This window comes from Shewanella waksmanii, assembly GCF_043643685.1.
In the GTDB taxonomy this organism is placed as follows: domain Bacteria; phylum Pseudomonadota; class Gammaproteobacteria; order Enterobacterales; family Shewanellaceae; genus Shewanella; species Shewanella waksmanii_A.
Window position 1 is genome coordinate 57672 of the sequence record NZ_JBHZSN010000013.1, and the last position, 87613, is coordinate 145284.

Annotated in this window: 65 protein-coding genes (1 of these 65 running past the window's edge); 41 read left to right on the forward strand and 24 right to left on the reverse strand. The window is 43.3% G+C overall.

Features of this window, described 5'->3' with window-relative positions; genetic code table 11:
* Both ACHUFW_RS17915 and ACHUFW_RS17920 read right to left on the reverse strand, forming a co-directional pair.
* A protein-coding gene (locus ACHUFW_RS17915; RefSeq protein ID WP_394204946.1) for a TrlF family AAA-like ATPase crosses the window boundary here: on the reverse strand, positions 1 to 997 show its start. 2078 nt of this gene lie to the left of the window's left edge; the window shows 997 of its 3075 coding nt (coding positions 1-997); its start codon is at positions 995 to 997; its stop codon lies beyond the left edge, outside the window.
* Positions 998 to 1005: 8 nt separating this feature from the next.
* Positions 1006 to 1242 (reverse strand): HTH-like domain-containing protein, encoded by a 237-nt coding sequence (locus ACHUFW_RS17920; protein WP_394204948.1) that lies wholly within the window; start codon positions 1240 to 1242, stop codon positions 1006 to 1008.
* Between the two features lie 186 nt (positions 1243 to 1428).
* Here ACHUFW_RS17920 and ACHUFW_RS17925 point away from each other — a divergent pair, with 186 nt between their 5' ends.
* The 3 genes from ACHUFW_RS17925 (at position 1429) to ACHUFW_RS17935 (ending at position 4093) form a co-directional block, all read left to right on the forward strand.
* On the forward strand, positions 1429 to 2463 hold the full coding sequence (locus tag ACHUFW_RS17925) for a virulence RhuM family protein (protein WP_394204950.1): 1035 nt from the start codon (positions 1429 to 1431) through the stop codon (positions 2461 to 2463).
* A 561-nt stretch (positions 2464 to 3024) separates the two neighbouring features.
* Positions 3025 to 3597, forward strand: coding sequence for a conjugative transfer protein MobI(A/C) (gene mobI, locus ACHUFW_RS17930; protein ID WP_394204951.1), 573 nt, complete (start codon positions 3025 to 3027; stop codon positions 3595 to 3597).
* Positions 3590 to 4093, forward strand: a complete 504-nt coding sequence (locus ACHUFW_RS17935; protein WP_394204953.1) for a hypothetical protein — start codon at positions 3590 to 3592, stop codon at positions 4091 to 4093. Before mobI ends, ACHUFW_RS17935 begins: the two co-directional genes overlap by 8 nt.
* A gap of 225 nt (positions 4094 to 4318) precedes the next feature.
* Here the strand turns inward: ACHUFW_RS17935 and ACHUFW_RS17940 are convergent, their stop codons facing one another.
* Positions 4319 to 4645 (reverse strand): helix-turn-helix domain-containing protein, encoded by a 327-nt coding sequence (locus ACHUFW_RS17940; RefSeq protein ID WP_394204955.1) that lies wholly within the window; start codon positions 4643 to 4645, stop codon positions 4319 to 4321.
* Positions 4646 to 4748: 103 nt separating this feature from the next.
* Between ACHUFW_RS17940 and ACHUFW_RS17945 the strand changes: the two genes are divergently transcribed.
* From ACHUFW_RS17945 to ACHUFW_RS17955, 3 genes are all read left to right on the forward strand, one after another.
* Positions 4749 to 5132, forward strand: coding sequence for a hypothetical protein (locus tag ACHUFW_RS17945; RefSeq protein WP_394204957.1), 384 nt, complete (start codon positions 4749 to 4751; stop codon positions 5130 to 5132).
* Positions 5119 to 5367 (forward strand): hypothetical protein, encoded by a 249-nt coding sequence (locus ACHUFW_RS17950; protein WP_394204959.1) that lies wholly within the window; start codon positions 5119 to 5121, stop codon positions 5365 to 5367. Before ACHUFW_RS17945 ends, ACHUFW_RS17950 begins: the two co-directional genes overlap by 14 nt.
* A gap of 76 nt (positions 5368 to 5443) precedes the next feature.
* Positions 5444 to 6292 (forward strand): hypothetical protein, encoded by an 849-nt coding sequence (locus tag ACHUFW_RS17955; protein ID WP_394204960.1) that lies wholly within the window; start codon positions 5444 to 5446, stop codon positions 6290 to 6292.
* A 721-nt stretch (positions 6293 to 7013) separates the two neighbouring features.
* On the opposite strand, the gene ACHUFW_RS17960 is transcribed toward ACHUFW_RS17955, so the two are convergent.
* Both ACHUFW_RS17960 and ACHUFW_RS17965 read right to left on the reverse strand, forming a co-directional pair.
* Positions 7014 to 9458, reverse strand: coding sequence for a helicase-related protein (locus ACHUFW_RS17960; RefSeq protein ID WP_394204962.1), 2445 nt, complete (start codon positions 9456 to 9458; stop codon positions 7014 to 7016).
* A gap of 48 nt (positions 9459 to 9506) precedes the next feature.
* Positions 9507 to 10217, reverse strand: coding sequence for a sulfotransferase family protein (locus ACHUFW_RS17965; protein ID WP_394204964.1), 711 nt, complete (start codon positions 10215 to 10217; stop codon positions 9507 to 9509).
* Between the two features lie 208 nt (positions 10218 to 10425).
* Here ACHUFW_RS17965 and ubiG point away from each other — a divergent pair, with 208 nt between their 5' ends.
* The 19 genes from ubiG to glmS all read left to right on the forward strand — a co-directional run bounded on the left by ubiG (position 10426) and on the right by glmS (position 30927).
* Entirely contained in the window at positions 10426 to 11202 is a 777-nt protein-coding gene (gene ubiG, locus ACHUFW_RS17970; protein WP_394204966.1) for a bifunctional 2-polyprenyl-6-hydroxyphenol methylase/3-demethylubiquinol 3-O-methyltransferase UbiG, read from the forward strand.
* A 435-nt stretch (positions 11203 to 11637) separates the two neighbouring features.
* A complete protein-coding gene (gene mioC / locus ACHUFW_RS17975; RefSeq protein ID WP_394204968.1) occupies positions 11638 to 12081 on the forward strand; it encodes an FMN-binding protein MioC in 444 nt (147 codons plus the stop codon).
* 480 nt (positions 12082 to 12561) lie between these two features.
* Entirely contained in the window at positions 12562 to 14451 is a 1890-nt protein-coding gene (mnmG, locus tag ACHUFW_RS17980) for a tRNA uridine-5-carboxymethylaminomethyl(34) synthesis enzyme MnmG (RefSeq protein ID WP_394204970.1), read from the forward strand.
* A gap of 106 nt (positions 14452 to 14557) precedes the next feature.
* Positions 14558 to 15181 (forward strand): 16S rRNA (guanine(527)-N(7))-methyltransferase RsmG, encoded by a 624-nt coding sequence (gene rsmG, locus ACHUFW_RS17985; protein WP_394204972.1) that lies wholly within the window; start codon positions 14558 to 14560, stop codon positions 15179 to 15181.
* A 98-nt stretch (positions 15182 to 15279) separates the two neighbouring features.
* Positions 15280 to 16068, forward strand: a complete 789-nt coding sequence (locus ACHUFW_RS17990; protein WP_394204974.1) for a ParA family protein — start codon at positions 15280 to 15282, stop codon at positions 16066 to 16068.
* Between the two features lie 14 nt (positions 16069 to 16082).
* Positions 16083 to 16970 (forward strand): ParB/RepB/Spo0J family partition protein, encoded by an 888-nt coding sequence (locus ACHUFW_RS17995; protein WP_394204976.1) that lies wholly within the window; start codon positions 16083 to 16085, stop codon positions 16968 to 16970.
* A gap of 224 nt (positions 16971 to 17194) precedes the next feature.
* The gene (locus ACHUFW_RS18000; RefSeq protein ID WP_394204977.1) at positions 17195 to 17578 is read left to right on the forward strand and encodes an ATP synthase subunit I; all 384 of its coding nucleotides are present in this window, start codon (positions 17195 to 17197) and stop codon (positions 17576 to 17578) included.
* Positions 17579 to 17590: 12 nt separating this feature from the next.
* The gene (gene atpB / locus ACHUFW_RS18005; RefSeq protein ID WP_394204979.1) at positions 17591 to 18385 is read left to right on the forward strand and encodes a F0F1 ATP synthase subunit A; all 795 of its coding nucleotides are present in this window, start codon (positions 17591 to 17593) and stop codon (positions 18383 to 18385) included.
* A 69-nt stretch (positions 18386 to 18454) separates the two neighbouring features.
* Entirely contained in the window at positions 18455 to 18706 is a 252-nt protein-coding gene (atpE, locus tag ACHUFW_RS18010; protein ID WP_028773422.1) for a F0F1 ATP synthase subunit C, read from the forward strand.
* Positions 18707 to 18743: 37 nt separating this feature from the next.
* Complete coding sequence (gene atpF, locus ACHUFW_RS18015; RefSeq protein ID WP_394204982.1) at positions 18744 to 19214, forward strand: F0F1 ATP synthase subunit B; 471 nt, start codon at positions 18744 to 18746, stop codon at positions 19212 to 19214.
* Positions 19215 to 19229: 15 nt separating this feature from the next.
* Positions 19230 to 19763 carry a F0F1 ATP synthase subunit delta gene (gene atpH, locus ACHUFW_RS18020; RefSeq protein WP_394204984.1) on the forward strand — a complete coding sequence of 178 codons (534 nt, stop codon included), beginning with the start codon at positions 19230 to 19232 and terminating at the stop codon, positions 19761 to 19763.
* A 14-nt stretch (positions 19764 to 19777) separates the two neighbouring features.
* Positions 19778 to 21319 carry a F0F1 ATP synthase subunit alpha gene (gene atpA, locus ACHUFW_RS18025; RefSeq protein ID WP_394204985.1) on the forward strand — a complete coding sequence of 514 codons (1542 nt, stop codon included), beginning with the start codon at positions 19778 to 19780 and terminating at the stop codon, positions 21317 to 21319.
* Positions 21320 to 21368: 49 nt separating this feature from the next.
* A complete protein-coding gene (gene atpG, locus ACHUFW_RS18030) occupies positions 21369 to 22229 on the forward strand; it encodes a F0F1 ATP synthase subunit gamma (protein ID WP_394204987.1) in 861 nt (286 codons plus the stop codon).
* Positions 22230 to 22264: 35 nt separating this feature from the next.
* Positions 22265 to 23641 (forward strand): F0F1 ATP synthase subunit beta, encoded by a 1377-nt coding sequence (gene atpD, locus ACHUFW_RS18035; protein WP_394204988.1) that lies wholly within the window; start codon positions 22265 to 22267, stop codon positions 23639 to 23641.
* A 33-nt stretch (positions 23642 to 23674) separates the two neighbouring features.
* Positions 23675 to 24103 (forward strand): F0F1 ATP synthase subunit epsilon, encoded by a 429-nt coding sequence (locus ACHUFW_RS18040; protein WP_394204990.1) that lies wholly within the window; start codon positions 23675 to 23677, stop codon positions 24101 to 24103.
* A gap of 341 nt (positions 24104 to 24444) precedes the next feature.
* Complete coding sequence (gene glmU, locus ACHUFW_RS18045) at positions 24445 to 25803, forward strand: bifunctional UDP-N-acetylglucosamine diphosphorylase/glucosamine-1-phosphate N-acetyltransferase GlmU (RefSeq protein WP_394204991.1); 1359 nt, start codon at positions 24445 to 24447, stop codon at positions 25801 to 25803.
* 241 nt (positions 25804 to 26044) lie between these two features.
* Complete coding sequence (locus ACHUFW_RS18050) at positions 26045 to 28156, forward strand: TonB-dependent receptor (RefSeq protein ID WP_394204993.1); 2112 nt, start codon at positions 26045 to 26047, stop codon at positions 28154 to 28156.
* Positions 28157 to 28300: 144 nt separating this feature from the next.
* Complete coding sequence (locus ACHUFW_RS18055; RefSeq protein ID WP_394204994.1) at positions 28301 to 29071, forward strand: DeoR/GlpR family DNA-binding transcription regulator; 771 nt, start codon at positions 28301 to 28303, stop codon at positions 29069 to 29071.
* Positions 29072 to 29097: 26 nt separating this feature from the next.
* Positions 29098 to 30927, forward strand: a complete 1830-nt coding sequence (glmS, locus tag ACHUFW_RS18060; protein WP_394204996.1) for a glutamine--fructose-6-phosphate transaminase (isomerizing) — start codon at positions 29098 to 29100, stop codon at positions 30925 to 30927.
* A 522-nt stretch (positions 30928 to 31449) separates the two neighbouring features.
* Here the strand turns inward: glmS and ACHUFW_RS18065 are convergent.
* Genes ACHUFW_RS18065 through ACHUFW_RS18090 form a run of 6 tightly spaced genes read right to left on the reverse strand, consistent with a single transcriptional unit; the run spans position 31450 to position 52233 of the window.
* On the reverse strand, positions 31450 to 33060 hold the full coding sequence (locus tag ACHUFW_RS18065; RefSeq protein ID WP_394204997.1) for a cyclic peptide export ABC transporter: 1611 nt from the start codon (positions 33058 to 33060) through the stop codon (positions 31450 to 31452).
* A 45-nt stretch (positions 33061 to 33105) separates the two neighbouring features.
* Entirely contained in the window at positions 33106 to 34155 is a 1050-nt protein-coding gene (locus ACHUFW_RS18070) for a TauD/TfdA family dioxygenase (protein ID WP_394204999.1), read from the reverse strand.
* Positions 34156 to 34187: 32 nt separating this feature from the next.
* Positions 34188 to 43442, reverse strand: coding sequence for a non-ribosomal peptide synthetase (locus tag ACHUFW_RS18075; protein WP_394205001.1), 9255 nt, complete (start codon positions 43440 to 43442; stop codon positions 34188 to 34190).
* On the reverse strand, positions 43439 to 46810 hold the full coding sequence (locus ACHUFW_RS18080) for a non-ribosomal peptide synthetase (protein ID WP_394205003.1): 3372 nt from the start codon (positions 46808 to 46810) through the stop codon (positions 43439 to 43441). The genes ACHUFW_RS18075 and ACHUFW_RS18080 overlap by 4 nt, the downstream gene beginning before the upstream one ends.
* Positions 46807 to 49998, reverse strand: coding sequence for a non-ribosomal peptide synthetase (locus ACHUFW_RS18085; RefSeq protein WP_394205005.1), 3192 nt, complete (start codon positions 49996 to 49998; stop codon positions 46807 to 46809). The genes ACHUFW_RS18080 and ACHUFW_RS18085 overlap by 4 nt, the downstream gene beginning before the upstream one ends.
* Before the next feature lie 9 nt (positions 49999 to 50007).
* On the reverse strand, positions 50008 to 52233 hold the full coding sequence (locus tag ACHUFW_RS18090) for a penicillin acylase family protein (RefSeq protein ID WP_394205007.1): 2226 nt from the start codon (positions 52231 to 52233) through the stop codon (positions 50008 to 50010).
* Positions 52234 to 52501: 268 nt separating this feature from the next.
* Here ACHUFW_RS18090 and ACHUFW_RS18095 point away from each other — a divergent pair, with 268 nt between their 5' ends.
* The 6 genes from ACHUFW_RS18095 (at position 52502) to ACHUFW_RS18120 (ending at position 61135) form a co-directional block, all read left to right on the forward strand.
* Positions 52502 to 54637: a winged helix-turn-helix domain-containing protein gene (locus ACHUFW_RS18095; protein WP_394205009.1), complete on the forward strand. Its 2136-nt coding sequence runs from the start codon at positions 52502 to 52504 to the stop codon at positions 54635 to 54637.
* Between the two features lie 382 nt (positions 54638 to 55019).
* A complete protein-coding gene (locus tag ACHUFW_RS18100) occupies positions 55020 to 55193 on the forward strand; it encodes a hypothetical protein (RefSeq protein WP_394205011.1) in 174 nt (57 codons plus the stop codon).
* Between the two features lie 89 nt (positions 55194 to 55282).
* A complete protein-coding gene (locus tag ACHUFW_RS18105; RefSeq protein ID WP_394205013.1) occupies positions 55283 to 56413 on the forward strand; it encodes an efflux RND transporter periplasmic adaptor subunit in 1131 nt (376 codons plus the stop codon).
* Positions 56414 to 56425: 12 nt separating this feature from the next.
* Positions 56426 to 59566: an efflux RND transporter permease subunit gene (locus tag ACHUFW_RS18110; protein WP_394205015.1), complete on the forward strand. Its 3141-nt coding sequence runs from the start codon at positions 56426 to 56428 to the stop codon at positions 59564 to 59566.
* 15 nt (positions 59567 to 59581) lie between these two features.
* Positions 59582 to 60391 (forward strand): thioesterase II family protein, encoded by an 810-nt coding sequence (locus ACHUFW_RS18115; protein WP_394205017.1) that lies wholly within the window; start codon positions 59582 to 59584, stop codon positions 60389 to 60391.
* On the forward strand, positions 60392 to 61135 hold the full coding sequence (locus ACHUFW_RS18120; protein ID WP_394205018.1) for a 4'-phosphopantetheinyl transferase family protein: 744 nt from the start codon (positions 60392 to 60394) through the stop codon (positions 61133 to 61135).
* Positions 61136 to 61762: 627 nt separating this feature from the next.
* Here ACHUFW_RS18120 and ACHUFW_RS18125 read toward each other — a convergent pair.
* The 3 genes from ACHUFW_RS18125 to ACHUFW_RS18135 are packed head-to-tail and all read right to left on the reverse strand — an operon-like array spanning position 61763 to position 63953.
* Positions 61763 to 62473: a pirin family protein gene (locus ACHUFW_RS18125; RefSeq protein WP_394205020.1), complete on the reverse strand. Its 711-nt coding sequence runs from the start codon at positions 62471 to 62473 to the stop codon at positions 61763 to 61765.
* A 25-nt stretch (positions 62474 to 62498) separates the two neighbouring features.
* Positions 62499 to 63464 carry a glutathione S-transferase family protein gene (locus ACHUFW_RS18130; RefSeq protein ID WP_394205022.1) on the reverse strand — a complete coding sequence of 322 codons (966 nt, stop codon included), beginning with the start codon at positions 63462 to 63464 and terminating at the stop codon, positions 62499 to 62501.
* A gap of 42 nt (positions 63465 to 63506) precedes the next feature.
* Positions 63507 to 63953, reverse strand: a complete 447-nt coding sequence (locus ACHUFW_RS18135; RefSeq protein ID WP_394205023.1) for a DoxX family protein — start codon at positions 63951 to 63953, stop codon at positions 63507 to 63509.
* A gap of 140 nt (positions 63954 to 64093) precedes the next feature.
* On the opposite strand from ACHUFW_RS18135, the gene ACHUFW_RS18140 reads away from it, so the two are divergent.
* Positions 64094 to 64990, forward strand: a complete 897-nt coding sequence (locus ACHUFW_RS18140) for a LysR substrate-binding domain-containing protein (protein WP_394205025.1) — start codon at positions 64094 to 64096, stop codon at positions 64988 to 64990.
* 64 nt (positions 64991 to 65054) lie between these two features.
* Here the strand turns inward: ACHUFW_RS18140 and ACHUFW_RS18145 are convergent, their stop codons facing one another.
* Entirely contained in the window at positions 65055 to 66035 is a 981-nt protein-coding gene (locus ACHUFW_RS18145; protein ID WP_394205026.1) for a helix-turn-helix domain-containing protein, read from the reverse strand.
* 256 nt (positions 66036 to 66291) lie between these two features.
* Between ACHUFW_RS18145 and ACHUFW_RS18150 the strand changes: the two genes are divergently transcribed.
* Positions 66292 to 66987 (forward strand): helix-turn-helix domain-containing protein, encoded by a 696-nt coding sequence (locus tag ACHUFW_RS18150; RefSeq protein WP_394205028.1) that lies wholly within the window; start codon positions 66292 to 66294, stop codon positions 66985 to 66987.
* A gap of 31 nt (positions 66988 to 67018) precedes the next feature.
* On the opposite strand, the gene ACHUFW_RS18155 is transcribed toward ACHUFW_RS18150, so the two are convergent.
* Complete coding sequence (locus ACHUFW_RS18155) at positions 67019 to 67624, reverse strand: response regulator transcription factor (protein ID WP_394205030.1); 606 nt, start codon at positions 67622 to 67624, stop codon at positions 67019 to 67021.
* Here ACHUFW_RS18155 and nrfD point away from each other — a divergent pair.
* Both nrfD and yghU read left to right on the forward strand, forming a co-directional pair.
* Positions 67611 to 68459 (forward strand): NrfD/PsrC family molybdoenzyme membrane anchor subunit, encoded by an 849-nt coding sequence (nrfD, locus tag ACHUFW_RS18160; protein WP_394205032.1) that lies wholly within the window; start codon positions 67611 to 67613, stop codon positions 68457 to 68459. The two genes, ACHUFW_RS18155 and nrfD, sit on opposite strands and share 14 nt — an antisense overlap.
* A 167-nt stretch (positions 68460 to 68626) precedes the next feature.
* Positions 68627 to 69487: a glutathione-dependent disulfide-bond oxidoreductase gene (gene yghU, locus ACHUFW_RS18165; RefSeq protein WP_394205034.1), complete on the forward strand. Its 861-nt coding sequence runs from the start codon at positions 68627 to 68629 to the stop codon at positions 69485 to 69487.
* Positions 69488 to 69542: 55 nt separating this feature from the next.
* Here yghU and ACHUFW_RS18170 read toward each other — a convergent pair whose 3' ends face one another.
* Entirely contained in the window at positions 69543 to 72230 is a 2688-nt protein-coding gene (locus ACHUFW_RS18170) for a molybdopterin-dependent oxidoreductase (protein WP_394205035.1), read from the reverse strand.
* Between the two features lie 400 nt (positions 72231 to 72630).
* On the opposite strand from ACHUFW_RS18170, the gene cobA reads away from it, so the two are divergent.
* The 5 genes from cobA (at position 72631) to ACHUFW_RS18195 (ending at position 79718) form a co-directional block, all read left to right on the forward strand.
* On the forward strand, positions 72631 to 73467 hold the full coding sequence (gene cobA / locus ACHUFW_RS18175; RefSeq protein ID WP_394205037.1) for a uroporphyrinogen-III C-methyltransferase: 837 nt from the start codon (positions 72631 to 72633) through the stop codon (positions 73465 to 73467).
* A gap of 23 nt (positions 73468 to 73490) precedes the next feature.
* Positions 73491 to 76031 carry a nitrite reductase large subunit NirB gene (gene nirB, locus ACHUFW_RS18180; RefSeq protein WP_394205039.1) on the forward strand — a complete coding sequence of 847 codons (2541 nt, stop codon included), beginning with the start codon at positions 73491 to 73493 and terminating at the stop codon, positions 76029 to 76031.
* A gap of 8 nt (positions 76032 to 76039) precedes the next feature.
* Positions 76040 to 76372, forward strand: a complete 333-nt coding sequence (gene nirD, locus ACHUFW_RS18185) for a nitrite reductase small subunit NirD (protein ID WP_394205040.1) — start codon at positions 76040 to 76042, stop codon at positions 76370 to 76372.
* A 118-nt stretch (positions 76373 to 76490) separates the two neighbouring features.
* Positions 76491 to 77966: a NarK family nitrate/nitrite MFS transporter gene (locus ACHUFW_RS18190; RefSeq protein WP_394205041.1), complete on the forward strand. Its 1476-nt coding sequence runs from the start codon at positions 76491 to 76493 to the stop codon at positions 77964 to 77966.
* 12 nt (positions 77967 to 77978) lie between these two features.
* Positions 77979 to 79718 carry a protein kinase domain-containing protein gene (locus tag ACHUFW_RS18195; protein ID WP_394205042.1) on the forward strand — a complete coding sequence of 580 codons (1740 nt, stop codon included), beginning with the start codon at positions 77979 to 77981 and terminating at the stop codon, positions 79716 to 79718.
* Here the strand turns inward: ACHUFW_RS18195 and pstB are convergent.
* The 7 genes from pstB to ACHUFW_RS18230 all read right to left on the reverse strand — a co-directional run bounded on the left by pstB (position 79715) and on the right by ACHUFW_RS18230 (position 85916).
* On the reverse strand, positions 79715 to 80464 hold the full coding sequence (pstB, locus tag ACHUFW_RS18200) for a phosphate ABC transporter ATP-binding protein PstB (protein ID WP_394205043.1): 750 nt from the start codon (positions 80462 to 80464) through the stop codon (positions 79715 to 79717). The two genes, ACHUFW_RS18195 and pstB, sit on opposite strands and share 4 nt — an antisense overlap.
* A gap of 11 nt (positions 80465 to 80475) precedes the next feature.
* On the reverse strand, positions 80476 to 81324 hold the full coding sequence (pstA, locus tag ACHUFW_RS18205) for a phosphate ABC transporter permease PstA (RefSeq protein WP_394205045.1): 849 nt from the start codon (positions 81322 to 81324) through the stop codon (positions 80476 to 80478).
* A 2-nt stretch (positions 81325 to 81326) separates the two neighbouring features.
* The gene (gene pstC / locus ACHUFW_RS18210) at positions 81327 to 82229 is read right to left on the reverse strand and encodes a phosphate ABC transporter permease subunit PstC (RefSeq protein ID WP_394205047.1); all 903 of its coding nucleotides are present in this window, start codon (positions 82227 to 82229) and stop codon (positions 81327 to 81329) included.
* Positions 82230 to 82311: 82 nt separating this feature from the next.
* Complete coding sequence (locus tag ACHUFW_RS18215; protein WP_394205048.1) at positions 82312 to 83121, reverse strand: phosphate ABC transporter substrate-binding protein; 810 nt, start codon at positions 83119 to 83121, stop codon at positions 82312 to 82314.
* 434 nt (positions 83122 to 83555) lie between these two features.
* Positions 83556 to 83753 (reverse strand): DUF2061 domain-containing protein, encoded by a 198-nt coding sequence (locus ACHUFW_RS18220; RefSeq protein WP_394205050.1) that lies wholly within the window; start codon positions 83751 to 83753, stop codon positions 83556 to 83558.
* A gap of 813 nt (positions 83754 to 84566) precedes the next feature.
* A complete protein-coding gene (locus ACHUFW_RS18225; protein WP_394205052.1) occupies positions 84567 to 85469 on the reverse strand; it encodes a 1,4-dihydroxy-2-naphthoyl-CoA synthase in 903 nt (300 codons plus the stop codon).
* Between the two features lie 93 nt (positions 85470 to 85562).
* Entirely contained in the window at positions 85563 to 85916 is a 354-nt protein-coding gene (locus ACHUFW_RS18230) for a hypothetical protein (protein WP_394205054.1), read from the reverse strand.
* 94 nt (positions 85917 to 86010) lie between these two features.
* Between ACHUFW_RS18230 and ccoG the strand changes: the two genes are divergently transcribed.
* The gene (ccoG, locus tag ACHUFW_RS18235; protein WP_394205056.1) at positions 86011 to 87438 is read left to right on the forward strand and encodes a cytochrome c oxidase accessory protein CcoG; all 1428 of its coding nucleotides are present in this window, start codon (positions 86011 to 86013) and stop codon (positions 87436 to 87438) included.
* Positions 87439 to 87613 lie beyond the last annotated feature (175 nt).

The following is an 87613-nucleotide window of genomic DNA, read 5'->3' on the forward strand; positions in this document are numbered from 1 at the left end:
CAAGTTGTCGCTTTGGAGGAATTGCTCCAATAAATGATCGCTTTGCTGGTTCCTTTATCGCTTGCTTTAATCCTTCAAATGTCGGGTTCGCTTTTATCCATGTTGCTTTTCCTGACGGGTAGTCACCATATCCTCGGCGATCATTATTTCCAGGTTCACCAGTAAATCTATGAGCATCGCTACCTGAAACGGCAAGCCTTGGTACATTACCTAATGCGCGTTGGAAATCACTAATCCACTCTCTATTTGTATCTGTCTCTACCGCAGCAAAAGCAGCCCAAAGATCGGGGGTTCTTGTTTCAAATATCGGTGATGTATCAAATAAACCTAGAACGTAAGCATAATGTTCTTGCCATCTAACGTCAGCCAAACCATCGTTTGTATTGAATGGCATAAAGCCGAGAGCCATCTGGTTAGGTACATTTCGTATTGCCTGCTTATAGCTTTCACAAGAGATCTCAGCAATTGTTGAGCCTGCTTTTAAAGCAGTATCGTCATTACGGTCAACATCTTCTTTTCTGAAACCTTTTTGGCTAAGCAAGTCTTCACCTACATGGCGTGCTAAGCATTTTAACGAGTAATCGGATAGAGGGCGATCAATAAGCGCAACATTCAGTCCTGTTCGAAAATCATGCAAAACTTGGTCATCCACTTCATTAGAGAACAAAACATGAGCATTCAGTCGCCCGTCCATTGGAGCAACTAATCGCAATTCAATTCCTGGGAAAACCGTCTTTTCAAGTTTTGGAGCCCCTGGTTGTGCTAAGCGCCTTTTCAATGCGAACCAGCCCTCAAAAGTCCAGTAATCCATTATTGCGAATACAGCAGGTTCGGCTGCGTTCAGAGCGAGGATCATTTCATCGACAAGCCGAGTGTTGTCAGGTGAGTTTGGATCTGAATTAAACTTCTGACCATTCCAATGAAAAGACGCTGGGGTATGAATATGTAGATCCCACTTACGCCATTCAGAACCACGAGGATATTTACTATTTGTCATTTTCTTCCCTAAATTTTGCTTACGTCCAAACCTGCTTGTTTTAATCGGCTTGTAAGATTTCTCATTTTACTGAACTCGGTTCCATAGCTCGGCTTGAGGCCTACTTCTTCGCAAAACTCTTTTGCTGTGATGTTTTGAAGTTCATCAGCGTACTTGATCATCTGTAGGTGTAACTCTGCCATATATTGATTGCGTGGAGCGCCTTCCAGCGCCTGACGTATCGCCAGATAAATCTGTTCTTTCATTTCAATTTCTCAGCTCTCGCCTGAACCTTTAGCTAACTTAGCAAAATTAGCTAATTTGTGCTTGATTTTACGTGTATGTTCTTGTGAACTGGAACAATTAATCATCAAAACTTGTTTCTCGGCAGTTGTGCAACCCGATATTAAACAGCCATATCTTACAGCCAAGCCAGAGTAAAAGGAGATTCAATGACCGATAACACCCCACAAGCTCCGCATGGTGAGTTCGTTCTGTTTACCAGTGCAGATGGTACAACTCGCGTAGAGTGCCGCTTTGAGTCAGATACCTTGTGGCTTTCACAAGCTGCGATGGCTGAGCTTTATGACAAAGATGTCCGCACCATCAATGAGCATCTTGTTAACATTTATAACGAGGGAGAACTTGTTCAAAACGCAACCATCCGGAAATTCCGGATAGTTCGATTAGAGGGGGCAAGACAGGTCAATCGCCAAATCGATCATTACAACTTGGAGGCTATCCTAGCTGTTGGCTACCGAGTACGCTCACAACGTGGTACTCAGTTCCGCCAATGGGCAACACAGGTATTGCAAGAATATCTGATCAAAGGCTTCGCAATGGATGACGAGCGCCTGAAAAACCCGCCCGTTGGTCATTCTGCGGTGCCAGATTACTTTGATGAAATGCTGGAACGCATTCGCGATATCCGTGCCAGTGAGCGTCGTGTTTATCTGCGAGTTAAAGAGATCTTTACCATGGCGGCAGACTACGAGCCTTCCAATAAAGAGACCACACTCTTCTTCCAAACCATTCAGAATAAACTCCATTACGCCAGTACTCATATGACTGCCGCTGAACTAATTGCAAGTCGTGTGGATGCCAGTAAACCTGATATGGGCCTAACCAGTTTCAAAGGTGACGAAGTACGCAAGACAGACGTAACCGTTGCCAAAAACTATCTGCATGAAGACGAAATAAAAGAGCTCAACCGCATCGTCAATATGTGGCTCGATTTTGCCGAGGACCAAGCTCTGAGGCGTAAACAAGTTTTCTTACAAGACTGGGCTAACAAACTCGACCAATTCTTAGACTTCAATGATCGCGATGTACTCAGTGGTGCTGGTAAAATCACCAAAAAGGCCGCAGATGAAAAAGCTAAGTCAGAGTTCGATAGTTTTGCTGCTCACCGTCGCCGACTAAAAGAAACCGAAGGGGCACAAGCCAACATTGCAGCCCTCAAAGCGATGCTAAAAAAAGACAAATAGTGATCACTATGGTACCGACATCTGTGTCGGTACCACCAATACCCGACCAAAAAGCCACTTTACGATTCCCTTCCAATTTCGACTGACAACCTCTACTCAAAGCACATCGAAAAGCAATCTAAACGCAACCTTACCGAAGTTACTCCAACCCAAGGTGTTTTAATCTCTTAAAAGGTCCTGGGTTTCACATGTGAAAGTCTCCAGGGCATCAGAAATAATCCCCGCCAACATCCCACAAAAATCAGAATACTTCCCATCAAATCCCAGCACCGATAAAAACTCAAAGCACATATCCCACAAATACTGGACTGTGACTATCAGCATCCCAGTAACGGTCATTAACAGGCTATGGATTATTAGCTTCGATCTCCCACAAGGATAGAGATTTGGAAAGCAATAGGTCAGCTCCCAGGAAAGGAAGCGATGCTATTGCCATTTTAGCTGCTGGGATATGGGGTGAATTTTTACGCCCCGAATGGGCAACTACGCATGCTATGACCAAAAGGCATCTGGGTTACGGTAATTGCTAACTAATGAGCAAAACCACGGAGTAACCTAACTATGTTAGATGAGAACAGCACAGCTTATCGCTGGCATAAAATGGCGCAGCAGCGCAAACCAAGCGAAGAGAAGCAAGCTTTCGAGCTAGCACTTTCACAATCACTCAATGCTCTGGCACACGTAGAGCACTTTACTGATCAAGAGCCTTATTTACTGGAGTTTCTAGCAAGTTGCTACGCCAACAATTTCTGGCGCATCCATCGCTCTTACAAAAACACAATACCTGGGCATTTTGGCTGCCGAGTCCGTAATCGTGACAACGCATTCGAGGCCGCATGGCACCACAATTGGTACATGAGTGAGAACCAAATGGCGCAGCGACACAACAAAAAACACCGTGTCCGCTCGACACACATCCGCAAAGGCAAAGGCTTTCGTTACCCACCGGGTCGCTTTTCAAAAGCCAACGCTGAATGGGAATCCAATCTTATTGAGTACACAGAAGATGCCTTCGCACTGATCCGCGAAGTACGCCATGAAATCCTCACCATCAAACAAAAAGCGCAAACCTGTTCAAAACGACTTCACAAGCTACATGAACACTTCCAAAAAATGGAGATGCAAGATGACTAAAGAACCCAACGTTGGTATCACCAATTATCACAGCGCATTGAAGCTATCAGACTTTGACATTGTACTTAGCGAACAATCACCACTACCAGAGTTAACAAGCGATCTATCTGCATTTATCACAGATGAATCCAAACTACTGATGGATGCGGCCAAAGACCTTGAATCACGATTGAAAAAGCTGTGCAAAGTTCTGACAGCTGAGTACAAGATAAAGTATCCAATGCGATACAAATTCAAAGTCAAAAAATCAAAAGGCTTACCAAAGATCACTTGGTATCGCCTTATTCTCCATCACTATCCAGACGAAGAGCTTGAAGAAAAAGAAGTATCTAATGCTGTATTACGCCGTTTTTCCAACGCAATGAGCTGGGAGATCCCGCTGTATTTGCATTTACTCGATGAGTTAGAGAAGCTCGATCAGCGAGTCATCCGCATGACCACACTAACTAAAGCAGTAAAAGAGCTCTCCAAAGCCATAGAAAAATATAATACTTAACGTGTTTGCTTGCTCCATTCCTCTCGGCATGGAGCTTTTCCGCTTGAGCTTGCATTTTCAAAATCGGTGGTAAAATTTAGGTAGTAGATACTTAGGAAAGCTAAGCTAAATATAAACAAATGATCGAGGAAGTCTTATGGAACTTTGGATATGGTTGTGCGGCTTACTATTGACAGTAGCGGCTGTTGGAGGCGTCTTCTGGTACGCAGGGCGGGAGAAGTAGAACTAAGCACTATCTGACTTATCCAGCTCTTGTTTAAGCTGAGTGATGAGTGCTTGTTTTTCCTTTTCATTAAGCTGTTCTATTAGGCAAGCCAGCTCAGCTGAACTATCAGAGTCAGAGAAGAAAAATGCAACTGGTACACCCAACTCTTCTGCCAGCTTCTTGAGTGTACCGACATCAGGCATGTGGCGGCCTTTTTCGTAATGATTCATTCGGCCACTCGCAGAACTTGGATCCATACCCAAACGGATACCAAGCTCTCTTTGGCTGATGCCAACTCGATTTCTAGCCTGTTTAAGGCGCTGTGGGAATACGTTTGTTTTAGACAAGTGAGAATCATCATCAACCTTTGATGCTTAGATTTTCTAAGTTTTTATTATACCTGTATACTTAGGATAACTAAGCATAAATTTGATTAGCGGAGAGAACGGCATGAAGACATTGATAAATTTTGCGCTCTTTTGTTTATTTTCTCTTGGCTGTTTAGTCGCCACGTACCAGTCATGGGGGTTGGCGCTAACGGCAATCCCACTTGTTGCCTGGCTTCAAACTCCTCTGAGCTTTATTCATAAACAACGCCTGGCTGCAATGCTATTTTGGTTAGCACTTATCTACTTTCATTGGCTTCTTGGCATAGCTACTGCACTAACTTATTTTGCTAAGCACGTTTGGTATTTGCACTGTCAGTACGAACACCCCAGAAGAATTCACAAAAGGAAAAAACAACCGAAGTTCAACTCTGCAACAGGTTCGCCCATGATGGGCCTTGGCGGAATAGATGTTGATATGGATGGAAACGTTGATGGTAGTTTTTGATACCAACATCAAAAGATCCAGTGAATTAAAAAAGTACCTGATCAATCTACTAGAGCTATTGGTGATCTTATCTGCGTTGATGATCTCGGATCCTTTTTGGCAACTTGCTGTGATCACCTTCCTCACCATCTGCTGGATCAAGAGATATCTTCTGCTTATTCACATCATTTTTGGTAGCCACTGTGGTCTCAGCATGGAGCACATCTGGCTGGCCTACGCCACCACCCACGAATAAAGCAAGGAAAGCCCCAAGTCTGGCGAGACCATTCCCACGATTAAGGTATTACGATTAAAACGAAAGGAATCATTTCATGAACATAAACCAGCTAGCCATGCTATTGGCAACAGCCCCAATTTTGCTGACCGGATGTGCGACAACATCTACTCCTGCTACTTACGATAATACTCACAGTAGAGCGTTCAATATCGCTCAAGCAGGTGGTCTATATGAAGTAAAAGATCGTATCGTGCCGCAAGCGGAATACGAGTCTCTGAAATTCACTGGCAACACTGCCACCAATACTCTGTTATTCACCTCATCGTTCGGTGCCAATATGGATCTGGGGGCTGGCTTGGGTATGGGCTTACTGACATCTGTTCTAGAGCAACCAGGTACAGCTTCTCGTAACAGCGTTGTAGCCTGGATGCCACAAAGCGAAGCGGCTACCTCTGAAGAAGCACAGGCAAAGCTGGTAAGCCAGATGAAAGTAGCGATGGAAGATACCCTCAAGGAAATGGGGTTAAGCTATGAAGTTACCAATGGCAATTCTGAGCGCAAAGTAGAGTTCTACTTCCACCATGAAGAGTTTGGCTGTCCAGAGTATCAACAAGGCATGACCAACAAAGAGCTTTGCTACATTGCCACTGAGATCTTTGAACCTCGCGAAACGGTCTCGCCTTCGTTCGTTAGCTCGGCACAAAGCTCATATGCGTTCGAGTCTAACCATAAGATGTATTACCACCGCTTCCGAGTGACTCCAGGGCGTAATAGCAATGTTCCGACAGACCAAATGTATGCCGCTGTAAGCAGCAAGTTACCTGAATGGGTTTACCTATACATTGCATCTGGTCAGATTAAGATCAACACCACAACTGTGACAACGCCATATCTACTGGAGCAAGGGAAAGCACACCTGTTCATCCATCCAGAAGAAAGCTAATAATCCATTAAATGTAAATGCGGTGGAAAAATGTTTCCCACCATTCCCACTTTTCCCATACTGATCTATGATGGAAGTCATCTTGGGAAGTGAAAAATTGACCATAAATTGCAACTTGGTCCCCAATCGGCCCCCAAGACCTCATGTCAGGCCAGTCATGGCGGGAAACTTCACTTTCTGTATAGGTAAATAGCCCCAAGCCGGCTTAAACAATATTACAAACCCTCTGACACAGGATCTTATTGAAGCAAATGAGCACAACGGCTTAGGCTCAATAAGATCCAACTAACCATTATCTCTGCTATCTGCATAGGGTAAAAATCACCAGTTTAAGACGATCAATCCAGTGTTGATAGCATCAGCAGCATGGCACACTATTTTTGATCTACTAACTAACTTTTTATTGTTCATTGTTTAAGCAAGATTAGATCCAAGTTGAGGATCGATGCAAGATCTATCAACAAAGTTATCAACAAGCAGCTTACCTTAATTACCAAGCCAACAAACAAACTCAAACTTAATTGTAAACAACTGTTTTTAATAGTTATTGTTTTAATATAGTCTTTTTAAATCTACTTAATGATTCATTTTTAAATTTGTTGTTCAACAAAGTTATCCGCAGTCCCCCCTGCTAAATCAGAAAATTGGTAAAACAAATTTTTTTAACCAAACTTAGGCAGCACTAGAGCTAGCGGATTAAAGTATTAACAGCGCTACTGCGCTACTTGATTTCAACCACCCTGCTGGCTTTCTTATAACTGATTTTCCAGCCTTGCCAAGAGGGTAACTCCCACCGCTTGGGACCTGCTTTACGACCACCACTAAGATAGTGAAGTGTAATGCGTTTCGCTTTCACCAAATACTCAACGGTTAATTTAAGGTCGGCCAACACTAACTTTTGCGGGTACTTTTCATCGAAATCACCACGCTGCCAATCAGGGATCCCTTCAAAGAGCAAATCCTCTGGCTCAATTAAGGCTATATCCTCGCTACAGCTAACACCCAATGCACTCAGTTGGTTTGGCAAATAATCCGCTAGCTCTATCGATTTGGCATCAGCCTCAGCCAACCCTAAATCAATAAATAAATTCCACGCATCAATGTCTAAGCATAATTGTTGATACAAACCAGGAAACACCTGCTCAGATTCAATGCGGCTTACAATCATCATGATCATCTGCTGGTCATCGGCTGCTTGTTGCCAACTATCTATCACCCTGCCCGCAAAAACACGCTCAACGACGACCTGATCACCCGTGTGTTGATCATGTTGCTGACAAAGCTTGATTTCGCCCAGCTCTGCATTACAAAGATCACCTAAGCTGAGCGGCGCCATACATGTAGCCAAGTTAATGGTTTGCTTACTGCCTTTACCAGGCAATGAAAATTGATCGAAAACGATAGCGGCTTCATTAGTGGTCGCAGCATCTGTCATTTCAAAACGACTATCACGTCCTATTTGTACTTCACTAAAGCCATTGCCAAGTGCTTGTTGACGTTTAAGCCGACGTACAAATGCAAGTTCCGGCAATGCGTTAATCACAGCGATGAGCCATCGCTGACGTAAGCTCTTATCGGTGAGTAAATTGACATGGCGACAGTCAGCATCATGTTGACCAACGCCGATCGCGCTAGAGATTTGCCATGCCATCTGTTGCGCTTCTTTTAGTAAGGTTGCATCGATACTTAACTCCTCAAGTTTTGCACCGCGAATCAACTTGATAAGTAGGTATGCGTCACAGCCAAAGGGTTCCCACTGTTTAACTAGCTCTAGCTCATGAGCATCGGTAGGCAATTGTAATAAACGACCACCAATGCTTAATGCAGCAGACAAATCAATCATCAGCTCTCTGGTGTAAGCATCAGGCATTGCCGCAATTAAATGAGAAAATTGCGTATCTATTGGCAATGGGAACAACCGCCGGCCATGTTCTGTGATTTCCCCAGTTGGGCTTATGGCCTGCATGGCCATTAAACGTTGCGATGCCAATAATAATGACTTTTGCGGCAGTGTATCTAGAAACGGTAGCTGTTGAAGCGACATTGATACTGTTGCCGCTGCTAACATGGGCTCAACCAACTCTTCTCGCTGAAAGTCAGGCGGTGTTACTGCTATTAACGGAGCATGACTGCCCCACAAACGAATACAAATACCAGGCTTGGTTCTACCTGCACGCCCTAGCCTCTGCTCACTACTTGCTTTTGAGATATTTTCCAAAGATAAAACCGTTCTACCATTGCGCTGAACCGTTCTTCGCTCTAAACCACTATCAATAACCGCTGTTACCCCAGGTATGGTTAATGATGTTTCCGCCACATTGGTTGCAAAAATAACCCGCTGCTGCAACGACTCTGATAGCACCACTTGCTGTTGTTCTAGCTCAATACCACCATGTAGGCTAATTAATTCAAGTTGCTCATGTGCTACTTTCAACCTTTGGCAAGCTTGAATACAAAGCTGAATTTCCCGTTTACCCGGCAAAAATACCAATATATGACCATCTGTGCTTTGTAGAGTACTCGCTACAGACTCAACAACTCGCTGTTCTAATCCCTGTAAGCTCGGTAAATGATGTGGCTCTAATCCAGCATACTTCAGTTCCACGTGAAACCTTTTACCTTCTGCCAACAAATGAGCCGCACTGACCTTATCATCAGAAAGATAGTGACTTAGTCTTTGGGCGTTAATCGTTGCAGAAGTAATGACTAAACGGTGGCTTTGACGCACTTTCAGCACAGCCAAAAGTAAATCAGTGTCCCAACGGCGCTCATGAAACTCATCAATCATCACCACAGCAAAATCGTCGATTTGCAAAGGCTCTGTTAAATCACTGCTTCCAGAAAGCCAACGCAAAGCAACACCAGGCGTCACGAAAACAATGTCGCTATCTGGTTCAACGCTTGATTCAAAGCGAACACAGTATCCTACTTTCAACGTGGTTTGGGTTGCGACATAATCTGCCAGTGCAACACAAGCCACCCGTCGTGGCTCCACGATTAATACTTTTGACTTACTTTTAGAAGAGGCATATTCGGCAGACCAAAGTGGTAAACGGGTGGATTTGCCCGATCCGGTATCAGATTCAACGACAAGATGATGATGTTCTATCGCGGTCAAAAAAGAGTGATATAAAGAATCTATCGGTAACGGACTAACACTGGACATATTCGTTAAGCAAATAATCTATCAATACGACTATATTAACGCGTTAGCCTATATTTGGTTAACTTCTGTGTTTACCCAAGGTAACGGCTTAACCATTGGCTTATAATCAAAATACTTACGTCTTAATTGACCACTAGCATTACTAACCACTTTATTGGGATGGCGAAACTCATCCCACCCTGCAACGTCAGAGCCTTGATTACTATGTGGAAAGTTAGGGATATTATTGGCTATATTTGCCATTAAGAACTGCTGTAAACGGCTCATATCCTTAGGTGTACTCACATCGATTTCTAAAAATTGATGATTTTCTAACTCATTATTTTTAATATTAAAATACTCATATACCTGCTGCTGGTGATACGCAAAGCAGCGTCTAAGATGGTGTTCATCTAGTGGATCACGGCATGTTGATACACCAAAACAGGCTTCGAAGCTTCGCTTCATAACCGGGTGAAAACGACCAGATTGAGGATGAAGATGAGGCAACATCTTGCTCAGCAACATCTGCATAGATGCCACCCAAGCATCGATGTTTCTATTTAGATAGATGAATTTCGCATTAGGATAAAGTTGGTGCAAATAAGGATAGTCACTAAAACAGGGCGCATCAGTTACAGCATCAGCCAACGCAAAAGTTTGTTGTGTAAACCCTTGATGCGCGACTTTATAGCCTAGTGCCAATAACGCAATACTCATGCTGGTGGTGCCCGTTCTTGGCAAGCCAATAACAAAAACCTTTGTTTGTTGATTCGTCATCGTTAATTGCACTACAGCTACATAAATAAGTTGCACAATAGCATAATCACTAACTTAAAACTCAATCTATGATTGAGGCAAAGTCATTAAGTTTATATAAAACAAATAATTATAAAAAACTAAACAGAAAAACTACTGCTGGTAATGTGAACCAAGCTCAAGAGGTTTGCGTATATACTTGTAGAACAAGCCAGCACTGATGGTAGCTATGTTAGATAAAAGTCGTTTAAATCCACTTTCAAAAATCGATCAACCCATTGATCAAACTAGTGAAATAGCCAAATTTGACGCATTAGCTAAAGAATGGCGAGATCCAAACGGCCGCTTTAAGCATATCGTTGCATTTAATCAAACTAGACTGATGGCAATTGAAGCCGCTATAGCAGATCATTTTTGTCGCGATCTTAATCAAGATAACCCATTTGATGGCTTGAATGTGTTAGATATTGGTTGCGGCGCTGGACTACTCGCGGAACCACTCGCGTCCCAAGGTGCAGATGTATTAGGTATTGATGCAAGTGAGCATAATATCACTCTCGCCTGCCAACATGCGCAAAGTTGGGGAGTGCCCGTACGTTATCAACATTGCTTAGCAGAAGATATTTCAGACGAACATTCAGCCGGTTTCGATGTTGTCCTAAACACTGAGGTTATCGAACATGTCACTGACCAACAAGCGCTAGTTAATACTTGTTGCCGCTTACTCAAACCGGGTGGACTATTGGTTATGGCAACACTAAATCGAACCTGGCAAAGTTACCTTATTGGTATTGTTGGCGCTGAATATGTGATGCGATATTTACCCATCGGTACCCATGATTGGCGATACTTTGTAAAGCCCCAAGAGTTGGAAATGATGTTAGCCCATCACAAAGTAGACTGTATTTCTTGCCAAGGTATGCAGTTCAATCCATTTTCAAAAACGTGGCGTTTAAGCGACAACAACCGGGTTAACTACCTACTCTATGCAACTAAAAGCTACTGATAAAAATACATATTTCGCGGTTATCAACGCCTAAAAATCATCAATACTGCCCACAAGTGTTCAAGGTTTATTCTGTGTAAATAGCTAGGGCGTGTTGATCTTTCAAGATGATTTTTGCAGCTGTTTTTGGGTTATTTATACAAGGCTGAGGCTTTGATATGTAGCCCTCTACTTGATAAGCCGATAACGACGTAGAAAGAAGCCACAAACACTGCCCAGAGGGTTTGGCTGCAAGCGTTTTATTCTTTGTTGAGCAGTATTTTGCTTAGCATGTTAGGCGGCAAACTGCTCGTCGCGATTAAAACGCTTGTATCTCGAACAAAATTTAACCGTGAAAGTTCAACACGCCCTAAACAAATAATCAAGCCAAGCAAGATAATCAGTCGCTTTTCACTTATTATGTGGCCAAGTTTTCAAATCAATTTAGGATTTACAATGGCCAATATTGACCTTTTAGTTGGCACCACACTCGGCAGTGCCGAGTATGTTGCAGATGAACTCGCAGAACAATTAGCGCAACTAGGACATGGTACCCAAGTCCACCTAAACCCAGATCTGGCAGATCTAGATCCAAAAAACTTATGGTTAATTGTCAGTTCGACCCATGGCGCAGGTGAACTGCCAGACAATATTCAGCCATTTTTAAAAGCAATCATGTTGCATTCTCCCGATCTGAGCCAAACAAAATTTGCCCTTTGTGCCATTGGAGATAGTAGTTACGATACTTTTTGCCAAGGACCAGAATTACTCATCAACGAACTTATTCGCTGCGGTGCAAAAGAGTTTGTGGATAAGATCCAAATTGATGTGCAATACGATCCCGTACCCGAAGATCCAGCACAAGCTTGGCTTGCCACATGGCAAGATAGCTTGAAATGATCTAAAAAGTTCAACAACTCAAAATTAATTCACAATTTAGTTCTAGTTTATCCACATAGTGTATCTTTAAATAATAAATATGTGGATAAACTATTATTTTGATCTGATCTAACTCTGCATTAATCCACTTCGGATCGGTCTAAATCTTAGCCTTGTGGATAACTACGCGATCTATCCCCAAGCTTAATCCAATTAGATCCACAATAGATCACAGGTTTAAAACCTTGCAAGCCACTGAAATAGCTAAAATATTTCAATTACCCACAGAAAAAACGATCCTTAATAGTAAACATAACAAGAGATCTATATAAAGATCTTAAGATCTATAAGGCCCGATCCAAGTGAGATCAAAACTACTAAAATGATCTTTCATCAAGGTCATTCAAAATGCTAAAATACGCGGCTCGTCGTTAAGTCATGCTGAATAACGAACTGAGATCTAATTTCAATTTATGTGATTTTTTTATCTAAGGTACTGTGATGCATTTTCATGAGCGGTTTGATGTAATTGTTGTTGGTGGCGGTCATGCCGGAACCGAAGCAGCGTTAGCATCTGCTAGAATGGGGTCAAAAACATTATTGTTGACTCATAACATAGATACTTTAGGTCAAATGTCATGTAACCCAGCTATTGGTGGTATTGGTAAAGGTCATTTGGTCAAAGAGATCGATGCGCTTGGTGGTGCTATGGCTACCGCAACTGATCATGCTGGTATACAATTTAGAACACTCAATTCAAGTAAAGGGCCTGCTGTTCGAGCCACTCGTGCCCAAGCTGATCGCACCCTATATCGCGCTAAGATCCAACAAATACTGCAAAGCCAGCCTAACTTACGCTTGTTCCAACAATCTGTAGACGATCTTATTGTTGAAAATGATCGCGTTGTTGGTGTAGTTACTCAAATGGGACTTGCTTTCGAAGCTCCTGCAGTCGTGCTCACCGCAGGCACATTTCTAAGCGGTAAGATTCACATTGGTTTAGAGAACTACAGTGGCGGACGCGCTGGGGATCCACCTTCAATTTCATTGGCACATCGACTACGTGATTTGCCTATTCGAGTTGGACGCTTAAAAACTGGTACTCCACCTCGAATTGACGCCAATACCATAGATTTTAATAAAATGACTGAACAAAAAGGTGATGATCCTTTACCTGTGATGTCTTTTATTGGTGATGTGAGTGAGCATCCAAGACAAATTTCTTGTTTTGTGACTCATACTAATGAGCGTACCCACGATATTATTCGTGGAGGTCTTGATCGAAGCCCTATGTATTCCGGGGTAATTGAAGGCATAGGCCCTCGATATTGCCCATCGATTGAAGACAAAATTAACCGCTTTGCAGACAAAAGTTCGCATCAAATCTTTATTGAACCTGAGGGATTAAATACCAACGAAATTTATCCTAATGGTATCTCAACAAGCTTACCATTTGATGTGCAGTTGGATTTAGTTCGTTCGATTCAAGGCATGGAAAATGCGCAGATCATCCGACCTGGTTACGCCATTGAGTATGATTATTTTGATCCGCGAGATCTGAAGAATTCATTAGAAACTAAAGCGATCGATGGTTTGTTCTTTGCTGGGCAAATTAATGGTACTACCGGTTATGAAGAAGCCGGCGCTCAGGGGTTACTTGCCGGTATGAATGCTTCACTGCAAGTACAAGGTAAAGAGACCTGGTGTCCACGCCGAGATGAAGCTTATTTAGGCGTACTTGTTGATGACTTATCGACATTAGGTACTAAAGAGCCTTACCGCATGTTTACCAGTCGTGCCGAATACCGTTTGCTGTTACGTGAAGACAATGCCGATCTTCGTTTAACAGAAAAAGGCCGAGAATTAGGCTTGGTTGATGATAATCGCTGGGCTAAATTCAATCAAAAACGTGAATCGATCGAGCAAGAGTTGCAAAGATTACGTAGCCAATGGGTACATCCAAACTCACCTTTACTTGGTGTGCTAAACCCTGAACTCAATACGCCTATTTCACGTGAAGCATCATTTGAAGAGTTATTGCGCCGTCCAGAAATGGATTACCCCAAATTAATGGCATTGGATGGTTTTGGGCCAGGTCTTGAAGATCAACGTGCAGCTGAACAAGTTCAGATCCAAGTAAAATACTCAGGCTATATCCAGCGTCAGCAGGATGAAATTGAAAAAGCGATCCGTCATGAAAAGACCTTGTTGCCGTTAACTCTTGATTACCAAGAAGTTCCTGGTCTATCTAATGAGGTGATCGCTAAACTGAATGAGCACAAACCTGAAACGATCGGCCAAGCTTCACGCATTTCAGGCGTCACACCAGCAGCTATCTCGATTCTGTTGGTTCATCTTAAAAAGCGCGGTTTATTGCGTAAAAGCGCATAAATTATCGTAAACTCGCTTTTAATTGATGCTGATGTGATAGTTCAAGACTTTCCATCAGCATCACTCAGCTTCATAATATCCAGCAATCTTATTTAAGGGTGTCATTGTGCTATCAGCTCAACTTGATCAATATCTATCAGAGATAAATTTACTGGCAACGCCAAAACAAAAGCAGCAATTAATTGATTTTGTTGGCATGTTGAACAAGTGGAACAAAGCTTACAATTTAACTTCAGTGCGTGATCCTGAGCAGATGTTAATTCGTCACATTATGGATAGTTTGACTGTTAGCCCTTACCTATCCGGCCAGCGTTTCATTGATGTCGGTACCGGTCCAGGTTTACCTGGTATTCCGTTAGCCATTATGAACCCCGACAAAACCTTTGTATTACTGGATAGCTTAGGTAAACGTATTCGTTTTCAAAAACAAGTTCAATTTGAACTTGGGATTGGTAATATGACTTCGGTTGAAAGTCGTGTTGAAGCGTATCAACCAGAAGAGAAATTTGATGGCGTGTTAAGCCGGGCTTTCGCCTCTATCGATGATATGTTGCACTGGTGCCAACATCTGCCCAAAGAAGGCGGTTGTTTTTATGCACTAAAAGGCCAATTAAGCGATGAGGAAATGGCTAAGTTGCCGAGTGATTTTACCGTTGCTGAAGTGATTGAATTGAATGTGCCTAAATTAGATGAGCAACGTCATTTGCTTAAAGTGGTAAAAAACGCTTAATCGACATGGTTTAACAGTTGCAATCTTATAGTGATTCAAGCAATTTGGGTAGATAGATCGACCTTGCACTTATACGAACCAAATAACAGGATAATATTGTGGGTAAAGTGATCGCCGTAGCTAACCAGAAAGGTGGCGTCGGGAAAACAACAACATGCGTAAACTTAGCTGCATCACTGGCAGCCACCAAACGCAAAGTCTTGCTCATTGATCTCGATCCTCAAGGCAACGCAACCATGGGCAGTGGTGTTGACAAATACAGTGTCGAAAATACCGCTTATGAGCTGCTTGTCGATGAAAAGAATTTTGATGAGGTGGTTTATCGCGATACCAGCGGTAAATATGATTTGATCGCCGGTAATGGCGATGTGACCGCGGCAGAAATCAAATTAATGGAATTTTTTGCGCGCGAAATTCGTTTGCGTAACGCCTTAGCGCCGATAAAAGATGACTATGATTTCATCTTTATTGACTGCCCTCCTTCGCTAAATATGCTTACCGTGAACGCGATGTCTGCAGCCGATTCTGTATTAGTGCCGATGCAGTGTGAGTATTACGCATTGGAAGGTTTAACGGCATTGATGGATACCATCAGCAAACTGGCGGCAATGGTTAATCCTGGCTTATCGATCGAAGGGATCTTACGTACTATGTACGATCCACGTAACCGTTTGGCCAATGACGTGTCTGATCAATTAAAACAGCATTTTGGTGAAAAAGTTTATCGTACGGTGATCCCAAGAAACGTGCGTTTAGCGGAGGCCCCCAGTTTTGGTGCCCCTGCAATGTATTATGATAAGTCGAGTGCAGGCGCAAAAGCCTACCTTGCTTTGGCAGGCGAAATTATTCGACGGGCTGAACAAACGATTCAGCTAGAGCAAGCTTAAAGGAAAATTTTTAGATGACACCGAAGAAACGAGGTTTGGGTAAAGGTTTAGATGCATTGCTAAGTACTAGCCATGCTGCAGCGAAAAAAACGGAACCACAAACGCTGACTGAGCAAGGCTCAAATGACGCTGACGATTTAATGAACATTAATATCGAACAGTTGCAGCCTGGTAAATACCAACCTCGTAAGGATATGTCACCTGAAGCACTTGAAGAGCTAGCCGAATCGATTCGTGCTCAAGGCATTATTCAACCCATTGTTGTGCGCAAAGTGGCAGAAAATCGTTTTGAGATTATTGCCGGTGAGCGTCGCTGGCGAGCATCGCAAATCGCCAAACTTGAGCAGGTTCCTTGTTTGATAAAACAAGTTCCTGATGAGTCTGCTGTGGCAATCGCATTAATTGAGAACATTCAACGTGAAGATCTTAATGCGATGGAAGAAGCCATAGCCCTTGAGCGATTGATGAAAGAGTTTGAGTTAACCCATCAACAAATTGCCGATGCGGTCGGTAAATCTCGGACTACTGTATCAAATTTACTACGTTTAAATGGTTTAAATGAGCCAGTTAAACGTATGCTTGAGTATGGCGATATTGATATGGGCCATGCGCGCGCCTTGTTAGCTATTGAAGGTGATGAGCAAACAAATGTCGCTAGATTAGTGAGCGCTAAAGAATTAACAGTTCGTGAAACTGAACGATTAGTTAATAAAACCTTAAATCCTCCCAAAATTGCAGATAAACCTGCAAAAGATCAGGACGTAGCTCGTCTTGAGAGTCAATTAGTCGAACGTCTAGGTGCAAAAGTATCTATCACTCATAACCGCAAAGGTAAGGGAAAACTTGTAATTAACTACCAAGATCTAGCTGAATTAGACGGTATTATTGCAAAGATCCGTTAAATGTACTGAGTTAATGCAATATTATGTAATTTTGTGACAACTGTTAATTTTGCACTTTTACACTTTTGGCGATAGATCACGTTAAAAGAGTCGATTTTCCTCAGCTTAAACTTGCTTTGAAGGCCCGAAAAGGTATACTTTCGCAAGCTTTTTGTTGCTCGGCAAATTCTGGATAATTGTAGTCCGGTCACCGAAACAGAAAGTAGGAATGCGGAGAAGATGAATTGAGCAAGGTTTTAGCACGTCGTGGCCGGTGGTCTGCCTATAAGTTGGTGTTGATGCAGGCGGTGATGGCTGGGGGTGTTTCGATTGTCTTTTTCGCCGTGTGGGGAGCTCAGTATGGACTATCTGCGATAGCAGGTGGTGCTATTGCTGTACTCCCTAATTTTGTATTCGCAACCCTCGCTTTTTCCTACACAGGAGCAAGTTCAGCAGGAAAAGTTATGAAAACTTTTTACTGGGGGGAAGCGGTAAAGTTGCTGTTAACCATTGTGATGTTCTCGTTGGTGTTTATAAACATGCAAGTGGTATTTATGCCCTTGTTTGTCTGTTACACGCTGGCGCTAATAGTGCACTGGACAGCTCCTTTATACTTCAAGCAAAGTTAAGTGGGATGAATCATGGCTGCAACTGGTGAAGAGTTAACACCGCAGGGCTATATCCAGCATCACCTTACCAACTTAAGTGTTGGTGAAGGCTTCTGGACGTGGCACATTGATTCATTGTTCTTTTCGGTTGGGCTTGGTGTTTTATTCTTATGGCTATTCCGCAGCGTTGGCAAAAAAGCAACGACAGGTGTTCCCGGTAAACTTCAATGTTTTATCGAGATGATCGTTGAATTTGTCGATTCAAGCGTTAAGGAAACCTTCCATGGCCGCAATCCTCTGATTGCACCGTTGGCACTAACGATTTTTGTTTGGGTATTCATGATGAACTTCATGGATATGGTTCCAGTTGACTGGATTCCTGAACTAGCAATGGCTGCTGGTATCCCATACATGAAAGTTGTACCAACTACTGACTTAAACATTACCTTTAGTTTAGCTCTAGGTGTGTTTGTGCTGATTATTTACTACAGCATTAAAGTCAAAGGTGTGTCTGGTTTTGTTAAAGAATTGACATTACAGCCTTTTAACCATAAGGCAATGATACCAGTCAACCTCCTATTAGAATCAGTTACCTTGATTGCAAAACCTATTTCACTAGGTCTGCGTCTATTCGGTAACTTATACGCAGGTGAGTTGATCTTCATCCTTATTGCGTTGATGTACGGTGCTAACATGGCGTTATCTGCCCTAGGTGTGACACTACAACTAGGTTGGTTAATTTTCCATATTATGGTTATCACTTTACAAGCGTTTATCTTCATGATGCTGACGATCGTATATCTCAGCATGGCACATGAAGATCATTAAGGATTGCTGAAGAATTTTTTTTTAAGCTAAATCACTAACTAACTAAGATTTAGAATACTGGAGATAGAGATGGAAACTGTATTAGGCATGACAGCTATTGCTGTTGCTCTACTGATTGGTATGGGTGCTCTAGGTACCGCTATCGGTTTCGGCCTACTAGGTGGCAAGTTCTTGGAAGGCGCTGCGCGTCAACCTGAAATGGCTCCTATGCTACAAGTTAAAATGTTCATTGTTGCTGGTCTATTGGATGCGGTAACCATGATCGGTGTAGGTATTGCACTATACATGCTGTTTACTAACCCACTGGGTGCAATGCTGTAATCAACGCTTCTGTCTTTAATCTAAATAGGAGGCTGTTGTGAATATCAACGCTACCCTAATCGGTCAGACGGTTGCCTTTATTATCTTCGTGTGGTTCTGCATGAAGTTTGTTTGGCCCCCTTTGATGAATGCCATCGAAGAGCGCCAAAAAAGGATCGCCGACGGTCTAGCTGATGCTGACCGTGCTGTAAAAGACCTAGAGTTGGCACAGGCTAAAGCCACCGACCAACTAAAAGAAGCTAAGGCAACTGCTAACGAAATCATTGAGCAAGCTAATAAGCGTAAAGCTCAGATTGTCGATGAGGCCAAAGCCGAAGCAGACGCTGAGCGCGCTAAAATTATCGCTCAGGGTAAAGCAGAAATTGAAGCTGAACGTAATCGCGTGAAAGAAGACTTGCGTAAGCAAGTTGCTACTCTAGCCATCGCTGGCGCAGAGAAGATCCTTGAGCGTTCGATTGATGAAGCCGCCCACAGTGACATAGTTAATAAACTTGTTTCTGAAATTTGATAAGGGAGTTGAGTTATGGCTGAAATAACCACCATCGCTCGTCCTTACGCAAAGGCAGCGTTTGATTTTGCTATCGAAAACAATGCAGTAGAAAGCTGGGCAGAAATGCTAAGCTTTGCCGCACAAGTCAGTGAAAACGAGACTATGCAGCCACTACTGTCTGGCTCTTTAGCCAGTAACCAGCTTGCAGAACTTTTTATTAAAGTTTGTGGTGAGCAGGTCAATGAGCAAGGTCAAAATCTGTTAAAGGTAATGGCTGAAAACGGTCGTTTGGAAGTACTTCCTGCTGTGTATGAACTATTTCATGAGTTCAGCAATGAGTGGGCTAAAGAGGTTGAAGCAACTGTTGTTTCTGCCACTGAGCTTAACGCAGAGCAACAGCAGCAAATTAGTGCTTCTCTAGAGAAACGTCTCACACGCAAAGTTAAGCTGAATTGCAGCGTAGATGCCAGCCTAGTCGCTGGTGTAATTATCACGGCAGGCGACCTAGTCATTGATGGCTCGGTCAGCGGTAAACTAAACCGTCTGTCTGATACGCTGCAGTCGTAATTGGGAGTTTGAGCATGCAACTGAATTCCACTGAAATCAGCGATCTGATTAAACAGCGGATCGAGCAGTTCGAAGTCGTTAGTGAAGCTCGCAACGAAGGTACTATCGTTGCAGTAAGTGACGGCATCATTCGCGTTCACGGCCTTGCCGATGTAATGCAAGGTGAGATGATCGAACTGCCTGGTAACCGTTATGCAATCGCGTTGAACTTAGAACGTGATTCTGTAGGTGCCGTAGTTATGGGTCCTTATGCCGATTTGGCAGAAGGTCAAAAAGTAAAAACAACTGGTCGTATTTTGGAAGTTCCAGTTGGCCGTGGTCTACTAGGCCGTGTTGTCAACACATTGGGTCAACCAATCGACGGTAAAGGACCTATCGATAACGATGGTTTCTCTCCTGTTGAAGTTATCGCACCAGGCGTTATTGAACGTAAGTCAGTAGATGAGCCAGTGCAAACTGGTTATAAAGCCGTTGACTCTATGATCCCAATTGGTCGTGGACAACGTGAGTTGGTTATTGGTGACCGTCAGACTGGTAAAACAGCGCTAGCGATCGATGCCATTATCAACCAAAAAGACTCTGGCATTAAGTGCGTATACGTAGCGGTAGGCCAGAAGGCTTCTACTATTGCTAACGTAGTACGTAAACTTGAAGAGCACGGCGCACTAGCGAACACCGTAGTAGTTGTTGCTACAGCTTCTGAAGCTGCGGCACTACAATACCTAGCACCATATTCTGGTTGCTCTATGGGTGAATACTTCCGTGACCGTGGTGAAGACTCACTGATCGTATATGATGATCTATCTAAGCAAGCAGTTGCTTACCGTCAGATCTCATTGCTACTTAAGCGTCCACCAGGACGTGAAGCATACCCAGGTGATGTTTTCTATCTTCACTCTCGTCTACTAGAACGTGCTTCACGCGTTAACGCTGAGTACGTAGAGAAGTTCACTAACGGCGAAGTTAAAGGCCAAACTGGTTCTTTGACTGCACTACCGATTATTGAAACTCAAGCGGGTGACGTATCTGCATTCGTACCGACCAACGTAATTTCTATTACCGATGGTCAGATCTTCCTTGAAACTGACCTATTTAACTCAGGCCTACGTCCTGCTGTTAACCCAGGTATTTCGGTTTCTCGTGTTGGTGGTGCGGCTCAGACTAAGATCATCAAGAAACTGTCAGGCGGTATCCGTACTGCACTTGCACAGTATCGAGAGCTTGCGGCGTTCTCACAGTTTGCATCTGATCTAGATGATGCAACACGTGCTCAGCTTGAGCATGGTGAGCGTGTTACCGAACTAATGAAGCAAAAGCAATACGCGCCAATGAGCGTAGCTGACCAGTCTGTGTCTATTTTCGCAGCTGAAAAAGGCTACCTAAAGAGCGTTGAGCTAAACAAGATCGGTGATTTCGAAGCATCTTTGCTCTCTTACATGAACAGCGAGCATGCTGACCTTATGAAGACTATTAACGATACTGGCGATTATAACGCTGATATCCAAGATGGTTTGAAGGCTGGCCTCGACAAGTTCGTAGAAACCCAAACCTGGTAAAGACACAGAGGTGTCTTAAGGCACCTCAGGTCCAGATTGGAGAGTAAAGATGGCCGGCGCTAAAGAGATTAAAACCAAGATCGCGAGTGTTCAGAACACTCAGAAGATCACATCTGCAATGGAGATGGTTGCCGCGAGTAAAATGCGTAAAGCACAAGAACGCATGGCTTCTAGTCGCCCATATGCAGAAAATATGCGTAAGGTGATCGGTCACGTAGCGCAAGGTTCTCTCGAATATAAGCATCCATATTTGGAAGTGCGAGAGGCTAAGCGAGTTGGTTACATTGTAGTGTCAACCGACCGTGGTCTTTGTGGTGGTCTTAACGTCAACCTATTTAAAAAGGTTGTCGCGGACGTGAAAAACTGGCGTGAGCAAGGTGCAGAAGTTGAATTCTGCCCAATTGGTGCTCGCAGTGTGCAGTTTTTCAATAGCTTTGGTGGCAAAGTATCTGCTCATGCTTCAGGTCTAGGTGATGCACCTGCATTATCTGATTTGATCGGAACAGTACGTGTAATGCTACAAGCTTACAACGAAGGCAAGCTAGACCGTCTGTATGTGGTATTCAACAAGTTTGTTAATACCATGAGCCAGACGCCTGTGATCGAACAGCTGCTACCTTTGCCTAAGTCAGAAGAAGATGAGATTTCTCATCACTGGGATTACCTATACGAGCCAGATCCAAAAGAACTTTTGGATACTTTGTTGGTGCGTTATGTGGAATCTCAAGTGTACCAAGGTGTTGTTGAAAACATCGCATCTGAGCAAGCAGCCCGAATGGTTGCGATGAAAGCTGCGACAGACAACGCTGGTGAGCTTATCGATGACTTGCAGTTGGTCTACAACAAAGCCCGTCAGGCTGCGATTACGCAAGAACTGTCGGAAATTGTTTCAGGGGCCGCAGCAGTTTAGGCTAGGTAACGAATACAAGTTTTAGAGGATTAATCATGAGCACAGGTACTGTTGTCCAAGTGATTGGCGCGGTTGTGGACGTTGAGTTTCCACATGATGCCGTACCTCAGGTCTATGACGCTCTAGAGATCAAAAGTGAGAGCTTGGTGCTGGAAGTTCAGCAACAGCTTGGTGGTGGTGTAGTTCGTACCATCGCTATGGGTTCTTCAGATGGTCTGCGTCGTGGTGTTGAGGTAGAAAACACAGGTTCGCCTATTTCTGTTCCGGTTGGGGAAAAGACCCTTGGCCGTATCATGAACGTACTAGGTCAACCGGTTGATGAAGCGGGTGAAATTGGTGAAGAAGAGCGTTATGAAATTCACCGTGAAGCGCCTTCATATGAAGATCAATCAAACACAACTGAACTACTAGAAACAGGTATCAAGGTAATCGACCTTGTATGTCCGTTCGCTAAGGGTGGTAAAGTTGGTCTGTTTGGTGGTGCGGGTGTTGGTAAGACCGTTAACATGATGGAGCTTATTAACAACATCGCAAAAGCACACTCTGGTTTGTCAGTATTCGCCGGTGTAGGTGAGCGTACTCGTGAGGGTAACGACTTCTACTACGAGATGGAAGAATCTGGCGTACTCGACAAAGTGGCCATGGTATATGGTCAGATGAACGAGCCTCCAGGAAACCGTCTTCGCGTGGCACTGACTGGCCTTACAATGGCTGAGAAGTTCCGTGACGAAGGTAAAGACGTACTATTGTTCGTCGATAACATCTATCGTTACACCTTGGCGGGTACCGAAGTATCTGCACTGCTAGGCCGTATGCCATCAGCAGTAGGTTACCAGCCAACACTGGCTGAAGAGATGGGTGTACTTCAGGAGCGTATTACTTCAACTAAGACAGGGTCTATTACCTCTGTTCAAGCTGTATACGTACCTGCGGATGACTTGACGGATCCGTCACCAGCAACAACCTTCGCTCACTTAGATGCGACAGTTGTATTGTCACGTAACATTGCTTCGCTAGGTATTTACCCAGCGGTTGACCCACTGGATTCGACTTCGCGTCAGCTAGATCCACAAGTGGTTGGTCAAGAGCACTATGACGTAGCAAGTGGTGTACAGACTGTACTTCAACGCTATAAAGAGCTTAAAGATATCATCGCGATTCTAGGTATGGACGAATTATCTGATGAAGATAAAACGACTGTAGCCCGTGCGCGTAAGATTGAAAAATATCTTTCACAGCCATTCTTCGTAGCAGAAGTATTCACCGGCTCTCCAGGTAAGTACGTTTCTCTTAAAGACACGATTCGTGGCTTTAAAGGCCTATTGGAAGGTGAGTTTGACCACATTCCAGAGCAAGCGTTCTACATGGCTGGTTCAATCGACGAAGTTGTTGAACGAGCTAACAAAAAATAAGCAAGCTTTAGCTTGATATTTTAAGGAGAACCGATGGCAGCCATGACAGTACATCTTGATATTGTAAGTGCAGAAAGCAGCATCTATTCTGGTCTTGTAGCTCATCTACAAGTAACTGGTTCAGAAGGTGATTTAGGTATTATGCCTGGTCACGCGCCACTGCTAACACATATCAAACCTGGCATGGCGCGCATCGTCAAGCAAGATGGTAAAGAAGAAGTGTTTTATCTTTCAGGTGGTATCTTGGAAGTGCAACCTTCATCTGTATCCGTATTGGCTGACGTAGTAATGCGTGCCGATGATATTGACGAAAAAGCGGCTGAAGAAGCTAAGCGTCGTGCTGAAACCGAAATGGCGAATGCAGGTGCAGACTTCAATTATGCCGCAGCAGCGATTGAGTTAGCTCAAGCAGTTGCTCAGCTTCGCGTTGTCGAGACCATCAAAAAGAACATTGCCAGATAAGGTTATTGTTTGATGAAAAAAGGCGGTCACTTAGGTGAGCGCCTTTTTTGTATCTTTAATATTGATATCAGCTTTTTATAGCATCAAAGGCGCATTTGGTTGTTTATAGCGTTAGCTCTCGAGTTGGAGCAGACTCTCTACAGGTAAGCCAATCAAATGACTTATCCACTATTTTCCTAGCAACATGTTAAACAGTTATACAATCTTTTATTCTCACGCGTGTAAGTATTAAATTGGTTAACGCATTTCTACTCGTTAGCCGCTTCGCTTTTCCCCTGTGTTTCCGTTAAAATCAGCCCATAAAACAGACCTTATATTTTTATCAGTTTAAGGACAATCTAATGGCTTTAAATGTAGTGATTCTCGCAGCAGGCAAAGGAACGCGTATGCGCTCGGATCTCCCTAAAGTACTGCACCCTATTGCACACAAAAGTATGGTACAGCACGTTATTGATACAGCCCATGAAGTTGGCAGTGATGCCATTCAATTGGTTTATGGCTATGGCGCAGAGCAATTACAAGCGTGCTTAGGTGAGCAGCAACTTAATTGGGTCCTGCAAGCTGAGCAATTAGGCACAGGTCACGCCGTCGCGCAGGCAGGGTCGCATATCGCTGACGACGATACAGTATTGATTCTTTATGGTGATGTACCACTGATTCAAGCGGCCACATTATCAGCTTTACTGGCTGCCAGAAAGCCTGAAGGGTTAGCTATTTTAACGGTGAATTTAGTCAATCCAACCGGTTATGGTCGTATTGTACGAGATGCTGATAAAGTCGTTGGGATTGTTGAGCAAAAAGATGCCAACCCACAGCAATTAGCCATTAACGAAATTAATACCGGCATCATGGCTGCGCCTGGTAAACAGCTTAAATCATGGTTAAGCCAATTATCGTCCGATAATGCCCAAGGTGAGTATTACCTAACTGATATTGTTGCTATGGCGCATCGTGACGGTGTGGCAATTACCACTGCACAACCTGATTCAGCTATCGAGGTAGAAGGTGCTAATAACCGCGTACAGCTCGCGCAATTGGAGCGCGCTTATCAGGCTCGTGCGGCAGAGCAACTTATGTTGGCAGGTGCAAATTTACGCGATCCTGCTCGTATTGATATTCGCGGTAATGTCAGCGTTGGTATGGATGTGATGATTGACGTTAATGTGATTATTGAGGGGACGGTTACCATCGGCAACAATGTTTCTATTGGTGCAGGTGTGATACTCAAAGATTGCCAGATAGCTGACAATGCCGTGGTTAAGCCTTATTCCATTATTGAAGGTGCCAACGTAGGACCAGATGCAAGTGCAGGCCCGTTTGCACGTTTACGCCCAGGTGCTGAGCTAAAACAAGATGCTCATATTGGTAATTTTGTTGAAATGAAAAAAGCGGTGCTTGGTGAAGGCTCAAAAGCGGGTCATTTAGCTTATATTGGTGATGCGCAAGTAGGTGCCGGTGTAAATATTGGCGCAGGAACGATTACTTGTAATTATGATGGCGCAAATAAGCACCTCACTGTGATTGAAGATAATGTGTTTGTTGGTAGTGACAGCCAGCTTGTCGCACCCGTTACAATTGCTAAAGGCGCAACTATAGGTGCGGGTTCGACGATTACCAAAGATGTCGGCGAAAATGAACTGGTGATAACTCGTACTAAACAGCGTCATATTAGTGGTTGGGTTAAGCCTGTTAAAAAATAATACTGAGCAGGTGGTTTTTTAAACAAAAGCGATGCATGTATGCATCGCTTTTTTGTTTTGTTGCGCTGACGTTGCTGACTGTTGGTTATATGCTTTTTTATCGAAAAAATAGGGTTTTTATTTGCTAATTTTGCAGACGATCACATCGGTTTGTAAATTTCTGTAAAGAAGCTTAAATAAAAATCGTTCTCATTTATATTGCTGCCAATTGAGATTCTATCGGGTCAATTTGGGGTTATATATGTCATTCAAATATTCGGCAATTGGTCTTGCCGTTGTTTCAGCTATCGCAAGCTTTTCAGTTGCTGCAGAAGATCAACAACAATCAGTAAAAGAAGCCAACATTGAGCGTATTACCGTTACTGGACGTACATTTAACGATTACAAAGTACAAAGTTCGTCAGGGGCAATGCGTGGTGATATCGACTTAATGGATACACCTCAATCTGTAGCCGTTATTCCAGATTTTGTTACCGACGAGCAGTTAGCGACTAACTTGTCAGAAGTACTTGTCAACGATTCAAGTGTGACCAGTGGTAGTGAAAAGTGGAACCGTCAAGTATTCAATATTCGTGGTTTTGAATTGTCATCAGGTTCTGGTTATTTAATTAATGGCCAGCAGCAGTGGTCTCACTATGTCCAGCCAATTGAAACCTTACAGCAAGTTGAAGTCCTAAAAGGTCCATCAAGCATGCTTTATGGCCAATCAGGTCCTGGTGGCTTGATCAATATGGTGACTAAAAAGCCAACTTACGAAAATCTATTTGAGCTAGGCTTTGATACCGATGAGTATGGCTCAACACGTTTCCAATTGGATGCCGGTGGCGCACTGAATGAATCAGAAACGATTCGTTACCGTACCGTATTAGTTAAACAAGACGATAAGTACTGGCGTGAATATCAAGACGGTAGTAACCAAGAGCGTGATCGCTGGTTAGGCTATTTAAACTTAGAGTTTGATATTACCGATGATTTGATGCTATCGCTTAAGTACGATCACACTCAAGATAAAACCGGTATTGACCGTGGTGGTTGGTTAGACAGCGACGGTGAGTTGATTGGCGGTAAAGATATTATTTGGGATCAGCCATGGGCGTTTACCGATAACACCATTACCAATATGGGCGCTGAATTAACCTATTACCTCAGTGATGATTGGAAAGTAAAAGCGGGTTATAACGATCAGCAGTTCAACCGTCAGCGTTTAGATTCATCGCCATCTTATACTGAAGATGCAATGGAGAATGGTTACTACATTAGCCCGTTCGATCGTTATGATGATTGGCAGCATAAAACGGGTTTTGTTGACTTTACTGGTACCTTTAGCACGGGCAGTTTAGATCACCAACTGTTGATTGGTGCCAATATGCTGGATTACTACTATGGTCAGTTGCGTGAAAAAGGTGATAAGCAATTGGTTATGCCTGGTCAGCCAGTACCTAAACCAGATGTTGATTACCATAACGATGACACTAAGTATGAAAGTGACTACAAGCACTATGGTTTCTATATTCAAGATTTGATCACCATTAATGATAGCTGGCAAGTACTTGCAGGTGTTCGTTATGATGAGCAGAAAAAAGATGGTGCAGGTAACAACAGCTATGCAGTATCGCCTAAGTTTGGTGTGATCTACTCTCCAGCAGAAAACGGTAGCATTTACGTTAACTACTCTAAGAGTTTCACTCCACAGGGTATCGTCAATGATGAGCAAGACGTGAATGATGGTTTAAACCTAGATCCAGAGTATGGTGAACAGTATGAAATTGGTACCAAGTGGGAGCTATTTGATGGCAGTCTACTATTAACCGGTGCAGTATTTGATATTACCGTTTCTAACGTGACTGTTACTGAGCAACTTGATAACCCTATTGATGGTGGTCATGAAACGATCACTACTCAATCAGGTGAGCAGCGCCATAAAGGTTTTGAAATGGGGGCTCAAGGTCAACTAAGTGAGAAATGGTTCATGACTGGCTCGATGATGTTCCTTGATGCGGAATATATTCGTCCACAGGAAGATAGCTTAAATGGCAAAACGCCTGTTGATGCACCTGAATGGTCAGCAAATATTTGGACTCGTTACGAGATGACTGACAACTTAGCCTTCAACTTCGGTGCTGTTTATGTTGGTGAGCGTTTTGCTAATACTGACAACACCATTGTTAAAGATGACTATGTTCGCTTTGATTTAGGTGCCGCTTACACCATGGATATCATGGGCAGCGATGTTAGTGTTCGTATGAATGTGAAGAACCTATTTGATACTGACTATTTAGCTGGTGGTACAAACACCGATGTGACCGTTGGTGAAGGTCGTCACGTCAGCTTAGCACTGCAAGCTAAATTCTAATCCTGTCAGGCAGTAGCTGAAAAAGCGTCTATCTTTTTGATAGGCGCTTTTTTTATGTGTGATTCACCGATTTCAGTAATTTATTTGCTAATAAATTTCGAATGAATATAATTATCTTTCGAAACGAAACTTAAGTGGACGTTAATGGCTAAAAGAAACACTCAGCAACGCCGGCATACCATTGTTAATTTACTCAACGAATCAGGCGAGGTTAATGTTGATGAGCTTGCGATCCGTTTTGAAACCTCAGAAGTCACCATACGTAAAGATCTTGCTGCGTTAGAGGCTAATGGTTTGCTGCTGCGCCGATACGGTGGGGCCGTGCCTGTTCCTCAGGAAATGACCCAGCATGTTAATGACAGCTTAAGTGGCAATAAGTTAGCTATTGCTGATTGTGCCGCAGAACTTATCAGAGATCACAACCGCATTATCATTGATAGTGGCAGTACGACCTCCGGGCTTATTCAACTTTTAAACAACAAGCGTGGCTTGGTTGTGATGACCAATTCATTGCAGCTCGCCAGTGCAATACACGAACTTGAGCATGAACCCACCTTATTGATGACTGGTGGAACCTGGGATGCGCGTTCGGAGTCTTTTCAAGGCCAAGTGGCCGAGCAGGTATTGCGATCTTACGATTTTGATCAGCTATTTATTGGTGCTGACGGAATTGATCTTGAGCGCGGTACAACAACATTCAATGAACTCACAGGTTTAAGCCGAGTGATGGCTGAAGTCTCTCGAGAAGTTATCGTGATGGTTGATTCTGACAAAATAGGCAAGCGTATACCCAACCTAGAGCTAGGGTGGCAACAAATTAGCACCTTAGTTACCGATGATCGTATTACTCAAGCATCACTCAATCAAATTATGAGCCATGGGGTGCAAGTGATCACTGCACCTTATGCCAGCTAGATTTTAATTAATAACAGGTAAACTTTATGTGTGGAATTGTTGGCGCAGTAGCACAACGTGATGTCGCGGAAATCTTAATTGAAGGCCTACGTCGACTAGAATATCGTGGCTATGACTCAGCGGGTGTCGCCGTAATAAAAGCGGGCGAGTTGTTGCGAACACGTCGTGTGGGCAAAGTACAAGAACTCGCCGCTGCAATGGATCAGCAGCCGCTTGCTGGTGGCACCGGTATCGCCCATACCCGATGGGCAACCCATGGTGAACCTAATCAAGCTAACGCACATCCGCATGTTTCCAATGACACGATTGCTGTGGTTCATAATGGCATTATTGAAAACCACGCCAAGTTACGTGAAATGCTTAAAGCAGAAGGTTATCTGTTTAGTTCAGATACCGATACTGAAGTGATTTGCCATCTAGTTCACCACGAATTGAAAAGTCACTCGAGTTTACTTGCTGCAGTGCAGGCAACGGTTAAGCAATTGGAAGGCGCTTATGGCACCGTTGTTATCGATAAAACTGATAGCGAACGCATGATAGTGGCTCGCAGTGGTAGTCCGTTAGTTATTGGTTATGGATTAGGCGAGCATTTTGTCGCTTCAGATCAGTTAGCACTATTACCTGTTACTCGGTCTTTCGCATTTTTAGAAGAGGGCGATGTCGCGGAAGTCACCCGTCGTGAAGTGAATATTTTCGATGTCGAAGGCAACCCTGTCAGCCGTGAAATCAAGGAGTCTGAAGTCACTCATGATGCCGGCGATAAGGGTGAGTATCGCCACTACATGCTGAAAGAAATTTATGAGCAACCACGTGCATTGGCCCATACTTTAGAGGGAAGAATTGCTGCTGGCCAAGTGTTAGATAGTGCATTCGGTGAACATGCCGCTGAGATGCTCAAAGATATCAAACATGTGCAAATTATTGCCTGTGGTACCAGTTATCACGCTGGTATGGCTGCTCGTTATTGGTTGGAAGATTGGGCAGGGGTGTCGTGTAATGTTGAAATTGCATCAGAGTTTCGCTATCGCAAATCCCACCTGTTTCCCAATAGCTTACTAGTGACCATTTCTCAGTCAGGAGAAACCGCTGACACATTAGCGGCTCTGCGTCTTGCTAAAGAGATGGGCTATAAAGCTACCATGACTATCTGCAATGCGCCTGGTTCATCGTTAGTGCGCGAGTCTGATATGGCTTACATGATGAAAGCGGGTGCCGAGATTGGCGTGGCTTCGACCAAAGCATTTACTGTGCAATTGGCGGGACTATTAATGCTTACCGAGGTAATTGGTCGCAACAATGGTATGAGTGACTCTGTACAAGCGCAATTAACTCAAAGTTTGCAATCTCTACCGGCTAAAGTGGAGCAGGCGTTAAGCTTGGATGATGCCATTGCAGAACTTGCGGAAGATTTTGCGGATAAACACCATGCATTGTTCTTAGGTCGTGGCGATCAATACCCCATTGCGATGGAAGGTGCATTAAAGCTAAAAGAGATCTCCTATATCCACGCCGAAGCTTATGCATCGGGAGAGCTGAAGCATGGCCCGTTAGCGCTTATTGATGCTGATATGCCAGTGATTGTCGTCGCGCCTAATAATGAGCTTTTGGAAAAGTTAAAATCCAATGTAGAAGAGGTACGAGCACGTGGTGGTTTAATGTATGTGTTTGCTGACAGTGACGCAGAATTTGAATCCGATGACACCATGAAAGTGATTCCAGTACCCCATTGTGATGAGTTTATGGCGGCACTGATTTATACCATCCCCATGCAGTTATTGTCCTACCACGTTGCTTTGATTAAAGGTACCGATGTCGACCAGCCACGTAATTTGGCTAAGTCGGTTACAGTCGAATAATGGTTTAATTACTGGTTAATCATGTTGTCGGAAGACATTAAAGTTGAAAAATACTTTGTAGACACTAGATTTCCATGAATTTGCTGAGTTTGATACTTTATATTTGGTGTAATGAGAGTCAGCTAAATGTTATAGCAAGCAGTTTGAGGTTTTAAACTCGCACATTTCCCACTGACTCTCTTGGTGTGCACAAATTAGATTTTGTTAGGATATGCCATACCGATAATAACTTTTCTCATATCTGTATAGTTTTCTCTACCATGTGTGAAGGTTCTGTGCAGTTTGAAAAATAGTTGAGTATCTAAGAAACTAAGAGCTTACCAGCAACGCTTTTATCAGCTTTGAGAAAAAGTTATTAGTTAGTATGGTTAGTCCCTATTTTTATCACAAGATAGCCAAAGCATAGTGCTTATAAGTAGGCTTAGAATAAGCCTAAGTGTTTGCATAACTAATTTCTAAAGTCTTAAGGCAAGATTAGCTAGCAAACACTTATAACTTTAATAAGATCTCTTATTTCTTTTGTTAAGCTGCTGAGCGCACGTCAGCAATACTCTCCATTTTTCCTAAGTCAAATTTGACTTGACGGTCTGCAAAATCAAAATATTTATCATCATGGGTAACAGCTACGACAGTTTTCCCTTGACTCTTCATCCATGGAATGATTTGGGTGTAGAATACGTGTCTGAAGTGTGGGTCTTGATCTGCAGCCCACTCATCTAACACATAGATTTCTTTGTCTTCTAAGATTGCTGAAATCAGTGCCAAGCGTTTACGTTGTCCCATCGAGAAAGAAACTGACTGGTAACCGTGTTGATCTAAGGCTACCTTATCGGTTAGCTCAAAACGTTCTAGTAATTCTTGTACTTTTTCTTTATCACATGTTTGGTCGGTTTTACCCAATAATGATTTGTACAAGTAAAAGTCAGGTAACACTATCGCCATCATTTCCATATAACGGGATATATTTGTTTCAGTCACAGGCTCATTATCGATTAGTATTTGCCCTGATGTAGGCTTGTATAATCCAAGTAGTACATGCATGAACGTTGATTTTCCACTGCCGTTTCCACCTGTCACAAATACCACTTCACCTTTGTTTAGAGTTAGATCTACTGGATGTAAAGCAAATTGTTCATTGCTCTCGCTGTATTGAAATCCAACTTGGTTAAAGTGAATTGATTGCCATTGATTATTTTCGGTCTTCAATGGGGAAATGCCTGACTGAGGTAGTACATTATCAAGCTGTAAGCTCTCGATTTTTTGCAACGAAACTTTCGCGCGAACAATAGATTGCCACAGACCCATTACGTAGCCGAAGGGACCTGCTAAATAGGTAAGTATTAATAGGTAAGTCATCACAAGGTGACTGGTTTGCATTAACTGGCTTACCACGATAACCGCACCTAAAATCAGAAATATTAATGACTGACTGATATTACGATTAATATCCCAAGAAAAACCGTAACGCCGCTCGCTTTCTTTCAGCTCTTCTAATTGTGGATTTAGCTCTTTGTTTAGATAGTGTTGTTTGCGATTGTTATTTAATGCGAGCTGTTTAGAGCCTTCGAGCAGACCTTTATAGCCTTCAAAAACATCATCCTGACGTGCGCGCAACCTCATCGCATCGTTACTGATACGTTTCATTATACCGCTAGCAAAAAAGCCGGCGACAATCACTGTTGATATCAAGATCAAAAACACTAAAGGTGAGAGGTAAATTAGGTATCCAAAACAGGCTACCATTAATAATGCGTTGTAAATAAATGCCGGCATTTCTGCCAGAGCGTTAGAAATCGCGTTGACGTCATTGGTTAAAACGTTATACAACTTGGCGCGTCCAGCTTTTTCCAAAGTAGTAAATTTGCTGCCCAAAATGCGAGTTACCAAAGATTGCCTCACGCCTTGAATAGAGCGTGAAGTAAAAAATGATAAGGCATAGCTGGCCAGCATTGAGCTGCACAATAAAAATAGTAATAACCCAGCGTAAAGCCCACCTGTAGACAGGTTAAAACCTGTTTCACCATGTTTACCCACTAAGTGAAATAATCCGAGCGATGCAAGTGCAGTGAATACGCTCAGAAATCCAGAGATCAGCATGATCCCTCTAAATTTTTTCAAGAAGAATAAAAGCATTCTAGCTTCCCCTAATTCAATTATTGCTTTCAACCATAAAGTAAATTAAACGGACTTTACGGGATCACCCATTGAGACTAGTACGCGTCTATCGCCCTCAAAAGGTGCTCGCCCATGGGATATCAGCATATTGTCCATCAGCAATAAATCACCTTTTTGCCATGGGAAGGAGACAGTGGCCTTGTCGTAAGCTTCATTGATGTGCGCAATCACTTCGTCTTCGATTACGCTTCCATCACCATATAAAGTGTTATAAGTGAGTGCTTCTTCGCCAAATTGTGATACGAGCTCTTTACGAATTATTGGACACAGGCTGGAGGGATGCCAGAAGGCTGCATGATTAAACCAAACCTTCTCATTGGTTTCGATGTGGTGCCTTATTGCTGGTCTTATTTGCTTGGTACGGATTTGTTGCTCATTGATAATTTCCAAATCAATCTGAGCTTTTTGACAATAGTCTTTAACGTCTTTGATATTGTTTGTATTGAAGGATTTTTGCCAACTTGGTCCAAGGCCATTACCAAAATTTCGGATAAGCATCCATCCAAGGCGTTCAAATTTATCACGAATATCTTTATCTATAAAATCATAGACTTGTCGCACATCAGCAATAGGCGTTGCTCCTCCTTCTTTGGCTGCAACAAGACAACAAAACGCTATTTTCATAGGCCATTGTGTAATGTATGACAACTCATTGTGTTGAGCGATGCTGAGTTCTTTAGGGAATTCCGTTGATGTATAAGTGCCTTTGCCTAAGTCGGTTCGGGGTGTAGCACCTTCCATGTATTTTGCTAAAGTTGGAATAAATTGATTCGCGGCATCTCTGAAGTCTCCTTCATCCTTGAGGTCAAAGCCTCTAAGCAAAATAGCTCCGTATTGATGTAAATGATCTTGAATATGCTGCTTATTATCTTCAATCCACTTAGCGGCATTTATCTTGCCATTTAGCGGTATTATTTGTAATGGGAAACGTTTATTTTCAAAAAGTGGGGTCTCAGTCATCTCTATCTGAGAACTTAACCCCTGTAGGATTGCTGGGTTATGCTGCGCGGTGATATTTGTTTTTTGAGTCATTGTTTGAGCTGTAGTATTCACAATTATTTCCTTTTGTGTAATCAATTTAAAATTTATTTGGCGTATTTAAGATCTGCAGGCTGATAGAGCATAGACTTCAGGTTAGTCACCACTGTGTGGCTATAAGTCGCTCCGACGATGCTGAAGTGATCGCTTTCGGGTATTACTATGTTGGTAACATCATCACAGTAGACTTGCCATTCAGCTACGCGTTGATGTTCACTAGAGGCAATCAGTAGTGTGCGGCCATTACTTGGTTGCATTTGATGATCGTTAAACAACTGATTATTGTTTTTTATAATTTGAAAATGCAGTGTTAACTCCTGCACGCTGGTATCCTCTGGCAAACGATGCTGAGCAATAGCTGCCTGATGTAAATATTCCAATGCCTGCTCTACAGAGACCTTTTTCAACTGAGAAATTTCTTCATCAGTGGCTCGTACACCCAGTTCGCTTGCAATCATGTATATGAGTGATAAATCATCAACTTCTTCAGCGTTATCGGTGGTAGGATAGGAATCAATCATAGCTACGTTGACCTCTACATCCCCTTGAGATAATGCTAGTCTTTGCATTTCATGAGCGATTACACCGCCCATGGACCAGCCCACTAGGTTGATGGTTCCTCCAGGTGCTTGACGACGGACAAGTGATAAATAATGACTGGCCATCGCTGTTAGGCTCTCAAAGCCATGGCTTGGGGTCTGTAAACCAAATATCGGTAGTTCACGGCCTAATTTGCTGACAATTTCGTTGTAGCAGAATACCTTGCCACCTAATGGGTGAATGAGAAATATCGGTGGCATACTTGGCATACCACTTCGCAACTTCACCAAAGTTTGATCATCGTTTGGTATACCGCTCTGCGTAAGTTTTTGCACAGCGATACTTTGTTCGTGAATCGTTTGGTGATCAAACATCATTGACGAGGTAAAATTCACATCAAAATGTTGTTGAATGCGCTTTGCCAATGAAATGGCTAGCAGAGAGTTGCCACCCACACTGAAAAAGTTTGTATCGGTACTTAAGTAACTGCAGTCGCTTCCTAGCAGTGACGACCAGAGAGTCGTTAGTTCTGCTTCCGTGTTATTTTCAGCTTTTCTTATTTGGCTAGATGGTACACTTTTTGACATTGCCAATGTGATATTTGCATTGGTCGTAGTGCTACTTGTATTTGGCAAACACTCCTTGTCAACATCATTATTCTTAGGAATGACTTGTTCAGTGATAGCGGTATTAGTCAGTTCGGTCAGCAATAATCTGTGTTTGGTATCAGATTTCATACTAGTTAAGTTGGTTAACACTTGCATAAAGTGTGTGTTCAGTAACTCAATTAGTTCATGATTGAATAGGCTACTGTCATAGTTCCAGCTGACTGTACCGCCAGATTCCGTTATTTTGACCTTGATATCGATATCAAATTTACAACTGACACTGTCTATTTCTAGAGGAGATAGCATTAATTCCTCAATAGATGACTTTTCTGTCGTATCAGGTAATGACACATCAAAGTCATTTTGTGCTGTTAGCATTACTTGGAACAGCGGCGTATGAGATCGGTTGCGTTGTACATTAAGTTTTTCAACCAACTGATCAAATTGCACTCCCTGATTAATTTGAGCTTCTGTGTGAACTTTCTTTATGTGTGTTAAGTAGTCATGTAGCGTTGGATACTCGGTATTGGCTCGTAATACTATGGTGTTGACAAAAAAACCAATTAACGGTGATAGTTCTGGTAACAACCTGCCAGCTGTTGGTGTACCAACCACGATATCTTTTTCGCCACTGGTTTTTGATAAACTCAAAGCAACAGCACCATGCAATAGCATAAACGGTGTCATTTTGTACTCTTGAGCAAGGGCTGTTAAAGCTTTGCAAATTTTGGGCTCTATTGAAGCTTCAAGGTTCAGCCCCACATTGGATTTAACTGCACTGCGCTCACTTTTGAGTGGAAGATTGTGCACTGCTGGTAAATCGTGAAGTTGATTTTCCCAGTATGCGAGTTGCGCTATGCTCTGCGCTTTTCTTTGTTGTTCCTGCTGCCACTGGGCGTAATCAATATATTGAATTGACAAAGGAGGCAAAGGATTTGTTAAACCTTTCGAATATGCTTGATAAAGGGTTAGAAACTCTTTGCGTAACACCTCCATTGACCAGCCGTCTGATGCAATGTGATGCACATTGAAAATCAGAATGCCTTCTTTGCTAGGGGTGTTTTGAGTCAGAATAAAGCCCGCTTTCATCATCACATCAAGTTCTAGGTCGAAAGACGTGTTTGCTTCTAGTTCGATGATTTCATTGATTCTGATCGCCTTAGTGTCAGTGTCCAATTCACACAAATTGTGCAACGCAAAAGGCACTTCTACTTTATGTTGAACGCACTGGCGAGGACCGTCTTTTGTTTGCACATAATTAGTGCGTAAAATTTCGTGACGTGCAACGATAGTGTTCAAGGCAGATTTTGCAGCGTCAATATCCAGATCTCCCTCTACATGCACAGCAGCGGGGATGTTGTATTCAGACGATCCACCTTGTAGAGAGTGAATGGCCCATAAGCGTTGCTGGGCACTGGATAGCGGCATTAACTGCTCTCGCGGAACAGAGTTAATGATCTCATGTTGTGAAATACCCTGCTCCTGCTCAACCAGCTGTGCCTGTTGGCGAATGGTTGTTGCATCAAACAGTTGCGCCAATGTCAAATCAACATGAAGTTGTTTTCTGATCTCTGCCAACAGTTTTACCGCCAGTAAAGAGTGGCCCCCAGCGGCGAAAAAGTCCGTTGTCACGCTTAGGTTAGCGGTATTCACACCGAGTAATATTGACCAAATAGTTAGTAGGCTTTGTTCCGTTTGGTTTTCGGCCGCAACATGATGATTACCAGTGATGAGATCATGCGGGGTAGGTAATGCTGTACGATTCAGCTTGCCGCTTGCATTGGTTGGTAACTCATCCAGTACGAGTATAAAATCCGGTACCATATAGTTGGGTAAAGTTTGCGCCAAAGTTTCTTTCATGGCATCGACATCGAATGGCTGGCTAGTGTTTTTATCCTCTTGAGGCACGATGTATGCGATGAGCTGCTGAACATCTTTTGTTGACTGATGACGGACCACCGCTGCTGAGGCTACCTGAGGTAGAGCACATAGTTCTGACTTTATTTCACCTAATTCAATTCGAAAGCCACGGATTTTGATTTGGTCATCTACGCGACCTATAAATTGCAAATCTCCATCTTCTAACATACGAACCAGATCCCCTGACTTGTAGAGCTTGGGACTACAGTTAAGGCGTGATCCATCATAGTATGGGTTGGCGACAAACTTCTCCTTGGTAAGGGCTGGTCTATGCAAGTAGCCTTGTGCTAGGCCTGCTCCGCCAATGTGGAGTTCACCTATTGCGCCTTTTGGTACTAGGCGCCCACATGCATCTAAAATTAACAATTCCGTATTAAGGGTGGGACGTCCAATGACAGCCCGATCTCTAATTAGTGCATAACTGCTGTTTACACCAGTTTCAGTTGGGCCGTACGCATTGATTAACCGTGTGCCGACAGCTCGTGTGTAATTGAGTAATTTGTCCAATGTCTTGCTATTTAGGTCATCACCGCTGGAGATCAAGTGGACAGGTACACCAGCAAGATCATCAACCAATAATTCTAACAACTGCGGTACAGCATTGAATACTTCTATGCGATGCTGAATAATGAGTTTCACGAGATTTTGTGGCTCAGCACATTCAGTCTCCGACGCGACAACAACTGGTTTACCTAAGGCGAGGCATACCAGCCCTTTTATGGAAGCATCAAATGCATAGGATGCTGTCCATAACCAAGGAGAACAGTCCGCAACACCTAATACCTGCAGCTGCTCATCAAATTCATAACTAAAAGACATCAAGGTACCGTGTGTCTGACATACACCTTTTGGTTTCCCTGTGGAGCCAGAGGTATAGATCACATAGGCTATTTGTTCAGCTATAGGTTGAGCCAAGGTGATGTTTGGGTTGAAGGTTGGGCAGTCAGAGTGCTTTTCGCCATCCAATAAAACTTGCTGCAATGTATTTTTAGGCAAACAAGTTGTATGAGATGACTGCACCAATACAGTAGTTAATTTGGCATCGTCAACAATGTAATGTAGGCGTGCTTCAGGATATGACGGATCAAGAGGGACATAAGCTGCGCCGGCTTTAAGAATAGCGAGAATACCAATGAGCATGTCCATTGAGCGACTAGTACATAGACCAATCAGCTGTCCTGGTTGCACATCACAGTTATTTATAAGGTGGTGAGCTAACTGATTGGCGCGGTTATTTAGCTGCGCAAAGGATAGCTGTTGTTTGTCGCATATAACGGCAACCTGATCGGGTGTTGTGATTGCATGCGACTCAATATCGTGATGTAAACAGATATCTTTTGCGTAGGCAATACGGGTGTTATTGAATTTGTTTACCAGAAAATGTGTTTCTAGTTTCGACAACATAGGAATATCGGCGAGTGGCATATTCGAGATAGAGGCCTTGTTAAGTTCTGCAATGCCGTTTAAACACCGTTTCAGGTTTTGTATCATCTTAATAATGGTATGTGATTGAAACAGGGCTGTGTCGTATATCCAATGCATGTTCACACCAGTATCATTAATATCTAGTTGAATAGATAAATCGAACTTGGCTACCGTTGCATCTGAATTTAATGGCGTTAACTGAAGATTCGGTATTGAAATAGGCTCACTACTGTTACGGTTGGCATGCTGACTGGCATTCGTTGTTACCATAATTTGAAATACAGGAGAGTGCGACGTATCACGCTCAATATTTAACCCTTCAACTAATTGTTCAAAGGGGAGATCCTGGTTTTCCTGAGCACCGAGGTGAACTTCTCGTACTTGTTTGAGGTACTCTCCTAATGACGAAACTCCTGTATCTACTCGTAGTACCAACGTATTAGCAAAAAAGCCAATTATTGGTTCTAGCTCAGCTTGTGTCCTGTTAGAAATTGGGGTACCAACAACGATGTCCCGACTATTTGAGTGGCGTGATAGTACCAATGCTAAGGCAGCATGCATTAACATAAACGGTGTCATTTTGTGCATGTTAGCGACATTGACAAGAGCTTCCCCTACCTCACATGATAGGTGTGCAGATTCGGAAGCACCTTTAAATTGTTTGCTTTTGGGCCTAGAAAAGTCTAATGGTAAGCTGTGTACTGCAGGTACGCCTTTAAGTTGTTGTTGCCAATATGCTGACTGGTTTTTTAGGGTATCTCCTTGCAATAATTTTCGTTGCCAAGCTGCAAAATCGGCATATTGAATTTCTAGTGGCTCCATTAATACCGGCCGCCCGGTAACAATGCTCTGATAGTGTGCCACAAACTCTTTAGTTAGAATTTCCATTGACCAACCGTCAGAAGCAATATGATGCATATTGAACACCAACACGCTTTTTTTAGGAGAGTTTTCGCAACCTTTAGAGAGCAAAATGGTGCAGGCTCTAACCATTAAATCATGACTTAAGTTAAAGGGGCGTTGCGCATCATTGAGTAACAATGTTTGCAATTGATTACGCTGAGCTGATCCTGACAAATGGCTTATGTCGATTTGTTGCAATGTAAAAACCGGGTCATTGATGATGTGTTGTAGCACCCCATCATAGGTATCATGGAACACTGTGCGAAGTGCCTCATGGCGATCAATTATCCGCTGCATAGCAACACCGACAGCATTTTCATCAAGCTCACCGATGACTTCTAGTGCCACCGGCATATTATATTCGCTACTACCGCCTCGTAACTTATCAATAAACCACAAGCGTTGCTGAGCAAACGACAGTGGCATTCCTAGTTCTTTACGGGGCATTCTCTCTATGGCTGGACGCACAGTCTGCAGCGTGGTCTCAGACAGTTTTACTGCCATGTTACGTATGGATTGAGCTTCGAAGATATCGCTGACAGTTATTTCATATTGCAATTGCTCCCTTACCATCGATACCAGTTTGACCGCCGTTAACGAGTGACCTCCCATATCAAAGAAGTTTGCTTCAACACTTAGATCGGTGTTGTTTATCCTGAGCACTTCAGACCAAATGACCTGAAGCGCATGTTCCAATTCATTTTGTGGTGCAACGTATATTTCTGCTGGTTCGTCACTTTGCAATGTCGCTAGTACTTTCTTGTCTACTTTTCCGTTTGGCATCATTGGCCAATCATCGACAATCACAAATGATGATGGAATCATGTATTCTGGTAGCTGTTTTGCTAATTGATTTCGAACAGATTTCAAAATGTCTTGGCGACCATTAACCAGTGAAACTGGTTGCAAATAAGCAATGAGCTGTTTTGTGCCTTGTTCAGTTTCAATAGCCATCACTAAGGCCACTTCAATCAGGTCGAGGCTAGCGAGTTGATTCTCTATTTCACCGAGCTCAATGCGGAATCCTCTGATTTTTATCTGATCATCTATACGACCGTGGAATTCCAGCTCTCCTTGTGAATTGCATGCGACCAAGTCTCCCGTTTTGTATAAGCGCTTACTACTTTGTGGTTGAGCGGGATTGTAATAGGGGTTGGCGACAAAGCGTTCTGCTGTAAGTTCAGGCTTATTAAGGTAGCCACGAGCCAAGCCAGCACCACCAATGTAAAGCTCTCCAACTGCACCAAGCGGTAATATTCCTTGCTTTTCATCTAGGATCATCAGGTTCGTATTGACGTTCGCAGAGCCAATAGGGACAGTTCTCTTAATAGTGTTTTCGGTAATGTGGAAGCCTGTTGCTGTTACTGTAGCTTCTGTTGGTCCGTAACTATTTATAAGCTCTACATTGTTAACCTGCTCAAAGTAAGCATTTACGGATTCTGTTTGTAGTGCCTCGCCACCTAAAATAACTAATCGCAGTTTGTCAGAGTTCACTTTGTCAGGGCCTGCATTGATTTGGTGCCAAAATGCGGTTGGTAGGCTAACTACTGTTACACCATGTTGTTGGCAAAACTGGCTAAAAGCATTTCGGCCCGACATACAGTCTTGATTTCGCAATACCAAAGTCGCACCACAGCATAAGGTGCTAAACATCTCTTCAACAAAAATATCGAAGTTCATGGTAGAGAACTGCAAAACTTTATCTCTTTTGCTAAGGCGATATCGCTGTTTTGTATTAACTAGAAAGTGATTCAGATTTCTGTGCTCGATCATCACACCTTTGGGCTTACCCGTAGAGCCTGATGTATAAATGACATAAGCAAGGTTATCGGTAGTCAGGTTTTGTGCGATGTAATCAGGATTGGTATCTGGGTAAGCTTCGAAATCACTTTCGCTAAAGGATACGGTTTGACAGTTTTCAAACTGCAGGCTTGAGGCTATATGCGGGTCTGAAATGATGACCTTTACTCCCGCATCCTCAATCATTGCATTGAGTCGCTCTTGTGGGTAGGAGGGGTCTAACGGCAAATAAGCTCCACCAGCTTTTAGTACAGCTAAAATCGTCATAATCATCTGGCATGAGCGACCCATGCTGATCCCGACTAACGTATCTGGTTCGATGCTAAACTGTGCTCTCAACAGTGCTGCAAGTTGATTTGCTTGGCGGTTTAACTGCTGGTAACTGAGTTGTTGTGTTTCTGATTCAACTGCTAACTGTTGTGGATTTAGTGCTACTTGCTTTTCAAATAATGTTTGAATGTTAACTTCAGCATCATAGTCAACCCACTCTCCATTTAAGGTGTTGTCGATGTTTTGTTTTTCCGTTGTTGTTAACATCGACAAGGTGGATAATGAACTACAAGGGTCTAAGTGCTCGCTGTGAAAGGCTAGCGTGTTCAGTAGCTGGCACAGATGGTGATTGATCTCTTCCACTTTATCTTGGCTGAAAAGTGCAACATCGTAGATGAACTTTACTTTCACACCATGTTCGCTCAGGCTAATACTGATATCCAAGTCAAACGGAGATTTAACTGCTACAGTGTCCGGCGCCATCGCAGACAATGTGCTGCCCGCGAGCTCCATCGAGTTTGCCTCTTGATTAACGCCAAAGTCATTTTCTGTCGTTAACATTATCTGGAACAAGGGAGTATATGCCGAATTTCTCGGCACTTTCATTAAATCAACCAACTTAGTAAAGGGCACATCCTGATTGGATTGTGCATTAACATGAGTTTGTTTAATGTGATTAAAGTAATCACCAATGGATTCATGCTGGGTATTACAGCGCAATGTCAGCGTATTAACGAAAAAGCCGATCAGCGGTTCCAATTCTCGCTTTAAGCGATTGGCAAAAGGTGAGCCTATGACAATGTCGTGGCTTCCGCTATGTCTAGAAATTACTAGAGCCAATGCGCCATGTAATAACATAAAAGGAGTAAGCTGATAGGCCGTTGCTAGCTTTTTTAGTCCGATGGCTATATCGGCAGATAAAATACGTTCTACTAACGCCCCTTCCTGCTGTTTGACTGGTGGCCGTTCAAACGACAATGGCAGACTATGGCATTGGGGTAACTCTTCTAGATTTTGTTGCCAATAGTTTAGTTGTCGTTTACTTTCCGCTGAATCTAGCTGTTTTAACTGCCAATTTGCATAATCAGCGTACTGAATATCTAGTTTAGGTAGTGGGCTAGGTTGTTCAGATATAAATGCTTGGTAAAGCACAAAAAATTCTTTGTGCAGTACTTCCATAGACCATCCATCAAACGCAATATGATGAGTGTTAAATAACAGTACTCCTCTCTCCTGTTCGCCTTTTTCAAGCTCTATATAGGATGCACGCAACATCAAATCCTTTTCGAGATCAAAAGGTCTATTTATGTCTTCTTTGAGTAGTTTAACTAATGCATCTTGCTTTACTCCCGCTGCAAGGGGGGTTAAATCATGCTTCTTTATACTCAATTCGAATTGTTGTTGAACCGTTTGTATCGGACCACTATCGCTTTCGTGATAGGTTGTTCGTAAAACTTCATGACGGCGCACAATTTCATTGAGAGCACGAGTGGCTGCATCGAAGTAAAATGGCCCACTGATCTCACACGCTCCGGGCATGTTGTACTCCGGAGATTCGCCGCTAATGCAGTTGGCCAACCACAACCGCTCTTGTGTCGGGGACAATGACATTGGCCCCGAGCGATCGATAGGTTGAATGGTTGTATCCTTGTTACCAGTGGTTGCCGAGTTAAACGACGTGATATATTGAGTCAGCTCCTCCTTATTTGATCTAATTAGATCCAATAGTTCTTGTGTTAGTTTGTGCTTGTTGCCTGTCAGGGCAATACCACTCTCTTCGAGAGTGATATTGATTCCGTTTTGCGCACACTGTTCGATGATGTGCTGCATGTTCATATTACAATCCTTTCAGCATCTTCTGAGTTGTTTGCTTGACTGCAAGCAGTGAGTACTTGACGTTGCTTTTCAATAAATTCACATTGTTTTGCTAGGGCTCGGATCGTAGGACCTTCCATTAGATCTTTTAGTGGTAACTCAATACCGAGCTTTTCTCGGCATGCACTTGCTAATCGAATGCCTAATAGTGAATGTCCGCCAATTTCGAAGAAGTTGGCATCAACACTTATGTTTTCTTGGCCAAGTAACTCTTGCCAAATGGCTTGGATATTTGTTTCCAGTTCTGTTTCTGGTGCGACATAACAGGCTTGTTCTACCTGTACATCCATTGACAGTAGTGCTTTGCGATCACGTTTCCCATTTGTAGTGATTGGCATTTCAGGCAGCATGACAATTTGTGTGGGCACCATATAACTTGGTAAGCGCGTTTCCAGGAATGTACTGATATGTTGGTTATGAGCCTGATCGGGTACCAAGTAGGCGACAAGTTGCTCATCTTTTACTAGAACCGCGGCTTCATCAATGGCTGGATGCTCAATGGCGATTGATTCAATTTCTTCCAACTCAATTCGATATCCACGCAGTTTAACTTGGAAATCTGCACGTCCTAAAAACTCCAATTGGCCTGCGTTGTTCCAGCGGACTAAGTCACCGGTTTTATATAGTCTTCCCCATTCATCTGAATCAATGAACTTTTCTTGAGTGAGCTTTTGATTATTGAAGTAACCTCGGCTGACGCCTTCACCACCAATGAACAGCTCGCCCTTCGCACCAACTGGCAGCACCTGGCCAGTTTGATTCATGACGTAAAGCCTCACGTTGGGCAGCCCTTTGCCAATGTTAGGAGGACTGCTCGCTTCGATGTCAGCAAAGCTAGCATTTACGGTACATTCGGTCGGTCCATATACGTTTATAGCGAAGCCATTGCTACTTGCAAAATATTCTGCTAGCTGAGTCCACAACTCTGGGCTGATGGGCTCTCCTCCTATCAACATGCTTGGTAGCTCATGCTGCGTTTCAACACATTCCCGCAGCAGTAAGTCGGCCAGAGATGGAGTGGTATCTAACATGTCTATTTGGGCTTGGTTAATGTAATCAGCCAGTGCTTTAGGGTCGCGACGCATATCGTCCGTCAACAAATGTAGCTCTACCCCAAAGGCCAACTGGGTCAATGCTTGAACTGATGCGTCAAATACGATCGGTGCGTTCCAGGCCCAACTGTAATTCCCCGTCAAACCGCGTTGCGCTAACAGGTCTCGCATAGAGTAAGTTAGATTAGCTACATTTTGATGGGTGACTTCTACTCCCTTAGGGCGACCAGTAGAGCCGGACGTAAACAGAATGTATGCTAAATCGGTGTCTTTAATGTTGACTTTAGGAGGCTCGTCACTTGCTATTTGCCAGTCCTTATTTGCCATTTGAATGATAGTAAGCGTGCTGTCGCTCATTGATGCAGTAATATCAGCGGTTGTGATCAGCGTAGTAGCTTGCGTTTCATTCAAAATGTAATCCAATCTCTCAATTGGGGTAGTGGTATCTAGCGGGATGTAAGCTGCTCCCGTTTTCATAATAGCCAGCATGGCGATCAACATTTCAGAGGAGCGTGGCAAACATAATCCAACGGCAGAATTAGCAGTAACTCCTTTCTCGATGAGGTAGTTGGCTAAACTATTTGCTTGTGCATTAAGTTTGCTGTAACTGATTGTTTCACCTTGGAAGCTCAGTGCATTTGCTTCGGGGTTTAAGTCACTGTATTGCTCGATCATGTGCACTAAGGTGTGTTCTTTTGGGTAGTCGCTATTCGTTACTTCAAGCCAAGGCTGTGCACTTTGTTTGGTAAGTAATTCTAGGCGGTTAATGTGACACTGCGGGTTAGCCAGTGTATTTTCTACCAAGGTTTCGAACGCGATCGCTAATTGTTCGATAGTTTGTTGTTCAAAAATATCAGCCTGATATAACCATCTCAGTTCTAGTTCTCCTTCTTTTTCAATAGCCTCAAGAGATAAGTCAAAATGAATAAACTCATCGCACTCTTGTAGCGACATATTCAAGTCTGGCAAGGCAAAGTCTGAGCTTTCGTGATTTTGTAATACAAACCAGATTTGGAACATTGCCTGATGACTGCTAGTTCGCTCAGGGTTGATAGCTTCCACTAGTGCATCAAAAGGCAAGTTTTGATTTTCGAAAGCATCTAAAATGGTTTTTTTGTTGCGTGCCAACAACTCACAAAAGGTTGGGTTGTCAGCCAGATTGGAGCGTAAGACAAGGTTATTTAGAAAAAAACCGATAAGGGGTTCGGCATTCTGATGCATCCGCCCAGCAACTGGGGTGCCCATCACAATGTCCTCTTCTCGACTAAACTTACTTAGCGTTAGTGCATACAGGGTTTGCAGTGCCATGAACAAGGTCACTCCCTCGGCTTTGCACAAATCATTCAGCTTTTTCAATACAGCCGAAGATATAGTACGTTTAACCTTTTCACCAATTATGGTGGGCTTAGTTGTACGCGGTTTATCTAGCGGTAAGCTGTGTACTGGCGGCGCGTCTTGAAGATGATTTGTCCAGTAATTTAACTCGTTTTCATATACTGAACCTTGCATCCACTCTCGTTGCCAGTGTGCATAGTCACTGTATTGCACATCTAATTTAGATAGTGGGTTGGCCATGTTCTGGCTAAATGCGCTATACAGCAAGTTAAACTCTTTAATAAAGACACCCACTGACCACCCGTCAGATGCAATGTGATGCATGCTGAACAAAGCTACGTGTTTGTCTTCGCGGAATTTAAGTAATTTCACCCGCAACATGATATCTTGCTCAAGATTGAACTGAGTAAGGGCTTCTTCTCTCGCCATTTCCTGAACTTTTTGATCAAATGCAGCTTGATCAAGATCGCTCAAATCAACTTCAGGAATGCTGGCATCAAACTGTTCCAATACCTCTTGATAACATTCATTATCCTTTTCTCTGTATACGGAACGAAGCACTTCGTGGCGCTCAATGATAGTATCAATCGCTTGTTGCATTGCTGCTTTATTTAGTTTGCCTTCGAGCAAAAAAGGTGCTGAAACGTTGCTCTGTGCTGCACCCTGCTCCATTCGATCTACAATCCACAAACGCTGTTGTGCGAAGGATAAAGGTGCTGGTCCGTTATGTTCTGCCTTTTTAAGCTGCTGCCTGTTCAGCGCCGCTTGTTGTGATTGAAATGCCTCAATATAGCTAACCAACTCTTGTTTATGTGATTTTAGTAATACAAGCGTGTCTTGAGACAGGTTGTCTTTGTTAGTGTCGACCTGCAAGTTGCCATTGTCGACAGATAAAAAGATACCTTGCTCTAGGCAGATGTTAATGATGTTTTCCGCATTCATAGTATGATCCTTTGCTTATTTTCCTGATTCAGATTTGCATGTATAACTTTTGATGCAGCGCGTTGGCTGTCCATCGATTGAGTGATTAGTTCTGAGAGTTGCTTGATGGTGGGAGCTTCCATAAAGTCTGAGAGTTTTACCTCGACTTTAAAGATATCTCGACAAGCACTGGCAACACGGATTGCCATTAGCGAGTGGCCACCAATATCGAAGAAGTTATCTTCAATACTTATGCTGTCTCTAGCCATGAGCTTGTGCCAAATTTTTTGGATTTCGTTTTGGGTTTCTGTTTCCGGTGCGATGTATTGACTGCTGTTTGATTCAAATTCCATGGCCGCTAGTTGTTTGCGGTCCTTCTTACCGTTGCTGGTGATTGGAATATTAGGGATGAAATCAATTCTGCTGACTTGCATATAGTCTGGTAGCACGTTCTCTATATGTCGGTATAGCTCACTTTCTTGCACTCCTTCAGCAACAATAAAAGCATGCAGTTGTTGATTGTTGAGAATGACAGCTGTCTCACTGACGCCTGAGTATCGACATAGGACATCTTCGATTTCTTCTAGCTCAATACGGTGACCGCGCAGCTTTATTTGATGATCTGTGCGCCCTTTGTATTCAAGCTTTCCATTTTCCCCAAGGCAAGCTAGGTCACCGCTCATGTAAACTCGGCCATAAACTGGGTGGTCAATGAATTGTTTTGCAGTTAATTCAGGGTTGTTTGCATATCCAGTTGCCAAACCTGCACCACCGATAGCCAGTTCACCGATAACACCGGTAGGCAGAAGCTGCTGTTTATCTCCAAGAACAAACAGTCGACAACCAGGAATACTAGTACCTATGGAAGGTTCACAGTTACTGTTTATTGATGCAAAAGTACTGTTTACTGTGCACTCTGTTGGCCCGTAAACATTCAGAGCAAAACGTCCAGAATGTTCAGATTGTGCGGCAATTTGTTGCCAAAGCGATGGAGATATCGCCTCTCCACCAACCAGTAAGTTAGGTAGTGGTGTTTTTTGTCTATCAGCCTCTTTTATTAGCAATTCCAACAGCGTTGGAGTTATGTCGAGTAAATCGATGTCATTTTCTTCGAGGTATGTGACAAGCATTGTAGGATTGGCTCTATGTTCGTCGTCGAGCAGGTGCAACTGTGCCCCTTTTACCAATGCGGTTAGTGCTTGCACTGATGCATCGAAATGTAACGGTGCATTCCATGCCCATCGAAAAGGGGCTTCAAGCTCCTGTTCAGCCAGCACTTGATTCATGGCTTGTTGCAAATGTGTCACATTGCTGTGATTGACATTTACGCCTTTAGGTCGGCCAGTCGATCCCGATGTATAGATAATGTAAGCAGTATCTTCTGCTCGAATGTTTACCGCTGGGTTATTGCTGTCAAATTGCTCCAGCCAATGTTCTTCCAATGCCTCATCTATCAATAGTGTGTGTTCAATAAAACCGGGCATTAGCACACTGCTTTTGTGATCCGAGACAACCACCTTTATCTGTGCATTGTCAGCGATATATCTCACTCTTTCTGCAGGAGCTTTAGGATCAACCGGAACGTAGGCCGCGCCCGCTTTTAAGATGCCGAGTAAACCGATCACCATTTCAATAGATCGTTGAGCACACAAGCCTATTGCAGGTACATCAGCTGCTCTATCGACTGGGAGCAGAGATTGAATTTTGGAAGCCAGTTTATTCGCTTTGCTATTTAATTCTGCGAAGGTCAAAGCCTGTTGATTAAATACCAATGCCGTTGCTTGTGGTGTTGCTTTTACCTGACATTCGAACATATCAACAAAATTGTCAGCACTATTGCTTGTTGATATGTTGGATAAGTTATTCAATTGCTCATAGCAGGCAGTGTCCTGTTTGCTAAGTAGTTGTAGTTGGTCTAAACGAATTTTCGGGTTGGTTACGATTTGCTCTACCATGAGCATGATCCGCTCTAATATTTGGCTCGCCTCCTGCTCGGTGAAATATTCGTTTTGCGCTTCGATCTGAATTTGAATATCTTGCTGGTCCCTGAATTCGCAAAGGTGAAATTTGAACGGTGGCTGAGAACCTGTTCGTAGCGAATTCACCTCCACACTGGGGTCAATATCAAACGCGACCTTGTAGTAGTTAAAGTTAATATCAAATAGATTGCTGATATGTGGCTGAGTAGCACGTGCACGCTGAAAGACCTTGCTCATTGGGTATTTGGTATGTCGTGAGATAGACTTTAACTTCTCGTTTAACTCACTGACTAGCTCAACAAATGTCATTGAGGAATCTATGGTCATTAGTAGCGGACTTACACTGGCAAAACAGCCAATGGCACGCTTAGCAGGACCGGTGCGATTGTGAAATGGTAAGCAAACAGGAATCACTTTACTTCCATAACAAGATGCAAAGTAACTATATAGTGTACCGATAAATAATTGATGAATGGTGGCATTAATTGATTCAGAAAATTCGATCAGCCGCTGGTAGTGTTCTGGACAGATAACCTTGCTGACCATACAGGTGTTATTTTCATTAGGCTTCGGAGTATGCTGTGGCTTTATTACAGGCTCAAATGGCTGTTCTAATTGACTTTCCCAGAACTCTGCTGATTTGGTATAAGACTTACTTTCCACATATTTATAGGACTTTTGTGCTAAGTCATAAAATTGCGTTGGCTGTTGCTTAGATTCCTCGACATATTCACCGGTAAGCTCAAAGTAATGACTAAAGATATTTTCGGTCCAAATTCCGTAACTCAGCCCATCGAGGATCAAGTGATGGGCGTACAATACGAGCCAATACTCCTCTTCTGCCACTTTTAATATATAAGTGGCGTATAGACCTTGTTGGTTTAGCTGGAATACCTTTTTGAACTGTGATTCAACCCATTTTCTAGCTTCAACCTGTGGCGCTTCATAGTGGTCAAATTCCAAGTACTCCATTTTTGTTGGTGTTGGCTCGAAGGTTTGCACTATCTGCTCACCTTCTTCTTTGAAAGCAATATGAAAAACATCGTGTTGATTGATGACTGTATCAATCGCTTGACGCATCGCTTCAACATTAAGTTTTGAATTGATAACCCCGTATCCACCGGTGTTGTATGCGGTGCTGCTAGGATCCCTGGACTGATCGAAATAAATTTCCAATTGCGATGAGGTCAGCGGATAACTGATTGTTGGCGATTCTGTAATGTGACTCATTGAAATTCCCTAATTCATTTGTTTTGGATTAAGCGTTAATTTGAATTGTGGTTTTCCCGGCAAAAGGGGAACGGGTTTCTCGTTCATCCAATCATCGTGCCCGGAGCGCCAGTATGGCGATAAAGGGGTGCTGGCTTGTCCAAATGGCATGCTGAGTAAACTGTCTGCATGGTTATCTGGGCTGATAACAAGTCGCAATGTAGCCCCGAAATTACCAAGTTGTGTTTTGGGGAGATGCGTATCACCGGATACGCTAATATTGGGTAAAGCGAGAAGCCAATTATTGAGATAACTGAGAGATGAGGACAGTACGTGCTCAAAGTGAACTTGGTTGTATTTTCCCCAAATAGCCTGGTCTAGAGAGCCATGCTCTTCTTTGAAAAGCTGATCTAACTCCAGAACAATATGACCGTATAAATTGCGCCACTGTGTGAATTGTGGGTCGAGGAAATGTTCAGGTTGTTGCTCTGTTATCAGCCACAGTGACTGTTCCCAGTATTCTGTTGAAAAAAAGTATTCAGAGATATCGTCAGATAGGTTGGCTGGTAACTTGTTTGCAAAAATGGGTTTAAACACATACTCAGCAACTCGCTCCTTAAAGGCGCGAATTAATAAGTAACCTGCTGAATTAGGCGAAGCATCACCGTTCCACTGGTCAACCAAACGTCGAAAAGAGTTTAAGTTTGGGTGTTCTGTCAAAAGCTGTTCATTTAACACATTCAGCATAAATTGTTGCCAGCGCAACATAGACTGATTACGTTTATCCACCAAAGAGTTGAACACTTTGTATTGATCTGGGCGGTACATGACAAACAAATTGTCCTTAATTTGTTTTTGTCGCTGCCCTAGCCACATTTTATCCTTGTGGTGATGAGTTCCAGCTATCACATCGAAATAGGGCACATCTGCGACGGAGAGGTGTCCACTAGACGGATTTAAAATGTGCGGATAGTGAGAGTGGTTGTAAAAATCACTGCGGTTTGACAAACATAATTTACGTTCTTTAAGACAGGATTTCATGGGAATTGCTCCCATTAAGGTCCAGCCAACATTCCCTTGTGTATCACCAACAAATACATCCATATGGGGGATTCTGGACTGCGCAGCTCTATTGAGCACCTCTTCAGTGCTGGTTGCCGACTCCAATTCCAATAATCCCATATTGATGCTAAATGGGGAGTTAGCGACCCATCGCCACACATTGAAAAAATTGTCTTCTTCAGCAACAACTGGTCCCCATGGTGTATCATTGACGACATGCGATAGAATGCCTTCCTGATGAACTTCAATGTCAACCTGTCTGGTCTGCGCGGGAGTCTCGGTTTTGTGTTTTTTGAGTAAATAACTCCAATTACTCTTTGATAGCGAGATACCCCAAGCTACGTGATTGTTTGTTCCTGAGAAAAATAATGGAAACCCTGGCAAGGTTATACCGTTAAAGGTTTTTACTTGCTGACCGTCACTGATGACTTGTATAGCGCGAAACCACATATTCGGCATTTCCAAGTTCAAGTTAATGTCAGCGACAACGGTGGTGTTGCGATTGTATTTATTAGATGTTACCCAACCGGTACTTGAGGGGCGGTGGGATACATTGACATCTGGGTTATAAGGTGTTGGGGGTTGTAAATCATATTCTCGCGTATTCCAAATCTCGGGACCGGGTACCTTGGTTTGCGGTATCTTGCCCTGATGCAGTTGACTTTCTGGTAGTAAGAACGCAAACAACTCCGGTGTTAAGGCTTCTGATAATATTTGGCGATTAACTAAACGTGACATATCTTGGCCTTGAAGGCGCATAAAAAGTGCGTACACAACTAAGATTGAATCATGTTCCTGCCATTTTTTAGGCGTCAGTTTAAGTGCCTTATACTCAAAGGGGAGCGAGTTGAGTTGTTGTAACCCTTGATTGACACCGGCGCTGTAACTATGAAGCAAAGCTTGGTGAGAAGCGGGCAGGTTGTTTACAACCTGTTTCGCTAAATTTTCAAATTTGAACAATGCCGCTTGTTTGTCGGATTCTATTCCTTTATGACCGATTAGCGCACTTAGGCCGCCTGTTGCAGTGCGTCTGAGTAGATCCATTTGGAAAAAGCGCTCTTGACTATGTAAGAACCCCAATGCAAAGGCACTGTCTTCTCGATTGGAAGCATATAAGCTGGGCAACCCATTTGTGTCTCGTTCGATTTTTACTGGTTTCTTTACGTCGTCCAGGTTGAGTTGACCATTTAACAATGGGACTGCTTGGGATAACAGGGACAATTGATATATGCATAAAGCCGCTATTAGGCAAATTACCAGCGACATAAAATACCAAAATAGTTTCCACGAGTTTATTGAGTGTGCCACGAGAATACTTTCCTCATTCAGCTAAAAATGCGCTCAAAAATAGTTCAGCAATGATGAGAGGAAAATTTAAACTCGGCAAAGTACTTATTGTGATTTTCTGTGTTATATTGGTTCGGTAACAGGAAGTCACAACTATGAAACTGCGCGTTATTAAATGGAATATATAGAAAAAATGGGGAATTTATTCTGGCTGAGAGCAAATACTGTTGTTGTCGGCGAGTTTGTTGTGGATTTCAAAAAGACACAAATTTCCCGTAATGAGCAGGTTATTAAGCTTGAACCATTAGCTATGGAGCTTTTGTGTTACCTTATTTCTCGAAAAGGAGAGTATGTTAACCAAAAGGAATTGCTAGAAAATGTATGGAATGGACGTATTGTTTCCGATAACGCTATACGCAGAGTAGTAAAAAAGCTCAGAGATGCCCTTGGGGATGAGCCTAAGTCTCCAAAATACATAAAGACAGTACCTAATAAAGGGTATTTACTCATTGCAGATGTTGTCATTGAAGACACAGAAAATGACATGTTGGACACAGATATACCGACATTAAAGGATGAGATCAACTCTTCAACTTCTATAACGCCAACAGAGCCCAAAAAGGGTAGAGTTTCCGTATTAACATCAATATTAATCGTGGTTGTGTTTGGCTATTTTATATATTCATCGACACTATTTAAATCTCAACCACCTATTCAGGTTGAAACTATTACGTCTATGCCTGGCGAAGCTTATTGGGCTAACTTTAATCCTAAGAATGGTGCTATTGTTTTTTCTCACCGAAAATCAGCAAGTGGCTATTTTGATCTTTATTTGAAAAACCCACAATCCCATACCATTAAAAGGTTAACTCGTGGGGAAGCGAACCATAATGTACCGACTTGGTCGAATAGCGGTGACCGGTTGGCGTATCAAAGGCAAAGTGGTGAAAAGGTAGAGTTAGTTGTGTTAACTCTTTCTGATGAACTACGTGTCAAAAGCTCTGAAACCGTATTGACCTATGATTCACTGCAGCCGAGTTTGAACTGGTCACCCGATGACAGCGCTTTATACTTCGTGCATCGCCAAAGCATAGAGCACCCCTATTCGCTATTTTCTTTGGATATTGCCAGTCGTGAACTGGAGCAGGTTACTTTCCCCAATATCGATAGTGTTGGTGATTACACCGCGCAATTTTCACCAGATGGGAAATATCTGGCAATGCTTAGGTATCAGCGCTATGACAGAGTGCATTTGATGATTATTGATATAAACAGTGGAAAGGTGATTAGTAATCATAAACTAGACAGCGCCCCCATTACGTTAAGCTGGGATCTTCAGAGTGAAGGTGTGTATTTTGCCAGCGGCGATAAAATTTATCTATTTGATTTGGCTTCAGGTAGCTTTTCAGTATCAGCAATAGATGGCTCTGGAGTGGAAACCATTTTCGATAATTGCGGTAAACGTTGTTTAATCGCTAATACCGCAGATGAAAATAATAGGGATATTAAGGAACTCGTAAATCCTTTTATGGCGTTAAATGGCGCACTGTTGGATGTTTTTGAACTCCCGATGGCCGGAGACGAAGGCTCCCCAGTGTACACTAATAAGTCAGATGAAGTTGTATTCCGAACTCGTATTGACGGGATTCCCCAGATAGTGCGTTATTCAGACCTTGAGGGGATGCAGGTGATCACCCAGTTTGACAGTGTTAAACGATTAACTGGGTTACAGTTTAATCCTGAAACTGAATATATCCTAGGGTTGAGAGATAAACAGGTTTTTGTATTAAATGCCACAACCGCTAATATTCAATTGATTAGCCAGCAAATGGAAAATGCACAGCGACCAAATTGGAGCGCCGATGGTAAAAGCATTTATTACTCAAGGCAGGAGCCAGGTACTAAGGCGTTAATTCGTTATGATATAGAGACACAAAAGCACCATAGATTGTTCAGTGACATCATTGAAGCCAAAGAAGATAAAGCTGGTCAATATTTGTACATCCTTAGCAGCAAAGGTGAGCTTAGTCGCATTGCAGTATCAAACTTTAAAAATAAGCAGTTTATTGCAACTATTCCAACAGTTTCTAATATTTCATGGCATGCTTTTGAAGAGAGCGTGTATTACACATCACCTAAAGGAAAAGATTTTATTTTAAACAAAATTGATTTGGATACTATGCAGCAAAATAGTGTTCCATGGCAAAAGAATACTTATTATGCTCATTTTGATATTCATCCAAGCGGAAGAAAATTCCTTGTGTTGCAAGATAATATACCAAATGCCAATTTAGTCTCTCTTTATATGTAAATGGGGCCGATAGGCTTTTTTCACTTGTTTAGGCGGATGTTCAACGTCACTTGAACTAATACCCTACTTTCTATAAACATCTCTTCCACATTTCAATATTAGCCATTTTCGCTAGTTAATACATCCCTTTGAAAGTGCCGCGTTACCATCCGTTACCAAGTTCATGTTGTTGATATTATTGGTTTTATTATCTATTTTTTGACTTTATTCTGGCTTGTTGCCTCTATATTTTTTTTTAACCTAACAACTAGTCATGAGAAGTGTGATGTAAGTTTTCCTAGATATGGATATTGTGATTTCACGTTAAGGCCAAGCGGTCTTGTAATACCTCAAAACTAAGAATACACCGTATGGGTGTTTAAAAGGAAAGGAACACAAAGTTATGTCTTCATTAAGAAAAGTTAAAGCAGCACTAACACTCGCAAAATTAATGACTGTGCTTGTAACTAGCATTATTTCGTTTCAAGCATCTGCTGAAGAAGTAGAGGTGAGTAGTGAAGAGCAACCAGAACCAATGTTTTGTTTAATTTTACCAAAGTGTGAAGGACACAGTTAAACACGGTTTCGCAATTGCAGCCCTACATAACCAATTTTCAATGATGTGATTTGTAGGCTTAGGAGTTAGCAAAAATTAGAGGAAGCCAGATGAAATCAATGACATTTAATATAATTGTGCTGGTTGTAATTTGTTCATCAGCCAGTGGTTTATTTTTTATTATTAATGCGACCGCAGTTGAACAAACGGGTCATGTTCAGCACGACCACGTACCTGTAGTTGAAGTACAGAATATCGGCCAGCAGGAGCACAGCGTTCTTATCATGGGCCATGGTGAAGTCTCTCCATTTGAAAGTACACAAATTACGTCAGAAGTTTCTGGGAAGGTGACCTTTTGGAACCCAGCACTTGCTCCGGGAGGCCTGGTAAAACGAGGAGATTTACTTTTCAGTGTAGAAAAAGACGCTTATCTAACCGATGTATTGCGCGCAAAGCAGTCAGTTGCGTCTGCAAAAGCACAGCTGATAGAGGAGCAAGCTAGGGGCAACGTGGCGGCAAATGTGATTCAGACTCACGGAAATATAAAAGTCAGTGAACTATATTTACGCCAACCACAGTTGTTGCAAGCTCAACGAGCATTAGAGTCGGCGCAAGCCGAACTACATCTTGCTGAAAATAGATTGGAAGATTGCGATGTATATGCTCCTTTTGACGCTTTGGTAATGACGCGCAATATCGGACAAGGCCAATACATTAATACAGGTGAGCGCGTCGCATTGATACACAGTGTTGAGTATGCCGAAATCCATGTGCCTGTGCCGGGATTTGACTCCGAGTTTTTGCCAGATACTTTCGAGTCCGTTATTGCTCAAGTAGAACATGACCATGGCTTCTTAAGGCTGTCATCAGATGTGAGGGATCTCGGTTTTGTAGACAGCCGAACACGGATGAGAAAAGTTGCGATAAAAGTAGCTGATCCATATGGATTAACGTCAGGGTACCCCGCTCTTCGTTTTGGCGATTACGTGAAAGTTTCTTTTCCTGGTAAACAATTGCTAGATGTTTATAAAGTACCTAGCCAGTCAATTGTAGATGAGATGATTTGGCTCGTTAATATGGACAATAAGCTTGAAAACAAGCAGGTTTCGGTACAACGTTCTGAACCTGGCTATTACATTGTCAGTGGTACTTTGGGTAAACGGGCTCCTGTGGTGGTAAACCTCCCCGATTACCCAATTGCTGGTACTTTGGTCAACCCTCTCATTTCTTCTGCACCGTAATGTGAGATAAATATGCAAACTTCATCTATATCAAGGCACACTGGGCTCATTAGCTATTTTGCTAAAAATACAGTAGCAGCAAACTTGCTGATGCTTTTCATTGCGATTATAGGTTTATTGAGTTACTTCTCCATTAAGCAGCAATTATTTCCTGATCAGGCCCCAAGTAAAGTGCGTGTTGCTGTCTCACTACCTGGTGCATCGGCAAAAGAGGTTGAAGAGCTGATCCTTATCAAAATTGAAGAGGCCGTTAAAGGCGTGTCAGAAATTGATAAAGTAATCTCTACAGCTATGCATGGGAGTGGCCGGGTTTCGATTAAGCTTGATAGGCGAGCCAATCCAGATCGAGCGCTAGACAAAGTAAAAGCTCAGATAGATAGCGTTGCTAGTTTCCCACTCAATATGGAACCAGTGTTGGTGACTCTGGATCGCTCAATTCAAAATGTGATGGAGATTTCATTAGTTGGGAATATTCCTTTAACCCAGTTAAAAGTGGCCGGGCAAGAGGTCAAAGATGAACTATTGAGACTTGAACAAGTAACACTGGTTGAGCTTCTGGGTCCCGAAGAAGAGATAGCCATTGAAATCCCTCCCTATAAATTAAAAGAGTTTGAATTGTCGATTGATGATATTTCTGAAGCGATAGTACAGCATTCAGCTAATATTTCAGCGGGCCTAATCAAATCGGACCAAGGAGATTTGGCCATTCGTGCCGTCAACCAATCGTACTACCCTCATGAGTTTGCTTCAATTCCAGTGAAGTATGGTGATGATGGCGGTAAGGTATTGCTCGGTGAGTTGGCAAATATTTCCGAAGACGATGTAAATGGTGGTAGCTACCTGACATTCTCGGGTAAAAATGCTGTGTCTCTTATCATCAATGCTACTGAAGAACAGAGTATTACGACTGTTGCAGATACGGTTAAGCACTACGTATCACAAAAAAATGCTTCACTTCCATCCGGCTTAGTGCTGGAAACGTTAGTCGATTATACCTACTACCTTGATGCAAGATTGCAAATGATGCTATCCAATTTGTTGCAGGGAGCTTGTCTTGTTGCCATTTTACTGACCCTTTTCCTGCGGCTGAAACTGGCATTGTGGGTTATGGCGGGATTACCGATTTGCTTTCTTGGTGCCGTCATGTTGATGCCGTTGTTTGGATTGAGTATTAACATTATTACCTTGTTTGCCTTCATTATGGTGTTAGGCATAGTGGTTGATGATGCCATTGTGACTGCTGAGAGCGTTTACACCGAAGTGAATAGCAAAGGGGCGGGCATTGAAAATGTGATATTTGGTGTGAAGAAAGTAGCTACGCCAGCTACCTTTGGTGTGCTAACAACGATGACAGTTTTCGTACCATTTGTCTTTTCGTCGGGACCAGACAGTGCTCTATTTTATGGCATCGCAATGGTAACTATCCTGTGTCTAGCTTTTAGTTTAGTTGAGTCTAAACTAATCTTGCCTGCTCACCTGGCTAATTTGACACCAGTGAATTCTTGCCAAAGCCCTTGGAGAGAGAAGTTTGACAAGCGTTTGTATGGATTTATCAATGGAACTTTTCGCACCCTAATTAGCCGTTGTGTTGATCATAAATGGTTAACAATTGTTTTTTTCTTTGCCATTTTGTTTGTATCTACTGCGCTAATTACATCATCTCGAGTCAAATTTGTTGCTAACCCTAGTATTCCCCATGATTTTCCTATCATCAGTATACAGATGACTAATGATAGTACCGTTGGTGATACTATTGATACGCTAAAAGCTATTGAGCAGCACATCATACAAATAGACCAGAAGACTGAAGAAGAATATGGTCAAAAGATGATCCGCGATATTCTAGCCCTTAATGATGGGCGCACAGAGGCTAGGCTTGTTGTGCCGTTAGTCGATGATATCATTCGTCCGTACGACACCTTCGAGCTGTCTAAACGCTGGCGTCAAAGCATGCCATCTTTACCAGGTATAAAAGCCATTACAATTCAAGATGATTTAAACGCATCGTCTGACGATGGAGATTTTGGCTATCGTCTTTACGGTAAAGATATAAAACAACTGCAAAGCGCTGCATTAACCTTGATTAATGAACTTAAAGCACAACAAGGTTTTATTGATATTAATTCGTCGATTGATATGGCCGGTCGAGAAATTCAGATGACGTTAAAACCTGTGGCAAGTGATTTAGGCTTGAGTTTAAAAAGTGTAGCAACACAAATCGGGTTCAGCTTCTATGGCAATGAAGCACAGCGCATTATGCTTAACAAAGAAGAAAAACGAGTGATCGTTAGGTATCCGCTTTCCACACGTCAACAGATAGCTTGGTTGCAATATGCTGTGGTTAAAACTCCTGATGGTGACGATGTAATGTTAGGTGACATCGCACAACTTGAACTTGTTCCAGGAAGTAGCAAGATTAGACGTGAACAAGGCTTACGAAACGTGTATGTTTGGGGATCGGTTAACGCGTCAATTGTATCACCTGATCGCGCAGTATCGATTATAGAATCAGCCATATTACCGATGGTTAAACAACAATTTCCTGGTGTGACAACGGAGTTGGGTGGCAACATTCAAGAACAAAAGAGTCAGCTAAATGAACAGCTTATTTTTCTCATTGCGGGGCTGATTGGCGTTTATATTCTGTTGGCAGCCCCTCTTAAATCCTATAGCCAGCCCTTTATCATTTTACTTGTTATTCCCCTTAGCTATACCGGAGCAATATGGGGGCATTACCTGTTTGGCATCCACCTTAGCACCATGTCTATTTTTGGCTTGATCGCTGCTGCAGGGGTCGTCATCAATGACGCGCTAGTCATGATTGATTATATCAACCATGCTAGAGGGAAAGGCTTGACGATTAGACAAGCAACAATAGAGGCAGGGTGCAAACGCTTCCGCCCTATATTGCTAACGTCATTGACGACCTTTGCGGGTGTTTTGCCTTTAATGTTTGAATCTAGCCTGCAGGCTAAGCTTATTGTGCCTATGGCCGTTTCGTTGGGCTGTTCAATATTGTTTGCCACATTGGTTAGTCTTCTTGTGGTGCCATCACTTTATATGTTAATTGGCGATTTGGGTCACTTTCGCAGTCGTTTAGTCAATTGGTTTAGCGTTTCTTCTATACATTTTATGCGTCTAAAGCGTATTTAAAACAGGATAAATATTATGCATTGCTTACCAATGACAAAAGGCTTTAAGACTAATTCACAACCTCTACTTAAAGCGATAGCTCCTAACCCATCTGCTAAGTATCGGCTTATATGCTTTCCTTGTGCTGGCGGTAATGCCTCGATGTTTTCAAGTTGGCCAGAGCAGGTACCTCAAGACTTTGAAGTTTTTGCTCTAAACGCCCCAGGTAGGGGGGCTCGTTTTTTCGAGTCACCTTATACTTCCATGGAGGAGTTAGTTAAAAACCTGCTAGAAGATAGCCACTTGCTCGCTGAAAAACCCTATGCGATTTTCGGTCATAGTCTTGGGGCTAGAGTTGGTTATGAATTTATCAGGCGTGCCACAGCTCGCGGCTTGCCTATGCCATTACACTTTGTTGCTTCAGGCAGCCGAGCTCCAAATATCCCATGCTTTTCTTCACCAACCTATACACTTTCCTCAGATGCGTTTATGCAAATAATCTACGATATGGATGGTATTCCAGATGAGTTGCGTGAGAACAAGGAAATGATGGCATTGCTCGAACCCACTTTTCGTGCAGACTTTCAAATAGCTGAAACCTATATTGGGCAAGTCAATAAGTTAGCATGTCCGATAACCGCATTGTGTGGTACTGAAGACTGTAGGGTTCCTGCCACTACAGTTGAGCAATGGCAGGCTTTTACTATGTATCCTATAACTGTCAAATCGTATACGGGAGGGCATTTTTTTATTAACCATAACGATGCAGCATTGCGAGATATTTGTATGTTATTAACCAAGATTCTTGCTCAATCAAGTGGTATGGGCTATCGAGAGGTAAGTTAAATGATAGTGGCTAAAGGGGAGCAGAGGGCACAACCATTTAAGGAGTTTATTTCCTCTCTATCAACTTGTTTTTATAAACGTTTTAATGTGCATTTTTGCGTTTGTCATTATTCGCAAGCTGATTATCATCCGCAACTATTTGATTCTTTTGAAATTGAAAAGCCAATGCGTATCATACAATCTGTTGCCACTAGACAAGCTGAATTTCTTGCTGGTCGTTATGCTGCAAAATGCGCTCTGTCAAAGCTCGGGGTACGCGAACATCAGGTCAGGTCAGGTCGAGAGCGAGTACCTCTTTGGCCAGATAATACTCTGGGGTCGATATCGCATACTGCCGACATTGCAATTTCTGTGGTATCAGAGAGAGCAAGTAATGTAGTGTTGGGTGTCGATATTGAACCTATCATGCGACTTGAGACAGCATATGATATCGCGCAAATAGTCATGTCAGGAGAGGAACAGTGCTTTTTTGATGAACGAAATATTCCAATTGAGGTTGCAACAACGCTGACATTTTCGGCTAAAGAAAGCTTGTTTAAAGCCATTTACCCTTTTGTTGGTGTCTATTTGGAGTTTGACGCATCCCAAGTCGTTTTTTTGGACACAGCCGCTCGGTGTTTTCAGCTGAAGCTGTGTCCTGAACTATGTGTTAAGGTTCCTGGAGGGGGGGTGTTTGATGGTATTTACTTTGAGTATCGAGGTCACTTGATTACGCTTATTTATCAATTTAATGAATTGCATTAGTGACAGTATCTTATACTTTTTCTAAGCATTCCCTATGATGGCAGAGCTCCACTCGATGAGTTTTGACGAGATTTGTTTTCTCAGTATAGCAATGTGTGAATTTGTCGAGAATTCTTTTCAAGTCAGCCCATAGTTAGCTTATGATAAGTGGTATAACAGTCATAAAAACCACTTGTAGCAAGAGTTAGATAGGTGATTGTAAAAATAAAGCTCTCGAAATGGGAAGTCAGAATAGTTGTCCATGGTAGAGCCTTTATTTTTTGCTCAATATTCAATCTCATTGTGGAGATGTAGGCTTTCAGATAATGAAAGTTAAGCTAACAGTTTGAAAGTCAACTATGTCAGCAACAGCATTTAGCTCATTTAAGATGGCATGCCAATCGGGTTAATAGTCGTTTCATTATTTGCATATCTCATGTTAGTTTGCTTAAGATACTAACCTTAAACTGAAGCTTTAGGGTTTGCTGAGTTAAATACTGTTTAGCTTAAAATGGCGCCTTGTTCATCTAATGTTATTTCGCTATTAGCAGTAGACAATGGATGGTAGGTTTGAACGCTATTAAACAGGACCCATACAAGTAAAGATCCTGCAAATTTTGTAATTTTCGAGCACGACTATTTGTGGTGCTACGGCGCATCAATCACTATCACTTCGCTGTTTGTTTCAGCAGTAATTATTAGCTCATCTTGTTGGGTCATTTGGGCGCCATCACCTTGATTTAACCTAACTGGTTCATTGTCGCTATCGGCCACGGTAAAGCTGCCGTGTGAAGCAAGCACATAAGCTTGATGAGCAATAGGCACAGTGATTTGGCTTCCTGCTGCGATTTTACCACCGTAAATTCTTGCATCTTGGTTGATGTAAAGTGCTTGTTCTTTGTCTTTTGCGTAACCAGAGACTAACAGCGGTAACTCATCGCTAGCGACCGTGGTTGGAAACTGTTTGCTGTCCCAACGCGGCGCGATATTCATGGTTTTTGGTGTTATCCAAATCTGGTACAAGGTTAATGCTTCTTTGGATAGATTGTATTCCGAATGCATAATCCCAGTACCGGCACTCATCACTTGTACTTGGCCAGCTTCGGTGACGCCTTGATTGCCCATGCTGTCTTTATGGGTTATTGCGCCGCTCCGAATAAAGCTAATGATTTCCATATTTTGATGTGGATGCGAAGGAAAGCCACCTCCTGCTTGTACTTTATCGTCATTAATTACCCGTAAGGTACCAAAGCCCATACGCTCGGGGTTGTAATAATGGGCAAAGCTAAAATGATAGTTAGCTTGTAGCCAACCGTAATTGGCTTTGCCTAGTTGCTCATAGGAGATAGCGTTAATCATGTTACTTCCTCGCTCTATTGCGTGATCAGCCGATCACGCTAGCTCTATCATGGGGTAAGTTGAAGTTTTGCTGCGGACCTTTCGGGACAATCAGCGTCGGGTTAATGCTGTCGTGACTGGCGTAGTAGTGCACCTTGGTATATTGCAGATCGACAGTGCTTGCCACATTGGCAAACTGGTATAACTCGCGCACATAATTGCTGATGTGGTGGAATTCACTTAATTTATTGCGATTACATTTAAAATGGCCGTGGTAAACCGCATCAAAGCGAATCAAAGTGGTAAATAAACGCCAATCAGCTTCGGTTAATGTGTCGCCCACTAAATAACGGTGGTCGCTTAAGTGCTGCTCTAGCCAATCTAAGCTGGCAAATAATTCATCAAAAGCTTGTTCATAGGCTTCTTGAGTGGTCGCAAAACCTGCGCGGTATACGCCATTATTGATTGTGTGGTAAATACGTTCGTTAACAGCATCTATTTCGTCACGCTGTGCGACGGGATAATAGTCGTCATGGTTACCCGTTAGATCGTTAAAGGCACTGTTAAAGATGCGAATGATCTCACTGGATTCATTATTGACGATGGTTTGGGTCTTTTTATCCCATAATACCGGCACTGTAACTCTACCTTGATAGTCACTGGCAGCGCGCAAATACAGTTGATACATGTATTGTTGCTGGTACAAATCATCGCTATAACCACTACCATCTTCGCCAAACTGCCAGCCGTTTTCGCGCATTTCAGGCATGACCACACTTACAGAGATAATCTCTTCAAGTTGTTTTAGCTGCCTAAATATCAAAGTCCGGTGTGCCCAAGGACATGCCAAAGAGACATACAGGTGATAGCGACCCGCTTCGACAGGGTAAATACTGTCCTTATCGTTTGAAATGGTATGGCGAAAGCGGCTTTCTTGGCGTTGAAATTCACCTTTATTACTTTTGGTTTCATACCACTTATCGACCCACTTACCGTCAACTATAAGTCCCATAATGATGCTCCTTTAACTGTTTTGTGATGAATGACAATAGGATTAGCTAATTTTGCCAACCAGTGAGTTATCAAGGGCGAAACGTCCACCACCTTGAAATACCAAAGCTAAACTGATTGCAAATAATGCTAGGCCAAATTCATAGCCGTTGTTTGACATGAACAAACCATTTTCAAAATGCACGCTAAAAATGGCCACCAGCATGGTAAAGGCAAGTACTAATGCAGTTGGTCGAGTTAACAGGCCTAGGATGAGTAAAAGGCCGCCAAAGAATTCTGCACTACCGGCAAGTAATGCCATTAAAAAGCCTGGTGCTAGGCCGATGGATTCCATCCATTGACCTGTTCCCTCTAATCCATAACCACCAAACCAAGCAAACAGTTTTTGTGCTCCGTGCGCGGCGAAGATAGTGCCGGCGATAAGGCGGAGGGGGAGGGTTGATAAGCTAGATTGCGAGCTTAGAATGGTTTTTAGCGATAGTGTGTTCATTTTACTTTTCCTCAAATTTTTAGGCGTATTACTGTGGTTGCCTTTGAATATGAAGCCATTGTAAATAAGCTTTATTAGTGGAATAACCGTCATTATTTGCCTAATATGTTCAAAATATTTGAACAATTAGGTTGGCCGTTATGCAGCATTCTCCTATTACATTAGAAGCGCTACTGGTATTGGATGCGATTGATAATCGAGGTAGCTTTGCTGCTGCAGCGGAGCAATTGAATAAAGTGCCATCAGCGGTATCTTATATAGTGCAAAAACTCGAGGAACAGCTGTCTGTCACCTTGTTTGTACGCCAAGGGCGGCGATCAATATTGACGCCTGCAGGCCGATATTTGTTAGATGAAGGACGTAAAGTGCTAGGGGTTGTTGGGAATATTGCTCAGCAAACTCAAACCATATCCCATGGCTGGGAACCCAAAATACGGGTAACTTTCGACACAATTTTTGATGTGACTTTATTACTACCTGTATTGGCAGAGTTTTTAATTCATCACCCTAATATCGAAATAGATTTAACTGAAGAGGTGATGAATGGCGGCTGGGAAGCATTGATTGAAGACCGAATTGATCTATTAATTGGCGCGCCTGCGCCGGTTCCTAGCCAGCAAGGAATTAGAGCAACGCCGGTTTATCAAATTCTACAAAAACTTATCGTTGCTCACTCGCACCCACTCGCACATCAAAACCAACCTATAACTAAGGCGGATATTGCTCAGTATCGCACTGTTGTTGTGCATGATTCAGCTAAAAAAGGGGTGCCCTGGTCAACCAATGTGATTGAGCAGTCGCAACGATTTTATGTCGATAGCGTTGATCATAAAATTGCCGCAATTACCGCAGGTATCGGCGTAGGTTTTTTGCCCGTTGGCCGTGTACAGCATCAACTAGCGCGAGGTGAGCTGGTGGCAATAGAGGTCACTGACGCTCATAACCAAACCGACGATATCTATATGGCTTGGAAAATGGTCAATAAAGGTAAAGGCCTACAACATCTACGTACCCTTATTGACCAATTGGTATTTTGAACCTAATTACACCCAAAAGGACAGTGTAATTAGTGTGGCCATCTATAGTTGGCCACAAATGGCTTTAGTCATCTTGCTTATTGAATAGCTCCATTAATCCAACACAAGCCCCAAATAGAACCGCACCAACAGGCCAAACTATCCAGGTTACGCCCCACTCCATGGTCCATAAACTCCAACCTAGATAAATGGCGGTGATCAATGGCCAATAGAAAGCAGCGAGCTTTTCAGCGCGTTTGTTGCGTTTAGACTTCTCGGTTTCTAACCCGCTTTCTTCAAGTATCTTATTGTAAGCATCAAAGCGGGCTGATGCGGGGATAATGATATACAGTCCAGCAGATAGCATCATTAACAGTAATATCAGCATCATCATCACCGCTTCAGTGCTGTTGAATAATACGGCTACGACCATTAATGGCACAAAACTGAACATAAACAGACCAATAGCGATAGTCAGCTTGCTATTGTAACTGGGTCGATATGCTTTTAAGCGCTCACTAAAGACACTATGAACACCATAGGCGAGTTCAAATTTTTCATTATCGATAATTTCAGTTTCAGCTTCGTGTTGGTTGGTTCTAATAAAAAAGCTTACGGCGATGGCCACCAGCGCTAACACACTGACAAGACCGATTGCAGTGGCAAGGTCTTCACTGATATTGAGTCGCTGAGTTTCAGCCATCGCTTTGAAGAAAAACAATGGAATTGCCGCGCAAACACATAGAATCACCCCTTTGGTGTTGAGTGCTGCCGTCTGCATTTTACTGTCAATATAGTCATTGGCTTGTTCTAAACTAACTTGAGTGATGCTGCTAGATTTTTGATCTAGATGCTCATTCATGTTTTCGTAGTTATCTTTGAGTAGAAAGTCTGTCGACACCTCAAAAATATCAGCTAAACGAATTATCTTATTTAAATCAGGAATGCTATTGGTGCTTTCCCATTTAGATACAGATTGTCGAGAAACATCCATTTTCTCTGCGAGTTCTTCTTGAGACCAGCCCAACTGTTTTCTTAATTTAGTAATCTTTTCCGCTAAAATCATGTCATGCATTCCTTCGTATGTGGTAGTGGAGCTAGCGTAAAAAATCAGTGGGTTGCAGACTAGCAAGTGTGGTTGTTATTTTGTCAACCAGTGGTTGCAATTTCGCTATCTAATTAAATTTAGCGACTTTTTTAGGTGTCATCAAGGGAAAAATACCGCGTTGGCGTAAAACTGGCGGGCTATATTTATTGCCTAATTAGGGGAGGTCATTCATGCTGTTTAAGGTGAATATGGACATAAGGTTGAACGTTAACCCATGCAGTTATGCGTTGATAAATTGAAACAGTACCGCCGACGTCAGGGGTGGTCGCAGGAGTTACTTGCCAAAGTAAGTGGCCTGTCACTTAGAACGGTTCAGCGGATAGAATCCGAAGGGCGAGCGTCGGCAGAGTCGGTATTAGCCTTAGCTTCTGCCTACCAAGTTTCTCCTGTTGATTTACAAGGGAGCAATGCCGTCATTGAAGCTGATTGGACAAAGGAGAAGATCATGCGAGGTGGTTTAGTCATTGTATTAGCTGTTGCGTTAATGCTTAGCTTATTTTCTGTGGTCGCTGAAATCAGTACCTATATCGATTTACCCATTGCGATTTTATTGCTCAGTTTTACGGGGTTGCTAACGTGCCTAAGTGTGGGAGTTGATGGACTACTAAAAAGTCTAGCCGGACTTAAATATCTATTTGCTGAAGATATTCAGGGAGGCGAGCCTCTTCGGCGCTTAGCCAGCTTGTATCAATATCAAATCACCTATGTGTATGCCAGTGCGGTATTGGTGTGGTTGGTTGGCCTTGTGGCATTTGTGGTTGATCTGGGCCAGCAGTTTGACCGTGATCATATACAGTGGCTGCTCCGTTACTCGGTACCTGTGTTGATTTTGCCATTCCTTTACGCCGTGATATGGAGTGAAATGTTGCTGCGACCACTAAAAAATAAGCTTCAACAACACCTTGAATAGCCGCTGTTTATGCAGTGCTTGCGTTTACCGGTTAATTCATATGCAGTAACGGTGCGAGCTTTACCAGTTCTGCTAAGTTGCTAACGCCCAGTTTGCTCATCATTTTGGCGCGATGAACTTCAATGGTACGAATGGCAACACACAACTGGTTGGCCATTTGTTTATTGGTATTACCTGCAATCACTAACTCAAATATCTGCTTTTCTCGCGCCGATAAACTGTTGATGAGATTCTGATGGCTTAGCTTCCAATGTTGGCGGTGGCTATATGCCAACCCCTTATTGATAGCTTGGGATAGGGCCGCCCCTTGAACAGGCTTTTGAAAGAAATCAAATGCTCCATTCTTAAAGGCATCTACAGCCATAGGGACATCGCCATGACCGGTTAAGAAGATAACCGCCAACGGGCTGTTGGCTTGTTTTAACAGCTGATGTATTTCTGGGCCAGTGAGCCCGGGCATGCGAGCATCTAAAATGACACAACCAGGCTGTTGTAGGTCTATATTAGCCAAAAATGTTTGCCCACATTGAAAGCTAGTTAGGGCATATCCATAACCTTCCATAAGAAACCCAATGGCATCAATAATGGCATCGTCATCATCTACCAGGTAAACGGGACCATTAATGCTGGTGGACATGGGGCTTAAATGGTACAAACAAAGTCGCGGCTTACCCAGTGAGGGGTTACCTGTGATAAAAGCGGCGGCAGTCATTGGCCCTGTGGCAATCTGTTTGGGTATGGCGCTACTGGTATTAGATTTAACTAAGCCATTTGAGTTCTATCTTATCCTCATTAACTACAACTTTACCTCTGTAATGGCTTGGGGGGGGCTCGCACTATTGGTGTATATCCCACTGGTGTTTGTGTTTGCAGCTTTAGTGTTTGAAAAGCAGCTACTGCAATATGCGCCTTGGCTAGCGGGTACCCTTAAGGTTTGTCGTCAACTTGAAGGCAGCTTAAACAAGTTAATCTTTGCGTTAGCTTTAGGGGGGGGGGGGTATACCGGCTTTTTATTGTCGGCGATGATCAGTTATCCCATTTTAAATACGGCGGTACTGCCAGCGCTGTTCTTAGCATCGGCATTATCAGCGGGATCGGCGGGGAATATTCTTGTCGCAACCTTGTTTTTCAGCAAGAAAGAGTCAGATTGTATCGAGCAGGTTCATCGCATCGAATACCCTGTGGCTTTCAATGAGGCACTGTGTTTAGTGTTGCTATTTGTGGGACTAAATTTCTCTGGGCCAGCAGCACAAGCAGCTACTGCAGCAATTACCACAGGCACTTGGGCTAGCGTGTTTTGGTTTGGTGTTGTGGGCTTAGGTCTCGGGGTTCCTGTATTAGCAAGCACCTTTGCACCTAGCGCTTGGAAGCATACCAAAGGTTTCCTTATTACTGTGTCTTGCAGCACGATTTTAGGGGTGTTGGCCTTAAGACATTTTGTGGTCTATGCTGGCCAAAGTTACATCAGCTAGTCTCGATAAACTCGATTCAAAAAAGCCTGAGTCAACTCAGGCTTTTTTTATGGCTTATACAAATACCTGATTAAATATGTCAACAATGATTTATCTAGACCCTTGTAACTGAGACAAAAGGCCAGATATTGAATAGTGACCATCATTTTTTTAATTGAGGATCTCCCATGGCAAGCGAATACACTCCCCCTAAAGTTTGGGTTAATGACACCGAAGGTGGCAATAAATGGGCTAACATAAACAGTCCTGTTTCAGGTGCGCGACATCAGCAAGGCCTCCCTGTCGGTGACCATGCCCTACAGTTATATTCCTTAGGAACGCCAAATGGCCAGAAAGTGACTATCATGCTGGAAGAGTTGCTTGCCGCAGGAGTTAAAGAGGCTGAGTACGATGCCTTTCTGATAAATATTAGTGAGTTAGATCAGTTCTCATCTGGTTTTGTTGGGGTTAACCCAAACTCTAAAATCCCCGCGCTGGTGGATAACAGTGGTGAACAGCCAGTGAATGTATTCGAGTCGGCCTCTATATTAGTGCATTTAGCGGAGAAGTTTGGCTTGTTCTTGCCAGCCGAGGGTGCGCAACGGACACAAACATTGAACTGGCTGTTTTGGGCACAAGGTTCTGCGCCGTTTTTAGGTGGCGGATTTGGTCATTTCTATGCTTATGCTGACGTAAAGCAAGCGTACCCGATTAACCGCTTTGCCATGGAGGCAAAACGTCAGCTTGATGTGTTAGATAAGCAGCTTGCTCAACATGAGTTTGTCGCGGGTGATACCTATAGTATTGCCGACATGGCTATTTGGCCTTGGTATGGCAACTTGGTATTGGGGAACTTGTATGAAGCGGCTGAGTTCCTTAATGTTGCCAGCTATACCCATGTTTTAAGATGGGCAAAACAGCTAGAGCAGCGTCAAGCAGTTCAACGCGGGCGCATCGTTAATCGCGCTTGGGGCGAAGAGTGGGAGCAAGTTCCACAACGAAATAGCGCACAGGATATTGATAAAGTGTTGGCATTGCGACCAAAATAAGCGTTATTAATTTAGCACTTACATTAAAATTGGTTTTGATGTAAGTGCTTACTAACTAGTTTGTTGGCTCAAGGCTTTGTGCCAAAATTGATTGTATCTCTGCAATACAGCTACCGCATCCCGTGCCCGCTTGCGTAACCTGTTGTACCTGCTGTGTGCTTGTCAGTCCTTGGCTGTTGATGGCGCTACAAATCTGGTTTAGTCCAACCTGTTTACAGGCGCAGATTATTTTGCCTTTGGTTAACTCGCCTTGCGGTTGTCCTGCCAAAATACTGTTTTGGCGTTGGGTTAGCTCTGCGGTATTGGTGGGACTGAGCAGTAGGCTAAACCAATCATATTGATCGACATCGATATGCTTAGCGCAGCTAAATGCGAACTCTATACCCTGTTGACCGGTCATAATAAAACGTTGCAGTGATGAGCTCGATTGACTGCTCTGCTGGGCACATGTGTTTGGGCGTAATTGCATTAACTGTTCAGTAAGTTCGCTAACTTGCATACTAGTAGCGATAAAATAGCGGTAACCGCCATCAATGGTTTGCTGCACCCAATATGCAATATCTGAACTGAATTCAACTGCGGTTCGGCTCACTAACATGGCTTGGCTACGGTAATCGAAAGGCGTTACCTTGACCGGGGTATGTTTCATCTCAGGTTGACCAGAGATAGGATCAATAACGGCGTGACCTAAACTGGCAATTTTTGCTGCAGAAGCATTGCTGTTGTTCCAGTGAATTGGCGCAAATAACTGCCCAGTTGGCATCTGCTCACTAAGATTTACCCGCATCATGATCGCTTGGCGGTTGTGGTGGCTATCAATGCAAGCAATTGCGCCTTGGTGAAGTTGATATTTTTTTGCATCCTTGGGGTTAAGCCAAAGTTGCGGTTCGGCTTGATGGCTGCTTAAGGTCACCGATAATCCGGTACGTGTCATGGTATGCCACTGATCGCGAATTCGGCCGTTATTTAACAGCAGTGGATATTGTTGGTCTGTTTGCTGCGGCGAAGGCTGATAACGGACAGGAATTAAATTCGCTTTGCCGTTTGCAGTGTAGTAGCGGCCTTTGTCTAAAAGATGTTGATGGACAAGATTGGGTTGATACTCAGTGACTGGCCATTGTTGTGGCGACATATTGATATATTGACTATCACTGATATCGACTAAACCTGATAAATCCAAGTCGGTATTAAACTGTGCGTGTGCTTTTGCGGTGAGCCCAGCGTATTCTCGAAAAATATCGGCTTCATGTCGATAATTAAATGCATGTGCAAATCCCATTTTCTTCGCCACTTCGCTAACCATCCACCAGTCTGGCCTAGCTTCACCGGGAGACACAGTAAGGCGTCGCTGCCGAGATATTCGCCGCTCTGAATTACTGACTGTACCGGATTTCTCAGACCAGCCTTGGGCTGGTAGTTGCACATTGGCTAGCCGGCCGGTATCGGTATCGGCAATACAGTCAGAGACAACGACCATAGGGCATTTGGCTAATGCCTGTTGAATAAATTCACTATTTGGCAAACTGACTGCTGGGTTGGTTGCCATGATCCATACCGCTTTAATGGTGCCGTTGGCGATAGCATCGAACATCTCGATAGCTTTCAAGCCGGGCTGGCTTGCTAGATTTGCGGTTTGCCAAAATTCACTCACAAGCTGTAGATGCTGTTTATTGTCAAAGTCCAGGTGTGCGGCGAGAGTGTTGGCAAGGCCACCCACTTCTCTGCCCCCCATGGCATTAGGCTGACCTGTTATTGAAAACGGGTTTGCGCCTGGGCGGCCAATTTTTCCTGTGGCGAGGTGGCAGTTAATGATGCTGTTGACTTTATCTGTGCCCTGGCTCGATTGATTCACGCCTTGCGAGTATAAGGTGGTGACTTTATCGTTTCTGGCAAATAGCTGGAAAAACGCCAACACGTCGGTTTCGCTTACCGTTAACTCTTGGCTAAGTAAGTTTATATCATCACATTGCTGGGTAGCTTCTAAGCTCGCTGCATAGCCTTGGGTATGTTGAGATAAGTATTCATTATCGGTCAATTGGTGCTTGGCTAAATAGTTCAGTAAACCATTAAACAGTAACACGTCGGTTCCGGGTTTAATGGCAAGATGTAGATCGGCTTCAACGGTGCTTGCTGTTGCTCTAGGATCGATGACAATGAGTTTTTTACCTGGTTGTTTTTTCTTGGCTTTTTTGAACCTTTGAAAAAGAATTGGGTGACACCAAGCCAAATTGGATCCGACTAAAATAACCACATCGGCATCGTCTATATCTTGGTAACAACCGGGGACACTGTCGCTGCCAAATGCACGTTTATGGCCTGCGACACTGGATGACATGCATAGTCGTGAATTGGTATCCACGTTAGCGCTACCAATGAACCCTTTCATTAGTTTGTTTGCTACGTAATAGTCTTCGGTTAGCAGCTGACCAGATAGATAAAAAGCAACAGAGTCAGGGCCATATTTGTCGATAGTTTGAGTAAATTTTTCGGCTACATAATCCAGTGCTTCACACCAGTTGCTATCGCGGTTGTCAATGCGAGGGTGTAATAGACGCCCTGTGGTGACTGTGGTTTCTCCCAATGCCATACCTTTAGAGCAAAGCTGCCCGAAGTTGGCAGGATGATGTTCATCTCCTCTTATAGATAAAGAGCCATTTACGAGTGGCTTTGCCTCAATACCACAGCCAACACCACAATAGGCGCAGGTTGATTTTATCCATGGACTGCTAGGGTTCTGGCTCATCTGGGTTATCACCTTGTTTACATTGGTGTTGATGTACGTAGCAATCTTTAGGCCAGAGGAGGGTAATTATAAGTTATTAAAAATAAATCTATATTTTACAGTTATTTATTTTTGTTATTCTATAGGTGTACCTATAAAGAGGTATGTGGTTGTTTGTATAATTTTCAGTGATATAGCTGATATGCCCTGTTTTGATCTTTGTTTGCACTAACAGGGTGCGCAAATATCAAGTCTGTATTGAATAAAATGATACCTTTGAACTTTCCTTTGCTTTCGTGTTTCATTAAAAATTAAATATATTCATGTGTTTATGTGTATTTTTTAATTGTGACCGATAAAGTTGGCACTACCTTTGCTCAAATTATTCCACAAGATACACGAATCAGGCAGAGGGCTAACTATGAGTAAACCAACACACCAAGTTAAGCAGAGTGTGCTCCCGTTTAGTGGCAAGGAGAAAGGTAGCGTTAGCCTTGTTGGGGCCGGCCCAGGAGACCCGGAGTTGTTAACGGTCAAAGCACTACGCTGTATACAGCAAGCCGATCTAATTATTTATGATCGCCTTGTTAGCGAGGAAATTTGCGCATTATTTCCAAGTACAACGCCAACCTTATATGTCGGTAAAGCCAAAAATCATCATAGTGTTGAGCAATCTCGCATCAATGAGCTGTTAGTTGAGAAAGCACTTCAAGGTAAGCATATTTGCCGACTAAAAGGCGGGGATGCTTTTGTATTCGGTCGCGGTGGCGAAGAGGTGATGAGCTTAAAACAGCAAGGCATTGCTGTTGAAATTATTCCTGGTATTACCGCAGCGGCAGGTTGTACGGCTTATGCCGGTATCCCATTGACCCACAGAGGCGTGTCTCAAGGTTGTACCTTTGTTACTGCACACGCTGAAACCGATCTGCAAATTAATTGGCACGGGCTTGCATTGTTAAACCACACCTTAGTGTTTTATATGGGGTTGAGTAAAAGCCAAATGATTAGCACACAGTTGCAAGCTGCTGGACTAGATAGTCAAACGCCGGTGGCATTGATAGAGCGTGGCTGTACTACAGACCAACGCTTGATACAGGGCAAGTTAGCCCAGTTACCTGAGCTTGTTGTACAACATCAGTTGCAGTCCCCCACTTTGATTGTTGTTGGCAAAGTCGTTGATTTAGCAGAGCAACTTAGTTGGTTTGAACAACAAGTTGCATCGACAACCGCTGTTTCCACCACGCGCCTTAGCGCCTAGTTCATCGTTTGGAGAGAATCATAATGGAAAAAATTTCAATACTTGTGGTGGGCAACGGCATGGTTGGCCACAAGTTTATCGATAACATGTTGGCGCATGAAAAGGCTGAGCAATTTCAATTAGCGACATTCTCAGAAGAGTCTCGACTTGCCTATGACCGCGTACAGCTTAGTGCTTATTTTAATGGTAAAACCGAGCAAGATTTGGCGCTAACTGATGCGGATTACTATCAGCAACACGGGGTGAAATTCCTCTTAAATGAAAAAGTGACGCATATTGATCCTCAAGCCCACAGTGTGACTACGGCAAGTGGCGAACAAGTGCATTACGACAAACTGGTTCTGGCGACTGGCTCGTATCCTTTTGTTCCCCCCATTCCCGGTCATGAAGCTGAGCATTGTTTGGTATACCGCACCATTGATGATTTAGAAGCGATTACCGAGTCGAGCTGCCACAGTGAAAAAGGCGTCGTTATTGGTGGTGGCTTGTTAGGCTTAGAAGCTGCTAACGCCCTAAAAAACTTAGGTTTGGAAACCCATGTTGTTGAGTTTGCACCACGGCTAATGGCGGTTCAATTAGATGATGGTGGTGCTAACTTACTTAAACATCAAATTGAAGATCTCGGGGTTAGCGTGCATACCGACAAAGCAACCACCGAAATTGTTGCAGGTCAGCAAAGTCGCTATCGACTGAACTTTGCCGATGGCAGTCACTTAGAAACAGACATGATCGTATTTTCTGCGGGCATCCGACCGCAAGATGAGTTGGCTCGCCAATGTGGCTTAGCGATTGGTGAGCGTGGCGGTATTGTCATTAATGATGCCTGCTTAACTAGCGATAATGACATCTACGCCATAGGTGAATGTGCCTTATGGCAAGGGCGTATTTTCGGCTTAGTGGCCCCGGGTTACGCCATGGCCGCTGCGGCAGCAAGCCATATCTGTGGTGAATCTCAGCGATTTACCGGTGCAGATATGAGTACCAAATTGAAGCTGCTTGGCTTGGATGTTGCGAGTATTGGTGATGCCCATGGCAATACTCCAGGAGCACAATCTTATACTTTCCATGATGAAGTGGCTCAAGTTTACAAGCGGTTAATCGTCAATGAGGCCGGTGATCGCGTATTGGGTGCGGTGCTAGTCGGTGATGTTGATGCATATGGTTCGCTGTTGCAGATGATGCTTAATGACATGCCACTGCCAGATCACCCTTCAGCACTGATTTTGCCCAATGTTGAAGGCCAAGCAAGCCAAGGTGTTGGCGTAGAGGCTTTACCTGAGTCTGCTCAGTTATGTTCCTGCTTTGATGTGACTAAAGGTGATGTGATAGCCGCTGTTGCTGATGGCGCCACAAATATGGCGGCAATAAAGAGTTGCACTAAAGCGTCTACAGGTTGCGGTGGTTGTAGTGCACTAGTCAAACAAGTGCTCGACAGTGAGCTTGCTGCATTGGGCCATGAAGTTGACAACAATCTGTGTGAGCATTTTGCTTACACCCGACCAGAACTGGCCGATATTGTCAGAATCAAAAAAATAAAAACTTTTGATGAGCTATTGGCAAGTCATGGCAGCGGCCTGGGTTGCGATGTTTGCAAGCCAACTGTCGGGTCGATTTTAGCCTCATTTTGGAATGACTACGTGTTAGAAGAGCCCCATGTGGGATTGCAAGATACCAATGATGTTTACCTTGGTAATATGCAAAAAGATGGCACTTATTCAGTGGTCCCGCGTATTGCAGGTGGTGAAGTCACCCCTGAAAAGCTGATTGTGCTGGGTGAAGTCGCTAAAGATTTCGATCTTTACACTAAGATAACTGGCGGTCAACGAATCGATTTATTTGGGGCTCAGCTACATGAATTACCGCAGATTTGGCGCCGTCTTGTGGATGCGGGATTTGAAACTGGCCATGCCTACGGTAAGTCGGTGCGTACGGTTAAGTCCTGTGTGGGTGATAGTTGGTGTCGTTATGGGGTTAACGACAGCTTGGGTTTTGCCATAAATATTGAAAATCGTTACAAAGGCTTGCGCTCACCCCACAAACTCAAATTTGCCGTATCAGGATGTACCCGAGAGTGTGCAGAAGCGCAGTCAAAGGATGTCGGTATTATCGCAACCGAAAATGGTTGGAACCTGTACGTCGGTGGTAATGGTGGGATGCGCCCACGTCATGCCGATTTGTTTGCATCGGATCTTGATGATCAAACACTAATTCAATATGTCGATCGATTTTTGATGTTTTATATCCGCAGTGCTGAGCGTTTGCAGCGCACTTCCGTGTGGTTAGAAAGCTTGGAGGGGGGGCTAGATTACCTTAAAGAGGTGATCATTGACGACAAACTGGGCCTTGCTGCTGAGCTAGAAGCTGAAATGGCTCATTGTATTGCTCAGTATCAATGTGAGTGGAAAACCACGCTAGAAAGTCCAGAGAAACTGAAGCGATTCCAGCATTTTATTAATAGTGAACAGAACGATGATGGTTTGGCGTTTGCCCGCGAACGAGCGCAACGTGTGCCTAAACCAAAGTTACAAGCAGAACAAATAAACATAGTTGAGTTGGTCGATTAGGAGGCGCCATGAGTCATTGGATAGATATTTGCCATCGTAATGATGTGGTAGCAGGTACGGGGGTATGTGCACTGGTGAACAGTGAACAGGTTGCTATATTTCGCTGCCGCACAACGGACAGCCTTTATGCGGTTTCTAATTATGACCCAATAGGCCAAGCCAATGTATTGTCGCGAGGCATCATGGGCAGTATCGAGGGGCAGGTCGTGGTGGCCTCTCCATTGTATAAACAACATTTTTGTTTAAATACTGGTAGCTGCTTGCAGTCTCCAGAACATCAACTCAAAACGTATCAAGTGCGTTATGCGGGTGAAAAGATACAACTACTAAGCGCTGCTTAAGCCTGAGGGGCAGCAATAGGCTGCCTATTGAACCGAATTATTAATTTTAAAGCTGCAATGCAAGTGGCCTAGCTTCTTGCGGCCTGAAAAAGGTAAGTTGTAGTTACAAGGAGTCACTATGAGTACGGATAATCGTTTCAACCTACTGTCGTTTAGCGGCAAGATGAAAGTGCTACATTTAAGCTGGATGGCATTTTTTATCACCTTTGTGGTGTGGTTTAATTTTGCGCCATTATTGCAGTCGGTTAAAGAAACATTGGGATTAACCACGGCAGAAATAAAGACGCTGTTGATTCTTAATGTCGCATTTACTATTCCCGCCCGAGTCATTATCGGGATGTTGACTGACCGGTTTGGCCCACGGCTGGTTTATTCCGCATTATTAGCGATTTGCTCGTTGCCCTGTTTTGCCTTTGCGTTAGCTGACAGCTTTACTCAAGCAGCCATCGCGCGATTCTTACTTGGTTTTATTGGTGCTGGATTTGTTATTGGTATTCGCTTGGTGTCTGAGTGGTTCCCCCATAATCAGCTAGGTACCGCAGAAGGTATTTATGGTGGTTGGGGTAATTTTGGTTCGGCGGCTGCTGCATTCACTCTACCAACCGTTGCACTCATGTTTGGCGGTGATGATGGCTGGCGCTATGCCATGGCCGTTACCGGGGTTATGAGCTTGATTTTCTCTTTTGTGTTTTACACCAATGTTGAAGATACCCCGAAAGGAGCGACCTACTTTAAACCGAAAAATCTGACGGCGATGGAGGTGACCTCGAAAGGAGATTTCTGGTTACTATTATTGATGAAGCTACCTATGTATGGTGCGCTAGCGCTGCTGGCATGGAAATTATCGCCCAGCGGTGTCGCCATGCTAACCGATATGACAGTGTATTTTATTTATGCTGGTTTAGCTGTGCTGTATCTGTATGAAGTGAGTCAAGTATGGAAGGTGAACAAGTGGATATTTAGCCAGCCAGTTCCAGAAGTTCATCAGTACAAGTTTAAGCAAGTTGCTGTGCTTAATGTATTGTATTTTGCCACCTTTGGATCAGAGCTTGCGGTGGTATCAATGTTGCCACTGTTTTTTGCCGAAACCTTTACCCTTTCCCCAGTGCTTGCCGGTATGGTGGCTTCGGCCTATGCATTTATGAACCTCATGTCGCGTCCGGGTGGCGGATGGATTTCTGATAAGTTTGGTCGTAAGCCTACTTTACTTATTCTGACCGCAGGCTTAGCGGCGGGTTACTTCTTAATGGGGCAAGTAAACAGCGAGTGGCCGGTGTGGGTTGCTGTGGCGGCGGCAATGGTGTGTTCGTTCTTCGTACAATCAGGCGAAGGGGCGGTATTTGCCACCGTGCCATTGATTAAACGTCGTATGACAGGACAGATTGCCGGCATGACAGGTGCCTATGGTAATGTCGGCGCAGTATGTTACCTCACCGTTTTATCATTCGTTGATTACAGCACCTTCTTTTATGTCATCTCGGCAACTGCCGTATTAGGCTTCCTTATCTTGTTGTTTATGGAGGAGCCTAAAGGCCAAATTGCCGAGGTTAATGAAGATGGCAGTGTTGAATTGATTCAAGTTTCTAACCACTAGGTTGGCCTAGTTATGACACAACAGCAGCCTAGTTTAACCAGCCATAACCAACTTGATGTCAGCTTTGGTGGTTGTTCTAGTGCTGGCTTGCGTGAACAAAACCAAGATGCGTTCGCGGCGCGCAAACCAACCCGCGCGTCGCAGCTAAACCACAAAGGTGCCGTTGCTTGTATTGCTGATGGTGTCAGCTGTAGCCAGCATGGTCAGCAAGCGAGTCAAACCTGTGTTACCCAGTTTATTGAAGACTATTATGCAACGCCAGATACCTGGGGTGTTAAGCAGGCGGTATCGCGAGTATTAAGCTCGCTAAACCGCTGGCTTTATCATCATTCTCAGCAGTCACAGTTGCGTCATAATGGCTTCGTATCAACCTTTAGTGCTGTGGTATTCAAGTCGGCCACGGCACATTTTTTACATGTCGGTGATTCTCGAATTTATCGTTATCGCCAGGGTAAGTTGTTGCAAATGACCAAAGATCATTGTCGCCAAGGATTAGGAGACAAAGGCTTTCTTACCCGAGCGCTGGGAATTGATAGTCAAGTTGAGGTTGACTATCAAACTCACGAATTGCAGCGTGATGATATTTACCTGTTAAGCACAGATGGTGTTCATGATTGGCTGTCAAACTCACAATTAAGTGAGTTGTTGTCAAAGCAAACCGATTTAGAGCAGTGTGCCGATAACATTGTAGCGCAAGCTGCTATGGCGGGGAGTGATGATAATTTAAGCTGCCTATTGGTTAAGGTGAATACGCTACCTTATGCAGATATTAGTGAGCTAAATCAGCAGCTGTTACATCGGGTGATCCCTCCGGTGCTGCAACAAGGGCAAAGTATTGATAAGTGGCAAGTGAAGAAGGTGATTTATAGCGGTAGTCGTAGCCATATTTATGCGGTTGAGTCGCCGTTATATCAACAAACCTTTTTGATGAAAGTCCCGTCACTCAACTATCAAGATGATCTGGATTATCGCAAAGCATTTATTCGTGAGCAATGGATTGGCGAGCGAACTTGCTCACCACTGTTAATGCGTATCTATCCGCAGGAGTCTCGTTTTTTATATCACTTATGCCAATTTGTGCCAGGCATTACTTTGCGGCAATGGATGTTTGACCACCCAAAGCCATCGTTAACTGAGGTTAGAGACGTTTTTTCAGCGATGGCTGCGGCAGTCCGCGCATTGCAGCGCATTGGAGTGACTCATCGAGATTTAAAGCCAGAAAATATGATGCTCAAGCCTAATGGCGATATTGTATTGCTAGATTATGGTGCAGCAGATGCACGAGGACTGGTAGAAAGTGAGTTCTCGGCAGATACCTTACCCCTAGGCGATTTGGGTTATATTGCGCCCGAGTATATTGATGGTCGAGCTGATCATCAGTCGGATATTTTTTCTATGGGAGTGATTCTGTATGAAATGCTCAGCGGTCAGCGGCCCTATAAAAAACGTAATGTAACCTATCAATCCAGTCGACAAGCTTATGACTGGCAATACCAACCGCTTAGTCGGCATCGTCAAGATGTGCCTTTTTGGGTTGATCAGGTGATAAAGCGAGCCTGCCACCCTGATAACCGGCAGCGATATACCAGTATGTCTGAGCTGGTAGCTGACTTGTCGACTCCCAATCAGGCTGTGCTAACCGAAACTGAAAACGCACCATTGCTGGTGCGTGATCCATTGCGTTTTTGGCAAAGCGTTAGCGGCATACTGTTAGTGATCGTTTTACTACAGTTGTTGATGTGGCTGAGTTAACCAAATTCACCACTGACATAGCCTTGGGTGCGTTGATCCCTTGGTTGATGAAAAATTTGCTCTGTTTCACCATGTTCTACTAATTCACCCATCCAGAAAAACGCGGTTTTATCTGAGATACGTTTTGCTTGGTTCATGGAGTGAGTCACAATCACGATGGTGAACTTTTTACGCAGCTCATCCATTAACTCTTCGATTTTATGAGTTGCAATCGGATCCAGCGCACTTGTTGGCTCATCCATTAAAATGACTTCAGGCTTCATTGCTATGGTGCGTGCTATACATAAGCGCTGCTGCTGGCCACCTGAAAGCCCTTGGCCGGGAGCATTTAGTCGATCTTTTACCTCATCCCAAAGCGCGGCACTACGTAGAGATTCTTCTACTGCCGCATCAAGAACTTTTTTGTCTTTTATGCCTTGGGCTTTTAGGCCAAAAGCGACGTTTTCATAGATACTCATAGGGAAGGGATTAGGCTTTTGAAATACCATCCCTACTCGCATTCTTAGCTGCTTAACATCAACATCTCGGTAAATATCATCACCTTCAAAGGCAATTTCTCCAGTAATTTTTACACCTTCGACAAGATCGTTCATTCGATTTAGTGTGCGCAGCAAGGTCGATTTTCCACACCCAGAAGGCCCGATTAGTGCGGTGACTTGCTTAGCAGGAATCGGCAGCGAAATATCTTTTAGGGCGTGATTGTCACCATAAAATAGATTTAAATTGTTAACGGCTAATTTGTTCATGGTTACTGACCTTAATGAGATGCTTTATTAAATTTGCTGGCAATCACTTTGGTTGCCATGTTGAGCACGAGCACCAATACAATCAGCACAGTTGCAGTTGCATAGGCTTGGTCCCACTCATATTGAGTAAATAGCTCTTGTGTTAATTTGTAGAGGTGTACGGTTAGGGTACGGCCTGATTCCAACACAGATTCTGGTATTTGAGTCACCATACCCGCAGTGAGGAAAACCGGTGCAGACTCACCAATGACACGGCCAGTACTTAAAATGACCGATGTGACAATGCCTGGCATGGCACTTGGCAAAATTAACCGCCAAATGGTATAGATTTTTGACGCACCTAACGCGTATCCGCCTTCTCGGTAGCTTAATGGCACTGCAAGTAGTGCTTCTTCAGTGGTACGGATCAATACCGGCAGAATCAGCATCGCTAAGGTAAGAGAGCCTGATAAAATCGAGAACCCTAGCCCTAACGTAGTGACAAAGAACGTCATGCCAAATAGGCCATATACGATAGAGGGGATACCCGCTAATGACTCAATACAGAAGCGAATCATTTTTACCACTGAGCTACCGGGTTTGGCATATTCTGTAAGGTAGATTGCCGTCATGATGCCAATAGGAGCGGCAATGGCTAGTGATAGCAGCACCATATAAACGGTAGATACGATCATCGCCCAAATACCAGACGCTTCGCCAATGCGAGTATAGGCCCCAGTGATGAAGTCCCATGTAACGTGGGCTAGACCATTACTTAAGATGTGCCAAACTACCCACAGCAGAAACATAATCGTTGTTGCGGCAGCGCCCCAAATGGCGACAAGCAGGATTTTGTCTTGATTATCTCTAGTTAATCTCATGATTATGCTCGTTTTCTATTTACATAAAGTAGGCTTGCATTGAGCAATACAATGAAGGCCAATAACACGATGCCAGTCGAGTAAAGTGCACTAGCATGAATGCCGGTAGCGTAGGCCATTTCCATGGCGATGTTTGCTGTTAATGTTCGAGCTGGCTCAAGCAGTGAGCCCGGCATCGCAGGGGCGTTACCCATTACCATGATAATCGCCATGGTTTCACCAATAGCGCGGGCAATGCCCAGCGCAACACCGGTTAAAATACCGCTCTTAGCGGCCGGAACCAGTACCTTAAAAATACTGTAAATATGCGATGCACCGAGTGCTAACGCCCCTTCTTTATAACTAGCAGGAAGCGCTCTAATTGATGTTTCTGAAATGGTAATGACCGTTGGCAAAATCATAATTGCCAATACGATGATACCCGCCAGTACTGTGTTACCAGCGGGGATATTAAATAGTGTCTCGATGGCGGGTACGATAATGACCAAGCCAAAGAAGCCATAGACAACAGAGGGAATGCCTGCAAGTAGTTCTACGGCAGGTCTAACAATATTTGCCAACCACTTTGGGGCCAGCTCTGCAAGGAACACTGCTGTTAATATAGCAATGGGCACACCAATCATAACCGCACCTAAGGTCGATATGAGTGATGCAACAATCATCGGGAAGATGCCGTAAAGGGCTGGCGGAAGCCATTCTCGTCCGGTGATTAAGTTAACTGCGCCTGCCTCAGAAAAAGCAGGTAAACCTTCTTGAAATACAAACCAACCAATGGTGGCGACGGATATCACGCCCACCATGGCGCTACATAAAAATAGCGCATGAAAAATCATACCGATTGGATCAAAGCTTTTGTTGGGCTTTAGCTTTAATTCTGCTGTGCGGATCTTAGTTGCCGTATCCATCACTGTGCCTCAATGTCTTACCGATGATAAAAAGTCCAAAAAGACAGCGATGGAGCAATCGCTGTCTTTTTGGAAAAGTCTATTACTGAACGCGAATGTAGCCTTCAGCAGCGACAATGCTTTGACCGTCGTTAGACATGATGTAGTCGATAAACTGCTTAGCTGTGTCTGGGGCTGCTTTATCCATCAATACGATAAATGGGCGGGCAATTTTGTAGTCACCCGCAGCAATGTTGTCGTCGCTTGCAGCTACACCATCAACATCGATTGCACGTAATGAATCATCAACACTGCCAAGTGAAATATAACCAATGGCATAAGGGTTATTGGAAACAATTGTCTTGATCATGCCGTTACCATTACCTACTTGTGCAGTTGGTGAGATAGCTGTGACTTTATGGCCATTAACGGTACGTTGTAGTTTCATGATCTCCTCAAATGCACCTCGAGTGCCTGAACCTGCTTCACGGGTGACAACAACGATGGGACGTGCTTCTCCACCAACTTCACTCCAATTCTTGATTTCACCGCGGTAGATTTTTGCGATCTGTTCTTGAGTAAGGTTTTTGACTGGGTTGGCATTGTTAACTGCAGCAGCAATACCGTCGCGGGCAATAACGACCTCTTTAATATCACTGGTAAGCTCGCTGTCTTTTACATTGCGTGATGACATGCCAATCATACTGGTACCATCTTTTGCTGCGCGAATCCCCGCAGATGATCCGGTACTTTGCACTTCAACGTTTTTGTTGGTGCTGTTCTGATAGTTTTCAGCTAATACTTCCATGACATGGGCTACAGAGGTTGAGCCAGATACTGTAACTGTGCTTGCTTGAACAAGCGGGGTTGCCATTAAACCAACAGCTGTAAGTAAACCAATTACTTTCTTCATTACAAGTTCCACTTAAAATGGTTATAGAGAGTGTTATCTGCTTCAACAAATTGAAAGCCAGCGCATTAAGACATGTAAATATGACAGTTTGGTTACGGTGTGCTGTTGGTGGATTTGAAGGCAGCGAAACAACTGAAGTAATAAAGTAATTGCTAATGTGGGTAACTAAAGCGCTGCAGAACTTTCACTGAAAAGCAAGTGAAATAGTCTTAAATTTCTGCTTGGAATAACGAAGTGAGTTGTATTAGTGCTTTAGATGTTGTCATGACTTTTAACGATAATGGCGTTGTTTGCCATAGTTCATTTCGAGTTAATATTGATTTAAGTTTGCTTGGGCTTGGCTTGTGAATAAGTCAGTTTGTTTGAGCTCGCATCAAACTTTTATGAAGATTTTATGACAACAACTGCCTATTCGTTTTTTGAACACTAACAGCCTAAATTTGAATAGGCTGTTGGGGGTGACGAGCTTCGTAACGTTTCCAGACTTTTTCATGGAAGTAAAACACTATGGTGTTGATAGCTGGTTCGATAAGTGCAACAGCGCCACCTATTACTACACTGCCTGTTAATAAATAAGTAATAGTGAATGCGACACCGAAATGTAAAATTGCAAAAGTGATAGTCTTAGCCATAGTGATACCCTCCTTAATTGATGGGCAAATAATAATCATTATCATTTAAAAGATAAAGCTTTCGATATAGATTAATTTGATAGGCTTTTTCGATTAACTCGATTTTGTTGAACTTTGGTGGGTAAACTTTGTTTGCAATACAAACATGTTAATGGTGGTGAAAGGCTTGATTACTCTGGATAGTTTGGCTGTACAAACTATACCAATCGGCATAAAGATGTGATCGCTCAGCGAGAGTTTAGCGCTTGTGAGACAAGGTCATTAAATGCTCCTCGGTAACTGCTCCTGCGTTACTCTACCTCCTATACCCCTATAGTCGTGCATTAATGACATTCACCACATCCATGTGGTTTGCAACGAATGAAGGGCATAGTTACTCTACGTTCAAGTTCGTTTACACAGTATCAGAAGTGCTAAAACTCGCCCTTTGGGCGCTTTTTTGGCTGCCTACTTCTTCGTTGAATAACTTCCCAATAGAACCACTATTACTTAAGTTATTCGTCTCGAACTCGTTTGCCAAAAATAGCTCTGATTAGATCACTTTCTTATCCCGATTGGTATTATATCAAAGCTGAGCTCAACATCACCCCAGAGAGCTAAATGTTCCATGGCCTAAAAATGACAAAGCCCACCTAAAGTGAGCTTTGTATTGATTGCGATTATTAGCGTGATTGATTAAGGCCGACGCTTTCTGCTGCGGTTATTGGCTACAGTGGCATTCTCAAGTGAAGCTACTTGGTTTCTGGGCTTGATAACTAACAACAAGTCGCTTTAGCAAGTAGCTTGAACGGCCTACATACCTTAGTCGTTACTTTAGTAGTGCCAAGGGAACTTACTAAAATCTTGGTCGCGTTTTTCTAAAAAGGCATCTCGGCCTTCTTGCGCTTCATCGGTACCATAAGCAAGACGTGTGGCTTCCCCAGCGAAGAGTTGCTGACCCACTAAGCCATCATCGGGTAAATTGAAACCGTATTTAAGCATACGCATCGCCGTTGGCGACTTACTATTGATTTCTTTTGCCCAGGCAAGCGCTTCGGTTTCTAAATCGGCGTGGGGAATGGCGCGATTAACCATACCCATATCAAATGCTTCTTCAGCACTGTAATTAAAGCCAAGGAAGAAGATCTCGCGAGCCCGCTTTTGACCGATCATCTTAGCCAGATAAGCACTACCATAGCCAGAATCAAAACTACCGACATCAGGGTCTGTTTGTTTAAATACAGCGTGTTCTTTTGAGGCTAAGGTTAAATCACACACCACATGTAGGCTATGACCACCGCCAACAGCCCAGCCTGGTACGACAGCAATAACCACTTTAGGCATAAAGCGTATTAGGCGTTGCACTTCTAAGATATGTAGTCGGCCCATACGAGCGATATCGGGTTTGCCAGCTTCTTCACCTTCATATTTATAGCCGTCTTTCCCACGAATGCGTTGATCGCCGCCGGCACAGAAGGAATGTTGGCCTTTTGCCGATGGACCATTTCCTGTCAGCAATACACAACCTACATCAGACCATTGTCTGGCGTGATCTAATGCGGTGTACAGTTCGTCAACGGTTTTAGGGCGAAAAGAGTTGAGGCAGTCTGGGCGATTAATGGCGATTCTTACAGTGCCCTGATCTTTGGCTCTATGGTAAGTAATATCTTCAAATTCAAATCCAGATACCTGTTCCCAAAGCGTAGGATCAAATATATCGGAAACCTTCTGAGTCATAGCATAGCCTTTACACGGATTATTAAAACGTAATCTGCAAAGGCTAGGCTTATTCTCTACTTAGGTCAATTGCCAGTGTTAAAAGCGGGGAGTTTAGTTGATTTTATCGCAAATAAAGCGCTGATTATCGCGACTTAAAGCGGGATGACGATCTGCGTTGCTTCCACAGAAGCTTTGCTTATATTCAGCTACACTATGTTCAGAGGCTAAAATCGCGTCCAAAGCGACTAACTCTGCATTAGAAAGCCTATCGCTGATTTCAGCTTTAATATTCTTAATGCGGTTATCAACTTTGATGATTTGCGTACCAGTCATGGAATCAATTTTGTTTTCGATTTGGCTAAGTAGTGCTTCGGTCTGGGCGATGGGCTTGTCGAGCTCGTTGGTTTCGGTAGCAAGGTAATAGAGTAACCCCACGCCGATAGCTAAAATAATCCAGCCTTTCATGTGATCTAACCCCAGTTTTTGGTGAACAAAATGTGATATATGTGAGTATAATAAGCTAGTTTTTATGCATTATTAAAGCTGTAAGGCTATAAAGATGACCTCAAATTCTTCCAAGAAAGACTTTTCCAAGGCAGAACGGATTAAGATTCACCAGCCTGATGCCAGTAAGGCAGACAGATTTAACCCGCGAAACCGAATTTATGTGCGAGCAATTGAAGGTGTATGGACCCAATTAAGAAGGCGTTTAGGTTGGGTTGCGATGCTATTTTTCTTAATTCTACCCTGGATTCCCTGGGGAGATAGACAAGCAGTCTGGTTTAACTTAAGCGAGCAAAAGTTTCATATCTTTGCTCTCACTATCTGGCCACAAGATCTCACCTTATTGGCAGCGTTATTAATGGTAGCTGCGTTCGGGCTATTTTTCGTTACCACCTATCTTGGGCGTGTGTGGTGTGGTTATACCTGCCCGCAAACAGTGTGGACCTTTATCTTTATCTGGTTTGAGGAAAAACTAGAAGGGGCACGCAATAAGCGAATTAAGTTAGACCAAATGCCGTGGAGCTTTAATAAGCTATGGCGCAAAACCGCAAAGCATGCTTCTTGGATAGCGATATCTTTACTTACGGCGATGACCTTTGTGTCCTATTTCGTACCAACATCAGAAGTGTACCGAGATGTGTTTACACTCAATGCCAGTGGCGGGGTGTATTTTTGGGTGGTGTTGTTTACTTTCGCAACCTACGGTAATGCAGGTTGGATGCGAGAGATAATGTGTATTCACATGTGCCCTTATGCACGTTTCCAAGCGGCAATGTTTGATAAGAACACTTTCATAGTCGGTTATGATGCAAAGCGTGGTGAAACCCGCGGGCCACGTTCACGTAAAGCTGATCCTAAAGCGCTTGGCCTTGGCGATTGTATCGACTGCGACTTATGTGTACAGGTTTGTCCTACCGGAATCGATATTCGCAACGGCTTGCAATATGAGTGTATTAATTGTGGGGCTTGTATTGATGCTTGTGACACCACCATGGAACGAATGGGATATGACAAAGGCTTAATTGCCTATACCACTGAAAATAAGCTTGACGGTATTAAACAAAAAGTCTTGCGTCCTAAATTGGTTGGCTATGGTGCGGTATTGGCCACAATGATCGTTATCTTTATTTATGCCAGCGCTACGATTGCGCCTGTGCGTATCGATGTGATTCGCGATCGTAATGAGTTGTTTAGAGAAAATAACCAAGGTTTAATTGAAAACACCTTTACCCTTAAGTTGCTCAATAAGACCGAGCAAACGCACCTATATAACCTGAGCATTGAAGGTCTACCAAACTATCAATGGTATGGACCGCAACAAGTCAGCATGAAAGGTGGAGAAATACTGACATTACCTATTAGTGTTGCCGTAGACCCGGTTGACCTATCTAGGCCGATGCTCAAGATTAACTTTAAAGTTTCTACCATGACAGATGGCAACACGATAGAAGCGATCCAAGAATCACGCTTCTTTAGCCAATAATGGTTGGGTATCGCGTGTAAAGCGCTAAAAAAGGGGGCTTTTAGCCCCTTTTTTGTGCGTTTCGTCTGATAAATGCACGCTTGGCAATAAAAATGTCATTTTCTTTCAAAAAGCGCTTGCACAAAAACTTCAGCTCCCTATAATGCGCTCCCACTGACACGGCAAGCAGCGCTGC

What these genes read in the sequence shown, in the direction of transcription:
- ACHUFW_RS18135 (WP_394205023.1), bottom strand. Translation starts at nt 63,953, where the DNA reads ATGAACACACTATCGCTAAAAACCATTCTAAGCTCGCAATCTAGCTTA.
- glmU (WP_394204991.1), top strand. Translation starts at nt 24,445, where the DNA reads ATGGCTTTAAATGTAGTGATTCTCGCAGCAGGCAAAGGAACGCGTATG.
- ACHUFW_RS17965 (WP_394204964.1), bottom strand. Translation starts at nt 10,217, where the DNA reads ATGACGAATCAACAAACAAAGGTTTTTGTTATTGGCTTGCCAAGAACG.
- ccoG (WP_394205056.1), top strand. Translation starts at nt 86,011, where the DNA reads ATGACCTCAAATTCTTCCAAGAAAGACTTTTCCAAGGCAGAACGGATT.
- atpB (WP_394204979.1), top strand. Translation starts at nt 17,591, where the DNA reads ATGGCTGCAACTGGTGAAGAGTTAACACCGCAGGGCTATATCCAGCAT.
- ACHUFW_RS18085 (WP_394205005.1), bottom strand. Translation starts at nt 49,998, where the DNA reads ATGAGTCACATTACAGAATCGCCAACAATCAGTTATCCGCTGACCTCA.
- pstB (WP_394205043.1), bottom strand. Translation starts at nt 80,464, where the DNA reads ATGAACAAATTAGCCGTTAACAATTTAAATCTATTTTATGGTGACAAT.
- pstA (WP_394205045.1), bottom strand. Translation starts at nt 81,324, where the DNA reads ATGAGATTAACTAGAGATAATCAAGACAAAATCCTGCTTGTCGCCATT.
- pstC (WP_394205047.1), bottom strand. Translation starts at nt 82,229, where the DNA reads ATGGATACGGCAACTAAGATCCGCACAGCAGAATTAAAGCTAAAGCCC.
- ACHUFW_RS18115 (WP_394205017.1), top strand. Translation starts at nt 59,582, where the DNA reads ATGCATTGCTTACCAATGACAAAAGGCTTTAAGACTAATTCACAACCT.
- ACHUFW_RS18050 (WP_394204993.1), top strand. Translation starts at nt 26,045, where the DNA reads ATGTCATTCAAATATTCGGCAATTGGTCTTGCCGTTGTTTCAGCTATC.
- ACHUFW_RS18110 (WP_394205015.1), top strand. Translation starts at nt 56,426, where the DNA reads ATGCAAACTTCATCTATATCAAGGCACACTGGGCTCATTAGCTATTTT.
- ubiG (WP_394204966.1), top strand. Translation starts at nt 10,426, where the DNA reads ATGTTAGATAAAAGTCGTTTAAATCCACTTTCAAAAATCGATCAACCC.
- ACHUFW_RS17995 (WP_394204976.1), top strand. Translation starts at nt 16,083, where the DNA reads ATGACACCGAAGAAACGAGGTTTGGGTAAAGGTTTAGATGCATTGCTA.
- ACHUFW_RS18040 (WP_394204990.1), top strand. Translation starts at nt 23,675, where the DNA reads ATGGCAGCCATGACAGTACATCTTGATATTGTAAGTGCAGAAAGCAGC.
- ACHUFW_RS17945 (WP_394204957.1), top strand. Translation starts at nt 4,749, where the DNA reads ATGAAGACATTGATAAATTTTGCGCTCTTTTGTTTATTTTCTCTTGGC.
- nirD (WP_394205040.1), top strand. Translation starts at nt 76,040, where the DNA reads ATGAGTCATTGGATAGATATTTGCCATCGTAATGATGTGGTAGCAGGT.
- atpA (WP_394204985.1), top strand. Translation starts at nt 19,778, where the DNA reads ATGCAACTGAATTCCACTGAAATCAGCGATCTGATTAAACAGCGGATC.
- ACHUFW_RS18125 (WP_394205020.1), bottom strand. Translation starts at nt 62,473, where the DNA reads ATGATTAACGCTATCTCCTATGAGCAACTAGGCAAAGCCAATTACGGT.
- ACHUFW_RS18195 (WP_394205042.1), top strand. Translation starts at nt 77,979, where the DNA reads ATGACACAACAGCAGCCTAGTTTAACCAGCCATAACCAACTTGATGTC.
- ACHUFW_RS18120 (WP_394205018.1), top strand. Translation starts at nt 60,392, where the DNA reads ATGATAGTGGCTAAAGGGGAGCAGAGGGCACAACCATTTAAGGAGTTT.
- ACHUFW_RS17960 (WP_394204962.1), bottom strand. Translation starts at nt 9,458, where the DNA reads ATGTCCAGTGTTAGTCCGTTACCGATAGATTCTTTATATCACTCTTTT.
- ACHUFW_RS17950 (WP_394204959.1), top strand. Translation starts at nt 5,119, where the DNA reads ATGGTAGTTTTTGATACCAACATCAAAAGATCCAGTGAATTAAAAAAG.
- ACHUFW_RS18170 (WP_394205035.1), bottom strand. Translation starts at nt 72,230, where the DNA reads ATGAGCCAGAACCCTAGCAGTCCATGGATAAAATCAACCTGCGCCTAT.
- atpH (WP_394204984.1), top strand. Translation starts at nt 19,230, where the DNA reads ATGGCTGAAATAACCACCATCGCTCGTCCTTACGCAAAGGCAGCGTTT.
- ACHUFW_RS18220 (WP_394205050.1), bottom strand. Translation starts at nt 83,753, where the DNA reads ATGGCTAAGACTATCACTTTTGCAATTTTACATTTCGGTGTCGCATTC.
- atpE (WP_028773422.1), top strand. Translation starts at nt 18,455, where the DNA reads ATGGAAACTGTATTAGGCATGACAGCTATTGCTGTTGCTCTACTGATT.
- atpG (WP_394204987.1), top strand. Translation starts at nt 21,369, where the DNA reads ATGGCCGGCGCTAAAGAGATTAAAACCAAGATCGCGAGTGTTCAGAAC.
- ACHUFW_RS17955 (WP_394204960.1), top strand. Translation starts at nt 5,444, where the DNA reads ATGAACATAAACCAGCTAGCCATGCTATTGGCAACAGCCCCAATTTTG.
- ACHUFW_RS18140 (WP_394205025.1), top strand. Translation starts at nt 64,094, where the DNA reads ATGCAGCATTCTCCTATTACATTAGAAGCGCTACTGGTATTGGATGCG.
- ACHUFW_RS18145 (WP_394205026.1), bottom strand. Translation starts at nt 66,035, where the DNA reads ATGATTTTAGCGGAAAAGATTACTAAATTAAGAAAACAGTTGGGCTGG.
- mobI (WP_394204951.1), top strand. Translation starts at nt 3,025, where the DNA reads ATGTTAGATGAGAACAGCACAGCTTATCGCTGGCATAAAATGGCGCAG.
- ACHUFW_RS18155 (WP_394205030.1), bottom strand. Translation starts at nt 67,624, where the DNA reads ATGTCCACCAGCATTAATGGTCCCGTTTACCTGGTAGATGATGACGAT.
- ACHUFW_RS17920 (WP_394204948.1), bottom strand. Translation starts at nt 1,242, where the DNA reads ATGAAAGAACAGATTTATCTGGCGATACGTCAGGCGCTGGAAGGCGCT.
- mioC (WP_394204968.1), top strand. Translation starts at nt 11,638, where the DNA reads ATGGCCAATATTGACCTTTTAGTTGGCACCACACTCGGCAGTGCCGAG.
- ACHUFW_RS18055 (WP_394204994.1), top strand. Translation starts at nt 28,301, where the DNA reads ATGGCTAAAAGAAACACTCAGCAACGCCGGCATACCATTGTTAATTTA.
- ACHUFW_RS18065 (WP_394204997.1), bottom strand. Translation starts at nt 33,060, where the DNA reads ATGCTTTTATTCTTCTTGAAAAAATTTAGAGGGATCATGCTGATCTCT.
- glmS (WP_394204996.1), top strand. Translation starts at nt 29,098, where the DNA reads ATGTGTGGAATTGTTGGCGCAGTAGCACAACGTGATGTCGCGGAAATC.
- ACHUFW_RS18105 (WP_394205013.1), top strand. Translation starts at nt 55,283, where the DNA reads ATGAAATCAATGACATTTAATATAATTGTGCTGGTTGTAATTTGTTCA.
- ACHUFW_RS17935 (WP_394204953.1), top strand. Translation starts at nt 3,590, where the DNA reads ATGACTAAAGAACCCAACGTTGGTATCACCAATTATCACAGCGCATTG.
- cobA (WP_394205037.1), top strand. Translation starts at nt 72,631, where the DNA reads ATGAGTAAACCAACACACCAAGTTAAGCAGAGTGTGCTCCCGTTTAGT.
- ACHUFW_RS18075 (WP_394205001.1), bottom strand. Translation starts at nt 43,442, where the DNA reads ATGAACATGCAGCACATCATCGAACAGTGTGCGCAAAACGGAATCAAT.
- ACHUFW_RS18190 (WP_394205041.1), top strand. Translation starts at nt 76,491, where the DNA reads ATGAGTACGGATAATCGTTTCAACCTACTGTCGTTTAGCGGCAAGATG.
- nirB (WP_394205039.1), top strand. Translation starts at nt 73,491, where the DNA reads ATGGAAAAAATTTCAATACTTGTGGTGGGCAACGGCATGGTTGGCCAC.
- ACHUFW_RS18095 (WP_394205009.1), top strand. Translation starts at nt 52,502, where the DNA reads ATGGAATATATAGAAAAAATGGGGAATTTATTCTGGCTGAGAGCAAAT.
- nrfD (WP_394205032.1), top strand. Translation starts at nt 67,611, where the DNA reads ATGCTGGTGGACATGGGGCTTAAATGGTACAAACAAAGTCGCGGCTTA.
- ACHUFW_RS18130 (WP_394205022.1), bottom strand. Translation starts at nt 63,464, where the DNA reads ATGGGACTTATAGTTGACGGTAAGTGGGTCGATAAGTGGTATGAAACC.
- ACHUFW_RS18150 (WP_394205028.1), top strand. Translation starts at nt 66,292, where the DNA reads ATGCAGTTATGCGTTGATAAATTGAAACAGTACCGCCGACGTCAGGGG.
- mnmG (WP_394204970.1), top strand. Translation starts at nt 12,562, where the DNA reads ATGCATTTTCATGAGCGGTTTGATGTAATTGTTGTTGGTGGCGGTCAT.
- ACHUFW_RS18080 (WP_394205003.1), bottom strand. Translation starts at nt 46,810, where the DNA reads ATGAATGCGGAAAACATCATTAACATCTGCCTAGAGCAAGGTATCTTT.
- ACHUFW_RS18225 (WP_394205052.1), bottom strand. Translation starts at nt 85,469, where the DNA reads ATGACTCAGAAGGTTTCCGATATATTTGATCCTACGCTTTGGGAACAG.
- ACHUFW_RS18230 (WP_394205054.1), bottom strand. Translation starts at nt 85,916, where the DNA reads ATGAAAGGCTGGATTATTTTAGCTATCGGCGTGGGGTTACTCTATTAC.
- atpD (WP_394204988.1), top strand. Translation starts at nt 22,265, where the DNA reads ATGAGCACAGGTACTGTTGTCCAAGTGATTGGCGCGGTTGTGGACGTT.
- ACHUFW_RS18100 (WP_394205011.1), top strand. Translation starts at nt 55,020, where the DNA reads ATGTCTTCATTAAGAAAAGTTAAAGCAGCACTAACACTCGCAAAATTA.
- ACHUFW_RS17925 (WP_394204950.1), top strand. Translation starts at nt 1,429, where the DNA reads ATGACCGATAACACCCCACAAGCTCCGCATGGTGAGTTCGTTCTGTTT.
- ACHUFW_RS18215 (WP_394205048.1), bottom strand. Translation starts at nt 83,121, where the DNA reads ATGAAGAAAGTAATTGGTTTACTTACAGCTGTTGGTTTAATGGCAACC.
- yghU (WP_394205034.1), top strand. Translation starts at nt 68,627, where the DNA reads ATGGCAAGCGAATACACTCCCCCTAAAGTTTGGGTTAATGACACCGAA.